Source organism: Pedobacter cryoconitis, assembly GCF_003259615.1.
Taxonomy (GTDB): domain Bacteria; phylum Bacteroidota; class Bacteroidia; order Sphingobacteriales; family Sphingobacteriaceae; genus Pedobacter; species Pedobacter cryoconitis.
The window spans coordinates 57,672-151,051 of record NZ_QLLR01000009.1 but is presented as its reverse complement, the minus strand read 5'-3'; the positions used below and the strand labels follow the sequence as shown (position 1 = coordinate 151,051).

Sequence of the window (93,380 nt, the reverse complement as noted above, 5' to 3'; positions counted from 1 at the left end):
AACACTATTGTCCGGTAAAACTTAGAACTATCGATTTAATATTTATAGATAGCTATTAGTCAATTATTTATGTTTGTTTTTTTGGGGTTTTCAAAAACAAGGCGTCAAAAAAATCCATCTGTTCGCTTTCAGCTTGATCGATAATCCAGTCTTTTTCAGGATTTTCTAGAAACTTAATCAATTGAATGTAATTGAAGAGATGGATTTTACAAAAACTAACCAGGTTTGAAAATGCCCAGCTTCTTTTGAGCTTCTTTTTTATTACGGCTATCAGTAAGTTAACTATCAAAACACAATATATCTGTATTTTGATGGCGTTTTCGTTGTCACCTAAAAAATATCTTAAGGGAAAGTTTTGCTTGAGCTGCTTGAATAACAACTCAATCTGCCATCTGATTTTGTATAGAGCCGCTATTAAATCTGCTCTTAAATCAAATAGATTGGTAATAAACTCAAATTCTCTTTTGTGCTCCCGGTCATAAAATTTCACTTTCCTTAATTTTAGTTTTGAAACTATCTTTCCTTCTTTGACTTCTATTTCGATAATTTCATCCAACAGCACACCACTATGAATCGTTTCTGGAATCTCCCTGGTTTCTATCATATCATAAAGGGCATTATCTTTTATTCTGGTTACAAATCCTGTTTTATGGTCTGTAAAATATTTAAAGGCACTATAATCATTGTAACCTTTATCGAATACATAAATCGTGTTATCATCGCAGTTTAACTTCTTTAAAAAGTTATGATCATGTGTTGTTGCCGGGCTAAACCACACCATACTAGGCACCTTTTCATCTGCATTGATAACGGTATGAACCTTAATTCCTCCTTTGCTCTTCCCATCTTTGGATTTCCGGCCCACACAACTTAAAATGTCCTTAAACAGGCTTATGGTAGTGCTGTCAATAATTTTAACTTGCTTTTTTAAGACATCCTGAATCCGGCTGTCCGATAAAAATGAACCGTATTGAGCTAACAGCTTATGGTAGATCTCCTCAAAAAATTCAACTTTCCTTTTCTTATTCGCATCGGATAATGTGCTCCTTTTGGGAATATGGCTTAATTGAAAACCAGCTGTTTTTCCAGATAGGCCAAGCATTGCACCTGATACTTCACGAAGAGAAGTGCACTTGGCAAAAGAACAAAACAGCATACTAATCAAGTGGTCTTTTGTCTTAAAACGCTTTACATATCGATCAGAATCACTCTTTTTTACCGCAACTTTTATAAGTTGATCATCGATCAAGGAAATCAGCTGTCCGAAAACAGATTTACTAGAAAAATAGTTACTTTTACTCATCGTATTTTTAGTTTTGCAAAGCGAAATTACGATTTTATTAGGCAGCCATTAAGTTGGCTGCTTTTTTACCGGACGGTAATGATAAATAAACTAGATGAAATAATTGTTGAATTTAAAGATGAGGATAAAAGCTTATTTAAAACTAGGGGGTGGATCGTTGGTGCTTATGATATTTGCTCATTTCTGCTTTTTGCAGGAATAGCATTAGCGACCGTTTAAGTAAAATAGAATAACACTACAGATTATAGACTGTTGTTATATCACTTTTCCGGTAGAAATCACACAAACCATCCCCAAATGGCAGGAACCGGGGTGTACTTTCCGTATATGCTAAAAGCGAGAACAGCGGAAAGGCTTTAAACGTCGGGGTTTCGCAGGCCACTACTGAGCGTGGGGTTTCTCCAATCTAAAGCGCAAGATTATGTTTAATTCACCTTAAATAGTTAACAATCGGTGTTCACATTGAAATATTATTAAATTATAATGTAAAGTTGCGTGTGTTTTTCAAATCTAAAAACGTGTTTTAAGTCTAGCATATAAATAACCAAAACGAAATCGTTTTCACGTTCTTCTATTTCTAATAATTTCCCTAAGTTCACTAGCTGTGATCCAATCTGGATTTTAGTAATTGATACTTTTTGTATATGTGGAAGGTTCGTAGATGATGACATAAGTAGATAATCAGTATCCACAGGGTGGAGAGGTTGAGTGAAATGGTTTGAAGTTAATAATAGCAGTTCGTTGAGTCTATTAAAGCAAAATGGCGGAGGTAGCATGGTTGATTTGTACCCCCGCTCATTTACGCTCTCAATTCAAACTTACTAAAAATCAATTTAATAGCGTTAAAATTTGCATGGGAATTTTACAACCATGGCAATTGTTAAAATCCCACCTATGTATTCGCAAAAAAAACCTTAGCTAATTTAATAGCTAAGGTTTTTCTATGGGTAAAATTCCCGTCTTATTTTGGTGTGTTATGGTAAGTTATTTGTCTTTGTTCTTCAACTCTTTTCTTAGTTCATCTCTAATCGTTTGAAGTTGCTTTTCATAAATCTTTGATATTTCTTCAATTGAATTGAAAATAAAAGTTCCGTATGATGAATTACCAGCAGAAGCATTTATATTACAGTTATCATAAAAATTAGCGGTTAAATATAAAGCTAAATCCTCATCTAAATTTTTAAGCCCTTCTTCAGTTACATCTAATGCAGAACAAACTTTAGTAAGCAGCTCATCTTCGAGCGTTTCATTTTGTTCCAATCTAGATACAGCGGATTTACTTATGCCTCCAAGCTTTTTTCCTAGTTCTTCTTGACTCATCCCCCTAAGGTTCCTAACTTTGGCAATTTTGGGGCCAATAGGTTTTGACGGTTTATGTTTTACCTCTTCCATTATTTATTATGATTTAGTAGCCAAATTAACAAAAGATCAATCTTCATTCCTAATCTTTTTGATTAATTCAATTTTTTCCCGTTCGCTTTCCAATAACCGTTCATAAAGTTCTGAAAGTTTTTCTATAGGATTAAACTGGTTATTAAATTGACCATTTAATGCCGACCCATTTTCAAAGGTACTATCTGTGACATTGTTATTCTGCACGTTATTAATATGATAGATTACCCTCTCTTCGTCAAAATTCTTTATAATATCCAAACTTACACCCAAAGCATCAGCAATCTGCTTTAATCTTTCGTCACTGATGTTTTCTTCATTTTCCAGTTTAGAAATTGCCTGTTGACTAAGTCCTAAATCAATAGCCAAAGCCTCTTGCTTTATCCCTTTAAATTCTCTGATCTTAGCTATATTCCTGCCAATGTGTTTTACCTTAGGTATATAGAAATCTTCCATTGTATAAGCGTTTTTATATTTAATTAAAATATAAATTTAGTAAAAATCCCAAAATAAGTGGTATAAGTATCAGCTAAAAAATCTTTAAACCGTTTATAATCTGCTTACTTCGTACCTGTCAACTAACCAACTTATTGTATATAAAGATGCCAGGTTAAGGCCGATTGCTCCCTGTCTCTTTTATAAATTCATACATGACACTATAAACAGGATTAAGAAATTCTTACTTAAAGATACCATTATGAAAACTGACCAGCAATATTATTTCAGCAAATTTCAGGAAGGGAACGAAAAAGGTCTTGAATTTTTTTACAAGCGTCTATATCCCTCATTATATTATAAGGGTGTAAAATACATTAAAGATGATGTTAATGCCGACTGTATTGTTAATGAGGCTTTCCTTAGACTTTGGCTAATCAGAAAAAGCATCATTGACCCCGAACATATCGAAACATTTGTCAAAAAACTAACTAACGATGCTTGCAAAGCCTATTATAAAACTTCAAACAATAGGTTTCAGCGTAATATGCTCCGGCTGGATGAAATAGAGAACTATCAGGAGTTTATGGTCGGTTACAATCCTGAATTAGAAGACAATCCAGATGTTTTCTTTCAGCAGGATTTAGAAGAAGAAATGAAAAAGCAATGGGATCAGGTAGAAGCTGTAATTCCTAACCTAACAGATGGCCAGCAATTATTTATCCAGTTGTGCTTAAAGTACTCGTTCAATTATGACCGTATAGCGTGGCATATCGGTGGCATATCAGATTATCAGGTGGCCAGAAAAGTAGAAAAAACGCTGGAATGCCTTAAAGCAATCCTGACGAATACCCAAAAATTGAGCACAGTAGGAAAAACCAATAGGTTTAAGTTTGAGGGGGATTTATGCGAAGAACAATCGGCTATTCTACACATGCGTTATGAACTCCAATACAGTTTTGAAGAAATTGCAACAGCATTAAATTTAAATCAGGGCTATATTCAAAAGGCATTCGCAAACGCCTGTACCAAAATTAAAAAAGTAAAAATCTAAGGCTATGGAAAATAATACGATGATTATCACCCGCAAAATTCAGTTACTGATTGATTCTGATGATAAAGAAGTGATCAAACAGGCAAAAGATCAGCTTTATAATTGGCAATGGATTTGCTTCCGTTCCGCTAATATGATTATGAGCCACCATTTTGTACAGGAACAGGTTAAGGACTTCTTTTATTTAACGGAAGAAATTAAGCTTAAAATTGCTGACGAAAAAAAAGAAGAAAATGGAATTTTAAAATCGTCTCGTCAGAACACCACCTATCGGGTACTTTCTAATCATTTTAAAGGGCAAATCCCTACCAATATCCTAAGCAACTTAAACAATACCCTTATTTCCTATTTTAACAAAGAAAAAGCTGCTTACTGGAAAGGTGAAAAGTCATTAAGAAATTACAAGAAAAATATCCCTCTGCCTTTTGGTTCAGAAGTAATTTCAAAATTAGGCCGTACACCTGACAACAAGAATTTTTGTTTCAAGCTATTCCAGATTCCATTCAGAACCTATTTAGGAAAAGATAAATCAGATAAAAAAATTATGTTGGACAGGATTCTGAACGGTACGTTAAAACTTTGTGCCAGTCATATCCAGCTAGATCGGGGTAAAGTATTTTTACTGGCAGCCATTCAGATTGAAAAAGAACAACATCAATTAAATACCTCTGTTATTGCTGAAGCTTCACTATCTATCGAACATCCGGTTACTGTTAAAATTGGAAGTGATGAACATACCATTGGAAACAAAGAAGAGTTCCTGCATCGTAGATTAGCCATACAGGCGGCTATTCACAGGGTGAAAAAAGCAGTTGCCTTTAACCGTGGCGGTCATGGCACTAAACGGAAAAAGAAATGTCTGGATGATTATCAACATCAGGAAAAAAGATATGTTGAATATAAGTTACATGTGTACAGTCGGAAGCTAATTGATCTTTGCGTGAAACATGAGGCTGCCACCTTAATCTTGGTTAATCAGGAACAAAAAGAAGAAATAGCGAAGCAAGACCCGTTCCTGCTACAAAATTGGAGTTATTACAGCCTGAAAGATAAAATAAACTACAAGGCCGAAAAGGCGGGCATTCAGGTCATTGTTGAATAGCTGAGGATAATTGAGGCTGCTTGTACAGCCGTAGAGTGAGGCAGGATTTGTACTCACTAAATATTTCATAAGGGACATATAATTGCTTAAGCCCAATAAAACTTTGAATAAAGTTGTGGCTTAGCCGAATTTGAAAGGTATATACAACAAGTTTCCTATGTAAAAAGTGGTTGTGCTTTACGACAATTTGAAAGGTATGTACAATTAAGAAACAAATGTCACCAGATGACTCTCAATTATGGTTTATCCTAATTTGAAAAGCTCTTTAAAAAATTATAGAGGCTGCTTGTATAGCCGTAGGGTGAGGTAATATTGCACGCTCACTAAATTCAATGAAAGTGAAGCCTAGAGTTTATACAATGGTGCGGTGCTTGCTTTTGTATTACAACATGTGGGCGCTATCGTGTCTAATGTAGCTTGTGATGTAATTGTTAAACTATTATAGAGGCTGCTTGTACAGCCGTAGAGTGAGACAGGATTTTTACTCACTAAATATTTCATAAGGGACATATAATTGCTTAAGCCCAATAAAACTTTGAATAAAATTGTGGTTTATCTCAATTTGAAAGGTATGATACAACGTTCTGGTAGTGTTGCCCTGCTTTGTCTTGTTGTGGTTTATCGCAATTTGAAAGTATGTACAATAGTGGAGACCATGCCTTGAAGTAGGCATGGGGTTGTGGTTTACTGCAATTTGAAAAGTTATTTAAGAAATTATAGAGGCTGTTTGTACAGCCGTAGGGTGAGAATATAAATACCTCACTAAATCTAATTAGATACTACAGAAACTACGGGCTCTATAGAGAAAGAAACAGATTGAATTATTTCGTGCTTTGAAAAATAAAAGAGGTTGCTTGTACAACCATAGGGTGAGACAAACTAAGTACTCACTAAATTGTTCAGCAGTATTTACAATGTATGGGGATTGCTATAAAATATACAAAGCAGGGACGTGACGACTTTGTTGTGGTACCGATTTTTAAATAAAAAATATGAGGTTGCTTGTACAGCCGTAGAGTGAGGCGAAAGATGCACTCACTGAATTTAATTAGTGATACAACCGATGGGATCTCTTGTATTATTGGGAGAATATTACAGTGGTGGGCTTCGCTTAAGAAACATACAACGCCGGGGCATGCTTATTGTATTTTAACTAAAGTAAAAAGATAGGCTGTGTTTATCTTAAAAATATGAGGCTGCTTGTACAGCTGCAAAGTGAGATCATGGATATACTCACTAAATCTAAACAGGTGGTACAACCGTTATGGGCTCTATTGGTATGCGTGTAATACGGATTTAAAGTTTTAAAGGGGGATTGCTCAAATTATTTGAGGCTGTTTGTACAGCCGTAGGGTGAGAAAGAAAGTTTACTCACTAAATATTCATATAGATGAGAATACAATCATTAAGAATAATACAACAGATGATCTTCTCTTTGTATATAAACAATGGTGTGCTAGCCTTCCACGAACTTTAGAGGCGACTTTGTTAAGGCTCTTATGGCCTAATATCATATTTGAGGTTGCTTGTACAGCCGAAGGGTGAGATTATAATATACTCACTAAAATAGTTTGAAAAATATACAATATTTGGGGTCTGCTGCCAGTGGCCTTTAATTGAAATGGTTAATTCTAAACTAAAATACAATGGCTGGCGCACGCTTATGATAGAGTCAAAATATAATATTCAGTATAAATGCAGTTTACATTTATACTGTTGAAAACGATAGTTGAGGCTGCTTGTACAGCCATGGAGTGAGATTATAATGTACTCACTAAATAGTTTATAGATTATACAACATGTGGGGTTTGCTGTTGCTAACTCTGCATTGAAACGATGTAATCTAAATATTATACAATGGTCGGTCGCTTGCTTATGTTTATATGATTTACTGTCCTGTTAGTAATAATGGGAGCCATATGGGTATAACGGCACTAGCGTTAAAATGTGAGATTGGTACAAATTCTAAGAATAAGCAGCATAACTGTAAAACCTCGTTATTTGAGTGACAAAGGGTTTGAAGTTATCGCCCCCTTTGTTTTGCCCGTTCATTGCCACAGCAAATCAGGTGATTTGCAAATTTCATTTCATATGGTCATTCAGTAGCAGATAAGCAAAGATCATAAAAACCAAAGCCAGTAAAAATAAGATTATTCTGGTCAATACAGCCCTAACATATTCCACACTCCTAAGCTGCTCGGGAAAAAACAAAAAGCGATATTCCGTTTTGAGCGGCTTTGGCCATTTTTCCATATTCTGGTTCATAGTGGCTAAACCATTCTTTAGTGTAGCATTGACTTCGGACAAATCCGGTGCAGGTGCTTGAATGACCACGTTGCTAAATTTGCTTTCAAAACTGGTTAGTAAGGCTTGGGTTTGCTCTTCCTTTGCCAAAAGTTCTTTTTTCATAGCAGAAAGTTCTTTTTCCAGCAGTTCCGTCTTTTTGATCAGGCTTTCTACCACTTCATCTATAACTGTTTTTTCAGGTGTTTGTTGATTGCTCATATTAAGTTTCTTTCTTTAAGTGTTGAGTTTAAAAATCATTAGTTTTCTTACCTTGTATTGGTGCGGGCTTGTCCCTTACGTTGCCTGTTACGGCCATAAATAGCCTCATCATCAACGTCATCCGATATGTCAATTCCGGGATTTAGTGTGTCCAAATATTTGGTCTGCGGCTCGTGCTGCAAGTATTGCGTTTGTGGTTCCTGCTTTAAATAATGTGGTTCCTGCTCGGACTGTTGTATAACTTCCCTAATCTGGTCGGCTAGGCTCGTAGGTTGTACCTTTCTTTCTTTTTGCTGCTGCTCTTGCTGCTCCTGCACACTGTCAGTTATCGTTTTGCTTGTTTTTCCATAGCTCAAACTACGGTCAATCTCCGATCCCTTGAACTGGTATTCACCTTTACCAAAACTGATTCCTTGCACTTGCTGTGTTCCGCTTTTATACTTATACAGCATACTTATACCCTGCTTAGCCAGTTGCTTTTGCAGCTCGTCCATGCTTTTAACTGTCGGTAGTATTGCTTTGATCTGATCGTGAAGCTGATACTTTACCTTATCTGCTCCTTTAAGCCGCTGACGGTTTACCCGATCTTTACCCTTTGCCATATGGAAACCGTACTTTAAGGTAAGCGCCTTGCTCACTTTTACATTGTTCCACCATTGGTTAGCATCACTTATCGTTTTGCCCTCATTGTCTACCCGGTTGTAAACCAAATGCAAATGAGGATGATTAGTGTCGTGATGCCTGACCATTAGCACCTGTGTATCGGTAATCTTCATCTTTTTCAGGTATTCCTTAGCAATGTTCACCATTAGTTCATCGGTAAGTTTTGGTGCATCCTCTGGACTCCAGTTTAGTGCAATGTGACCAACCGCTTGTCCCAAGCCCGGCCGCATTTTCCGCTGCATGTCAAAGTCGGCAATGGTGTGTGCTACCTCACCAGTGCGCAGGCCGTCCGCATCTAGTACAACTGCACCTTCTTTCAACATGCAGTATTCTACACAGCCTTTAAAGCTCTTACCGGATTTAGGTATCTTTCCCATCATCGCTGTTCAGATATTTAAGGGTCTGATCGATCTCTGTTAACAGGTTGTCGCATTTGATGACAATACTCATAATTCCACTGGTATGCGCCAACTTGGTCAGCTGGTTCAGGTTGTTAGCCATACCTGCCAGCAGGTGCAGGACACGCCTGTCCTCTTCGCTTATTCTCCCTACAACCTTAGCTTTCAGGGCAGCTGCCCTAATCCAGTCGCTGATCCGCATGCCCGCCTCGCGGGCTTTGGATTCAATCATGAAACGCTCGGTAGCGGTCAGCCGGACACGGATGCCGTTGGCTCGTTTGATCCTTTTTTGCGGTGCGCCGCCTCTATGTTTTGGGCGCTTATCTGTCTTTTTTACCGGGTCTTTAAAACCCGTGTTTAATGATGTATTGGCCATAGTTTCTGACGTATTAAAATGACTTACCCGCTCTTGCTTCTGCGCCCTGCACCTTCATGCGACCATCGGGAGCTTGAAGCAAGTTTCCCCCTTGCCGCAGGCTTGGGGGAGTTTTTGTGTAACAAAAACATAAACTTGCTTCCTACAAACCGCATAAGTTTGGCGTGCTGAAAGCCTCGCCTTACTTCCTGCGGTTTCCATTACCCGGATAGCTCCTGAAAGGAGCATCCGGGTAAATGCTACGCCGGGTTTCCCGGCTCCTTTTTCTGGTCTGGTGGTTCGCTCCACGGGAGCGGCCAGTAGACCAGACTACCCGTCGGTTTGTAGGAGGGCTCATATCGGAGATAGCCGAAGTTGTCGAGTTCCCGCATACACTTATGGTAGGTGGCAAAGGATGCGATTTTCGACAGGCGCATGAGTTCCTTTCGGGTGATAGGTATGGGATGTTGAAATGCCTTGTTGTGCCAACATTGACAAATGGAGGCGAATAGGCTGATGTGTGAAGTGATGATCCGCCCGTCTTTGATCGCTTTGATAAAAAAGTCTTTCATCGGTGTTTCTCCTATCATAGCCATTTAGGATTTAGAACCTTTAGCCAACATTTTTTCAACTTCCTCCGCTCTATAAAAGGTTGTTCCCCCGATCTTAGTATATGGCAGGGTACCATTGAGACGGAGATTTTGGAGTGTACCTAATGAGACATTCAGTAATTTTCGGACATCGGAATTTTTAAGCCATCTTTTAGGCTCTGATCTTTCAGCAGGGAGCAACTGTTTGAGTTCTTTGAACAGATCAGTTTTGAACTTTTCAAGGTCTTCTTTTGTGATGATTTCTACGGACATACTTTCCTTTCTTCTTTAATACTGGGCAATATTGCTGTGTCAAAGGTGGGGGGGATGTACACCCGTTGAATGACCAAAGGTTTGCTTTGGTCATGTTCAACAAGTAAATAAGTTAAGGCTTATACGGTAAAGTTTTAAATAATTAATTTACTGAATGTGCTGTTTTAAGATTTTATAAAGTCCTCAATTATAGTTGGATGTATTTATTTTTGCCAAAAAAGGTTCTTTAAACATAATTCAATAGTGATTTTGTCTTTTAATTATTTACTCAAAAAATAAACCAATTATCATTATCTTCAATTTATCTATTTATTGAATTACAAAACAAAATTTTATGTCATCATTTAAATCAATTTTAACACTCAGCAACGTTCACGAGCCTGCAAGTCCCGGAAATACGAACTCATATAATCTAATGCACAGTGAATATAGTTTAAGTCAGGGAATACAACATGACGGCAAGGCGTTAGGGCTAGTTTCAGGAGGAACTATCATTCTCCATTTAGATCATTTTACTGATAGCTTTTTAACAAAATGGGCATTTAACCATCGTGAACGAAAGAATGGTATTCTTTCATATTTGGACATTACGGGTATATCTTTTAATAAAATAGCGTTCAAAAATGGTTGCTGTGTTGCCTCTTATTTGAGTTATTCAAGATTTAGTACTAATAATATCACTACTACGCTGGTAATTCAGGCGGATGAAGTTGAACTTAATGGTATTGTACACAAAAATGAATGGAAATAAACACCAAATATTATGAATGTAAAAGCAGTATTATCGGTAGGAATGGAAGAATATGAACTTATGGAGCTTGAATTTGGAGTGGAACAAGCGGTGGATCATAAATTACAGCCTCAACATGAAGTATATGGAGGGGTTTTTCAAATGGAATTATCCCAACAAGTCAGTGCCATTATGTATAAATGGATGGTTAACAACTGGGAACAGAAAGATGGCCAAATAGATTTTAGGGATGAAGGTGGCCAAAATATGAATACGATATATTTTAAAAATGCTTATTGTATTAATTATCGTCAGCAGGTTAGTGCAACAGGAACACAAAGTTTAACGACCTGGATAACAATTACCGCTGGTAAAATATTGTTCAATAATATTGAGTTAGATAACAATTGGGTGAAAAATTAGCATATGGGTAAGCAAAAAGTAAAGCAAGAAAACATAGCCCCTTATAAAATATACTCTTTGGCAGAATTTAGACGAATGGCACTTATGGGTATATGGCCGGGTGCTAATGTTGAGGGGCTTGGTTTTGTCGAAAAAGCAAGGCCGGTACCATCGTATATTGCAGTAACATTAGCAAACGATCCTACTTGGATGAAGTATCAGAAGAAGGTAGCTTCTAAACATGAGCCGCCTGATAAATTTGGTTTGTATTTAAGTGTGGGGGGGTACGTTATAAGTAAAGGTGAGGCTTTAATGTTCAACAAAGCTACTTGGTTTTCTATAATTAATATGAGATCATACGGTCACGCATTCCATGGAAATCAATACACTTTTTTGAGAAGTGACGCTAAGTCTATTGGGATGAGGTTCAAATGGCTTGGTAGGAGTATCGGTATATGGAATTACTTTCAAATTAAAAAACAAGGGGAGGAAGGATTATTATCTAAAAGAGGTGTTCTAATTGAACAAACATCGAATGCTTTCGCTACTTTCGGAGGTACACCCGGAGCCGGTTGGGGCATTGGATGGGAAATAGGAAGGCAAATTTCTGGTAATGATTGGTATAGAGAAAATGTCCGCCCGCACCTTCAGGATTTTTTGGGAGTTGAAAGAGACGAATTCCCAATAAATAAATAAAACAAGACCCGTTTTTAAAGAAAAAGAACTTTTATGGTGTTAAATGTCATTTATTACTATTATTACTTAATATACACTAAAATTATACCCGATAACGAACCTCATGCAACGGTTATATTTACTTTAAGTGTATCAGAGATGATGATCTTGAACTTATTGTTAGAGATTTATTTAATTAAAAGCCATTGTATATCATTACCTATATGGATTTCAGTTGCTTTGTTAGTTCTTATTTTACTCTTCAATATTTTTTACTATAGAATATCCAAAAAGGGGGAGGCTATTGTTAAAAATCAGCCTAAACTTCTTAAAAGCAATGCTTTATCTATTGTAGTTACTGGTTTGATTTTTATAATTGCTATCGCCTGTATGATTTTTGGTTCTAATTATACTCATGATTTATTAAATGAATGCAAATTTGGAGTGAATTAATTTAAATAGGGGTAATTAAAAGCACAAATTGTTAAAGGCTAATGGGCTTAAAGAACAGATTTCTGTGAGGTAGAGTTTAGTGGATTTATATTGATGGTAAATAGTTTATCAGACTCGGCAACCTCTGAACCTTTGATTAAAGTAGTCTCTTTATTAGCGGGGAAATAATTACGGATAGTTTCTAATGAAATATCTTTTTCGCCATTTTGAAAATATTTGGCAATCATTTTATACCACGCACTTTGAGATTGTGATTTGGTAAGTTTACGGCCGTCAGGAAGCGTTAATTTCTGTATCTGTTGTATCAAGTCCACTAATACAGGTAACTTGCCTTCAATAAGCCTAATTTTAGTATCAGCATTATATATAGCAGCTGTTTTAAGCTTTTCTTTTAACAATTCGATTTCTTGTTTGTAAGAGGCAATTTCAATTTCTTTATTGGCTAGGAGAACTTCTAAACTTTTATTTAAATTCCAGATATTTATTTCATCGAGGGCGCTTTGAAATGATTTTAGTACAGACAAGTTAAACAATGTCCTTTCTGCGTCTTTGTACACATCCTGTCTCTTGTAATAATTAATACGGTCTTGCACCACTTCTAGTACATACGTTAAAAACTGTTTTTCTTCTCCGGGATGTTTTAATAAAAAAAATTGCTGGTGAAAAATAAAAAAAGGGATATGTTCATTTTCTTGAATTTCAAAAAGCTTATTGAAGAAAAAATTGCTTTCGATTTTTTTATTGAATACCATAAAGTTTCCGAGTTCATACGGATGGGGATTAAAATCAAAGCGTTTTCTAAATTTAAAATAAGAATAGTTTGCCATATTTTACAGAATAGAAAGATTAATTCTGAATATAAGCAATCTTATTCTATTATTGATTAAGATTGCCTATTATATGTGAAATTAGGATGCCTTTTTAGCTGTCCCGGTTGTATTTGAGGTTTGAACAACCTTTAGCATTTGTTCTGTTGTAGGAATTTCTGTAAGCCTTATCTTGAGTAATTCCATATCCTGTGACAACTTTAAGTCTAAGATTTTAGCGTAGTGCTGTGTGGTTTTAATATCAGTATGACCAAGCATCTTACTGACCGATTCAATAGGAACACCGTTTGCTAAGGTAATGGTAGTTGCAAAAGTATGTCGGGCAATATGAAACGTAAGCTCTTTAAAAATTTCACATAGCGTGGCAATCTCTTTAAGATAGCTGTTCATCTTCTGGTTACTAGAAACAGGCAAAACACTTTTACCTTCCCAGCAAGAGGGGTGATCTGAATATTTATCAATAAGGTCTAAAGCAATTGGTAATAGCGGAACTTTGACAACGGTATCCGTTTTCTTTCTATAGGTACTGATCCATTGCATCCCCTTATCATCGGTAATGATTTCACTTTTTTTAAGTTTCCTTACATCCGCGTAAGACAGACCTGTATAACAACTGAATAGGAAAATATCCCTTACATGATTGAGACGTGAAAATTTAAAGTCATAGTCGGCCATTCGTTGGATTTCGTCCATATTAAGAAATTCCCTTACTACTGGCTTCAATTTCGCCTTGTACAAAAGGAAGGGATTCTTTTCAAGCCAACCATTTGCAAGGCTGATTAAGATGATTTTTTTGAAATTCTTTAAGTATTTGACTGTCGTGTTGTTTCCGCAATCTCGTACACTACGCAGGAAATAATCATAAGAGGTTACAAACTCATGATTCACCTGAGTCAAAAGCACGTCTTTAACATTGTATTTCCATAACATGAAAGCCTGGGTATGCTGATAGCTGACCTCATATCTGTCGTAAGTTCCTTGCGCAAAACCTTTACCGATTAAACTTTTAACTTCCAGATTATGGGCTTTGAATACCTCTAGTATTGTTTTTTCGATCACCTTGGGTACAATCTCTACATCATACATGTATTTTTTTAGGTTCTCTGAAGTGATCGGCAAATCTTTATCTACCATTTCCATGTGGGACTTGTAAACTTTGATCTCTAAGGATTTCAAGGCAGAATTGATATTGCGTATTTCTTCGCAGGTACCATTTACTTTCTGCGCCTTGTTATTCCATTTGCTGGCATCAATAAAGCGTTTAGAGGAAATATCAGTACGGATACCGTCAATAGTAATCCGAAGATAGATAGGGGTAAGACCATTTGAATTGATCTTTGATTTTTTGAGGTAGAATAATAGTCCTAATGTCTTGTTCATCGCAATAGATTTAAGTGAATAAATTTAGTTCGTTGCGTTATCTCAATCAAGATGTATGGATATTGAACACCCTAATAATCAATAACTTACAAGGATTCTGGTGCCCTGTTGATGAGCGATAGAATAGGGCACCTCATAGGACACCAGATATTGCGAAATTTTGTGTGATTTTGATATGGTTTAAAAACAAAAATGGCCTTAAACATAAGTTTAAAGCCATTTTGTGTATTTTGATTAAATACTTGCGGAGAGTGGGGGATTCGAACCCGCGGACCCTTTGACAAGTCAACAGTTTTCAAGACTGCCGCAATCGACCACTCTGCCAACTCTCCGCGACAAAAGTACAAATAATGTTCATTTCTGCAAACAATGGGCTTGGTTAATTGTTTAACAACCTCATTATGAATTATAAAAAATGTAATCAGCACTTTAAAAACCTGCTTTTTGATAATTAAATGTTCCCGGCTACATGCAATATCTCTTTTGCTTATTTGTTTGAATTTTGCAATTAACGGTTTGATTGGCGCAATCTCCTAAAGCTGGATCATGCTATATTTGCAGAGAAAATTGCTTAAATTCATATGATGGATAAGACACAAACATTAGAACACTTTTATCAGCAAAAGTTTAATAGTGTTCCCCAGACCTTACAGAATGGTGTAGGGCATTTTAATGTTTTCCGTATTGAAGATTGTAACCAGCCAAATTCTACTCCTGTAACTTACAGCCGCAGGGATTTCTATAAAGTGAGCCTTGTACGTGGTGAGTTTTTGTATCATTATGCGGATAAAAGTATAGTCATCAAAGGCACCACCTTAATATTTTTCAATCCTAATGTTCCTTATACGGTCCAGGCGCTTTCTGAAGATGCTACAGGCTACTTTTGTATCTTCACGGAGTCTTTCTTTACGGAGAAAATCCGCGGAAGCCTGAATGAGCTGCCGATGTTCAGTATAGGAGGTAAGCCTGCCTACTTTTTAGATGATACACAGGAAAAGTTTGTCGCCGGGATTTATGACAAAATGCTGGAGGAAATTAATTCTGATTATGTATTTAAATATGATTTACTACGTAATTACGTCACTGAGTTAACGCATTATGCACTAAAATCACAGCCGTCTGAGAATCTATATCAGCACCCCAATGCGCAGTCGAGAATCACTGCTGTATTTACCGAGTTATTAGAGCGCCAGTTTCCTATTGAAACACCTTCTCAAAGGTTTGCTCTTCGTTCGGCAAAAGATTTCGCAGAGAAACTTGCTGTACATGTCAATCACTTAAACAGGTCTATCAAAACAACTACTGGTAAAACAACCACAGATCTTATTTCTGAGCGTGTATTAACAGAAGCGAAGTCTTTATTGAAACATACGGACTGGAATATTTCGGAAATTGGCTATTGCCTTGGTTTTGAAGAGGCAGCGCATTTCAATAATTTCTTTAAGAAGCAAACAGCTTATACACCTGGTTACTTCAGAAATGTTTGATTTTAACAGTTTCTAAAAACGGGATAAGAGATAAAAAGCCTGAATATTTTGATATGTTCAGGCTTTTTATTTGATAAGAATACGGGTTTAATCCATAGCAGGTATCCCCATGTGTACCCATTCTTCTTTAGCAGGGCCGTATACACCAGGTACTGGCAAACCTACCATACGCATCACTACTGTCATTTGTGCGCGGTGATGTGTCTGATGTGCCACAAATACAGACAATACCTGTCCTTTAGTCCAGACCTGTCCATACATATCTACTTTATCGCCTAAAGTAGAGTCTGTCCATTTTGACTTCACTCTTTTTAACAGGAGCATATTGTATTCCTGGTAGACCTTAATAATTTCTTCAAAGCTTTCTGGTATTGGCAGTGCATCCAGCAGATTTTCTGTCATCAAGCCAGCATGTAACCCCATTTCAGGGATAGTCTGGGTAATGTGCCAGGCTAATCTATCTAATGCTCTTACATTTTCGTGGATTTTGATGGATTTGGTTTCATTCGTAATGTTGCTGAATATCTGAAGCGTACTATGCTCTTCGTTCTTCCAGTCATTTTCGAAATCTTCAATACTACGGTACATAGGGATAAGGATTTAATTAGTGTTTTTCAAATTGTTTAATGGGTAGTAATGCCCAGTAAATATGGTGTGAGTTTAGGTGGTAACAATATAGGAATATTTGCATTTATCGTCTACAAAACAGGAATATTTAAAAATATTACAAATTATTTTGCCAATTTATTTGTATCAAGTCTAAATAATGTGAATCTTTGTATTATAATTATAAATGTGAATGCAAAACGTAGCCGTAGCACCTTCAGTTGAATTATTAGAAGTATTCCAAACCAGGAATGGATCTGTTTCTCAGTCGGATTCTCAAAAATGCTGGTACGTAAATTTCGCAGGCCATAACAATCGTTTCGACTATCGTTCGATCATGAAACTTAGAAAAGCTATCTATGGCATCGATATAGAGGCTTTATTGCTAAGTTCTGATAAAGCACCAGATCTGGAGATCGTTTTTATCTGTGCTTGTGATCATTGTTATGTATTAACTTTATTGGAAATCATCGCCTTCAAAGAATTAATAGAAGGTACGTTTGTAATGCTTGAACTTAATCGCATCCTGCACGACAGGGTATATAGTCTAACAGCTTAATCTTCTTTAGACTTAGAATCTTTCCATATTTCTTTTAAATGCTTTAAAATTGATTTATAGCACTACTTTTGTCATACGATATAGGTAATAATTAATTTATAATCATATGAAAGACATCATCCGCGTTAAGTGTTTGCTTTCTACTGAAGTAGAAAAACTCTTAAATCAACAAATAAAAAAAGAAGCTCAATCTTCATCAGCATATTTAGCAATGGCATCTTGGTGTAATCAACATGGCTACGATTTCTCCTCTGACTACTTCTTCAAACAGTCGGACGAAGAAAGACAACACCAGCTTAAAATCTATAAATATGTTTTAGATATGGGTGGTACTGCAATTTCTCCTGATGTTTCAAATATCAAACTTGAATACAACTCTTTCAGAGAAGTTTTCGAGGAAGCTTTGGATCAGGAAATCAGCGTAACTCAATCTTTGAAAAATATCGCAGCTAATTGCCATAAAGAACAAGATTATATTACTGTTGAATTCTTAAACTGGTTCTTCAAAGAACAACGTGAAGAAGAATACAAAGCAAGACGTGCCCTTGAATTGTTCGACGTTATCGGCGAAGAAGGAACTGGAAGATGGCAGATTGACAAACATGTTGGTGGCATTGTTTATGACAGCGAAGCATAGTCTGAATTAAAGATAAATTATATAAAAACCGGTTATCCGCACGATAACCGGTTTTTATATGTCCTGAAACCATTCGGAGTTACAGGCCTTTAAATTATTAATCAGGAGCCAGTTATAATTTGGCCCTGATTATAGATCCGGTCAAACTGGCTATTATCTTTAAATTTTCTGTGTGCCTTTTTGATATACTTTTCCTATACTCACCGTATTCAGATAGATCTTTTCTCCAATTGCCAGTTTTCAGGTATACAGTAATTTTTTGACCTCCGCTGTAACATCCTGAACCAATATATCAATAATTTATTGCTTGGGTACTTCTCTCCTAAAAAAATGTCAGGGTATGTATTCAGAAAAACAGAGTACCCTATTTTGATTTTGAATCTAATATTTCTGCAAGTTTCTTTTGAAGGTCTTCTTCTCTTAAACCTTTAGCAATAATTTTTCCTGTAGGGTCGATCAGAAAATTTGCAGGTATGGATCTGATGCCATATAGTTTTGCCACTGCATTGTCCCAGAATTTCAGGTCTGAAACATGGGTCCAGGTCAATTTATCATCTTCGATTGCTTTTAACCAAGCCTCTTTTTTACCGGGCTGATCCAGGGAAACTCCTAATACAGTAAATCCTTTATCTTTGTACTTATTATAGGCAACAACTACATTTGGGTTCTCTCTTCTGCAAGGTCCACACCATGATGCCCAGAAATCAACTAAAACGTACTTTCCTTTAAAGTCTGATAGTTTTACGGGTTTATCATTCACATCGTTCTGCGTAAAATCCAGTGCTTGCTGACCGATTTTAGTCTTTTTTGCAGCTTCAAAGAAACCTGCTATACTTTTTCCTGTACTGGTTTCACGAACTTTTGGGGAGAGCTTATTATAAAGCTGTTCTGCATCTGATTGTACTTTATCATCTGATGCTAACTGAGATAAAACAACGAGACTGATATAAGATGATGGATTTTTGCTGGCGAAATCCAGGTAAACAGGAGTCAGGCCCTCTGAGGCTTTATCGTAACGACCAGAGAAACTTTCTATAAATGCTTTATCATTTTTCTGCTCTGGGGTAAACTTTGAATATTCTTCGTTAAGTGCGTTCAACTCATCCTGGATAGTTTTGGAACTTGCTTTAAGTTTGCTGTTATCCGCATTAACTAAGGAGCCGCTTACTGCTGCATGTTTCAAAGAGTCTGCAGAAGTTATTTTAATATTTGCAGGTTCTATATAGAATGATAAGGCATCACTTCTGGTTCCTTTCGTTCCTGATTTTTTATACAGGGCACTTCTGGCGGGATCTTTAATTTTGCCGGTGAAAGTAAAAATACCTTTTTCAGCTATTGCAGAATCCAGTATGCTTTTTCCGTCTGCATTGTAAGACAAAAAAATTTTATCTCCTGGCAGTAACCCTTTTACGTCTCCTTTGAGGCTGAATGGCTGCTGAGCAAGTAAGGTGAACGGGAGCAAGGCTCCGATGAGTAGCGTAGAAGTTTTTTTCATGTTTGGTTGGTTTAATAAGGTTGGTTCACAAAGATAAATAAAAAACTACTAATTTAGTATACTTTATTCATTAAATATGATTTTTCATTTGTTGCAAGATTTTAACGAGAGTTCTGGACATAAAAAAGCCCTTGTGTTGAACGATTTTATCAACAGAAGGGCTTATAAAAAGAATTTAAGGATATTAACGAGTTAGCTGAAGCTGCTCATCCTTAGTTCTGCTTCATCCAGATTTTCATCGTGATCTATACAGAATATTTTAAAATCCGGTGTCTTATGGATTTTCTGGTATTCTTCAGTTTTGGTAAATTCAACTAAGGTTTTAGAAAAATGCAATAGCAAATTTTGTGTGTGTTCATTGGCAGCTCCTTCGTCATCTTCAGTTTCCTCATGATCATCATCTTCATCATCACCGAATAATTCTTCCTCAGAAAGTACATAAGTGGTGGCAAAAGATTGATACTCCCAATCGCCGGTATTATATCTCAGTTCATTAATTTGTTCTACAGTTTGATAAGAAGCTTTATACTTTCCACTTTGAGATTCTGCAAGGAGAGTTGAAAAGGCACTTTCTGTATTGAAACACAAATTTACTTCGGCATCTTCTGCGTTACAATCAAATGCAAATGCGTAAAAAACTTCATCGGGATGCGCTGCTAAGAACTTGCTTACCTCAGTTTTTGTAAAAGCCAGTAACTCATTTTGTATTTTATTAAAATCTATTTCCTGCATAGCTATGTCTGATTAATATTAATTGATATTTCTTTATTTTTATCCCCAGGTAATTAATAACGACAGCAAGTTACGATAATTATCATTAAAGGTGATTATATCAGAATGTTATCAAAATAAATTCATTAATAGTCAGTGCGTTATGTTACTTATTTGGTCTTTTAAAAACCAATAGTATAGCATCTGTCGTAAATGTGGTTAAATATCAAAACTAAGATGAAAAAAACATTTATATCAGCATTTGCTTTAGTAGCTATCGCATTTGCTTCACAAACACAAGTTCAGGCACAATCAAAAATGAATATGTCGGGCGATACCAAAATGGTAGGTGGTGCAGCAATGTATCCTACAAAAGATATTATTGATAATGCTGTAAATTCTAAAGACCATACTACATTGGTTGCTGCTGTTAAAGCTGCAGGTTTAGTCGAAACTTTAAAAGGAGCTGGCCCGTTTACAGTATTTGCACCAACTAATGAAGCATTTGATAAATTGCCAAAAGGTACTGTCGCTACTTTGGTTAAACCTGAAAACAAAGCTACCTTGACCAAAATCCTTACTTACCATGTTGTTGCTGGAAAAATGGATAGTAAAGCTATTGCAGCCGCCATCAAAAAAGGAAAAGGTAAAGCTGAGCTGACTACTGTTGAAGGTGGAAAACTTTGGGCATGGATGGAAGGCAAAAAATTAGTGCTGAAAGATGAAAAAGGTGGAATGAGCACAGTAACAATTGCTGATGTTTACCAGAAAAATGGTGTTATCCATGTAGTAAATAGTGTATTGATGCCAAAATAGATTAAGCTATATTTATATCAGAAAAGCCTCCGAAAAAATTAAGAGGCTTTTCTGATTATTCCTTGTAAGGTTTTCTCTATTTAACAGACTAAATGATAAAAAGAAGATTATGAAAACTATATTAAGTTCTGCAATTCTATTATTGTTCTTTTATACTGGCTACAGTCAAGGTAAAACCACAAAAAACCCTTATTACTCCAGAACGGATACTAACGTATTAAAAGTAAGTAACGCGGTATGGAAAAAAATACTTCCTGCTGAGCTTTACGCAGTCGCAAGAACAGGGGCAACCCAGCAAGCCTTTACGGGAAGTCTTTGGAATTCTGAACGCAGAGGAATGTATTACTGTGCTGTTTGTGGAAATCCACTATTTAAGTCTGATGCAAAGTTTGCAAGTACCTGCGGATGGCCGAGCTTTTTCGAACCGCTAAAAACTAAAAGCACTATATACAGAGCAGATAATTCTTTAGGTATGGAAAGAACAGAAGTACTTTGTGCACGCTGTGGTTCTCACCTCGGACATATCTTTGATGACGGGCCAGCACCAACACATAAACGCTTCTGTATGAATTCCGTATCCCTTGATTTTGTACCTGACGGTTTAGGTAAATAACTCCATCTTTTCAGAAGAAACCGGCCGTGAAAAGTGCATGCTGGTTATGCTATATTTATGATTTAAATATAACCGGTGTGCATCATTTCTGGTAGGGCCGCTATCCAGTTCTACTTTATTCATTCCCGTTGCTTTCGCTTCTTGATGAATGTATTCGAGTAAAGAAGCGGCGTAACCTTTACCGCGGTATTGCGGTAACGTAAAAAGATCATCAATATAGATTGTTTTTCCTGTAAAAAGCTTGTGGATATAACGATACCCAGCAAATCCTGCAATTTCTCCATGATCGGTTATATAGATTAAATGAAATCCGTCTTGAATCATTTCTGATAATTCCTGCTGATAAGTATCTTCAGCCAGATTGGTACGAAATGTACTAAGTACGTTCCAGAACCGGGACAGGTCATCTGTTGGTTTTAATATTGATATTTCCATGTTTAAATCGTTTAGGACAGTGTTTCTTTCACCAGGTAATTATCCAGGCTCCATTTATAAACCGGAATACTGGCAAGTAATAGACTAGCTGCACTATCTGCGAATACAGAATAATTAAAAGGTGCTCTTATACCTAAAAAGACAGCCATACAGAGTCCGAAAGTCAGCGTAAGTAAAAAACTGCCTTGTGCTGCTAATCTTGTTTTATAGCCTGTAATTAATAAGACTGCAAAAATCGCCTCTGCAAGCGTTGCAATCAGCCCCATAAATCCAGCCGCAGACTTACCTAAAAATGGTAATAATGTATTCGTGTAACTGATAAAGTTTTCCCAGTTGCCCCAGGCCACGTTTTTTGTCCCTGCCGGGCCGAGCATTCCCAGGCGATCTAAAACAGGAAGGATAAATCCAATGCCTAATGCCAGGCGTAGAAATAACTGAGGGATTGAAAATTCATTTTTCATTTTCTATTCATTTGATAGTTCAAAATTAACCTGTAATCTCTGGGTATTCAGGTACCAGATCTGACTGATTGAGTAGTCCAGTACATAAAATGATTACGCTAATGGTTCAGAATTTATGAAATGGCGATATATGCTGTACCTGTTCTTTTTGTTCATTTTAAATTTAATTAATTTCTTATTTATAAAACACATTGCAGCTACTTTTCTTTGTCTAATATTGAATTATAGTTTTGATTTAATGAGTGAATAGTGATCTTAAAAATCAGAATTATTTAAATAGAATTTTTATGAATTTAAAGAATCCAAAATTACAAGATGTATTTGATCAAGCAGAGACTGTTGTACAAATATTCGAAAGAAGAGTTTTAAATACTCCTGGAAAAGTTATTCTTGAGTTTAAAGATCGAAAGTTTGATTATCAGTCAATCAATGAAAGAGCAAATCAACTTGCCCATTTTTTGAATGCTAATGGCGGAAGACACCAAACAAAGGTGGGAATTTGTCTGCATCAGTCTGAAGATAGACTAATCGCTATGCTGGCAGTTCTGAAAATTGGTGGTATTTATGTTCCTTTGGACACCAATTATCCTGCTTCACGCTTCCAGCTCATATTTGAAGATACTGGAATACCATTTTTAATTACAGAAACTTCAATTCAGGAAAAATTAGAAAACTATTCAGGTCAGCTATTAGATCTTGATTGCAAAATATTAAATGATAATTTAAAACAGCAATCAAAGGATAATCTTATACCTGTGAATAAATTAGATGATGTTGCGTACATCCTTTATACCTCTGGCAGTACAGGAATTCCAAAAGGTGTGGTGGTTAAGCATCGGGGGTTGACTAACTTTGTAAGCTGGTATCATCTTATCCTGGAAATTGAGGAAAATAGTAAATCACTGCAATTTGCATCAATTAGTTTTGATGCGGTTGTCATCGACTTATGGATACCTGTGTTGTACGGTGTTACAGTATGCCTTTACCCCGACAACCGGCTACTTGGAGATAGTCTTCTCGATTTTATAGCAGTGAACCAGATTAATATCATTCCAACAATTACACCATCTGTACTCGCAACGCTGACTGTTGAGAATAAACCAAATTGCCTGCGTCTTATTTGTATGGGTGGGGAGGCTGCCAACGAAATTTTGGTAAAAAAATGGGCTGATAAGGTCGTTCTCCTTAATGCTTACGGCCCAACAGAATGTACAGTTGCTGTATGTTATTATAAATATAAAAAAGGAGATCTGGCCAATACAATTGGTAAGCCTTGTGTAAATACTCAGTTCTATGTTTTGAATGAAATGATGGAAGAAGTGGAGGTTGGAGAGACAGGTGAACTTTTTATTACCGGAGAACAGGTTGCAAAAGAATACTTAAATAGAAAGGAAGAGACAAGATTAAGTTTCATTCCTAATAAATTTGACCATGCCGGCAAACTTGCTGCTGATTGGAACATACTTTATAAGACCGGGGATTTGGTAAAATACTTAGCTGATGGAAATGTAGAGTTTGTTGGAAGAAAGGATAGCCAGATAAAATTAAGAGGGTATAGGATTGAACTTGAAGAGATTGAAAGCGTAATTAAAAACCTGGCAGGAGTAAAGCAAAGTGTTGTGCTTTTACAGGAAGATAATTACAGAAATAAGCTTTTGGTTGCATTTATTGTACAGGATAACAATTTATTAAAAGAAGAAAAAGAACATAAGGCACAACTTCTTGGAATTTTACAAGATCTGTTGCCAGTGCATATGATTCCTTCAAAATTCCAATTTTTAAATGAAATGCCACTTAATGTGAGCGGCAAAATCGATAGAAATAAACTTTTCTTAACGGAACAGATAGTGGCGATTGATTTGGAGACTTTTGAACCTGAAGATTACGAATCTATCATTATTTCTATCTGGTCAGCTCACCTTCAGTTAACAGGTATGGCAGCTGTTGACAATGTGTTTAGTCTTGGTGGTGATAGTTTACGTATGGTACAGGTTTATGCCGATTTTCCTGCTTCGATAAAGAAAGTAATTAAGCTTCAGGATCTTTACCTGTTTCCGGTGATTAAAGATTTGGCAGATGAAATACGGGTAAGACACTTAACAAAGCAGCTTACAGAACAGGAGAGTGTAGAAAAGAGTATTGCCGAATTATTGGATGATAGCGTGCTAAAGGTGAATTTTAATACCTTAGATAAGCACCCTGAATCAGTTCTGATAGATCCAAAACACATTTTTCTCACTGGAGCAACTGGTTTTGTTGGTTCCTGTTTATTGAATGATTTGTTAAATGCCAATGATGCAATAATCTATTGCCTGGTTAGAGCAGAAAATTACGATGGTGCACTGGCGCGAATTAAACACACCTTTGAAAAGTTCTTATTGCCTTGGGATAAAGAAAAAGCAGATCGGATCTTTCCGGTTTTAGGTGAGCTTTCTGAAGCAAATATGGGAATGTCTGCTGAAAATTTCTCCTTTTTGGAAGAAACAATTGAAATAATTTATCATTCTGGAAGCTCTGTAAGTTATCTGCAACCTTACCAGGTAATAAAAAAATCAAATATTGATGGATTAAATGAAATCCTGAAATTAGCTGCAGGAAAAAAACTTAAATACCTGATGTTGCTTTCTACGATGGGGGTCTTTAGTTGGGGAAGACCATTTACCAATAGTACATTTATGAATGAAGACAGCCCTATAGATCAAAATTTAGGGGCGATAAGCCGCGATTTAGGTTATATAAAGTCTAAATGGGTAATGGAAAAAATTATTGAGCAAGCCATAAAAAAAGGATTACCTGTTGTTAATTTCAGGCTTGGTTTTGCAGTCTGTAATGGTAAAACTGGTGCAACAGTTATGAACCAATGGTGGGGGATGCTGACCAGAAGCTGTATTGAACTTAATGCTTTTCCACTGGTGATGGGATTAAAAGATGAGCTTACTACTGTTGATTATATGAGTAGTGCGATTGTCCATATTGCGAAGAACAAAGATTCTATCGGTAAAAACTTTCATCTTTCATCATTGCCTGAAAATGATGTTTCCCTAACTGATTTTTGTTCAAGAATTAATGAATTTTGTGGTCACTCACTTCAGGGAATACCATTTGATCAGTGGCTTAATTTATGGAAACACGATGTAAATAACCCTTTGTATCCATTATTGGCCCTATTTACTGATGATATTTATTCGGGTAAATCTTTAGTAGAAGCCTATGAAAATACTTATTATTATACCAGGTTAAATACCGAAGCTTTTTTAAAGGATACTGGATTCTCTCCTCCTGTATTTGACTCTAAATTGATTACTGCTTATTTAAATTTCATGAAGGAGGGAGTTGAAGTCAATAAATAAAAGACAATAAAAAAACCGGCCCTGTAATTAAACAGGCCGGTTTGATTAGTTTATAACCCAGATTATTTAGGGTCTTGCGTTGATTTTTCTTTCGCAGCAGCTTCAGTTTTCGCTTTCTTTTTAAAGAATCCTCTCAACAGGAAGTTATGTTGTAAAGCTTCCATATTTTCATCCAGTTTTTTAGTGCTGGATTCCAGGTTGGAAACCGTGTTTCTTAATTTAGCAGCAGTTTGCTCATCATTTAATAAAACACCTACCGCATTTTTATCTGAATTCAGCTTATTACTCGTTACTTTCAGGTTATTCGTCATTTCAGAAGCTGATGCCGCTGTATTCTGCAAACTTTTAACCGCCGTTTTTAAGCTGGCAAACACCGTAGTATCAGTTAGCAATTCATTAGTCAAAGTACCTTTAGTATTTAATTTAGAAGTATACTGGGCAACTGCCGATGTTACTCTTGCAGTACTTGCAGAAGCACTTTCCAGGTTGATTGTCATTTGGCGTAAACGACCGGCCATAGCCGTATCGGCAAGCAGCGTTCCTAATGTCCCTTTTCCCTGCAGCATGTCTGTTGTTACCTTTTTAAAGTCTTCGGTAATAACCAGGATATTCTTATTGTTGGCCTGTAAGGTTTTCATAATATCTTCAGGGCCTAAAGCAGTTGCCACATTGATCCGGTCGCCGTCTTCCACTTGCGGGGCATCACCCTGACCAGGCAATATTTCAATCATCTTGTTACCTATAAAACCTTCAGAGCCTTGTTTAGCTACAGAATTCTTGTGTATATATTTTTGTGCAGCTTCTTCGATGTGCATCGTAACTTCTACTTGCGCATTCCCGTAAAAGTTGATTTTGCTTACTGTTCCGATTTTCACCCCCGAAAAGAAGATGTTATTACCAGCCTGTATACCATTTACGTTATTGAAAACTGCTTTTAAGGTAATACTGCTTACAAATCGTTTTTGCTTCCCGCCTAAAGTAAGTACAGCGGCAATGAAAATAGCAAGCCCGATAAAGATGAAAATTCCTACAACTATTGATCTTTTGTTTTCTGTAGCGCTCATTTATTGTGTAAAATTATAATTGTAAAAAGATTGAACACGTTCGTCTTTACTGGCAAAGACTTCATCAAATGTTCCCTGTATAGCAAACTGACCATCCAATAGCATAGCAATTCTGTCGCCAGTTTCTTTGGCACAGGTTAAATCGTGTGTAATAATAATAGATGTTGTTTTATATTTTTCCTGAACTTCATTAATCAGGTTATTAATTTCTATACAAGTGATAGGGTCAAGGCCGGCTGTTGGCTCATCATAAAGCATGATTTCCGGCCTCAGGATCAATGTACGGGCAATACCAATTCTTTTACGCTGTCCTCCGGAAAGTTCTGAAGGCATTTGTTCTATTGTCTGTGATAAACCAACTGCTTCCAGCACATCTTCCACTTCACGATTGATCTCTTTACGTCTCAGGTTTCTTGAATTTCTGACTAAAGGGAATTCAAGATTCTGACGTACAGTCATACTATCGTATAAAGCACTATTCTGAAAAGAGAAGCCTACTTTAAGTCGTAATGCCATCAGTTCTCTGGTACTTAAGTGCTCTACACTTTCTCCAAGCACCTCTACTTCTCCTGCATCAGGAAGAAGTAAACCTGAAATAACTTTGATCAATACTGATTTTCCAGTACCTGAACGGCCCAGAACAACCAGGTTTTCTCCCTGGTATACCTCCAGGTCAACACCTCTGAGTACTTCAAGATCACCAAAAGCTTTTTTTAAACCTTTGATAGAAATAACCGCATTACTTCTGTCGATTGCCTTCTGTTCTCTGACCATATTAACGGAAAGCATTTACAATTTGAACAATAATAATCTCTTCTACAAAGATCAGGAACATGGCGGCAACTACTGCCGAATTCGCTGCTCTTCCAACTCCTTCAGTACCTTTTGATGAATTATAGCCGTGATAACAACCAACTACACCAATTGTAAAACCAAATACTGTTGATTTAAAGGTAGTTGAAAATATATCTAAAAAGCTGATGGTATCAAATACTTGTGAGAAGAACATCGAGAAACTGGTTTGCTCATTGCTGTGGACACTTAGAAAAGCACCCATTAAAGCCACACAAGCAGTATACATAACCAGTATAGGGATCATAAAGGTAGTAGCCAATATTCTACTAACTACCAGGTACTTAAAGGGGTTTGTTGCTGACACTTCCATCGCATCAATCTGCTCGGTAACTTTCATCGACCCAAGCTCGGCACCCATGTTAGAACCAACCTTACCTGCAGCAATTAATGCGGTAACTAAAGGGGCTAATGCACGGATGATCGCAATAGAGATTAGTGAAGGTAACCAGGAGGTTGCGCCGAAGTTGGCCAGTGAAGGCCTGGATTGATTCGTAAATACAATCCCGGTAATAAAACCAGTAAGTGAAATCAGGGGCAGGGACTTGTAACCTACTTCATAACACTGATGTATGATTTCTTTAAATTCGTAGGGCGGTACAAAGACTTCTCTAAAAAAGCGAAGTACAAACTGATAAGCGTGATATATACCGAAGAACATGCTGTCAAGTTTTTTAGAAATGACATATTTGCGAGGCGTGATATTCGGATTTTCTGTGTTAGGATCCATTCTTTAGGTTTGTGCAGCCAAATATAATTTAAATCAGGGTTTTATTTTTTCTATTTATAGGTAAGCGATAAAACCGCAAAATTGTTTTGATTTTATGCTGACTATAGCTGCATTTTGGTCAAATGTAATACATCAGCTATTATTCACAAGTTGGGTTACATTAAAATGACAAAACAATGATGCGCTTGTTTAAACAGGAGTTTCTTAGAAACAGGCTTTTTTAATTAAATAAGCCTGTTTTTTCAGGAAAGATTAGCGCTTGTGTAATATTATTATAAATTGACTATCAATGAATACAGGCTTAAATATAATTTTAAACTAAAGCCTCATATAATACTTCTACAGGGTGTAAAGCCTTTTTGGTTGTACCATCTTTGATCTGATGACGGCAACTTGTTCCGGTTGCAGCAATAATCACGTCCGCGGCTTGTTTCCTAACTTCTGGAAAAAGTACTAATTCCCCAATCTGCATAGATAATTCATAATGATTTTTCTCATAACCAAATGATCCGGCCATGCCACAGCAACCAGAAGGAATAATTTCTACCTTATAGTTTTCCGGGAAAGCGAGTATTTGTTTGGAGGCACCCATTGCAGCCCAGGCTTTCTGCTGACAATGTCCATGTAATTGGATCAACCTGCTTTCCTTACTGAAGCTGGACTGGGATATATTTCCGTTCTCCATTTCTCTGGCAATGAACTCATCTATTAACAGGCTGTTTTTAGCTAATTGCTGTGCTATTTCCAGTTGTGGCAAATCTACCAGGTCAATGTATTCATCCCTGAATGTCAATATCGCAGAAGGTTCTATACCAATTAATGGTGTTTCTTCTGTAATAATTTTACTAAGCCGGAATACATTATGCTGCGCAATCTTTTTGGCTTTACGGAGCAGGCCCTTTGAAATCCAGGTTCTTCCGCTCTCCAGATGTTGAGGGATAATTACCTGGTAGCCTAATTTCTCTAATAAAAGAACGGCCTTAATACCAATTTCAGTATCTAAATAATTGGTGAACTCATCACAGAAAAAATAAACAATCTTCTGTTTTGCATCCACGGCCTTGCCCATGTCCGCGCCGGTAACTTCGCCTGCACTTATACCTTTACCGGGCACTGTTTCAGCAAGCAGCCTGTGTTCAATAAACCACTTTTTTAAAGTTGTTTTATACAAAAGCGGGAGAGAGCGCTCCCGGGCAAAACCACAAGTTTTTTTGATCAGGGCATTCGTGGTTTTATTGCCAATACTCCAATTGTATAAACGTGGCGATAAAGAAGCCATCTGGTTAATCTGATTAAAGCCGGCAACAATCCAGGTTTTCAAGGGAACTCCATTAGCATCATAATATCCTTGCAGAAATTCAGCTTTTAGTTTGGCCATATCTACATTGGAAGGACATTCTGACTTACAACCTTTGCAACTCAAACACAAATCCATTACGTCCTTCAGCTCCTGATGATCGAAGCGATTGATTTTAGTAGAATGCGTGAGCATTTCGCGCAGCATATTAGCCCTGGCTCTTGTCGTATCTTTCTCATTCCTGGTCGCCATAAAAGACGGACACATAGTTCCGCCAGCCAAATGCGACTTCCGGCAATCACCAGAACCATTGCATTGTTCAGCGTGCTGCAAAATATTCTGGCCCTGATAACGGAATACCGTCTTGATTTCAGGGGCCCGCTGGCCTGGTTCATACCGTAACATGGTATCCATCGCAGGAGTATCGGTAATTTTTCCGGGATTAAAAATGTTTTTCGGGTCCCATACAGATTTAATCTCTCTGATCATTTTATAATTACGCGGTCCAATCATTTGCTCAATAAACTCACCACGTAACCTCCCGTCTCCATGTTCACCACTTAACGAGCCATTATATTGTTTAACAAGCTTAGCTATTTCCTCCGCAATTACTCTGAATAAACGGTTGCCTTCCACTGTTTTCAGATTCAATATAGGCCGCAAATGTATTTCTCCTGAACCAGCATGTGCATAGTGGACAGAAAACAGCCCATGCTTTTTAAGGATTTCATTAAAATCACGAATATATGCAGGCAAATCTTTGACATCAACAGCAGTATCTTCAATTACCGCTACCGCCTTTTCATCCCCGGGAAGATTACTTAATAAACCTAAACCAGCTTTTCTTAAAGACCAGATCCTGGACATATCCGGGCCAAATACTAAAGGAAAATGATAACCCAATCCATTCGCTCTCATTTCTGCCTCAACGCTTGTTGCCTTGGCTGTAATTTCCTCTTTGTCCTTACCTGAATACTCTACCACAAGAATAGCAGCAGGATCACCCGAAACAAAGAAGCGGTTTTTTGACTGCTCTATATTTTCTTTGGTACATTCAAGAATCAAATGATCTATCAATTCACTTACTCTTGGCTCATATTTTAAGGCAATCAGATTGGCCATCAAGGCATCATCAATGCTATTAAAATGTATGCACAATAAGGCCGTTTCCTCTTTTAAGATGGGTTCCAGGTTAAGTTTTATCTCTGTAATGAATGCGAGTGTACCTTCAGAGCCGGCAATGAGTTTACAGAAATTGAAGTCCGCTGTTTCTGCCGTAAAAGGAGAGGTGTCGAGCAAAATATCAACCGCATACCCGGTATTTCGTCTATGGATGCTCTTAGCCGGAAATTCCTGGCGTATACTGAGCTGATTTTCATAATTACTGAGTAAAGCCCTGATATTTCTGTAAAGCTCATTTTCTAAGGAATTCCCCTCACATTTTTTAATGAACTCATCAAATTCAAGCGCTTTAAAATCAGCAGCAGAACCGTCAGACAATAAGGCTTTGATTTCAAGCGTATGCTCCCGGGTACTCCCATAGATCAGGCTGTTTGAGCCACAGGAATTATTGCCCACCATTCCGCCGATCATCGCTCTGTTAGCAGTCGAGGTTTCGGGGCCGAAATACAGGCCAAAAGGTTTAAGATAAAGGTTAAGCTCATCACGCACTACGCCGGGCTGCACTTTAATCCATCTTTCCTCTACATTAAGTTCCAGGATCTTGTTAAAATATTTAGAGACATCAACAACAATACCATGGCCTACAACCTGTCCGGCAAGAGAAGTACCAGCAGTCCGGGGAATCAGCGATATTCCTTCTTTTGCTGCAAACAGGATCAGCTTTTCAAGGTCTGCAACAGAGCGGGGGATGGCAACAGCCAACGGCATTTCCCGATAAGCTGAAGCATCTGTAGCGTAGAGAATACGGGTCTGATTATCTGTAAAAAAATCCCCGTCCAAAGAATCGGACAGGGATTTCAGTTTATCATTGCTGCTATTCATAGCTAATTAAAGATCGAATTTAATACCCTGTGCCAGTGGCAATTTATTCGCATAATTGATCGTGTTTGTTTGTCTGCGCATATATCCTTTCCAAGCATCAGATCCACTTTCTCTTCCACCGCCTGTTTCTTTTTCCCCACCGAAAGCACCGCCAATTTCAGCACCAGAAGTACCGATATTCACATTTGCGATACCACAATCAGATCCATTGGTAGAAAGGAACAGTTCTGCTTCTCTGAGGTTTAAAGTCATAATTGCAGAAGAAAGCCCTTGCGGAACACCGTTTTGAAGCGCGATAGCTTCTGTTAAGGTTTTATAACTCATAATATACAGGATAGGTGCAAAAGTTTCTTCCTGTACAATTTGATAATGATTTTTCACTTCAGCAATACATGGTTTTACATAACAGCCCGAACCGTATGGCCCGCCTGCAAGCACACCACCTTCTGCAATAAAGTTAGCCCCCTGAGCTTTACCTTTTTCTATAGCCTCTAAATAAACTTCCACAGCAGCTTTATCAATCAGCGGCCCCACGTGATTGTTCTGATCTAATGGATCACCAATGCGAAGTTGTCCGTAAGCTTTGACCAATTTGTTTTTAAACTCTTCATAAATCTCTTCATGAATAATTAAACGCCTGGTTGAAGTACATCTTTGTCCTGCAGTTCCTACCGCACCGAATGCAGCGCCGATAATCGCTATATCCAGATCTGCATCTTTAGAAACAATGATCGCGTTGTTCCCGCCCAGTTCAAGAATCGTTCTTCCGAAACGGCCTGCTACTGCAGCTGAAACCAAACGGCCTACTCTTGTTGACCCTGTAAAAGAAACTAATGGAATTCTTGGATCATTATTGATCAGGTCTCCAACAGGATTTCCGGTGATTAGTGAGCTGATTCCTTCAGGCATATCATTCGCTTTTAAAACTGAAGCAATGATATGCTGACAGGCTACCGCGCAAAGCGGGGTTTTAGAAGAAGGTTTCCAAACACAAACGTTTCCGCAAACCAAGGCTAATGCAGTGTTCCAGCTCCAGACAGCTACAGGGAAGTTGAATGCAGAAATTACCCCAACAATACCCAGTGCATGCCACTGCTCGTACATTCTGTGATCTGGTCTTTCAGAGTGCATCGTCAAACCATACAGTTGTCTGGAAAGTCCAACAGCAAAATCGCATATATCTATCATTTCCTGAACTTCCCCAAGACCTTCCTGTAAGCTTTTTCCCATTTCATAAGAAACCAGGATACCCAGATTTTCTTTATTCAAACGAAGTGCTTCACCCAGTTGTCTCACTATTTCACCTCTTTTTGGTGCAGGCACATTACGCCAGAATAAAAATGCTTCAGCACTCGTACTAATTACTTTTTCATAATCTTCAGGACTTGTTGTGCTTACTTTTGCTATTTCTTTGCCATCTACAGGCGATGAAGAAGTGATAACTTTTGCGCCCGATTCCATCCATTGATGCCCGGTAGAAGTTCCACTATTATTTTCAGTAATTCCTAATTGGCTTAATACTTTTTTGATGTCCATATCTTTAATAATATATCTTTTAATAATTTCAGGACTTTACTTGTCCGGTGTAAGTGCTTTCGAAAATCTTGTCAGCATTGCTGGTTTCAAAACCTTCTCTTCGGTGTACTGGCTGAATCTCTTCAGGTTTAAGGTGACTATAAGCCGGTAAAACTGAACGCTCTGCAAACTCTACATAACTGCCTGCAATTTTTGTTTGAGCGCCATCAGCAAATCCCACTTCATGCAGGCAGGCAACCGTACTGCTTTGGCTCAATAAGCCGTCCGCGCTTGTTTTAATTTTTCCGCCTGCATCATTTAATTTAATACCCAGGCTTTCCACAAATTTATTAAAATCAGGAAGAGACTGATAACCAGCAGGCAGCGCATGAACACTGATCGTATAATGATTCAGATAATACCGATTGTAAATTACCCAGGCAGCATATTCACTTTCTTCCAGTAGTGCGGTATAATCTTTCAGGTCTGGTAATTTCCACAGCGGATGATGTAAAAATTCAGCAATAGCCTCCCCATCGTTCAGATTCAGCGCATCAACAGGATCTGATTTAATATCTCCCGTATATTTTTTGATAATTTCCTGCGTGTTTTGACTCAGCTGATCTACTTTGAGCTCACTTAAAAAAATACGCGGATATTCCGGAGCAGGAGGGGCGTACCAATACGCATCCAGCTTTTTCTCTTCAAAATAATAATGATCTCTCTTTTGATAACCGTGAAACAGAAAGATCTTCTCAAATGATTTGATACCCAGGTTCGGAACACCCAATGTTCTGAAAGCAATATGATCATTTACAATTTCATCCTGAGAACCTACTACGCCATTTTTAAGTAAAGCGGCTGTAATTTGATTGACTTCTGGTACAGCTTCACGATACCGGTCAAAAAGTTCAGTCAGGAAAATATCCAATGGACTGTTCGTATTAAAATTCATAATTATTATTTAAAGAGACTTCCACATTTTGTGTTTAAAAGCGCTTCAAACGAGATTTCTTCCTGCTTGATAAAGCCTTTTGATGGTAGCGAACCATTGGCAACCATTTCCACAACTGCTACAATACTTGCCGCTGTAGTCCAGGATATTGCTCTCCAGGAATTACCGTTCAACTCAATCGGACCATAAGATTTACAGAATTCATTGCGTTTCAATTCGTTATTTTTCCATCCTTCAGCATCTGCGTAGATAATAACAACATCTTCGTCGACCGGAGGTTTGGCATTTTTAAGAATATCTTCTAACTGTTGTTTATCTTCCTTCATATGTAACTCATTGATCAGGAAATTCATCAGGTCGCAATGTCCCGGATAACGAATGGTTTTATAATCCAGTCTGTCCAGTTTACCATCATAAGTTTCACACATCGTGCCCAAACCGCCGGAGGTATAAAAAGCTTCATATAAACCACCATTAATCTGGATAGTTTCTTTGCCCTGTAAAGAAGGGACCATTTTCCGCTGGCCATGATGAATAGCCTCAGCGTCATTGATATATTCGTTGACTACGCCTGCCGCAGACCAGTTAAAGGCATAACCCATTGCACCATTCGGATATTTTGGTAAAGCACCAACCCGCATATCAATTGATCTTAATTTATCAAAATCATTTCCCAGGTGAGCGCCTATAATACCGATTAAACCAGGAGCAAGGCCACATTGAGGAGCCATTACGGCAGTAGCAGTTTCACTTAGTTTTCTGATTTCATTGGTGGTAGGAACATCCTCAGTTAAATCAAAATAATGTTTTCCCAGTTTGTGTGCGATTCTTGCAAGCGGGCTATTTAAGAAAAATGGCAGGGCAGAAACTACCGCATCAAACTCACCAATCATCTTTTCCATTAAAACCAAATCGGCTACATCGCCGGTAGCAATACTAAATGGAAGCTCGTAATCATAGTGCGGAGCTTGTTTGTCCATTCCGGTAACTTCGAACTGGTCGCTTAGTAATGTGGCTACCAGCGTACCTACCTTGCCAAGGCCCAGGCTTAAAATTTTATTGATCATTATAAAGTTTATTTTGGTTTACAATCTCAAATATCATTAGTTTTACCATTAGTAATAATTCTGATTACTTAAACTATGATAAGTATCACTAATCAAATAGAGCTAAGACATTTAAATTATTTTAAATTACTGGCCGAAGAACTGCATTACCGGAAGGCAGCTGAGAAGCTATTTATATCTCAGTCGGCTTTGAGCCAGCAGATTAAACAGCTGGAACAATACCTTGGGCATTCTTTGTTTGACCGCAACAATAAACGTGTAGTTTTAAACGAAGCCGGAAAACTCTTTTATAAAGATGCCGTTCAGGTCATCCAGAAAATGCAAATAGCCGTTAATAATGTACAACTTCTTCAAAAAGGGAATACCGGGCAGCTTGGAATTAGTTTTGTAGCCTCGGCAATGCAGTCTATATTGCCCGTTTTGCTGAAACAGTTCAACAGCGATTGTCCGAATATTGAATTCCATTTAGAAGAGCTCACCAATAAAGAACAGCTGCTGGCACTGGAAAAGGGGGATATTGACCTTGGGTTTATGCGTTCTAATCAGGTGGGACAAGATATGATGATCAAAAGTGTTTATAAAGAAACTTTTACGCTGGTATTGCCGGCAGATCATCCGATGTCTGCCTCAGTTTTCAAGCATATAGGCGAATTAAAAGATGAATATTTTATTCTTTTCCCCAATGACCAGAGCCAGCTTTATTATCAGCAGATCATTAATTTATGTGCTGATCAGGGTTTTACACCCAAGTTATCACATCGCTCTATTCATGCGCCAACCATATTCAAACTCGTGGAGAACGGGATGGGACTATCTATCATTCCGACCTCGCTGGCTACTTCCGGGAATCCGGGGGTGAAATTTATTGAATTGAAAAACATACCACAACAAACAGAATTGTATGCGGTATGGAAAAAGACCAATGATAATCCTGCGTTACCTTATTTATTGGAAATGCTTGTCTGATGCTATTATTATAGATAGTTTTGGGGATGTTGAAAATTTTTAAGGCAATCGCGTTTAGCTCCACATTCGTTTTACTATTTAATTTCAATTCTTTTGCACAGGATAAGCCTGCATTTTGGGAAGATATACAAGCTATCAAACAATATGACAGAGTTTACACCCCTCCAAAAGATCCCATATTATTTATTGGGAGTTCTTCGATCAGGTTATGGGTCGATTTTACTAAAACATTTAAAGATTATACCGTATTAAACAGGGGGATAGGCGGCGCAGTAACCAGTGACGTAGACCGTTACCTGGAGGATATTGTTTTTCCTTATCACCCTAAACAGTTGATTATTTATGTAGGTGAAAATGATTTGATAAAAGCAGCATCCGGTGATGAAGTATTCCAGAGCTTTAAAAAGCTTTATACTGATATAAGAGCGAAACTACCCATTGTTCCTATCATTTATATTGCGATTAAAGCAAGTCCTTCCAGAGTTCAGTACTTATCAAAAGGGGTAAAAGCTAATCAATTGGTACAAGAATTTCTAAAAGGGGAAAAGAACACCGTATTTCTTGATATATACAAGCCTATGTTTGATAAAAAAGGAGAAATGCAACCTAAATTATTTAAAGAAGATATGCTGCATATGAATGCGTCCGGGTATGAAATCTGGAATAAATTATTGAAACCTTACTTATTAAAAGATTAAGCTATAATTAAGGTGCTGTAATTGTTTACAGCACCTTAATTATTATTGTCCTGGCTTTCTGGCCACCTTAATTTATCCAGCTCAATGGTATCTGTGCGGATTAACCAAAAATTATTCTTTTCATTACTAAATGTAGCAAAAATTATTCTTTAGCTGATTTATATACAATTCGCTAAATCCTGTTAAAACTGCTGTTCGTCGGTTTGTTTGACCTGCTCGTCAATTTCTCTTTTTTAACTAGCTCTGTTTATATAATTTGGCCTTATAATCGATTATTACTAAAATAATAAACGTGTTTAAGCTTGGCTTTGATTGCAATATTGTGATAAAAAGCCGGCTATTTGCTAATATCTTTGTTTAACAAAGTTGTCAAACATTAATATTAAAAACAAGCTGCGATGCCAATAAAAGACAAAGGAACAGAGCAATTAATTAAAGATACAGCCAAGAAGATATTTTTTGCGGACGGGAAGCTGCATGCCACAACTCAGGATATTGCAGATGCCGCCGGAGTAAACAGAACTCTTGTACATTATTATTTCAGGTCCAGGAAACTATTATTTGAGCAGGTAACTGAAGAAGCTATGAATGAACTGCGTCAGATGATGTCGGACGCTTTTACGGGAAAGCAGCCATTTAAAGAAAAATTAAAAAAACTGATCAATGTTTTCATGGATCAGACGATAGCCTATCCTTACCGGGAATTGTTTCTGATTACCGAAACTAACCGCTATAACCAGGAGCATGCAGACCAGGTTCATGACACCCACACTAAACCATTTCTGGCCGAAATAAAAGAAGAAATGGACAAAGGGAATATCCAGGTTATGGACCCCCGCCACTACATGATGAACTTGTTTGCCTTAATGGCTTATCCTTTACTATCAGCTAATCTGAGTAAAAGCTTTATGAAAATAAGTGATCACGAGTACCATAAGCTAATGAAACAAAGAAAACAGCTCATTTTTGACATGATCTATCCCGCAAAATAAATCGTATTCAATATTAATTCACAATAGAAACCAATCAGCAAGAAAAAGTAAATATGAAAACATCAATACAGATTGGGCTCCTGTTCATTACAGGATTAACCCTCGCCTCATGTGGCAACGACAAAAATAAGGCCGCACAGGCCGCAGCCGCAGCTGGGCAGGTTAAGGAATACAAAGTCCTGAAACTGGAACCCAGATCTGCTACCTTAAATACAGACTATCCTGCAAGCATACAAGGCCAGCAGAATATTGAGATCAGGCCAAGAGTGGATGGCTACATCGACAAAATATTTGTGGATGAAGGTGCTGTTGTGAAGATCGGCCAGCCGTTATTCAAAATCAGTGCTCCGCAATACGAACAGGAAGTCAGAACAGCTAATGCAAGCATCGCAAACGCAATGGCACAATTGAATGCAGCGAAACTGGCTATCAATAAAGTAAAACCACTGGTAGATAAAGATATTGTGAGTAAATACGAGCTCGAATCAGCACAGTATACTTATGAGTCTGCACAAGCAGCTGTAGCGACTGCAAAGGCCAGTTTAGTTAATGCTAAAACGAATTTAGGATTTACTACCGTGACAAGTCCCGTAAATGGAGTAGTAGGCTCTATTCCTTTTCGTTTAGGAAGTTTGGTGAGCAGTACAACTGCAGATCCTTTAACTACGGTTTCCAGTATTGGTAACGTATATGCTTATTTTGCACTGAATGAAAAACTATTGCTCGATTTCACTAAAGACGGCAGCGGTTCTTTTGCACAGAAACTTGCTAAACTACCTAAAGTTTCTTTGTTACTTTCTGACGGATCACCTTATACCGAAGAAGGCCGTATAGAAACCGTAAACGGATTAATCAATACCGCTACAGGGTCAGCAAATATCAGGGCCCGTTTTCCTAATCCTAAAGGTGTGATCCGCAGTGGAAGCAGTGCTACCGTAAGAATTCCTAATGCAGTGAAAGATGCAATTCTGGTTCCTCAAAGTGCAACTTTCGAATTACAGGATAAACGCTTTGTTGTGGTTGTGGGACAAGACGGCAAGACTAAAAATGTTGCAGTAACAGTAATGGAAAATACAGCTGGTAATTTCTTCGTAGTAGAAAACGGCTTAAAAGCAGGAGATCAAATAGTATTAGAAGGAGTAGCAACTCTAAAAGACGGCACGCAGATTAAAGCGAATGCTGAAAACCCGGAAACTGTCTACGCAGACTTAAAATAAAAGCAAATGTTTAAAATATTCATACAAAGACCAGTACTCTCCACGGTAATCTCTGTGATTATTGTTATTCTGGGGATACTCGGACTCACGTCACTGCCAATTGCGCAGTATCCAGATATTGCCCCACCTACGGTCAACGTTTCTGCCAGTTATACTGGTGCGAATGCGGATGTGGTTTTAAAAAGTATCGTTATTCCGCTCGAAGAGCAGATCAATGGGGTAGAAAACATGACTTACATGACTTCTACGGCAACCAATGACGGTGCAGCAAGTATTAAAATTTACTTTAAAGTAGGAACAGATCCCGATTTAGCAGCGGTAAATGTGCAGAACAGGGTATCCAGAGCAACAAGTTTATTACCAGCAGAGGTAACTCAGGCCGGGGTAACGGTAACGAAAAGTCAAAGTAGTAACCTGTTAATTTTTGCTTTATACAGTGATGATAAAACTTATGATCAGACTTTCCTGCAAAACTATGCAAAGATCAATTTGGTGCCACAAATACAACGTGTTACCGGAGTAGGGGACGCGACAGTTTTCGGCTCTAAAGATTATTCGATGCGTATCTGGTTAAAGCCTGATATGATGCAACAGTATAGTTTGATACCTAGTGATATTTCTGCTGCACTGGCAGAACAGAATATTGAAGCTGCACCGGGTAAATTCGGTGAAAACGGTAACCAGGCATTTCAATATGTAATTAAATATAAAGGCCGTTTAACCACAGCTACAGAATTTGAGAATATCATTATTAAATCTGCTGGTAACGGTCAATTATTACGCTTAAAAGATGTAGCCAAAGTTGAATTGGGGGCATTAAGTTATACCGCTACCATTGAAACCAATGGTAAAGAATCAGTAGGTGTGGCTATTAGTCAGACACCTGGTTCGAATGCAAGGGACGTAATCAACAATTCAAAAAAGATCATTGAAGAGGCTGCCAAAACCTTCCCTAAAGGCGTAAAATATACAACGCTGGTCGATGTAAATGAGAATCTTGATGCTTCAATTGATAAAGTAATTCATACACTGATTGAAGCTTTTATCTTAGTATTTATCGTTGTATTTATCTTCCTTCAAGATTTAAGATCTACTTTGGTGCCGGCAATTGCGGTTCCGGTAGCTATTATTGGTACCTTCTTTTTCCTGAACTTATTCGGTTTTACAATTAACTTATTGACACTTTTTGCGATGGTACTCGCCATCGGTATTGTGGTCGATGATGCGATTGTAGTCGTCGAGGCGGTCCATGCGAAGCTAGACCACGGTTATAAATCGGCTAAGAAAGCGACCATTGATGCCATGAGTGAAATATCGGGAGCGATTATCTCGATTACATTAGTTATGGCGGCTGTATTTATTCCGGTAACTTTTATTACAGGTTCTACCGGGGTATTTTATAAGCAATTTGGTATTACACTGGCCGTAGCGATTATTTTATCGGCAATAAACGCTTTGACTTTAAGTCCTGCGCTTTGTGCTTTGCTCTTGAAACCACATGCTGACGACCACGAAAATCAGACTTTCATTCAAAGATTTTATACTGCCTTTAACGTTGCTTTTGATAATGTAACTAATAAGTATAAACGTTCAGTACAGTTTCTTTCGGTTAAGAAATGGATAGTTTTAGCAAGTATTGCTATTGCAGGTGCGGCACTGGTTTATATGATGAAAACTACTCCTTCGGCGTTTGTACCCGCAGAAGATCAGGGAACGATATTTACGAATATCAGTTTGCCTCCTTCGGCTTCTATGGAACGTTCAGCAGCGGTTGCTAAACAGGTAGACAGTATTGCGCATACCATACCCGGCGTTCAAAATACGTTGCGTATTGTAGGTCAGAATTTTACTGCTGGTGCTGGTAGTGCTTACAGTATGGTTATTCTGAAATTAAAAACCTGGGATGACCGTAAATTGAGTGTAGACCAGGTAATCGGACAACTTTTTGCTAAAACAGCAGGAATCAGAGAAGCGAGTATCTTCTTTATCTCTCCTCCAACTATCCAGGGATTTGGTCAGAGTGGTGGATTTGAGTTCCAGTTACAGGATAAAGGCGGACACACTACGGATGAATTCTTCAAGGTAAATAATACTTTCCTTGCGGCACTGGCGAAGCGTCCTGAGATTCAATATGCGACAACACCTTTTAATCCGGGTTTCCCGCAATATCTGATGGATGTAAATTTAGAGAAATGTAAAGATGCTGGTGTGAGTGTCAATACTGTTTTACAGACTATGCAAGGTTATTATGGTGGATTATACGCCTCTAACTTTAACAAGTTTGGTAAGCAATATAGAGTAATGGTTCAGGCAGCAGCCGAATACCGGACGAATCCTGAAGGATTGAGCAAAATATTTGTAAGAAATAACGCTGGTAATATGGCACCGATTACAGAATTTGTGAAAATGACCAGGGTATATGGCCCGGAATCTATTTCAAGGTTCAATTTATTCAGTTCTATATCTATCACAGGAGCGCCAAACCCAGGTTTCAGTTCTGGTGATGCAATTAAAGCGATTCAGGAAGTAGCAGCTTCAACGTTACCTGCCGGATATGGCTTTGACTTCTCAGGTTTGACAAGAGAAGAGCTGGCTTCAGGTAGTGAAACGATATTTATCTTTGCGCTGTGTCTTATCTTTGTATACTTTTTATTAAGTGCACAATACGAAAGTTATATTCTTCCATTCGCTGTATTGTTATCAATTCCGTTTGGACTGGCAGGAGCTTATCTTTTCTCCATTATCTTTAAGCTGAACAGTAATATTTATCTGCAGATTTCCCTGATCATGCTGATCGGGTTACTGGCTAAAAATGGAATTCTGATTGTAGAGTTTGCTTTGGATAGAAGAAGAAATGGGATGCCGATTGTACAGGCCGCGATTGAAGGTGCAGTTGCACGTTTAAGACCAATTCTGATGACTTCCTTTGCCTTTATCTTCGGACTGGTGCCACTGATGTTTTCTACAGGTGCAGGTGCGGTTGGTAATAAATCAATTGGTACTGGTGCGGTAGGGGGAATGCTGATCGGAACAATCCTGGGGGTATTTGTGATCCCTGTATTGTTTATCATATTCCAGACTTTACAAGAGAAAATCAGCGGACCAGCGAGAAAAAGCTACGACGATGATGAGGAAGAAGAAGAAGTACATGAAACTAAAAGGATAGAAGGTGCAGAAGAGCACAAACTTCTTGAACCGCCAACCGCTTAGTTGATTTTAAATTTTAGAACAGAATAAGATGACTCATAAATATAACAAACAGGTTTTTGCTTTACTGGTCGCCGCAACCTTTTTCAGCGCATGTTCAGTGACAAAAACCTACGAAAGACCCAAGGTGCAAACTGACGGACTGTATCGCGGACAAAATGCAACAGACTCTTTGACCATGGCTAATCAGCCATGGCAGCAGCTGTTCACAGATGAGAAGCTCAAAGTCCTGATCCAAAAAGGTCTTGATCAGAATGTAAACCTGAAGAATGCTATTCAGAATATTCTGCAGGCTCAGGCTACCTTGCAACAGGCTAAACTGGCTTTTCTTCCTACTTTGAGTGCAGATGCCAATGCAACAAGAAGTAAACAATCTAATGCGGGTTTAAACTTTCCTCCGGGAATTAATATCAATACGGTGACCAATACCTACAAGTTAACCATGAGTACTTCGTGGGAAGCGGACATCTGGGGTAAACTAAGTAGTACTAAACGGGCGGCTTTAGCTAAATACCTGGAAACGGATGCGGCTAAGAAAGCTGTTCAGACCCAATTGATTGCTGATATTGCGAATAATTATTATGGATTGCTGGCTTTAGATCAGCAGCTCTCTATCACTCAGAAGACACTGGAAAGCAGAATTGCAAATGTAGAAACTATGAAAGCTTTGAAAGAAGGTGCAGTAGTTAACGGTGCAGCTGTCGTACAAAGTGAGGCCAGTCGTTATGCAACTGAAGTTTCTATACCAGACTTGAAAAGGAGTATTCGTGAAACAGAGAATGCCATACATATATTATTGGCTGAGAATCCTGGATCTATTGACAGAAGTACGATGGAAGTGCAAGCTATTCCTTCAGATTTAGCGACGGGTGTTCCTGCGCAGTTATTGCAAAACCGTCCGGATGTTCAACAGGCTGAACTTGCTTTCAGAGGCGCTTTTGAAAACACGAACCTAGCTAAAACTTATTTCTATCCAAGTTTGACTTTGACAGCTTCAACAGGTTTTTCAAACCTGACATTGAAAGACTTCTTTGACCACTCTGTCTTCTACAATTTAGTAGGAGGGCTGACCCAGCCGATTTTCAATCAGGGATTAAATAAAGCACGTTTAAAGACTGCTCAATCCTTGCAAATACAAGCATTAAATAACTTCCAGCAAAGTTTATTTGTTGCAGGGCAAGAAGTTTCAAATGCGCTTTATGCTTATCAGACTGCGGTTGAAAAACAAGATTCAAGAGCTAAACAAGTTGCGGCACTAGTAAAAGCAGTTGACTACACACAAGACTTATTACGCTTTAGCTCTGCTACAAACTATACTGATGTATTAACGTCAGAACAAAGTTTGTTAGCAGCGCAATTAAGCGGTGTAAGTGATCATTTGCAGAAAATGCAAGCTGTGGTTAACCTTTACCGTGCATTAGGTGGTGGCTGGAAATAGCGATTACCAATCGAGTCCTTGCAGGGACTCATGATATTTCAGAGGATCAAAGCTGTAAAGGTAGGGTGCTTTATGCGCCCCGCCTTTACGCAGGTCTTCTTGTTTGATCAGAATATCGAAACGCATAATACGGCGGTAAAAATTACCCCGGTTGAGTGGTTTTCCCAATGTAGTTTCATAGAGCTTTTGTAATTCCGACAGTGTAAACTTCTCCGGAAGTAAATTCAGTCCAATTGGTTTATAACTTAATTGTTGCCTTAATATAGTTAAGGCATTTGTATAGATCAGTTGATGGTCCATCGCCAGTTCCGGCAAGTCATCAATACTCCGCCATTCACATGTTTCACTATATTCATCAGCGGTCACGTTTACTTCTGTATAGTCTACAAGTGCGTAAAACCCTGCAGATATAAAACGTTGTTTATACCACAGGTCATCTTCATAACCTTCAAAGAACCCTTCAGAACGGTTTAATGCACCAAATACCCCGAATTCTTGTAAGTATACACGTTCTGCACCAGTGCGTTCAAAAAGGACACGTTGCGCGGCATCTTGTAAGTTTTCATTTTTAAGGATGTAACCGCCTGGTAATAACCACTTTTGAGCAGCGTTCGTTTTGAGTAATAAGACTTTGAGCTGGTTTTCATGAAATCCGAATACTACGCTGTCTACAGAGATATGGGGTAAGCAATTTTCCCACATCCATTTACTTTTCTTTATTATCCCCTGGTCTAGTTTCATTATGGGGCAATATAAGAATCTGTTTAAAAGATCTGGTGAAAATTGGCTAATCATAATTATTTGAACTCTGCGCTTTCCAGTATTTCTTGAAGAATCTGCTCAGCTTTCTCTTTCTCACCGGCTATTAATTTGTATTCAATTTCAATATTGAAAATTTTCCTGGTTTTAGGATTGTAAACTTTGGCTCTATTGTGGCCTGAAGTTTTAATGTGAAAACTAATATTTAAATAAAAATTACCTTTAATACTTTTAATTTCCGAGTTATACTCATTATCATCTGTAGGTTTCAAATATCTTTTATAAGATTGCTGTTCTGATTGCAAATACTCATAAGATCTTTCTCCGTTTACAACTGAAAAACGAAGAATGATGTTATCAATCTTGTAAATATCTTTTGTAATTCTTTTAAAAGCATCTCCAGTACCGAAAGCACTCATGCTTTCTTTAAATTCCTGGTCATCAAACACATTAGCTCCTTTAGGTAGTATAATACTGATTTCTGGACTAAGAAAAATTCTATTTTGTTTGTTAATACTAAAGGATAATATAATCGTTAATAAGACTGTTGCAATTTTCATAAGTAATAAATTTAGTAATTTATATATTTTAATCAGGGATTATTGAGGACAATTAATATCACGGACAATAGGGGTACCATTTAGCGTACCAGCTTCAACAGGTTTAAATTCAGTTGAACCAGGCTGTGCTTTGTACAAATTTATAGATTTGCCTAATTGCGCTAATAAGGCAAACATAGTTGCCTCTCCCTCAGTAGCATTAATATTGAATTCCTCTCTGTAAGTTCCAGCGAGTGCTCGATATTGGTCTCGATAAGCTTCACGATTTTTACTATATTCTCTAAAGGATTTATTATATTCAATTGAGTTTTTTATAGTAGCAACATAAGTTCCACTTTTTGTCACGATTGTTACTGAAACATTATCATAATAAAAACCAATAGAAGATTCCAATTCATAAGGAGGCATCATGGTATTATTTATTAATGCCTGGTTATTAAGAGAGATAGTGATATTAAGAATCAGTTTGGCGGATATTTTACCTTTTTAGTATATTGAGTACACTTTAGCTGTATTTCCAATGAAAACAGTTTCAATAGTTGACCGTCTGTTAAAAAACATGAGTAATATGTATGAATTAGGGAAGCAGTGTGCCTTTGAATTGGGAAATTCGTTTTATGCTCAGTTTGAAGAGGATGGAGAATATTAGCGTAAAGAAATGCCAAATGGTGACAAGTATCTTGTTAAAATAGAGGTTGTAAAGAATGAATTTGATATGCCAGTACGAGTAAGAGATGTTGTGATTAAGAACTTCATTCAATAATAACCAATGAAGTCTTCGATATTATTACCGCAAATCAGAATTTTCCTTTCCCGGAGAATTTATAAAAAGCTATATTCGCGAAAAAAATTAATGCTTGAAATTGTATACCAGGATGATCATATCATTGCGATCAATAAACCACATGGACTATTAGTACACCGTTCCTCAATCGCAACCGATGCGAAAGAATTTGCCTTACAACTCTTAAGAGATCAGGTTAACAGACGGGTAAGTCCAGTACACCGTTTAGACAGAAAAACAGGTGGTTTATTATTATTTGCCTTTGAGAAAGATGTTGAAATTGCACTGCACCAGCAATTTCAAAACGGGGAAATACAAAAGAAATACCTTGCAATTGTTAGAGGTTATGCTCCTGACAGTCAGGATATAGACTATCCGCTAGTTAAAGAAAATGGAGCAATTCAAGAAGCTTTTACTTCCTTTGTTACCCTAAAAAGAGCAGAACTCGATATTGCTTTGGGTCAACACCCCACTTCAAGATACTCTTTAGTAGAAGCAACCCCTACAACAGGACGTATGCACCAGCTACGTAAACACTTTGCGCATATCTTTTATCCAATTATAGGTGACCGCAAGCACGGCTGTAACAAACAAAACAGGTTCTTTAAAGAGCAGTGGGAAATGACAACGATGTTATTACACGCTTCAGAACTGATTTTCAAACACCCTTTTACCAAAGAAGATATTCACCTTAAAGCCAATATACACCAAGAATTTAAAAGAGTGATGGACATCATGAGCTGGTAACCATGAAAAGACTACTATTAATTCTTTTGCTTTCAGTGGGAGCACGCACCTTGTCTGCTCAGCAAAATCAACCCATTGAACCCGCGGCTAAATCATTGACTGCGGTAGTTAAACTGGATACACTCAACTGGGTTGATCAATCTAGAAAACGTCTTGTTCCTGTAGCCATTTACGGACCTGAAAAACCAGCGCTTTCTAAAACCGGAAAACTGAATCAGGTTATTATTTTAAACCATGGCTATGGTCAAAACCAATGGGGATCATTTAAAGCTTACAGTTATCTTGCCAACTTTCTGGCCTCAAAGGGCTATACTGTAGTGAGTATCCAGCACGAACTTGCTACAGATGATTTGCTGCCCACTGCAGGTAAACCAATTGAAACACGCTGGCCCAACTGGGAGCGGGGAGTTCAGAATATTTTATTTGTCATCAAACAACTCAAAAAAACCAGGCCCGATCTTGATTATAAACACCTCAGTTTAATCGGTCACTCCAACGGTGGAGATATGGTCATGCTATTTGCAACACAACATCCCGAATTAGTAGCTTGCGTAATTTCCCTTGATAACCGGAGGATGCCATTTCCAAGAGTTAGCAAACCCAGGATATATAGCTTGCGCTCCTCAGATCAGCCCGCTGATGAAGGCGTTTTACCATCATCCGACCAGCAGCAGCATTTCGGAATAGAGCTTGTGAAGTTAAAAAGCACTATACATAATGAAATGGACGCTAACGGTAAAGACTGGCAGCACCAGGAAATAAACCAGCTGGTTTTAGACTTCTTGATAAAAAGTCAGGATTAACCTTTCTGTACTTAACAGGAATTTTGCCCTAATTTCCTGCGTTGGAGCGCTTCTATTCATATTTCAGTGCCTTTATCGGATTAGCAATAGCTGCTTTGTAGGTTTGCCAGCTTACAGTTAATAAGGAAATAAGAATTGTAAATAGTGCAGTTAAAATAAATATCCAAAGGCTGACCGGTGTTTGAATATCAAAATTCATTAACCACCTGTTCATTAAATACCAGGCAACAGGTGAGGAGATCACAATGGCTATTAATACCAGCTTTACAAAATTTAAAGCCAGCATTTCCATTAACTCTTTGACTGTTGCTCCCAATATCTTACGGATACCAATTTCTTTAGTACGCTGCGCGGCACTATAGGCGGTTAATCCGAATAAGCCCATGCACGATATAAAAATTGCCAGACCACCAAATATATTGGCGAGAATACCTATTGTGGCTTCATTTTTTAGTTTTCCCTGGTTTAAGTTATCAATGAATTTAATATCAACCGGAAAATCCGGATTTAGTTCCTTCAGGATCGTACCAATTGCAGCGATGCTTTCGGCAGCACTTTTCTGAGGATTAAGGCGCATGGTAATCGTTTCACTAATTCCATCGGCGTAAGCAATGAGCATAGGTGCAGTAAACTTGTTCGGATTACCCCACACAATATCTGCAAACACGCCGGTAACTATCCTTGGTTCTCCCTGGTGAATTATTTTTGCGCCGAGCGGATGCTTAAGTCCCATGATACGTACTGCTTTTTCACTAAGCAGAATCCCTGAATGATCGGATGTTCTGTCTTTATTAAAATCCCGGCCCTGAGTTAGCCTGATTCCAGTTGTTTTAACAAAATCTGCTGTTGTATAAAGCTGATCAAAATCTATAAGTTTGCCTGATTCTGCCATGCCTTCCCATCCTAACTCGCGGATCGTACTCTCTTTATTGGTGATACCGCTTGAAGATTGCGTAACACCAACCACGGCCTGGCTTTCTAATAACCTTGATTTTAAAAGATCATATTTCTCATACAGCAAACCTTCATGCGGAACCTCTACCAAACCATTTGGCTGATAACCTAACGGCCTGTTTTTGATAAACTGGATTTGTTGATAGATTGTAACTGTCGAAGCAATTAAGATAATAGCAAATGAGAACTGAATGATAACCAGGATTTGTCTTAAACCTAAAATCTGGAAGCCTGCTTTCTTTTTTAAAGTTTGTACCGGATTAAATGCGGAAAGATAAAAAGCAGGATAACTCCCGGCAAGAAAACCCGTTAAAGTTAACAGACCGAATAGCATAATCCAGTTAACAGGGTTCAGGTAACTAATAGTTATCGTAATATCCAGTAAATGATTAAACCAGGGTAGGGCCAGCTCTACAATAGCAATGCTGATTAATATACTAATGGCTGTCAGCATCAGAGATTCTGCTAAAAACTGGAAGACCAGGGAACTTTTTGTGGCTCCCATAGTTTTTTTAATCGCCACTTCTTTTGCTCTTTTCTGCGCATGGGCAGTAGATAAATTCATGAAATTGATACAGGCAATCAGTAAGATACCAAGCGCTAAAGCTACAAATAGTTGAACCTGACTGATTTTTCCTCCTGTACTTTTACCATTTACAAAATCCCCATACAGGTGTAGTTTGGTCAATGGAAAAAGAAAAACATCTTCTTTAGCAGTAACAATGTGATTTTTGACCAATCCTTTCAGTTTTTGATTGAACTGGTTAATATCAGTATTTCCGGTAAGCGTCATTAAGGTGTAGAAGGAATGATTTCCCCAATTTGTTTTTGCTGGCCATTGATTTAAATTTTCAAACAAGGTCCATGGAGTAAGCGCTTCAAAAGTATAAGTTATATTGGCGGGAAGATCTTTGATAACGGCAGTAACTTTTAAACTTGCCTGATTCTCAAATTTTACAGTTTTATTTAAGACATCTGTCGTTCCAAACAAACGTTTGGCTGTGGTTGCTGTAAGTATAATGGAATTAGGGTCGTTCAGTGCTTTTGCAGGATTTCCGCTGAGAAACTGAAAATCGAATACCTTAAGAAAATCGGGGTCCGCATATCTGCTGCTGATTTTAAAGCTATTATCGGCAGTAGTTAGTAATCTTTTATAAGCATTTGTCGTTCTGGCGATATGTTTGACCTCCGGAAAATCTTCCTTTAACGTTGCGGCAAGTACATTTGCCGTAAGGTCAATAGTACTTACTGTATTTCCATTTCCGTCATAACTATTCACCATGGCCTGATAAATCCCGGCCGAATTCTTAAATTGCTTGTCATAATTCCATTCGTAATGAGCATATAACATCAAGAGTAAGCAAGAAGATAATCCAATGGCAAGGCCTCCGATATTAATCAGTGAGGAGGATTTGTTTTTCCAGATATTTCTGAATGCAATAATGAAGTTAAGTTTGAACATAAATATGAGAATGAATATATACAGCCCTGCCAATGATGTGCCATTCATGAAATCGTGGCTTATCTATGGATTAAAGCCATTCCGACGTTCGCAATTGTTCAATTCCGAACGTCTGCTGTTCAATCTTGAACGTCATTTATAGTCTCATTAAACCTGTTAAGCAAAGCTTTGATCTGCTCCAGTGTTTTTTCTTCTGTAATTTCACCTTCAGCATTGATTTTTGTTTTGGCGAAAGAAATGAGCAATTCCAAATTCTCTATATTTTTAGCTTCAATAACCTTTAATGTTTCCAATAATCCTGCATGTCCATATTTTCCATCAGTGGAAGCTGTAATCAGCACGGCAGGTTTATTTGAAAATTCAGCACTGGAAACCGTCCAGTCAATTGCATTTTTCAATGTTCCGGGAACGCCATGTGCATACTCTGGCGTACAAATCAGTATACCGTCAGCAGCGTTAAGCAAAGCTCTGAATTGAAGTACTTTTTCCGGGGTGTTTTCAATGCTTTCATCGGGGTTAAAAGCTGGTAACCCCAATAAATCTTCAAATAGGGTGATTTCAAAAGTATCTTTTGATAGTTCGCCAATAGCTTTGATCAAATGATGATTGGCAGAGTTTTTCCTTGTGCTGCCTGAAATGGCAATGATATTTTTTAAGGATGACGGTTTCATAAAGCAATAATACGCAATGAAAGATAAACCTGCAATGGAAATCCGGGAATGAAGGGAGAGGGGAAAAGGGTGTTAATTTGATAGAAAAAATGTTTTAATATATATATTTACGACCCCTATACTTTTCATCGCTACCCCTAAAAAAGAAACCTATACATGAAAATAAAAGACTTTGCCGTAGAAAGATATTTTGCCAGGTATGAATTCACAGCCAAATACCTGCTGTCAAGTTCCGATTGTGATGGTTACCCGATGCAATACGTTCTCAATCTGGCTTCAGCAGAAGAAAAAGAAAGCTGGAATAACCTCAAACTCGGTTATACAGAAACCCGTGGAAGCCTGGAACTCCGTACTGCAATTCAACAACACTTTAAAACTATCGAACCCGATGAAATCGTAGTTTCTTCACCCGGCGAAGCTAACTTCATCCTGATGAATGTTTTACTTTCCCAAGGAGATCACGTGATCTGTATGTCACCGATGTATCAGTCCTTATATGAGATCGCTAAATCTTTAGGCTGTGATGTTTCTTCGTGGACAGCCAGTCAGGAACAAGAAAACTGGTACTATGACCCCGAAGAACTTGAAAAACTGATCAAACCTGATACAAAAATGATCATTATCAATTTTCCTCATAATCCTACCGGTTTTATCCCGGCTCTTGAAGATTATAAAAAGATAATAGCTATCGCTAAAAAACATAACATTGTTCTTTTCTCTGATGAAATGTATCGCTTTTTAAACCATACAGAAGAAGAAGACCTGCCTTCTGCCTGCGATTTATATGAAAATGCAGTCAGTTTATGGGGCACAGCAAAAACCTTTGGACTTGCAGGTTTAAGATTAGGCTGGCTGACTTCAAAAAACAAAAACATCCTGCAGAAAGTAGAGAATTTCAAAGATTACCTGAGTATTTGTAACAGTGCGACCAGTGAAATTCTAGCCACTATTGCACTTAACAACATGGATAAATTTGTAACACCCAATCTGTTAAAAATCAAGAAAAACCTTAAACTATTTACTCAGTTTCATCAGGACAATGCAGACTTTTTTGATTTCCCTAAACCAGTTGGCGGCTCAACTGCCTTTATTAAGCTGAAAGTTAAAGAAACATCAATGGAGTTTTCAGAGCGGCTGGTTAAAGAAACAGGAATTATGTTATTACCCGCTGAAACATTTGAATACGGTGATAAACATGCAAGAATTGGATTTGGAAGGGAAAACCTGCCGGAGATTCTGGAAATCTTCGGAAAGTATATCAGGAAATAAAGCGAAGAAACAGTATAAAATGTGAAGACTACTAATTTAGCATACTAAATTAGTAGTCTTATACTTCGTATAAGTTAAATTTTAATATATTAGGGCGCTTAACCGACTGGAAGCTTGACCTTAATACTTACTAATGACTGATAGAATTAAACCACTGCATGAAGACTGGACAGTAGTTATCCTTGGCTCCCTTGTTATTCTCTTTTCCCTTGTTTTTTACATCGTTCCTGTACCCATATACAAATGGAGCAGCCCGGCTGAACTTGGAACTGCTATTTTTAATACAGGCAACCTAACGACAATCCTCATCCAGTTTATTTTTGTGCTGATAGTAGGTGCAATTGGCGCGCTGGTAACCGGTAAGCCAGTCAAAAACTTCTTAATCAGTTTTCCCGCAGTGTATCTGCTGACTATTTTTGCACTGATACTTGCCGGAAATTCGTTTATCAAATCAATCAACCTGGAAGCTGTAATTTTCAGTCTGGCCATCGGTCTGCTTATCGGTAATCTGTTTAAACTTCCGCAATGGTTCAAAGATACCCTGTCTACCGAGCTTTTTGTTAAAATCGGGCTTGTCTTGCTCGGAACCACAGTTATTTTCTCAGACATTTTAAAAGCAGGCTCATTAGGGCTGATGCAAGCATTAATTGTCGTACTCTCCGTATGGTATTTCGCATTCTGGCTTTGTAGAAAGTTAAAAGTAGACGATGAATTGACCATGATGATCTCCAGTGCCGTATCTATTTGTGGTGTTTCTGCAGCAATCGCTACTTCGGGAGCTATTAAAGGAGATCCTAAGAAACTGTCTTACGTGATTTCCATGGTGCTGATCACTGCCATTCCCATGATGATCTTTATGCCCTATATTGCAGCTTATTTTTCTTTTCCGCAACAAGTAACCGGCGCATGGCTGGGTGGAAGTATTGATACCACAGGAGCTGTCGTGGCTTCGGGAACTTTGGTAGGAGAAGAAGCGCTGAAAATAAGTACTATTGTTAAATTTTCACAGAATGTACTGCTCGGGATTGCAGCTTTTGCCATTAGTATTTACTGGTCTTATAATAAAGCTGCCAAAGGTGCTGAAACCGTAGAAAAACCGACTTTAAAAATTATTTGGGAGAGATTTCCCAAGTTTGTACTCGCTTTTATAGGTGCGTCGGTAGTTTTCTCTTTCTTTTTATCGCCAGCTACAGCTGCCCCGGTGAAGGATAGTCTTAAAAATCTTCAGAATGCCTGGTTTACACTCGCTTTTACGAGTATTGGTCTGGAAACCAACTTTAAAGATCTTTTTAAGAATGAAAACAAGAAACCACTTTACGCATTTTTACTGGCACAACTGTTTAACATTTTTATCACCTTAATTATTGCCTGGTTCCTTTTTAGTGATGCAGCGAAGATTTAGCAACGCAGCGAAGATTTAAGGAAAAGGCTTTAAGCTAAAAATCGATGTCCGGGTTAAACGTCAGTTCAGCTTCAACTTTTCCGGATTGATGATTTTGCCTGCTCGCTTTTACTTTCAGCAAACTCAAATCTTTGATATAACTATTTAATAACGTAAACTGGTTCTGTTTCCTGAGCTGATCAAAATCTATTGCTGCAAAAAAGAAATAGGGGGTATAGACATATGCCGAACTCATTGGTCTCTTTTGATTAGTACTCAGCTGAAATACCTGGTTATCATATTGCCCATAGACCTGATACAAAGGAAATAACTCTCTATTCAATTGATTATCCGTTCCGATAACCCCTTGTTTGCACAAATAAGAAACCAATGATGATGTATTCCCCTTTAAAGACAACGTGATTTCAGGAACCTTTACTTCTTTTTTCACCTCCTGTTCAACCTTCTCAAATTCATCATTATAAGTATAACTAATTACCGATTGAGACTGACTGACCGGATTTCCAACTTCAAATTCCAGTAAACCCTTATAATATCCAAGCAGTGAATCCTGTTCCAATACATGCCCATTGAACCTGACATCCTGAGTCAATACCCCTTTTAAATCTGCATTTAACCATCCACTCACACTTAATCCTTGCGCTAAAATTTCCGGACGATTACAAGAATCCGGTACACCAAGCCCCTTTAGAGGAAATGTCCCGCTTAACAAAAGACCATGATCAGTAAGGCTTGCCTGTCCGGAATAGCTTTTGAAATCATAAACAATAGGAGCGTCCTGCTTTTTCAGCCTGGCAACTCTATCATCCGTATCCGCTAACAAACTTTTTCCGGCCAGCAGTTCTCCCATAATGTCATTTACGCTTTCCTTTATTAAAGAATAACAGATCACTACATTCTGCGTATTATAAACAACCTTTATACTTTGATCCTGGCTATTTCCCCAGACCGGTCCCTGCGCATTTGATATAAAATGATTAATCTTGAATACTCTTTCGAGATAAGCCTTTAATACTGTAGTATCAGTTACCGGAAGAGAACAGAAAAACGTCAGGGCAGACTTATTGCTAACCGTATAAACAAAGATATTAGCTGGTACACCAAATCCGCGCGCACCGCTTTTTAAATTGCTTAAACCTCTCTTTTTCACAATCTGATCGACATTGATTTTAAAAATCAATGAAGCCCGCTGATGAATTCTGTTCTGATAAGAACTGTACTGCCTGTATTGGAGTAAGCCGTAAACAGTGAGCAGCAACAATAAAACTATAGCTGCTGCTGCGATGAATATCTTCTTCATTGGAATATAATTTCAGCCTTATTTTTCTACATCTTCAGCAATAGAGAATAAATATTTTAAAGCATTTTGTTGCTTCGCAGGGATGTCCATGCTGATTTCACCAGAAAATACATTGTCTTTAATCTGGTTAGATTTCATATAAATATCTCCTAAGGAATTCAGCAGTTTATTCGTTCTGGCTAATTGCTGAGGGTTCGTAAATTCATTTGCAGGGATCTTTCCAGCAAATCGCTTAGCGCTGAAATAGGCAGAAAAATTACTTTTCAGGATCGCATTCTTATGTTTGGCAGAAACTTTTGCCTGGTATTGATTACTCACAATCTGTTTAATCTCATCGACATTTGTTCCGACAAAGATAATCCCGTTATGGATTGCGAAATAAACAGGCACTGGCGTTTTTGGCGTAGAAATCTCATAATAACTCTGCAGATCCGTAACTACCTTTTTCTTAACCCCATAAGCAATCAGTTTATTCAATAACCTGGTATCTTCCGTAGAAACCATTAACAAGAAATCAGGAGAAGTTTCTTTTTTCGTTCTGGTTACCGTGTCTTTTTCGAAATTATCCTCGTTGTACTCATAAGTCTTATAAGTGACTTCATTTTGCTTTAAGCCGTTAAAAATGAAAAGTGCATCCCCTTTAATCACTTTACTTACCGCTTCCTCATCCAACAGCAGCGAAAACAAATCGGTTGCCATGTCAGCTTCATCCTTATAGATTGAACCGTACATTCTGTTCATCAGCTTAGGATATTCCTGTAAATAAGCCTTGCTATCCAGCGCATAAGCCATATAACCTGTAAGTTTATCCTCATTCACATAGTTCAAAAACTTCTTGTTCACCTTTCTCTTATTGATTTTGGTGAAAGCTTCTGCCATTTCCTTACTCAAAGTGATCGATGAACCAATTCTGATCGCATCTTTTTCCAGGTAAAGCTTCACATTTGCGCTTCCATATCCATTCAGGAAATTGATCCCTTTGAAAATTGCTGTTGGCATAAAGTCCTGCATCGCTTTTTCAGTGCTTGCAATCCAAGCAGTAACCTCTGCTTTTTCATCTATACTTTTAACAAAATCTTTATTGCTTAAAATTGAGTTGCGGCTGTCCTTCACAAAGAAACCGGAGATCATTTTTTTAGTCCAGTTCACCACCTCTTTATTCTTGATCGCTGCAATCCGTTTATTCTCCTTCACGGTAGCTGTGTCAATTTCAATATCCTGCCCATAAATAGCAACCGTGTCCACCTCAGTTTGCGTAATATCAGCAGTATCTACTGCAGCATAACTCTCTTCCTTAGACCACCTTTCACCGAGGTAAACCGTATTCTTTACCTTTTTTCTTTTCTGATATTTCTTTGATGTTTTATGTTTTGGAAAATGGTGAGCGCCCGGTTTGCGTTTACGGACAACAGCTTTCTTTTTCTTAACCACAACTGGTTCTTCCGCGTAAGGTTCCGCCACAGTAGTTATTGCAGAATCTGCTGTAGTTGTATAATCAATCCCCGGGTAAGCAGATCTGACAGTAGTTGTTGCAGGATCTCCTGTTAAACCATGATCTGCTACAGGTAAACCTAATCTTTTGCTCACTTCTGGTCTGGCAAAATAAGCTTCTTTGCCGCTGCTCTTTACAAAAAGCAGCATTTCATCATTCCATAAAACTACCTCAGTAGAATCGTGGTTAAAAAAAGTTCTTAATTGAGCATTTGTGGTGAATTTCTTATCAGACTGCCTGAACAAATCGTCTACTTGTCCTGAATTGTTGACAGGAGCAAGGACACAATTATAACTTACGCTATCATTACTCTGGTTATAATAATAAAAAACAGAAGATAGATTGATACCAAAATCTGCAATCGTTTTAGTTTGTCCTTTCACAGATTCAGGCATTTTCTCTACCATCTTTTTGCCCAGGAAAGTATTGTTAAACTCTTTTACAGACATCAGTTCGATCAGGTTGTTCCCTTTAAGTGTAACCACAGCCTTAGCATCTGCAGGGATTTTATGAGCGAGGTTCTGTGCATTTGCACCCAGCGCAACGATAGAAAAGATAGCAGTAACGGCACATTTGGAAAGATGATTCATGAGCATAGTATATTATAACGTATTATTTAGACAAAATTAATATTATTTAGACAGGATAATTTGATTAGAAATATTGGTACGGCCATTAATCAGGCCCAGTATACCGGTATTCAGCAAAATAGCCTTTTTAGATTTGGAGACTTTAGCCAGCGGATTAGCAGAACTCACAACCGGTTTTTCAAATCTGTAGATGCTGGTATAGGTTGCTTCTTTAAAGACATTTTTTACTTCCGGTTTCAGCTTGTTATACTGGATAACTGCTTCTTTAGTATGCGTATAATTGCGCTGGAAAGTATTAGTGGCAGCAGTATAAGAATAGGAAGAGTTATTTACTGCATTGATCTTTAACTTCTTAAGGACACTTTGGTTGATGTTGTTAAGATTGGAAACCTGTTCAAAAGCGAAACTTAAACTCACCATATAGTTATCGAAATCTACTTTCTTTTTGACGTTACTAATCCCTTTAGCCTTTTTCAGATAAGCAACTATTTCGTCCATTTCTTTCTGAATAGTCTGTTTGGTTGGTACTTTATACCCATTGATACTATCTAAAAGCATAATAGAGGCTACTTTAGTTCTGCTCGCACTTAAATTTACCGTTAAGTTTACCGTTCCAGAGCCATTATTGGCCATATTAATCTCTTCAATGATTTGAAAACAAGAAGAAAAACAACATACAGTTAAGAGTAATACCAGGTATCTGAGCGCTTTGTTTTGCATTTAAAAGGTAAAATAGTCGTTATAAAATATTTTTTAAAGGTAGAGTTTTTTTTAATCTTACTTTTTGTAACTTCCACTTTTCATTTTCCATGCCAAAATCAACGCCACACTACTTAAAACCTTTATTATTCCTGATTTTCATCGTATTAACCAGCGAGAGATTACAGGCACAAACTACTGTTCCGATCACGATAACTAACCAGGGACATGTGATGGTCAAAGCAAAAATCAACGGTGTTGAAGGCAATTTTGTATTCGATACTGGCGCAGGTTTAACGCTGGTAACCAGGAAGTTCGCAGACAAAATCAAAGGATTAAACAAACAGGATGGTGGATATACAGCTTTCAGGGCGACCGGGGAAAAACTGGATGCCGATTTGTATGATGCCGCTTCTCTGACCATAGGAAGTTTTACTGAAACACACCCGGTACTCACAATTTTTGATGTGGACTTTGGCCCGATAGACGGCTTAATTTCCTTGATGAGTTTTAAAAAACAGGTCGTAACACTGGATTACACCCATAAACAGCTGATTTTTGAAACCCCAAAAAGCTTTGCTGAACTGAAGGCCAAAGGTAAAGCCGTTGCTTTACAACTGGAAATATCCAGAGATAAATCATTGGATATGTTTGCCTATTTTAATATCAATGATAAACTAAACCTGCAATTTTCTATAGATAGTGGTTCTGGAAATAACGTGTACCGTATCAACTCTAAATACATGCCCTTGCTGGGAATTGACAGTACAGACCATGAAAAAGTGAAAGTAACCAGTAAACCAAGCGAGTTTAACCCTGCTGTACGCACTAAAATTTACACAGCTAACCTGTTATCTATCGCGCTTAAAGACCTGCCTTCGGCAAAGCTGGAAAACCAAAAAGCTTCCTTTGTGGAAGGACTGATTTATGACGGTATTGTTTCCCTCAACTGGATCGGAAAAAAGATCACTATTGATGTGAATCACGCACAGTTGATTATCAATTAATGGCAAGCAGTAGTTTATTTTAACACAGTTAGTTATTCCAATACAGGATTACCCACAATCGGTAACTTGGCAAATTTGATAACTTCCACACTCGGATACCCAAAGTCTTCCACTACCTTACCTAAAATCAGGTAACAACCTGCGCCACGGAACGGGTAGGATGGAGTACTGCTTGAAAAATGGGTGGTATCAAAGAAATTGCCTTCCGCATCCAGGAAAGTGCCGAACCACATCTTTTTATTGTTCTTGGTATGGACCGTCTTTTCACAAACATAAAGGCCAACCATTTTAACAATTTGCCCGACATAACCGATCAGCTCATTGGTCTGGGGATGTCCTCGGTATGCAGTTTGCAGCAAATCAAAAGAGGAAAGACTAAGCGGAAAACCCAATAATTCAAGCTCATGATAAGCATCTTCCAAAGTGGTATTGACTAACTCCGGCAATTGGTAATGTTTGTTTTCCGCTTCAAATAACTGCGCATGGTTCAACACTTTAACTTTGCTGCCGAGTAAAGAGTGGACATCCCAGAGTAATTCCTTTTTGCTGCGTCCGGTGAAACGTAACGCGCCGGTACGAATCAGGATAATTGCCTGATCCAGGCTAATCGCTGTACGTTTTACAAAATCACTTAAATCAAGATAATCTCCATTTTGATGCCGCTCCTCAGGGATTTGTTCCATCAGTTTTAAAGTCAATCCCAACACCCCGATAAAGCCCAGATAAGCATCAATGCCATGTAAAGTGACCACCGGAGTACTATTATTCACGCAAGGCAAATGTACACGTGCGCCAGCCTTCCGCAATTCATGTACATACACCCAGCGCGGGTAAAAACCACCGTAATTATTCAGTACACCCACCATGAACTCTATCGGATAATAAGTTTTCAGGAATAAACTCTGATAACTTTCTACCGCAAAACTTGCAGAATGTGCCTTCGAAAAACTATAACCTGCAAACGAAGAAACCTGCCGCCATACTTCCTTAGTGGTTATTTCTTCTCGTCCCAGTGCCATGGCACCCGCAAAAAACTTATCAATTAATTTATCAAACTCTATACGGGAACGGTATTTTCCGCTCATTCCTCTGCGCAATATATCAGCGTCACTACCATTCATACCCGCATAATGGATACAAACTTTAATTACATCTTCCTGATACACCATCACCCCATAAGTTTCCTGCATCTGTTCTTTCATCACCGGGTGCAGGTATTTTACCGTTTCAGGCTGATGATAATTCTGAATATAGGTCTTCATCATCCCCGATTGCGCCACACCTGGGCGGATAATAGAACTCGCAGCAACCAGTGTCAGGTAATTATTGCATTTGAGCTTAGCCAGTAACTGGCGCATTGCCGGAGATTCAATATAAAAACAACCAATTGTATTTCCGGATTGCAGCCTGACATTCAGCGCCGGGTCTTTCATGAAGTTTTTAACCTGGTGTACATCTATCTTCAAGCCAAGGTTCTGCTCCACCAGTTTTGCGGCTTCTTTAATATGCCCGATACCCCGCTGACTTAAAATATCATATTTATCATAACCAATCAGCTCTGCTTCATACATATCCCACTGTACCGTAGCCATTCCTTTAGGTGGCAGGTCCAGCGCGGTATAATAAGTAATCGGCTCTTCAGAAATCAAAACTCCGCCTGCATGGATACTGCGCTGGTTAGGCATGCTGCTCATCAGTTCAGCAACAGCCAGGATCTTCTTAAAAGTAGGGTTGTTCCGGTTAGCCGCATCCTGGGTATGGTCTGTAAAGCTGTCAATTTCTGCCTTGGGCAAACCCATCACCTTACCAATTTCCCGGATCACAGAGCGGTCTTTGAAAGTAGACATCGTCCCTAATAAAGCCGTATGCGCTGCCCCGTATTTTTCAAAAATATACTGCTGTACATTTTCCCGTTCATCCCACGAATAATCAATATCAAAATCGGGAGGAGAGCTGCGCTGCGCATTGAGAAACCTTTCAAAGTAAAGGTCTAACTCCAAAGGGTCAACATCAGTGATTCTCATGCAGTAAGCTACTGTGCTGTTTGCCCCTGAGCCACGCCCCACGTGGTGATAACCTTGCCGCATGGAGTACTGAATAATATCCCAGGTGATCAGGAAATAAGCGCAGAAATTCAGGTCGTGGATTATTTTAAGCTCATATTTCACCTTCTCCAAAGCCTTTTCATGGCCTTCCCCATAGCGCGCTATCAAACCTTTCATTGCCAGTTCTTCCAGCAATTCTTTATCTCTGGCCATACTGCCAGTAAAGGTTTTGCGGTTCAGTTTAATTTTCCCCTGCTCATAATCCATTACACAACTATCCAGCAGCTGCTGCGTATTTTCCAGGATAAAAGGATATTTACTAAACCGGGTTTCCAGTTCTCCCGCAGGAAGGAAAGTATCTGAAGGACTGCATTTATCGGCCATGCTTGTTTTAGTTAAAAGGGTATTCAGATCAACACTTCGCAAATATTCATGTAAACGATAACCTATTTTATCTAAAAACACAACAGGTTGTAAAACAACAAGTTTAGCCGCAAAACCTGTAATATCTTTTCCATAAAGCTGGTGCAGCTCATCGAAACGAATCCCCATGAACTCATTTGCTCTGAGTATTTTCCCGTATACATAAGGATAAACAATAAAACAATGTTTAAATACGGGCGGCTGATCCGGCAACTCCTGCTGCTTCAGGTTATGAAAGGTCAGGAAATCATTTAACTCCTTCATACCTTCTTTATTTCTCGCAATGCCGATGTACAGCAATCTTTTATCTCTTCGGAATTCTAATCCGCCAATGGGTTTAATTCCAACCGCATTACAGGCCCTCCAGAACTCCATAACCCCGGTAGAATTGTTCAGATCGGTCAATACCATTTGCGTAATTCCCTGGGCAGCGGCGGCTTTGATTAGCTGAGGAATTGCAATTGTGCCATAACGCAGGCTATAATGGGAGTGGACATTCAGGTACATCAGCTTAAATTTTCAGGTCCAGTACAGAAGCCATTGTAATCGCTTTCCCGCCGAAGCGCTGACGGATTTTATCCATTGCCTGGCATAAATTATATTGTTCCTGCGAATTCTCATACAGATCAATCTGCTCAAAACCATTCACCAGGTTAGACAGGCGTACACCAACCAGGCGGATCAGCATCCGTTTCTGATACAGTTGTTTGAATAAATCTTTCGCTTTGCGGATCAGCACTGCGTCCATTGAAGTATAAGAAATTGTGGCCTGTTTAGTAACATCCTCAAAGTTGGAATAACGGATGGTCACGGTAATACAAGCGGCAATCTTCTGCTTTTGCCGCAGTTCAAAGCCCAGATCCATCACCATCGAAGTAATCAGGTTATTGATAGTTTCCACATCAATAGTATCGGCCTTAAAAGTACATTGTGTACCTATACTTTTTTGTTCCTGGTAAGGAATAACCGCAGACTGATCAATTCCCTTTGCCTTTTCTAATAAAGACAGCCCATTTTTACCGAGTAAACTGATCATCTGATCCGGGTGGATCTGTGACAGAGTGAAGATCTTTTTAATCCCCATATCACTGAGCTTCATAAAGGTCTTTTCACCGAGTCCGGGAATTTTTCTAATTGAAAGGGGATTGAGAAACGGCTGTACTTCAGCTTGTTTCACATTAAGCTCACCATTAGGTTTACATTCATTGGTTGCCATTTTGGAAACGGTCTTATTGACTGATAAACCAAAGGAAATAGGCAGGCCAGTTTCCCGGATCACCGTTTGACGCAGTTCATGGGCATATTGAAGTGTTCCATGGAACCGGTCCATGCCAGTCATATCTATATAATGCTCATCGATACTTGCTTTTTCAATCAGCGGAACACGGGACCTTAATATTTCAGTAATTTCCTGTGAAGCCTGGGAATACGCATCCATGTTCCCTTTAATGAAAATAGCATGCGGACAAAGCAGTTTGGCCATACGGGAAGACATGGCAGAATGGACCCCAAATTTACGCGCTTCGTAACTGCAGGAAGCAACTACACCACGGTCAGAAGTACCGCCAATAATGACAGGTTTACCAGCTAATGAGGAGTCTTTATGTACTTCGACAGAGACGAAGAAAGAATCCTGATCCATATGTATGATGTGTTTCTCTGCCATAAAACGATTTATTTTTACACAAATGTATGCTAAAAATAGTCGTCATAACAAGTAATTTACTAAATATATTAGTAATTACATCTGGTGATAAAATAAAAAGGGAGAATGAAACTTATGTAGTCTCCTTCTCCCTTTTTCAAATCACTGATTCAGTTTAAACGCCCGAATCGGTACGGTTTTCCAGAACCGTTTGTATGCTTTGGCTCACATTAGACATGATATTCACACCTGCAGCTGTCTCAATAGATTTTACAGTAGTCAGGTATTGTTTCCAGTCTGCATTCACTGTACTTTGGTCATTTGGTGTATCTACAGCAATCACACGTGTGGCAGTCGTAATGCGGGAAAGATCATTGTTGCCATTAGGAAGTACTACAATCACTTTCCAAACGCGGGAAGGTACATTTACTTTTCCACCATCAATAGTAGTCTGGTAACCATTTGAACCTGTACCACCAGAACCATAAGAGCCCATCACCACATAAACTTCGTTACCCGCAGTGACTAAAGAGCGCACATAATTTTCAAGGGTTGCCCAGGTTTGCTGATTATTTTTAGGTGCTTGCGGAATCATATTCGTCATTAAAAACGTAGCTGAGTTCGCAGTGCTGCTGGAAGTCCGGTCACCTGAAGGACAGTTGTGCCCACGGTCAAAACCAGAACCAGAATAACTGGTATTGCTTACCCCGTACCAGCCAGAAGGCAGGTTGATGTCTGCTCTGAAGTTATCAGAACGGGAAGCGCTGCCCAGATCGGTACTGCTGATATGCCATGATACCCAGTTAGGTGTACCTTTATCTCTGTTATAAGACTCTGCATAATAAGTCTGATCCATCAGGTAGTTCGCTGTTGAATTGATACTTGGTTGCGCATTACTTGGGTTTCCCAGCAATAAGTTGTTGTTATCGGCAGTGTTACCCGGTGTACCTGTGCCCGGATCTGTACCTGGGTCTGTAGGAGGGGTGCCACCACCTGTACTAAAGCTAATATCATCAATGTTAATACGTGATGTGCCGCCTGATATTTTACGGATTTCAAAAGTCAGATTACCTGTTTTAGTCACGCTAAAAGTAGCGGTAGCCAGCTGGCTTGAAGAACTGGTGATCGTAGTACCTGCTTGTGAATAAGTACTGCCATTATCATTTGATACCCATAATTGCCAGGTAGAAGCATTATCAGTTCCATATACCGCATGTTTAACGGATACCGAAGTTGGACTGCTGATATTAAAATTCATGCCTAAAATACCGTTGTTACGGATACGTACAGATTTTGTCCCAGCTTTGATGTCGGCACTTGTTGAACCGATCAATGCGTCGTTAAGATTCCATGAACCAGTAGTTAAAGTCACGTCTCCGGTCGAGTAAGAGCTTTTGTTTCCGGATTCGAAATCTTCAGTAATGACAGTAGCTGTAGCCTGATCAGCGGCATGCTGGCCTGAAAGGTTTGGATTAGATGGGCTGAGGTCTTGCGTAGTGTCTTTCGAGCACGATGCAAATGCCAGTGACAAGCAGCTGGCGAAAAGTAGATTTCTGAATTTCATAGGTTGATTAATATTTAGGTAAATAGACTCATGTAATATTAAAGTTATATTATTTGAGTGTTATCTAATTAAAAATATATCAATTGATAGGGAAATAAAAGATTACTGATCAGGAAACGATGGTTATCACTAAAAACAATTGCCTGAGCAGAAGTATTATTAGAGTTTTATAAAGCTGTTATTGCTTTCTCCGCCTTCTTACTTCCGGTTTCTTTAAGCAGCAAACTCACCACAATAGCGATCGCAATTCCGGCAATCCAGAATAATCCGGCAGACTGAAAATGACTGGCTTTATCTGTTGCTCCGGTTAATGTTTTACCAAAGAAATGGCTAAACAGCGGGCTCACGAGTGTAGTTACACTAAAAGTGATAAAGTTGATCGCTCCGGTAGCACTTCCTTTCACATGGTCAGGATTAGATTCTTTGATAACCGAATAGGGGATCATCGCAGCGCCAGAAGCCACACCCAGCATGAACGTACTCACATAAGCCGGAAGCAGCTCTGGTAAAAATAACAATTGTAATAAGCTTAAGATCATCAGCACCGCACCGCCAATCAGTACCGGCTTACGCTGACCAATTTTATCGGTCAGATAACCCAGCAGCGGACAGCCAAATACCCAGCCCATCGGCACCATTGCACAGGCAATAGTAGCGTCATGGAAACTGAAAGCTCTGTCTTGCTGGAAAAAGGCTACACCCCAGGTCATCGCAAAAATAGTGGTTGGCGCAAATAAAAGACCTGAAATAATACCGCAAAGCCAGGACTGCGCATTAGAGAATACTACTTTATAAGGACTTAAAAAGCCTTTTGAATGCAATTGTTTAGTCGATTTCTGTTCTTCTTTAGCTATTGGGATAACCAGTAATAACCCGAAAGCAACGATAATGGTAAAAATTCCCGCACCAATCCAGAACAGTTTCTGGTCAACTCCTTTTTCGATTAAAGGGCCTACCACGAATTGTCCGGCAGATCCGCCCAGCATCCCTATACATTGTGTAAAACCAATAGCAGTAGCTAAAGATTTAGGGGAGAACCCTTTTGTAGCCAGGTAAACACAGCCTGGAAAAGCAAATGCGCAACCTGCTCCCTGTAATAAACGACCTGTATTTCCGGCAAATTCACTGGAGATTACAAAAAGTAAAGCACCGATTCCCAAAATCACTGCGCCGGCAAACAAAGAATATTTTGCACCGAACCTGTCGAGCGCTATCCCTGCAATCAGACTACAGGTTGAATAAGTATAATAATAAGTACCTATAATAGACACCAAGCCAATGGTAGAAACATTAAATACCGCTGATAATTGAGGGATCATGACTGCCGGAGCAGCTCTGATTACATAATCCAGAAAATAAAAAAGAAGGCCGAAAACCCAGGCAATAACGTAATATTTTGTAGCAGACGATTTGTTGATATGATCCATAAGGAGATTAACGTGTTATAAAGGGTTGAAGCTTAGAAAATAGTGAAACATAGAGAGCCGCTAAGGATTAACTTTAGTCAGTTGGCAATATTTATCGCCCCAGTCTGACAAGACCTGCATAACCGGGATCAGGGATTGCCCCAGTTCGGTGAGTTGATATTCTACTTTAGGAGGTGATTCTGCATAAGCTTTTCTGGAAATGATGCCATCGCGTTCCAGTTCACGCAATTGTGTAGTGAGTGTGGTTTGCGTAATGTCCTGCATTTTTTTTCTCAGCGCTCCGAACCTTGCAGGGCATTCCTGACGGATCGCATTTAATAAAAGTAGTTTCCATTTCCCGCCAATAACTTTCCACGCGTTTGTCATGGAACAGTTATCTTCCAGCTGCTCGTTATTTTCTTGTTTTATAACCAGCTGAGGGTCATCATTGGTACTGTTTTCCATACTTAGTATTGTCCGGCAAACTACTTGTTTAACTTCAATGTAGCTTCCATCTTTGGGTGGTAAAGTTAATCATAATCGGTGATCCCACCCATAAAAAACACATGAATAGCGATGAGCAAGCAACCTTCTAAATGGATATTACTGATTATCCTTTCCTCTTCTATCTTTTTATCCGTTATTGATATTTTTATAGTCAATGTGGCCATACCTGCTATCAAAAGAGGAATTCATGGCACAGATGGCGACATACAGCTTGTTATTGCTTTATATCTGCTGGGTTATGCAGCATTTTTAATTACCGGCGGCAGGGCAGGAGATTACTATGGCAAAAAGAGAGTTTTTATCATTGCGATGTTATCATTTACTTTCGCTTCACTGTTATGCGGGATCTCTCAAACTGCTTTTCAGTTGAATACTGCCCGGTTTTTCCAGGGGATCAGTGCTGCTTTCATGGTTCCGCAGGGCATTGCCTATATTCAGCTGATTTTCCCCTCTCACCAGGAACGGATTAAAGCATTGGGAATTTATGGAAGTATAGCAGGGGCGGCCTCTGTGATTGGCCAGTTTTTAGGCGGTATATTACCGGACACCCATTTTTTTATTGCAGGCTGGCGGCTGATTTTCCTGATCAATCTTCCGCTGGGAATCATTTCAGCCCTGATGGCGGCAAAACTATTGAAAGATAACACGATTACAAAAACTGGTCAATTTGATTATTCGGGTGTATTTTTACTAACTGTAGCGCTGGTTAGCCTGATTTATCCTTTAATCCGGGGTGCAGAACTAGGCTGGCCCTGGTGGAGTATAGTTTTGATAGGACTATCAATTGTTTTGCTGTTTATCTTTTTATATGATCAAAAGAGAAAGCTGCTGCAAAGAAAAGAACCGCTGATCAATATCAGGCTGTTCGGTTATAAGGACTTTAACATAGGGCTTTGTGCAGTTTTGTTTTATTTCATGGCACAGGATTCTTATTTCCTGATCAATGCGATCCTGTTGCAGACCGGATTTGGGATCAGCTCTTCAGAAACGGGTATCTTTTTTGTTTTTCAGGGCGTTGGCTATGTGGCCGCTTCAATTCTTGCCATCCGGTTGATCCCGGTTTATGGAAAAAAGGTTTTGCAGGGCGGGGTGCTGATTATGGTGACCGCTTTGATTCTCCATATCCTGTTTTTTAAATCGGCAGCCGTGAGCCGGATGATCTTTTTACCGATATTATTTATTTACGGTACAGGTTGCGGCGCGGTATTACCATCTTTACTGACCATGGCGCTAAAAAGCATTCCTGCAAAATTTGCCGGTGCAGCTTCAGGGACTTTTTCGACCTTTCAGCAAACGGCAATTGCATTGGGCATTGGCATTGTAGGAGGGGTGTTCTTTGCTACATTAGGAAAAGCAGAAACTCCGCAAGCTTATTTATCCGCCTATCAAACGGCTACCATCCTGAATGTGATCCTCTTGGTATTGGTCAGCTTTTTCCTCTTTCTTTTACCAGAAAAAACCACCACCTTAAGGAATAATCAGCTGGATTAGTAAAACGTTTTAAAATAATTGACAACAAAAAAGGCTTTCGTTTGTTAATGTTTCCAATAAGCTATTTGTTTGTTAGCATCATAAAATTTTGGTAGTTTAGCTTAAAGATCGTGTTGAATTTTTATTAACCGGACCGAAACAGCTTTGCCTGAATAACAAAAATTAACGGTGGGATAAAGAATTGAGAATCCCTTTGTGAATCAGTAAAATGGAGATCATTAAAAACATTTATAAGTTAGTAGGGATTGTCAGGCATATAGAACTTTTGAGGTTGGAAGAAGGTGCCAGGCAATATTTATCCCAGCTTAATATTAGTTTTGAAATTGTCACAGCTAAATCTTCCGCATTAAAAGTGAAAACACGGCAGTGGAAATGCACCAATGGCCACCCTGCAGAAATCCCGAAATTAATCTCCCTTACTCAGGATCTTTTTGAAAGATTTGTTACTGGCGTACCTGTAACGGTTCACCCTATAGTTTATACACCCGCTATCGTAGATGATGTTGAACCGGGCTGGATCGGTGATCAAATGCTGAACATGGGCATCACACTCAAAGATATTCATCGGGATACTGGTATAGACAGGTTAAGTTTATCTTCCTGGATCGACGGACTTGAACCTATAAGTCAGGAGATTAAAGCCATGTTTTTCTATTATTTTGAAAGCATCGAACTCCGAAAAAACTCAATCCCCACACACAGCGCATTTAACGAACCTTGTTACAATTGATTTCAGCGCGGTAAAAAACAGACAATTTTTTTTCTGATGCAGAAGAGATTTGGATGGTATGGTTAAATTGTTAAATTTGAGTTAACCAAATATATTCCGATGCCTAAACCTGCTGCAGACCTATCTCATTTGATCTGTGATATAGCTTTATATGATAGTGAAAATGCGTATGAAAAGCTTTTTAAAAACCTTTTCCCCGCGTTATATCGCTTCTGTTATTATCTGTTAAAATCAAGAGAGCTGGCTGAAGAGGTGGCAAATGATGTGATGATTACACTGTGGAAAAACAGAAAAAAACTACCTGAGGTACAAAATATTAAAGTTTATACCTTCGTCATCGCCCGTAATCTTTGCTTAAATTTCTTAAATAAACATTCCAAAAGAGAACTGATTTTTTTAGAAGACATTGATATACAGATCGTACTGGATAGTCTCAATCCTGAACAGCTCCTGATCAATGATGAGTTGAAAAAGAAATTAGAACAGGCTACCGAAGCCCTGCCAAATAAATGCAAACTGGTTTTTAAACTGATCAAAGAAGATGGATTAAGTTATAAAGAAACAGCCGCTATTTTGAATATTTCGACGAAAACTGTGGATGCCCACCTGGTCAATGCAGTCAAAAAACTTACTGCTGTTCTTAAAGTCGAATTTAACTTGATGTAACCCTTATTTATTTTTTTCATTTCGGACTAGGGAGTTTTCTGATATATATTGTCCTATATACACTAACCAATATAAAATCAGTATCGCGGTCTTTATGAAAAGAAGCAGAATTATAGAATTATTAGCTCGTAAAATGGCTGGTGAAGCGACCCCATATGAATTGGAGGAGCTGAATATGCTCATTGATAGCTATCCTGACTCTGTTTATTATGAAGAAGTACTCAAACAAATCTGGCTCAACAATGAGGAGCCTGATGCAGATACTCCTGATGTTGACCGTATTTATCAATGTCATAGGCTCCAGTTTTATGACGAGCTGACCACGCCTGCGGCAGAAGAACCAGTTCCGTTCTTTCGTCAATATCAAAACCTGTCGATCACAGTCCTTGCTTTATGTTTAATTTTCTTTGCCGGCTTATTTTATATCCATAACCGTACGCAGGATACTTTCAATACGCAGCTGGTTGCTGGAAAAGGGGTGCGTAAAAAGATGAAATTACCAGACGGCACTTTAGTCTGGCTCAATTCAGACAGCAAATTAGCTTACCATTCAGACATTAATAAAAGAAAGGTACGTATTGTACATTTAACAGGAGAGGCTTTTTTTGATGTAGCCCACCATGAGTCACATCCATTTATAGTGCAAACCGATAAGATTGCCATTAAAGTATTAGGCACCGCTTTTAACGTAAGGGCCTATCCTGTAGATCAGAAGTCTGTGGCCACTTTATTACGTGGTTCCATTGAATTATCTGTCAATGAAAGGCCTCAGCAAAAGATCATCTTAAATCCTTCGGAAAAATTTGTACTGCAAGATGGCCAGCAGGGTGTATTGAAAATGGACAATCAGGATATTACCCTGCTGATTGAACATATCGTACCTGTTCATATCGGGGGAAATGAATATATAGAAGAAGTTTCCTGGAAAAACAATACACTGGTATTTCACAATGAATCATTCGTTGATTTAAAGCCGAGACTGGAACGCTGGTTTAACATCAAAATTAAGCTGGGTTCTTCCAGGGCAAAATCCTATCGCTTTACAGGAGTCTTTAAGAATGAGACTATTAAAGAAGCCTTAACGGCTATGCAGTTAATCAAACCTTTCACCTTTAACCTTACCGCACATGACGTGACCATCTACTAAAAAAAGGGAGTAAATGCGCCAACATTCCCTCCCTTTCCAATCCTCCAACCCGTAATGTAACAAACGGTTTATCAGATTTTTAACTTTGAAATTCACAAATCTATGAAAAAAAAAGGACTGTGCAATAAAGTTCTATGCGTCCACTTTTCCCAAAAAAAACTAATATTAATGTTAAACTGGATCTTTGTTTTGTCTTTTCTCTTTTGTTTCCAGGTATCTGCCAGCAGTTACTCTCAAAACAAGAAGATTGATTTAAACCTTCAGCAAATAAAACTAAAGGATGCTTTGGTTATTCTGGAGCGTAAAGGGAATTTTCGTTTGCTGTACAGCGAAGAGGATCTCCCGCTGGATAAAGATATTACGCTGATGCAAAAAGACATTATGGTCTTTGATGCACTGAGTTTCCTTTTGAAAGGCACAGGCTTGAAGTTCCAGGCTATGGAGGACGATCTGATTGTGATCAGGCCCAAAAACGGAGCTGTTGCAGATATAGTAGTCAGAGGAACAGTAACGGATGAAAAGGGTGGTGGTATTCCCGGAGTCAGCATTAAGCTAAAAGAAACCACTGCTGCGGCCACGACCGATGGGTCTGGTAAATACAGTATTAAAGTTCCTGACAATGGGGTGCTAATTTTTTCTTACCTGGGTTATAATACGCAGGAAGTCGCGGTGAATAGCCGCCCTGTAATCAATGTCAAACTGCAGGAAAACAGCCAGGCGCTCACAGAAATTGTAGTAGTTGGTTATGGTACGCAGAAAAAGGCAGTAGTTTCCGGCGCAGTAACTTCTGTGAAAGGTACAGAGCTGGCGAAAACACCGAACGTAAATCTGTCTAACTCTTTAGCCGGACGATTACCCGGAGTAACTGCCTTACAATCCAGCGGAGAACCGGGTGCTGATGGTTCTACCATCCGGATTCGCGGGGTAAATTCCTTAGGAAATAATGATGCACTAATTGTTATTGACGGGGTGCCAAACCGTGCGGGTGGTTTAGAAAGGATCAATCCGAATGACGTGGAAAGTGTATCTGTACTGAAGGATGCTTCTGCTGCAATTTACGGATCACGCGCAGCGAACGGGGTAATCCTGATTACTACTAAACAAGGTAAATCTGGTAAACCTCAGCTTTCTTACGATTTCAGCTATGGCTTGCAACAGCCTACCAGAACGCCTAAAATGGCCAATTCAACACAATATGCCGAGATCTTGAATGAGCTGAATATTTTTGGTGCAGATTTACCTGTAGACCAGTGGGGTGCTGCTTCACAGGCATTTAAAGCAACTGGTACTTATAAAAGAACGGATAATGGAAATATCTTGTCGGCCGTTTACCGTCCCGATGAAATGCAGAAATTAAGTGATGGGTCAGATCCTTTGCGTTACCCGAATACAGACTGGTTTAAGACGACTTTGAAAAACTGGTCGCCTCAGCAAAGACATAATTTGCAATTGACCGGCGGCGCAGAGAATATCAAATACCTGGTTTCCTTAGGTTACCTGGATCAGGATGGCTATTATAAAAAGTCAGCGACTGGCTATAAGCAATATGATCTGAGGATTAACCTGGAAGCGGCAGTGAGTAAATATGTGACTTTAACTTTAGGCATTACAGGCAGAGAAGAGGCGCGTAATTATCCAACTGTTGGCGCTGGTGATATTTTCAGAATGCTGATGCGTGGTAAACCTACGGAGCAGGAAGTCTGGCCAAATGGGTTACCAGGGCCGGATATTGAATTTGGTTATAATCCTTACGTGATCACCACAGATCAGACAGGGTATAACAGAGATCAGCGGGATTACTTTCAGTCTACGGGTAAAATTGATATTAAAGTCCCGGGCGTAGAAGGGCTGAAAATTACAGGTACAGCTTCTATTGACAAGTTTGCGGGCAGACAAAAAAGATGGCAGACTCCATGGACATTATATTACTGGGATAAAAAATCTTTTGAGGCCGACGGCGTTACGCCTTTGCTGAAAGGATCTGTACGTTCGGAGCGTACTGATGCAAGTTTGGGAGAGACTGCAGGTTCACAGCTTGCTATCAATTTAATGGGAATGGCTACTTATGATAAGAAAATAGGTGATCATACTTTTAACCTGATGGCAGGGGTAACCAGGGAAAAAGTTAACAATGATGGTTTCAGCGCCACACGCAGGTACTTCCTTTCTACCGCTTTACAGGAATTGGTAGCAGGAAGTGACAGAGAACAAACGGTTGGCAATCCAACTGACGCACCTAATAATTTATTTAACAGGGCTCGTTTAAGTTATTTTGGCAGAGCTGGTTATAATTATAAAGAAAAGTATCTGGCAGAGTTTTTATGGCGGGTAGACGGGTCTTATATCTTCCCTGAAAATAAAAGGTTCGGATTTTTTCCGGGGGTTTCAGCAGGCTGGAGGGTATCTGAAGAATCCTTCTTTAAAGACCATATTAAGTTTATCAATAACCTGAAAATCAGGGCTTCTTATGGGCAGATGGGTGCTGAAGCTTATTTCGGGGATGCTTTGGCGGAGTACCAGTATTTAAATACCATGGGCTTTGGTAATTACATTATCAACAATCAGTACAGCCAGACTTTAGTAGAAAACCGTGTACCCAATTTAGATTTTGGATGGGAAGTAGCCAACAATGCGAATTTAGGTTTAGATGCTTCGTTTTTAAATAACAAGCTGAGTTTTGAGTTTGATTATTTCTATAATAAACGGACTAAAATCCTGATCAGCAGAGGTAGTTCTATTCCGGGCAGTTCCGGGATCACTGAAAAGTTGCCTCCTGTTAATTTAGGAAAGGTTAATAACAAAGGCTTTGAGTTTAAATTGAGTTACAATGACCATGTTGGTGAATTGAACTACGGCGTAAGTGTGAACGGCGGATATTCTAAAAATAAGATCATTTTCTGGGATGAAACTCCTGGCGCACCTTCATGGCAACAGTCTACAGGCATGCCAACGGGTACGGATTTGATTTATGAGTATGTTGGGGTATTTAGGGATGACGCGGAAATTAAAGCTAATACGATTAATTACAGCGCTTTAACAAATAAACTTCTTCCGGGTGACATGAAGTTCAGGGATGTGAATGGAGACGGTAAAATTGATGGGGATGACCGGATCAGGTCTGATAAAACCAGCACGCCGACTTTTACAGGTGGTTTTAACCTGACTTTACAATACAAGAACTTTGACTTTTCGGCCTTGATACAAGGCGCGAGCGGTGGGGTTCAGATTGTAGGTTTAACGGAATCGGGAGATATTGGAAACTTCCTGGACTGGTCTTATCAAAACCGCTGGACAATTGATAATCCAAGCAGTGAATTCCCTCGTTTGTCGAACCGTGGTAAAACGTATTATACAGATTTTAACAATGCGGGCAGAAATACTTACTGGCTGCGCAGCAACAATTATGTCAGACTGAAAAATGTAGAGATAGGGTATACGTTGCCATCTGTTTGGTGTAAAAAAGCAGGTATTAGTGCGGTAAGAGTATATGTTAACGGCTTAAACCTGATTACAGTAGATAAAATCGGAATCTGGGACCCGGAATCAACGAATTCCAGTGCACAGTATTATCCGCAGGCAAGAGTGATCAACACAGGGATCAAAGCTACTTTTTAAACTTATTATCTAATTGCAATTGCATATGAAAACTATATTCAAAAATACATATATACTATTGACCACCGCACTGCTGGCCTCCTTTGTGAGCGGATGCAAGAAGGATTTCCTGAGCGTAAGTCCACCTACTGCAATACCGTCAGAACTGATTTGGAAAGACCCGGCGCTGGCGCAGGCCTTTGTAACCGACATCTATAATGGTTTAGGGAATGGCGGGTTTCCAGAACAAATGTTGTCTTCTGTGACCGATGAATCTTTATTCACCCATCCAAACAGGGGGATTGACCTGGTGAATGCCGGAATTATAAACCCTACAAATTTAGGCTGGGTTGATGATACCTGGGCTTATAATAAGATGTACAACCGGATCAGGTCTTGTAATATTACGATCGAACAGTTAACCGGAGCGGATAATGGGATAACGGATAAAAATGTGAAAGATCAGTTGCTGGGTGAAGCACACTTTTTAAGAGCTTATTTTTATCATCAGCTGACACGTTTTTATGGTAGTGTGCCACTGATTACAAAGGTTTACGCACTGAATGAGGATTACGCCGCTAAAAGGGCAACTTATGAAGAGTGTGTGAATTTTATGATCAAAGATTGTGATGATGCGATCAAAGAATTGACAGGAAAGTCTACGCAAAAAGGAAGAACTTCTTCTCTGGCAGCAATGGCATTAAAATCAAGGGTACTTTTATATGCGGCAAGTGATTTACATGATTCACCGACTGCCAGATCAAAATCTAAAGGGGTGATTTCAGGTTATGCCAATCCTGAATTTCTTGGTTATACCACAGGAGATCGTATGCAGCGTTGGAAAGCAGCACAGGATGCAGCTAAAGCTGTACTGGATGCAGGTACTGGTTATAAGCTGTCTCTCAGCGAGAAAGTATCGGTTAACGCTGGAATCATTAATTATAAAAGTATTGCGATGGGCGGGGAAAGTAAAGCACCGGGCATAGATCCTTCGGCAAGTTCAGAACTGATATTTGCCAGGTATTTTATTGACCGGAGTGATAACCGGTATGCGCGTGCCAATGGCCCGAATGGGTATCATAACTGGGCAGGTAATACACCAATTGGCTTAATGGTAGATGATTACGAAATGACAGACGGGACTAAATTCAGCTGGGCAAATACCGCGCAGAAGAGCGCACCTTACCAAAATCGTGATCCTCGTTTTTACGCTACGATATTATATGATGGTGCAGGCTGGAAGCCAAGGGATAAAGTTTCGGGAAATGTCGATCCTGCAAATCAGATCCAGACTGGAGAGTATGATTTGAAAGAAGGCAGTAATGTCATCAATTTCAAAGGATTGGATACCCGCGGAAGTTCTATTGAAAACTGGAATGGAAGCTGGACAGGCTATTATATGCAGAAATTTACTGACCCGGACCCTTCCATTGTAGATGCTTCCATGCCGCAATTTGTACCATGGCCATTTTTCAGGTATACAGAAGCAGTGCTGAATTATATCGAGGCGAGCATTGAGTTAGGACAAACTGACCAGGCAATCGTTTGGTTGAACAGGATCAGGTTCAGAGCTGGTATGCCAGCTGTAGGCTCAACTTCACCGTCTGAATTAAGGGATATTTATCGCCACGAACGCAGGATTGAAATGGCTTACGAGGAGCAGCGTTACCATGATGCACGCCGCTGGATGATTGCCGAAGAAACATTGGGCAGACAACCTACTTATATCAAAGTTTCGGGCAAGTTTAAATCCGGACAAACGATGTCTGCGCCTTATCATTACGATCCTTCAGTTTACGATTACTCTTATACGCCAACCGTTGAAACTGCTCAGGAGAGCCGTCAATGGGCAGAGAAAGTATATTTCAGACCGTTTGAGCGTGATGAAGTTTTTAAGAATAAAGAGTTGAAACAGAACCCCGGGTATTAATTATGAGCGTTAAATTATTATTTACAGTTCCGCTGCTGCTGAGTGTATTCCTTTGCGCCGGACAAGAGAAATCTTATACGCAGCAAATTGAAGGCACTAAACTGAGTTTTAAGATGCAGGCTATTCCAGCCGGAGAATTCCTGATGGGAAGTACCAAAGGAAAAGCGGATGAACTGCCTGTACACCGGGTAAAACTGGACGCTTTCTGGATGGCTGCTTTTGAGCTGACCTGGGATTTATATGAGCCTTTTTTGTATAAGGATTATGAGGCTTCGCATAGCACGGGGCCTGTACCTGCAAATGTAGATGCAGTGACCAGGCCTACCAAGCCGTATTTGGATATGACTTTTGGCATGGGAAAAGAAAACCATCCTGCACTGGCCATGACACATTACAATGCGATACAGTATTGTAAATGGTTATATGCCAGAACGGGCGTTTTTTACCGCTTACCTACCGAGGCTGAATGGGAATATGCCTGCAGAGCGGGAAGTACCAGTACGTATGCTTTTGGGGAAGCCGCTGCCGGATTGAGTGATTATGGCTGGTTTAAGGAAAACAGCGGGGGCAAAACTCATCCTGCAGGCCAGAAAAAGCCAAACCAATGGGGCTTATTCGATATGTATGGCAATGTCGGGGAATGGACGTACGACCAGTATGCTGCAGATTTTTATGCGGCGCAGCAAAAAGGGGTTGCAGTTAATCCTGTAGCTGCTCCTTCAAAATTATATGCACATGTGATTCGCGGGGGGTCTTATGAAGATGGCCCGTTAGATTTACGCTCAGCAGCGAGGCTTGCTTCTGATCCGGTCTGGAAACAGCTTGATCCCCAGATCCCGAAAAGCAACTGGTGGTTTCCTGAGGCTCCATTTATTGGAATGCGCCTGGTCAGACCTGTAAATACACCATCCAAAGCTGAAATAGCAGCTTATTATGATCAACCTGTTATTGCCGATTATTAAACACAATGAACAACCAAATAGAACCTAAAACTGATTTTACTATGAACAATGAAGAATTACGTGAAAAACGTCGTGAATTTTTAAAGTCTTCGGCATTGATTGCCGGTGGTGTATTGTTAAATCAATTCGCTTTTGCAGGCGGCCATACTTCCGTTGACGATACGATTAAGATCGCCTTGATCGGTTGCGGAGATCGCGGAACTGGTGCTGCTTTCCAGGCTTTAAGCACTACTCAGAATATAAAGCTGGTAGCGATGGCCGATGCTTTCCAGGATAGGATGGACAATAGTTATAAAGTCCTTTTTGATAAATTTAAAGATAAAGTCGATGTCCCTAAGGAACGTCGTTTTATAGGTTTTGATGCTTATAAACAGGCGATTGCGCTGGCAGACGTGGTTCTATTGGTGACCCCTCCGGGATTCAGACCTGGTCATTTTGAAGAAGCTGTTAAACAGGGGAAACATGTTTTTATGGAAAAACCTGTCGCAGTGGACGCGCCGGGAATCCGCAGGGTACTGGCAGCAGCAGAAATTGCTAAACAGAAAAAACTGAATGTCGTGGTTGGTTTACAGCGCAGATACCAGGCCAATTACAGGGAAACGATGAAAAGAATACAGGATGGCGCTATAGGTGAAATTTATAGCGGACAGGTGTATTGGAATAGCGGTGGGGTTTGGGTTAAAAAACGTGAAGCTCAGCAAACAGAAATGGAATATCAGATGCGCAACTGGTATTACTTCAACTGGCTTTGCGGGGATCATATTGTAGAACAGCATGTCCATAATATTGACATCGCGAACTGGGTGAAGGGTGCTTATCCTGTTTCTGTACAGGGAACCGGCAGCCGCGCCTGGAGAACGGGAAAAGATTATGGTGAAATCTATGACAACCATGCAGTAGAGTTAACTTATGCTGACGGAGCGGTGATTTACAGCCAGTGCCGCCATTTTGAGGGCACGGAAAACCGGGTAGATGAAACGTTCCAGGGCACTAAAGGCCGGACGTATTTATCGGCAGGAAACCATGGGGTATTGTGGGACCATAAGGGAAAAGAAATATTCAGCCACCCGACCAAAGGCAATAAAAATCCTTATCAGACAGAGCATGACGAGTTATTTGCTGCAATTGCTAATGGAGAGTTTAAATTCAGTGATGCGGAACGCGGAGCGAAAAGCTGTTTTACGTCAATTATAGGCAGGTATGCTACTTATTCTGGTCAGACGATTAAATGGGATGATGCTTTAAAAGCAGATAACAGTTTGTTTCCGGCTGAACTGAGCTGGACGGCTAATCCAAGATTAATGCCTGATGCGAATGGTTTATACCCAATTCCAACGCCTGGAAAAACTAAGGTAATTTAGTGGTCCTGGTCTATAAAACTTGGGTAATCGTTGTATTGCTGTTGCTTTCTTTCTTTGTTAAAAGGAAGGAACAACAGCAATATACTTTGCATGGTTACGCACAGGGCACCGATTATTCTATTAAATATTATGCTGAATCTCCTTTAGTCAGCGTAGCAGAGGTGGATAGTATTTTGTTAAAGATTGACTCTTCCATGTCTTTATATAAACCTTATTCTTTGATCAGTAAGTTTAATAACGCAACTAAAGCTTTAAGTATAGATGCTCATTTTTTATGTGTGATCAATAAATCATTTGAGGTTTATAAGGCTACTGATGGCAGGTTTGATATTACTGTAGCGCCGCTGGTCCAGGCCTGGGGTTTTGGGCCTAAACCTATCACGGTATTTCCGGATAGCGCCAGGATTAAGGAATTGCTGAAAAATGTGGGCATGAACCTTTTGGAGGTTAAAGGGAATGAACTTTTTAAAAAACAACCGGGTGTACGGATAGATCTCAATGGGATTGCACAAGGGTATAGTGTAGACGTAGTTGCGGATTATCTGCTGCATAAGGGGATTACATGTTTTGTAGTGGAAATAGGCGGGGAGATCAGGATGAAAGGACCAAAACCAGATGGAACTGCGCTGCGGGTGGGTATCGAAGGACCAGCTTTAAATGAGTTGTCAGAGCCTCAAATCAGGCATGTAATTAGTTTTAAGGAAGGTGCTGTTACCACTTCAGGAAATTACAGGAAGTATTTACAGGCAGGCGGGAAAAAGATCTCTCATTTGATTAATCCGAAAACTGGTTATCCGCTGGATAATCAATTGATCAGTGTCACGATTTTTGCCAAAGATGCTTTGACTGCCGACGGGTATGACAATGCAGTGATGGCTATGTCGGTAGAACAGGCGCTGGAGTTTGTGTCCGCAAAGAAAAACATGGAGGCTTACCTGATCTATCACCGCAAAGATGGGAGCGTTACAGATACGCTGACTGCCGGATTTAAGAAAATGATTGTAAATTAACACGATATATTAATCAAGTTTAATATGAACAGAATAGAATTTTTAAGAAATAGTGCAATAGCAACCGGTGCAATGATTGCAGGTTCTTCCGTAAATGCGGTGGCCAGTTCTTCAGAAAAAACACAGGCACTGGCTGGCAAAACATTTAACCTGGATTATGCGCCACATCAGGGCATGTTTGCCCAGCATGCCGGCAAAAGCTTTACCGATCAGATCCAGTTTATGTATGACCAAGGATTCAGGTCAATTGAAGACAATGGCTTTTTGGACAGACCCTTGGCGGAACAAACGAAAATCGGTGATTTACTCGCTAAGCTTGGCATGCGGATGGGCGTATTCGTTGTAGATGGGGGTGATAACTGGAAAATATCATTGACCACTGGTAAAAAAGAGTTTAAAGACAAATTTATAGCGACTTGCCACCGTTCTGTGGAGGCTGCAAAACGTTGCAATGCCAATTGGTTAACCGTAGTTCCAGGCTTTTATGAGCGTAAACTTCCTTATGGAATTCAGATGGCAAATGTAATAGATGCTATGCGCGCAGGTGCGGAAATTTTTGAACCACACGGGCTGATCATGGTACTGGAAACTTTAAGTGACACACCTGAACTGTTTCTGCAACAGACACATGAAACTTATAACGTTTGCAAAGCAGTGAACAGTCCATCGTGTAAAATTCTTTATGACATTTACCATATGCAGCGAACTGAAGGTAACCTGATGATCAATATAGACCGCTGCTGGGAAGAAATTGCCTACGTGCAGATTGGTGATAATCCGGGAAGAAATGAACCGGGAACTGGTGAAATTAATTATAAAAACCTGTTCAAACATCTTCACGAAAAAGGATATAAAGGCGTAATGGGAATGGAACATGGCAACGCTATCAAGGGCAAAGAAGGGGAGTTACGTGTTATCCAGGCCTATAGAGAGGCAGACAGCTTCCTGTAGGAAATGTTCCGGTTTTAAAGTAAGTTTGGCCTATGGATTTTTTACACACGATTCTGGGCCCGGATATTAAAGCCGGATTACTGATTATCTTAAACCTGATTGTCATAGAAAGCTTGCTCTCGGTGGATAATGCTGCGGTATTAGCCACCATGGTCATGGATTTGCCCAAAGATCAACGTAAAAGAGCCTTGAAATATGGGATTATCGGTGCTTATGTATTTCGTGGAATTTGTTTATTCCTTGCGGCCTGGTTAGTCAAAATATGGTGGCTGAAACCATTAGGAGGGATATATTTGTTATATCTTGCTTTTGATTTCTTCAGAAAAAGAAGAGCGAAAAACGGCCCGCAGCAGGAAGAACAAATTGATAAATCAAAGAGTTGGTTTTATAAAAACACAGTCGGTTTAGTGGGGACATTCTGGGCAACCGTTGCCTTGGTGGAAGTGATGGATTTAGCTTTTTCTATTGACAATGTGTTCGCGGCCGTTGCTTTTACAGATCATATTTACCTGATCTATATCGGGGTATTCATTGGGATTTTAGCCATGCGCTTTGTAGCACAGGCATTTGTCAGGCTGATGGAGAAGTTCACTTTCCTGGAAACTGCTGCGTTTACTGTAATTGGCGTACTGGGTCTTAAGCTGACCTCATCATTAGTCACACATTTCTTTCCTGAATCGCCGGTTTCACACCTGATAGATAGTGAGAAAACAGATCTTTTCGTATCTATCTTTACTGTAGCTATCTTTGTGTTACCAATTGCCTCATCTTTGTTGTTTAACTTCCCTAAAAAGAATAAAACCCATGATGAAATTGAAGCAGAAGAAAAAGAAGCAGGAAAATCAGCTCTTAATCAGGATCAGCAAGGCAACAAACAGGCTTAAATCAAAAGTGAAAGTGCATACCCAGATAAATGTTTTGGATAAGCCAAGGTTGCGGTAGTAGTAAAATTCCTTCTTTTTATAATTGCCCAGGTAATAGCCGACTACTCCAAGTGTAATCACTTTGAACCAGATAATCACAGGCTGGAATTCGACACCCATAAGCCGGTAAGCGACAATACCAACCAAAGAGAGGATCAAAGTAGCGGCCATTAAGCCGAGATAAGAAGTGAGCAAAAGCCTTAAAATTTTCAGGGTTTTCATAATGGAGAGGATAGATACTTAAATATATATAATTAAATAACTATACTGTTAATTATGGGGGGAAATTTTAATGTGATTTTCTGATTTTTTTTCTGGGAGAAGGCACATGATATTCCTCTTCGGGATAAATATCCCACTCATTCAGCGCCTGCTGCAAACTCCCCAGCGCAGACTCTTCCATATTGACCAGGGCAGTTTCAGGCCACAGGCTATTATCCACGATCTGGACATGGTGAATTTCCAGAATAGAGTTTACCTTTTCCAGGTTTGGCTCTTTAATTCCCTGATATTTTATAATGAAGTTCATTTTTGAGACATAACATTTACATAAAGTTAATCAAAATATTGATTAAATAATACACTGAAATTTTTATGTGATCATTGGACGTTCAGGTATTTTTCGCTCCCTATAAGTATTTATACGTACCGCAAAACCGTAATTTACACCTATTGATGGGATGACTGGCAACTGATACTTTAGTATCATGCAAAAATACACCTATATCGCAGACGTTAATGAAAAAAGGTTGACATTAACGATTAACAATGCAACGGCAGTTGTACCACTCTACCAGGTGTTTACCAACGGTAGATTAGTAGGGTGTTTACTGAAAGAAAAAATGGAAGATAATTTAATCTGGAGCGGAACAACGTTGCTGATCCAAGAACTAGCCCCGGAGCTGGGAGATTTTATCAGAAGAACGGACGAGTTTTCTTTTTAAAGAGGAACCATCATATTTAAACAATGGTCCCTCTTTACTTATTTTGCAGCATCTGGCTGCTGCAACATTCCTTTGCCTTCGTACAAATTTCCGAATCCCAGTGCTTTGATATTGATGGAAAGGTATTTCACCATTTCATCTGCCCTGGTCTGATTTCTCGGTAAATTAAGCAAATCAGGGTTACCGGCCAGTATCCTCGCCGCCATACCTGTTGCTGCGGGACAGGCCATACTGGTTCCATCCATCACTGCATAAAGGTTATTGGGATAAGTAGAGATAATCCCGACCCCAGGTGCAGTCAAATCGGTTTCCAGGCCAATATTAGAAAAATCAGCTATAAAGTTAGCGGTATCTGTGCCGTAGGGTTCTTGTATTGATCCGGTTTCTACACTGTCGGGCGGAAAAGTATTCAGCCTGCCCATAGCCGACACAGCAATGGAAAGACTATCATTTGCAGGGAAGCTCACCGGACTCCTGTTGTCATTGCCATTGGCAGCAAAACAAACAATTCCGGCATTATAGGCTTCCTTGATGTAGCTTGCAATTCCTTCATCGACCTGAGATTCTCCAAGGCTCATATTGATCAGGTCACATTGGTCTGTGATGGCCTCATTGATCGCTTTCATAATGTCAAAATTCGAAGCACCACTTCCTTTTGGGAAAACGCGGTAGCTCATAATTTCCACACCGGCAGCAACACCATTCAAATCACCATAAGCCCCGATGATCCCGCCAACATGCGTACCATGGCCTTCTCCATTATCTTGATAATCAGTTTCTTTTTCACCTCTCACCAGGTTTTTACCCCCTGCAACTTTCAGGTCACGGTGAGGGCCAACGCCAGTGTCGATAATTCCAACGCGGACTTTCCGGGTAAGCCTGGGCAATTTAGCAGTATCATAAAAATATCTTAAGCTATCTTTAAAATCAAGCTTGATGGGGGTGAGCTGAATATCGAGGGTGGCCCCCAGCTGTACGTCTTTCTTAAAATAGCCCCAATAGCTGTGGTCTGCATAAACATAAATGCGCTCGGCAATACTCTTATCGAGATTCAGCGCAATAGTTCCCTGTGCGTTAGTAACACCGGAAGCTCCTTTACTGGCTGCAAAATCTGTAAAAAGAACCACTGTCGTATTTGAAATCCCTTTGCCATTGGGGTCTTTAACCGTTACAGTGACTGCAGTTTTTATTTCTACCTGATCCAGCTGGATCAGTATTTTTTTTGGTGAACAAACCGCAGGATCATAAAATTTCTCCTCAATAATCCTCAATCCGGGATAGGAGAAACGGAAATTAGCCAGCTCATCTGCATTGATTCTGATGAGTTTTGCGCCCTGGGTTTCAATAGAATCCAATACGACAACAGGAATGTCATCGCTTGATTTTTGGTGCATATTCCTGCTGGCCAGACTCACTGTAGAAGAATGTTCAACAGAATTACTCAGCATGGTCAGGAACCTGGCTACATTAGGGCTATCTTGCTGGGTAATATTGGTACGGAAGACGGGGAGCAAAATGTAGTTTTTCGAAGCAAAATTGTTCTTTTTCATAAGGACGAGGATTTAAAATTAGGTGAGGGAGTAAATTTACCACCAGGTGGTGTTGAAGCGTCTTTTCGTTTTGATGGTCTGTCTGAACCCTATGGTAGCCTCAGTATCAGCACTAGGTTTTGAGCCCAATACCTGGTTTGTACCTGTTGCAGTAGCATAAATCAGAAAACCATTTAGCAAAGCAATAAAATATCTGGAGATCTCATTTCCGGCAGACTGTGTGAGCAGGGCAGCAGCAAAGGAGATCAGAACAGAAACCAGCAAAGCAAGCCACTTCGGGTTAAAGTTGAAGACTTTCTGAACCGTACTGCAAATAATATAAACTGCACCAGTAGCACCTGCCAAAGTGCTCAGACTGGCTGTGGTAAAAAAGTCTCCGGGAATACCTGTAGAATGTAGCTCTTGCATAACGGTAAGGATTAAATAAAACAGGAGGTTTCTATTTTGCGAAATCTCTGGACATAATTGAACTGAATGAATATTTAGCGACAATACCAAAAGAGAGCCGCTCGTGAAACTGGTCAGTACTATGCAGACTGTTAAAAACATCATTCGACTGCAAGTAAAGGCCGCCTGCAAATTTGCCTTCACTTTTATAGAAATTAATTGCTGTACCAGCCTGAAAGACCTTATTAATCTCTTTTTCCTGCAGTGGAAGAATGATCCGGGTGTACAAGGTATTCCAGACCAGGCGGTAATCGTCACTTACCCGGCCATAATACAGCGCATCAGTTTTGATATTTACCCGGTTATAAGCCATATAACTGCCTTGATAGGCGCTGAGCTTAGCTTCAGTAGTTAATTCTGAATTATTCATTGTAGTAGTGTTTTTCAGGGTATAACTGGTCAGCGCTAAGGAATCAAGGTTATTATAGCGTTCATAGCCTAATGCAATACCGAATACCCAGCTTGGTGCATATTCATAATTTAAGCCTATATCTGCAAAACCGCCTCTGAAATTGACTTTTTCAAAGCGCTGGGACAGGGAAGGGGCATCCTCTGGTTTATAAAGCCTGAAATTATCTGCGTTTAAACCTGCATTAATATAAGTTGTTAAAGATTGTGTATGCCTGGTACTGCGGTTCTCTTCAATTTGCTGATTTAATAACCTCACCGCATTTTGAGCCTTTTCATTTTTATCAGGATTTGCGTCTTGAATCTCTTTAATCCTTTTTAATAATTCCAGCACGGTAGTCTGATAGCTTTTTCTTAACCCAATAAAAACACCCACTTTAGACTGCGGGGTTAGTTTGCCGCCATTAAAAAGATCAGCTATTCCCTCTCTGTTGTTTCCGCTGGCAGATAAGCCCCATACAATTTGTGAAGGTTTTTCTATAGCCAGTTTCCTGAAATTATTCCACGACGCAGATAAGGCTGCTTCATTCAGGTTAAAGGAAACATTAGCGTTCTTAGTGAGGATAGAGGATTCTCCTCTTGAATCTTCAGCAATAATTTGTGCACCAGCCCTCACAGACAGGACTATACTGAACAGCAGCAGCAGATATAGCGTTTTCATAGCGTTATTTAGTAAGTTTGTTATAATCCAGGTTTCCTCTTGTATCTGTGTACACCCTAATTGTATTGCTGGTCAGCGGTACACCATCTGCCTGAATATCTAAAGCCCAAAAATCACCAGAGAGGCCGCCTGCGTATAAAGTAACTTGCAGGCCGCCTTCTTCCAGCAGACATAAATAGTGCTGGGAGCCTTTGGTAGAAAAATTATCAGGGCTACTGTCCTGGTCGTGCGACAGGTCAATATTGGTATAGCCAATACTGAAACCATTTTCAAGAAAAGTTACGTTGGAAGACTTTTTCAGACTGTAAGTTACAGCAACAATTTTTCCCGTTTTGCCCTTGGCAGCTAGAGAAAGCTTGAAAAATTTCATAGAGTAAGTTGTTAGTAGTCAGTATTAAGGTAAGAATTTATAAATATATATTACACTAATTAGAAATAATTTTCTCCACCAATTTAACAGTTTGTTCACTTTTTTTACTGTCAAAATGCTATAAAATATAAAACCTCAAATCTGTGCGAGATCATTGCATCAGGCTATATAACAGCTTTATAAACAAATGTTAAAAAAAATAAAAAAAATAAAACATTTCGCTAATCATTGGGTTTTTAGGGTATTCAGGCAAGATTAGCCTGATTAATTTTAACAGTTTAAAACAAATGTCTTATGAAAAAATTTACTTTATGCCTGCTAACTGCTGCGATCTTAGGAGTTGGCTTGTCAGCAAATGCACAAATCCAAAAAGGTAACGTAATGGTGGGTGGTAATCTGGCCAATTTAGGTTTAGATCTGAATGGTTCTAAAAACTTCAGCCTGGATCTTACTCCAAAAGCTGCCTGGTTTATTCAGGATAATGTAGCCTTAGGTGGTTATGTGAATTTAGGATTAAAGACGGTTAAGGATGGTCCGACTACAACTAACTACGGTTTTGGTGGTTTAGGCCGTTATTATACTGGTGCGGATACTGAAGTACTTAAACATGGTCGTTTCTTCGGAGAAGCTACAGTTGGTTTTGGTGGTACAAACACAAGTAAAGGTGGTGCGAATACAAATGGTTTAGCATTCAGTTTCGGTCCTGGTTTTGCTTACTTTATTACCCCTAACATTGGTTTAGAAACTTTATTAAAGTATAATGCAACTGCAGGTTTTGGAAATACAGGTTACCAGAATAACCTTGGTTTGTCTTTTGGCTTCCAGATTTATCTGCCAGGTCAGCGCACAGCAAACAAAGTTAAAGGTGATGTAAGATAGATTAAACCCTATGATAGAAAGCCCTGTTGCGAAAGCAACGGGGCTTTTTGTTTTATAATTTTTGCAAACACCAGGTGGTCATGCAGCGCAGACTTTGAACATTGGTAGTTTTGATGGGCTCATATAAATAGCCATTAAGCTCTTTGGTGTAATTTAATAAGGTTTGCTCACTCACCAGAAAACGTGCTGAACCATCGGGTAACAAATACCTGCTATTCCCTAAAGGACTGACCAGCTCTTCTATCCCGATGTCAGAAGCCAGCCTGGCAAAAAAGAAACCACCCGGTTTAATGACTTTCCACATGGCCAGCAGCATCTGCTTAAAATGTATTTCATTTTCAGCGAAATGAAGGACGGCACTACAGATCAAAAGGTCGAAAGATTCTTCGTCAAAAGGCATATCCTCAGCACTGGAAACCCTGAAATTGATTAATGGATTAGCTGGCGCAAGGCTTTCTGATAAAGCTTTAACGGTATTTACAGCAGCAGGATTGGGGTCTATTCCGTAAACTTCAAAGCCATTGTTCAAGAAGTAGACCAGGTTACGTCCGCCGCCACAGCCTACATCTATTATTTTCCTGCAACTGTCATAATTGCCTTTCAGTAACTGATCAAAAAGATAAATATCTATGTTTCCATAAAGGTGCTTCAAGGAAGATGGGGTCATGGCTGTCTGTTAAATTAGCGAAATATACGTCAATTTACAGAATATACGCCGATTACAGACTTAAACCAATACCGGCAGCCAAACCAGCTTCGTGTCTGGTCGCACTGTTAAATTGAGATTGGAGCGTTTTGCCATCTGCTAAAAATAAATCATCAGTTCCTTTACCCGTATTGGAGTAACTGTAATTGCCTCTTGCAAAAACAGATAAGAGGGGATTGAAGCGGAAGTTCAGTTGTAAAAGGCCGTCTGTACCATAACCGTTGGCAGTATGCCGGAAACTTACCGGATGTGCAAAGGCATCAATCAGGTTCCAATCGGCTGTTGCCTTATATTTAAGTTGTTTATAATTCAACATGCCAGTTAGTGAGAACTGGTTATTCAGTCTGAAACCGGCTTCTACACCGAGCATCGGACCTGTCCAGCTGGCCTGGTAAGTGCTGTTTAAAGCTTTAATGGCAGGATCTGTTTCTTCGTCGAAATCCTTCAGGTGTAAATGCTGTGCATTTTTCAGATAACCCGCGAAAGGACTGAGTTTAAGAACGCGGTTAATTTTAAATTCATAACCACCTGCTACAGCATAAGTGTAGGTAAAACCTTCGTTGCTGTTTAAATTAGCCTGATAGCCAGGTTCGGTTCTATTGTCTGCCGCATAATCTGTATCAGATACCTTACCGCTTTTAATCGAATTACGCTGATAGTTTACCTTCAAAAAGATAGGGGACCAGGTATTCACGCGAATATCCAGTCCCATACCCGGACCCTTTATATTTTTCCATTTGACCTCCGATAACACATTGGGATTTTGGCCCATACTATTGCCTGCGATCGACCAGTTAAAATCGGCTGTACTATAACCGCCATAAACATTGAGCTCCACATTGTTTTTTTGATCACTGCCTGCTGAATAGCCGGCTATGGATTGCGACCTGGCGGAAAGCGCGATAGTTAACAGGAAAAGAAACCAACAGAATTTCATCGTATTCATAGCTAAGTTAAAGGTCCTCTGCAAAAATTATGAACCTACAATTTTGTACACTTTCACGTAATCTACATACATTTTTGCAGGTAATCTGCTCTCATCAATAGTTTGTCCCGGAAGATTACCTCCAACAGCCATGTTTAACAACAAGAAAAACGGACGGTGAAACTCATCAGTACCATTGATACTGTTGGTAATATTACCGACATGAAACTGTACGTTATCTACATACCAGGTAATCGCAGTAGGAGTCCAGTCTACACGGTAAACATGGTAATCCTGAGGATTGGTGTTGGTATGGCCGCCATAAAAAGCATAAGCCTGGTCAAACCAGTGCATCGTGCCTAATACTTCTGAAGAGGTATTTACATTTTCCATAATGTCGATCTCTCCACATTTTGGCCATCCTACGCTACCGATATTAGCGCCAAGCATCCAGAATGCAGGCCATTGTCCTTGTCCCTGGGGCAACTTGATTCTAGCCTCAAACCTGCCGTAAGTGTATTCCTTTTTTCCTCTGGTGATCATTCGCGCAGAAGTATAAGGCGCACCGCCAACACTTTGTTTTTTCGCGGTAATAATCAGGTTTCCGCCCGTTACAGTCGCATTGTCTGGTTGGTAGTATTGTTTTTCATTGTTTCCCCAGCCGCCAGCGCCAGTTTCAAAGCTCCAGTTGGCCTGGTTTACTGAATTTCCATCAAAATCATCAGACCATAACAGCTGATAGCTTACTGCGCGAGCGTCAGTATTGGCAGCGGAATCTCCTGAGGATGCGTTCACATCTTTTTTACAAGAGCTTAACAGTTGTGCACCTGCAATCAGGCACAGCATTAAATTAATTGTTTTCATAGGTGATAGGATTAGATTTGGTTATTAAGGATTTGATTAATTCAAACTAAAGGCCTCCCATCCGGAGATAGTTGCCCTGGTGCAGGTCATTTCGTTTGCTCCATTTTCTGAAGACAGGTACAAGCCATTATTGCCACGGAAAGAGATTTTCCCATCTGCATTGACCACCCAGTCGAATTTCTCCCATTCACTGATGGTCGCTCTGCTGCAGGTCACTGAAGCCGCACCATTTTCGGAAGAAACATATTTGTTCATAGACATCAGGGCAATTTTACCACCACCGGCATCTACAATTGTGAATTTTTCCCAGTCACCCGGGGCCGCTCTGTTACACCACATGGCTTTCACGCCGTTCTCGCCACTCACGTACTGGTTATTAAAGCCTTTTAGACTGATCACCTGACCAATTGGAGCAGTATTTGGATTCCCTGTTGAAGCGCCAGACCATTTAAAGGTGGCCACTGCGCCTGCAGGAAGCGTATAAGTGAAAGATTGTGCACCCCATTTAACTTTGAAGGTATTGCTTGAAGATCCGCTGTTGGAAGCAATCAGAACTTTAGTGCCATCCGTATTTTTAAAAGCCACGTTCTGAATGCTGCCTGCAATATTAGAACCGATCCTGACTGCACCAGGTCTTACAAATTTAGAAGCGTGTGCGATAATATAATAAGATACATTTCTGGTCACATTACTTCCGTTCACTGTTAATGCGCCTTCACAAGTACTGCAGCCGCCTTGGGTATGCGGCCCGTAATTTTGATCGGCAGCAAGGTTCCATTCCAGTACATTACGGCTCCAGTTTCTTGTAGCACCAATAATCAGCGTATTCACATGCCATTGCAAGTCTCCGGCAAAATTACTTGGCCCGCCAACCCATTGCTCTGTGAAATAAATGTTTTTATTCGGATAAGCGTTATGTACGTCAGTTAGTGCAGCGATATTTCCGCTGTATAAATGAAAAGCAGAACCGTCTACGTAAGCATTTGCTGCAGCATCGTTAAGCACTGCCAGCGGATAATCAGTACGGTCGGTATTATGATCGTAAGCAATAATTTTAGTCTTGATCTGATTTGCGCTGAATTGTGGCCCCAGATTGTTCTTGATGAAATTAGCCTGATCCACAGCCTGCATTACCATACTTGGATTGTTATAAGGATTTAAAGGTTCATTTTGCGGGGTAATTGCATCAATTGTAATTCCCTGATCGCGCATCGCTTTAATGTATTTAACCAAATATCTTGCGTAAGCATCATAATATTCTGGTTTCAAACTTCCATTCACATAAGCGCCGTTTGTTTTCATCCAGATAGGGGCAGTCCAGGGAGAACCCAGTATTTTGATATTCGGATTGATAGCCAGAATACTTTTTAGTACCGGAACCAGGTCGGTCATTTCGCGGCTGATGCTAAAGTTATTCAGGTTATTGTCTGTCTGACCAGCCGGAAGGTCATTGTAAGTAAAAGGCTGGGCACTTAAATCGGATGCACCAATCGAGATCCTTAAATAGCTGATACCGATGTTTGATCCGGTTGTTGCAAATAATTCCTGAAGCAGGGTGTTTTTCTGTCCTGCGCCAAGTGCGTTGATTAAAGAGGCACTTGCTCCGGTCAGCGTATAGCCAAAACCATCTATTCCCTGGAAAGAGGTGCCTTCATCGATATTGATAGTCGATGGATTAGTCCCTGCATCTGGCCCAAAGGTTACATTCGCTTGTGTTTGGAGTAATTTACTTTTGTCGGTGGTAGTTACCCATACACTGACAGATTCATTCGCACGGACAATAGTTGGTGCTGCCGCTGCTCCGGCGGAAGAGAGGTCCTTTTTACAGGAAAACAAGACGGCACAGCATAGCAGTGCACAGCCTAATAAAGACATGTTTTTGTTCATAGGGTAGATGATAATATTTGGTTTTAGGTTTAGTAAACGCCCGTAAATGTGACTCGACTGAGAGAGAAAAGAGGTGATCCGGATAAAATGTAGTTACAATATAATGGATTATTTTATAACATTTTGCTAATTAATTTAATATTTCATAAAAAATGAGCTTATTAGTGTATAAACTGTATTTATTATTAAATATAATTTCTTTGACTTTATGGAAATGAGGTTTTAAACATTCTCTGTAATTGCGTTTATTTTACACTATGAAAAATATTTAAACCTTTTAGTAAAATTAAATTATCAGTTAAATCATTATTTATTTATCATGAAAAGCTTATTATATTTTAATATTTAACTTAAAATTCTCCTGTAGAATAAAATTTGCTTCGAAACAAGTTTATTACACAACCTGTGCAACAATTGAAAGGTGCCTGCGTCTTATGATCAAATTACCAACCTAAAAACCAAATGACCAAGAACTACGCGACCCTGTTATTTTTATTCTGCCTCTCCATTTTTTTTACTTTTCCTGTTGCTGCGCAATCTCCAACAGGCACTATTAAAGGTTCGGTAATTGATTCCGCCACGAACAAACCGATAGATTTTATGACCATAGCGCTTAAAAGAGATAATGCTGTGATTAAAACTATGGTTGTCAATGCTTCAGGGAACTTTAGCTTTGAGAAAATTGCTCCGGGTAAATACACCGTAACCGCAATCGCAATTGGCTATAATGCTAAAAATGTTTCAGTAACGCTGACCAGCGGGGCTGCCGATTTAGGAAGTATCCAGATGGTTTCCCAATCCAATAATTTAAAAGAAGTAACAGTTACTGCAGATCGTCCTTTGATCAAACAGGAGATCGACCGGATTAGCTATGATATTCAGGCAGATCCTGAAAGTAAAGGACTTACTGTCCTGGACATGATGCGTAAAGTACCCTTATTATCATTAGATGCGGATGATAACATCAAATTAAAAGGCAGCGGTAATTATAAAATACTGATTAATGGCAAACCTTCTACGATGGTAGCCAGAAGTCCTAAGGATGTATTGCGCAGTATGCCAGCTTCTTCTATCCTTAGAATTGAGGTCATTACTACGCCGCCTGCAAAATATGATAGTGAAGGTTTATCTGGTATTATCAATATCATTACTTCAAAGAAAATTGATAACGGTTATAACGGGAGTTTAAACCTGCGTTACCAGGGGCCTGTTGGCGGGCCGGGTATGGGAGGTTTCGTAACTGTTAAGCAAGGAAAGTTTGGAATGACAGCTTTTGGAGGAACAGGCTTTTACAGTTCACCACAAACAGAATCTTCTACAAACAGAACAACTACCGGAGATTCACCGACCACATTAATGAGTAATGGTACACGTAAATTTGATAACAATTACCGCTATGGGGGTGTAGAATTAAGCTATGAAATTGATACTTTAAACTTAGTCACTTTAGAACTGAACCCTTACGGCGGTTATAATAAATCTTATACGACACAAGTATTCAGTTTAACCGATGGTACTCAAAATACGGCTTACAACCAAATGGGCAGAAACAGGTTCGGATGGAATGGTTTTGACGCAACCTTGAATTACCAATTAGGTTTTAAAGGCCATAAAGATCGTCTGCTGACTTTTTCTTATAAAAACGGCAACTCAGGAAATCCTCAGGAAAATCACCTGACTTTCCTGGACAGAGTTAATTTTACAGATCCTGACTTCAACCAGAAAAATAATAGCCGGACCAAGGAGCAAACCTTACAAGTGGACTATATACATCCTTTGAAAAGCATTACCGTGGAAGGCGGTGTTAAAGGGATTTTAAGAACAAACAAAAGTAATTTTGAATACGAGAGTATGAACGATGCTACCGGAGAATTTCAAACTGATCCTGGACGTACCAACAGATTTAACAACGACCAGGATGTGATTGGCGCTTATAATTCTTATGCCTATAACCTGAAAGAGTGGGGTTTTAAAGCAGGGATACGTGCTGAGGGCACCTTTGTAAAAGCTGACTTTATCAGTGCGGGTTCTAATGTAAATACGAATTACTTCAATCTGATCCCTACTTTATCGGTTAACCGCAAATTTAAAGATATGAGCAGTCTGAATTTTGGCTATACGCAAAGAATTGAAAGACCAGGTATTGATAATTTAAACCCATTTGTAGATCGTTCTAATCCTAATTTCTGGACGACTGGTAATCCTGATCTGAAAGCTGTACTGAGTAATAACTTTGAACTAACCTACAGTAAATTTAAAAAGGGATCAATAAACTTAGGATTAAGCTATCGATTTGCAAACAACACAATTCAGAACGTCGCTGTCTATAATGAAGAGGATAAGATTACCAGATCTACATTTTTTAATATAGGTAAAGATAAAGCGCTGAGTACCAATCTGAACATTAATTACCCGATTACGCCAAAATGGAACGTTTCCATGAATGGAAATCTTGGGTATATCTGGATTCAGGGTGCTATTGATGGGCAGCTAACTAAAAATGAGGGGATAACAGGACGCGCATACATCAATACCGGCTATAAATTTGAACACGGATGGAAAGCGAATGCAAGTGCAACCTTTGAAGCCCCGGAAATACAATTACAAGGGCAGACCAGTTCCTTTTTCTTCTCTTCATTTAGCGGAAGTAAAGAAATCATCAAAGATAAACTCACACTATCTGCAGGCGTGAATAATGTCTTTTCGAAATTCAGATACTATACCAACTTTACCCAGGGCGCTAATTTTACACAAAACTATCGTTCACAGAATTATAACCGTTCCTTCAATGTGAGCTTAAACTGGCGTTTCGGAAAATTAAAGGATGCTATTAAAAAGAATCAGCGCGGTATTGATAACAGTGATGTAAAGAAAAGCAGTACTTCGGGAAGTTAATTGCTATAAATTAAATCAATTCTCTGGCTTGGCTGTTGTTCTGTAAAAGACAATCTATAAATTGCCTCACGCAGTAAAAGTTCATTATGGACTGATCAGGGCAGGATTGTATGGAATAATCGAATGGCAAAGAAGAAAGAACAAACATTTACAGGCTTCGTTAAAGTACGCGGAGCTCGCGAACATAATCTCAAAAATATAGATCTTGAAATCCCCCGTGATGCACTGGTTGTATTCACGGGGGTTTCTGGTTCTGGCAAGTCTTCGCTTGCTTTCGGAAC

The 93,380-nt window shown here is 39.2% G+C and carries 83 protein-coding genes and 1 tRNA gene (1 of these 84 only partly in view); 38 read left to right on the top strand and 46 right to left on the bottom strand.

Annotation, left to right across the window (positions count from 1 at the left end; genetic code table 11):
- Positions 1-67: 67 nt before the first annotated feature.
- Positions 68-1,303 carry an IS4 family transposase gene (locus LY11_RS11775; protein ID WP_111633891.1) on the bottom strand — a complete coding sequence of 412 codons (1,236 nt, stop codon included), beginning with the start codon at positions 1,301-1,303 and terminating at the stop codon, positions 68-70.
- A gap of 78 nt (positions 1,304-1,381) precedes the next feature.
- Between LY11_RS11775 and LY11_RS26690 the strand changes: the two genes are divergently transcribed.
- Positions 1,382-1,522, top strand: coding sequence for a hypothetical protein (locus LY11_RS26690; RefSeq protein ID WP_170132672.1), 141 nt, complete (start codon positions 1,382-1,384; stop codon positions 1,520-1,522).
- 765 nt (positions 1,523-2,287) lie between these two features.
- Here LY11_RS26690 and LY11_RS11765 read toward each other — a convergent pair.
- Positions 2,288-2,695, bottom strand: a complete 408-nt coding sequence (locus tag LY11_RS11765) for a helix-turn-helix domain-containing protein (RefSeq protein WP_111633889.1) — start codon at positions 2,693-2,695, stop codon at positions 2,288-2,290.
- Positions 2,696-2,731: 36 nt separating this feature from the next.
- Positions 2,732-3,151, bottom strand: a complete 420-nt coding sequence (locus tag LY11_RS11760; RefSeq protein ID WP_111633888.1) for a helix-turn-helix domain-containing protein — start codon at positions 3,149-3,151, stop codon at positions 2,732-2,734.
- A 241-nt stretch (positions 3,152-3,392) separates the two neighbouring features.
- Between LY11_RS11760 and LY11_RS11755 the strand changes: the two genes are divergently transcribed.
- A complete protein-coding gene (locus LY11_RS11755; RefSeq protein ID WP_111633887.1) occupies positions 3,393-4,184 on the top strand; it encodes a sigma-70 family RNA polymerase sigma factor in 792 nt (263 codons plus the stop codon).
- Positions 4,185-4,188: 4 nt separating this feature from the next.
- Positions 4,189-5,286, top strand: coding sequence for a hypothetical protein (locus LY11_RS11750; protein ID WP_111633886.1), 1,098 nt, complete (start codon positions 4,189-4,191; stop codon positions 5,284-5,286).
- Positions 5,287-7,368: 2,082 nt separating this feature from the next.
- Here LY11_RS11750 and LY11_RS11745 read toward each other — a convergent pair.
- From LY11_RS11745 to LY11_RS11725, 5 genes are all read right to left on the bottom strand, one after another.
- A complete protein-coding gene (locus LY11_RS11745) occupies positions 7,369-7,791 on the bottom strand; it encodes a hypothetical protein (RefSeq protein ID WP_111633885.1) in 423 nt (140 codons plus the stop codon).
- 47 nt (positions 7,792-7,838) lie between these two features.
- Complete coding sequence (locus LY11_RS11740) at positions 7,839-8,834, bottom strand: relaxase/mobilization nuclease domain-containing protein (RefSeq protein WP_111633884.1); 996 nt, start codon at positions 8,832-8,834, stop codon at positions 7,839-7,841.
- On the bottom strand, positions 8,815-9,228 hold the full coding sequence (locus LY11_RS11735) for a plasmid mobilization protein (protein WP_111633883.1): 414 nt from the start codon (positions 9,226-9,228) through the stop codon (positions 8,815-8,817). Before LY11_RS11735 ends, LY11_RS11740 begins: the two co-directional genes overlap by 20 nt.
- A 239-nt stretch (positions 9,229-9,467) precedes the next feature.
- On the bottom strand, positions 9,468-9,797 hold the full coding sequence (locus tag LY11_RS11730) for a hypothetical protein (RefSeq protein WP_111633901.1): 330 nt from the start codon (positions 9,795-9,797) through the stop codon (positions 9,468-9,470).
- A 6-nt stretch (positions 9,798-9,803) separates the two neighbouring features.
- Positions 9,804-10,070 (bottom strand): helix-turn-helix domain-containing protein, encoded by a 267-nt coding sequence (locus tag LY11_RS11725; RefSeq protein WP_111633882.1) that lies wholly within the window; start codon positions 10,068-10,070, stop codon positions 9,804-9,806.
- Between the two features lie 334 nt (positions 10,071-10,404).
- On the opposite strand from LY11_RS11725, the gene tssD (LY11_RS11720) reads away from it, so the two are divergent.
- The 3 genes from tssD (LY11_RS11720) to LY11_RS11710 are packed head-to-tail and all read left to right on the top strand — an operon-like array spanning position 10,405 to position 11,898.
- A complete protein-coding gene (tssD, locus tag LY11_RS11720; protein ID WP_111633881.1) occupies positions 10,405-10,821 on the top strand; it encodes a type VI secretion system tube protein TssD in 417 nt (138 codons plus the stop codon).
- Between the two features lie 12 nt (positions 10,822-10,833).
- Positions 10,834-11,223 carry a type VI secretion system tube protein TssD gene (tssD, locus tag LY11_RS11715; RefSeq protein WP_111633880.1) on the top strand — a complete coding sequence of 130 codons (390 nt, stop codon included), beginning with the start codon at positions 10,834-10,836 and terminating at the stop codon, positions 11,221-11,223.
- Positions 11,224-11,226: 3 nt separating this feature from the next.
- Positions 11,227-11,898 carry a hypothetical protein gene (locus tag LY11_RS11710; RefSeq protein WP_111633879.1) on the top strand — a complete coding sequence of 224 codons (672 nt, stop codon included), beginning with the start codon at positions 11,227-11,229 and terminating at the stop codon, positions 11,896-11,898.
- A gap of 479 nt (positions 11,899-12,377) precedes the next feature.
- On the opposite strand, the gene LY11_RS11700 is transcribed toward LY11_RS11710, so the two are convergent.
- The 3 genes from LY11_RS11700 to LY11_RS11690 form a co-directional block, all read right to left on the bottom strand.
- The gene (locus tag LY11_RS11700; RefSeq protein WP_111633877.1) at positions 12,378-13,157 is read right to left on the bottom strand and encodes a hypothetical protein; all 780 of its coding nucleotides are present in this window, start codon (positions 13,155-13,157) and stop codon (positions 12,378-12,380) included.
- Between the two features lie 81 nt (positions 13,158-13,238).
- The gene (locus tag LY11_RS11695; protein WP_111633876.1) at positions 13,239-14,537 is read right to left on the bottom strand and encodes a site-specific integrase; all 1,299 of its coding nucleotides are present in this window, start codon (positions 14,535-14,537) and stop codon (positions 13,239-13,241) included.
- Positions 14,538-14,782: 245 nt separating this feature from the next.
- A tRNA-Ser gene (locus LY11_RS11690) sits at positions 14,783-14,869 on the bottom strand.
- Positions 14,870-15,118: 249 nt separating this feature from the next.
- On the opposite strand from LY11_RS11690, the gene LY11_RS11685 reads away from it, so the two are divergent.
- A complete protein-coding gene (locus LY11_RS11685) occupies positions 15,119-16,024 on the top strand; it encodes a helix-turn-helix domain-containing protein (protein ID WP_317047992.1) in 906 nt (301 codons plus the stop codon).
- A gap of 87 nt (positions 16,025-16,111) precedes the next feature.
- Here the strand turns inward: LY11_RS11685 and LY11_RS11680 are convergent, their stop codons facing one another.
- Entirely contained in the window at positions 16,112-16,612 is a 501-nt protein-coding gene (locus LY11_RS11680; protein ID WP_111633875.1) for a DinB family protein, read from the bottom strand.
- 211 nt (positions 16,613-16,823) lie between these two features.
- Between LY11_RS11680 and LY11_RS11675 the strand changes: the two genes are divergently transcribed.
- Both LY11_RS11675 and LY11_RS11670 read left to right on the top strand, forming a co-directional pair.
- Positions 16,824-17,189, top strand: a complete 366-nt coding sequence (locus tag LY11_RS11675) for a hypothetical protein (protein ID WP_111633874.1) — start codon at positions 16,824-16,826, stop codon at positions 17,187-17,189.
- 106 nt (positions 17,190-17,295) lie between these two features.
- The gene (locus tag LY11_RS11670) at positions 17,296-17,826 is read left to right on the top strand and encodes a ferritin (protein WP_111633873.1); all 531 of its coding nucleotides are present in this window, start codon (positions 17,296-17,298) and stop codon (positions 17,824-17,826) included.
- Positions 17,827-18,190: 364 nt separating this feature from the next.
- On the opposite strand, the gene LY11_RS11665 is transcribed toward LY11_RS11670, so the two are convergent.
- Both LY11_RS11665 and LY11_RS11660 read right to left on the bottom strand, forming a co-directional pair.
- Positions 18,191-19,321, bottom strand: coding sequence for a TlpA disulfide reductase family protein (locus LY11_RS11665; protein WP_111633872.1), 1,131 nt, complete (start codon positions 19,319-19,321; stop codon positions 18,191-18,193).
- A 192-nt stretch (positions 19,322-19,513) separates the two neighbouring features.
- Positions 19,514-20,053 carry a DUF4303 domain-containing protein gene (locus LY11_RS11660; RefSeq protein WP_111633871.1) on the bottom strand — a complete coding sequence of 180 codons (540 nt, stop codon included), beginning with the start codon at positions 20,051-20,053 and terminating at the stop codon, positions 19,514-19,516.
- Positions 20,054-20,269: 216 nt separating this feature from the next.
- Here LY11_RS11660 and LY11_RS11655 point away from each other — a divergent pair, with 216 nt between their 5' ends.
- Together LY11_RS11655 and msrB are read left to right on the top strand one after the other, a co-directional pair.
- Entirely contained in the window at positions 20,270-20,848 is a 579-nt protein-coding gene (locus LY11_RS11655; RefSeq protein WP_111633899.1) for a fasciclin domain-containing protein, read from the top strand.
- A 109-nt stretch (positions 20,849-20,957) separates the two neighbouring features.
- Positions 20,958-21,461 carry a peptide-methionine (R)-S-oxide reductase MsrB gene (gene msrB, locus LY11_RS11650; protein ID WP_111633870.1) on the top strand — a complete coding sequence of 168 codons (504 nt, stop codon included), beginning with the start codon at positions 20,958-20,960 and terminating at the stop codon, positions 21,459-21,461.
- Here the strand turns inward: msrB and LY11_RS11645 are convergent.
- Both LY11_RS11645 and LY11_RS11640 read right to left on the bottom strand, forming a co-directional pair.
- Positions 21,450-21,896 (bottom strand): GNAT family N-acetyltransferase, encoded by a 447-nt coding sequence (locus tag LY11_RS11645; protein ID WP_111633869.1) that lies wholly within the window; start codon positions 21,894-21,896, stop codon positions 21,450-21,452. The two genes, msrB and LY11_RS11645, sit on opposite strands and share 12 nt — an antisense overlap.
- An 11-nt stretch (positions 21,897-21,907) precedes the next feature.
- Positions 21,908-22,357: a DoxX family membrane protein gene (locus LY11_RS11640; protein ID WP_111633868.1), complete on the bottom strand. Its 450-nt coding sequence runs from the start codon at positions 22,355-22,357 to the stop codon at positions 21,908-21,910.
- A 287-nt stretch (positions 22,358-22,644) separates the two neighbouring features.
- Between LY11_RS11640 and LY11_RS11635 the strand changes: the two genes are divergently transcribed.
- Positions 22,645-25,707, top strand: coding sequence for a non-ribosomal peptide synthetase (locus tag LY11_RS11635; RefSeq protein WP_111633867.1), 3,063 nt, complete (start codon positions 22,645-22,647; stop codon positions 25,705-25,707).
- A 62-nt stretch (positions 25,708-25,769) separates the two neighbouring features.
- On the opposite strand, the gene LY11_RS11630 is transcribed toward LY11_RS11635, so the two are convergent.
- The 7 genes from LY11_RS11630 to LY11_RS11600 form a co-directional block, all read right to left on the bottom strand.
- Positions 25,770-26,771, bottom strand: a complete 1,002-nt coding sequence (locus tag LY11_RS11630; RefSeq protein WP_111633866.1) for an MlaD family protein — start codon at positions 26,769-26,771, stop codon at positions 25,770-25,772.
- Positions 26,772-27,545 carry an ABC transporter ATP-binding protein gene (locus tag LY11_RS11625; RefSeq protein ID WP_111633898.1) on the bottom strand — a complete coding sequence of 258 codons (774 nt, stop codon included), beginning with the start codon at positions 27,543-27,545 and terminating at the stop codon, positions 26,772-26,774. It abuts the gene before it with no gap.
- Position 27,546: 1 nt separating this feature from the next.
- Positions 27,547-28,353, bottom strand: coding sequence for an MlaE family ABC transporter permease (locus LY11_RS11620; protein WP_111633865.1), 807 nt, complete (start codon positions 28,351-28,353; stop codon positions 27,547-27,549).
- 313 nt (positions 28,354-28,666) lie between these two features.
- Positions 28,667-31,654, bottom strand: coding sequence for an FAD-binding and (Fe-S)-binding domain-containing protein (locus LY11_RS11615; protein WP_111633864.1), 2,988 nt, complete (start codon positions 31,652-31,654; stop codon positions 28,667-28,669).
- A 6-nt stretch (positions 31,655-31,660) separates the two neighbouring features.
- Positions 31,661-33,190, bottom strand: a complete 1,530-nt coding sequence (gene amaB, locus LY11_RS11610) for an L-piperidine-6-carboxylate dehydrogenase (protein WP_111633863.1) — start codon at positions 33,188-33,190, stop codon at positions 31,661-31,663.
- A gap of 28 nt (positions 33,191-33,218) precedes the next feature.
- Complete coding sequence (locus LY11_RS11605; protein WP_111633862.1) at positions 33,219-34,124, bottom strand: DUF1338 domain-containing protein; 906 nt, start codon at positions 34,122-34,124, stop codon at positions 33,219-33,221.
- Between the two features lie 5 nt (positions 34,125-34,129).
- A complete protein-coding gene (locus tag LY11_RS11600) occupies positions 34,130-35,191 on the bottom strand; it encodes a saccharopine dehydrogenase family protein (RefSeq protein ID WP_111633861.1) in 1,062 nt (353 codons plus the stop codon).
- 75 nt (positions 35,192-35,266) lie between these two features.
- Between LY11_RS11600 and LY11_RS11595 the strand changes: the two genes are divergently transcribed.
- From LY11_RS11595 to LY11_RS11570, 6 genes are all read left to right on the top strand, one after another.
- The gene (locus LY11_RS11595; RefSeq protein ID WP_111633860.1) at positions 35,267-36,157 is read left to right on the top strand and encodes a LysR family transcriptional regulator; all 891 of its coding nucleotides are present in this window, start codon (positions 35,267-35,269) and stop codon (positions 36,155-36,157) included.
- A gap of 26 nt (positions 36,158-36,183) precedes the next feature.
- The gene (locus LY11_RS11590; RefSeq protein WP_111633859.1) at positions 36,184-36,855 is read left to right on the top strand and encodes a GDSL-type esterase/lipase family protein; all 672 of its coding nucleotides are present in this window, start codon (positions 36,184-36,186) and stop codon (positions 36,853-36,855) included.
- Between the two features lie 398 nt (positions 36,856-37,253).
- Positions 37,254-37,847, top strand: coding sequence for a TetR/AcrR family transcriptional regulator (locus LY11_RS11585; protein ID WP_111633858.1), 594 nt, complete (start codon positions 37,254-37,256; stop codon positions 37,845-37,847).
- A 53-nt stretch (positions 37,848-37,900) separates the two neighbouring features.
- On the top strand, positions 37,901-39,064 hold the full coding sequence (locus LY11_RS11580) for an efflux RND transporter periplasmic adaptor subunit (protein WP_111633857.1): 1,164 nt from the start codon (positions 37,901-37,903) through the stop codon (positions 39,062-39,064).
- Positions 39,065-39,070: 6 nt separating this feature from the next.
- The gene (locus LY11_RS11575; RefSeq protein ID WP_111633856.1) at positions 39,071-42,274 is read left to right on the top strand and encodes an efflux RND transporter permease subunit; all 3,204 of its coding nucleotides are present in this window, start codon (positions 39,071-39,073) and stop codon (positions 42,272-42,274) included.
- 28 nt (positions 42,275-42,302) lie between these two features.
- Positions 42,303-43,709 carry an efflux transporter outer membrane subunit gene (locus LY11_RS11570; protein ID WP_111633855.1) on the top strand — a complete coding sequence of 469 codons (1,407 nt, stop codon included), beginning with the start codon at positions 42,303-42,305 and terminating at the stop codon, positions 43,707-43,709.
- A 3-nt stretch (positions 43,710-43,712) separates the two neighbouring features.
- On the opposite strand, the gene LY11_RS11565 is transcribed toward LY11_RS11570, so the two are convergent.
- From LY11_RS11565 to LY11_RS11555, 3 genes are read right to left on the bottom strand one after another with little or no spacing between them, the layout of a single operon-like run.
- Positions 43,713-44,450: an NUDIX hydrolase gene (locus LY11_RS11565; RefSeq protein ID WP_111633854.1), complete on the bottom strand. Its 738-nt coding sequence runs from the start codon at positions 44,448-44,450 to the stop codon at positions 43,713-43,715.
- 56 nt (positions 44,451-44,506) lie between these two features.
- Positions 44,507-45,028 carry a hypothetical protein gene (locus tag LY11_RS11560; RefSeq protein ID WP_111633853.1) on the bottom strand — a complete coding sequence of 174 codons (522 nt, stop codon included), beginning with the start codon at positions 45,026-45,028 and terminating at the stop codon, positions 44,507-44,509.
- A 39-nt stretch (positions 45,029-45,067) separates the two neighbouring features.
- Complete coding sequence (locus LY11_RS11555) at positions 45,068-45,439, bottom strand: hypothetical protein (protein ID WP_111633852.1); 372 nt, start codon at positions 45,437-45,439, stop codon at positions 45,068-45,070.
- 442 nt (positions 45,440-45,881) lie between these two features.
- On the opposite strand from LY11_RS11555, the gene LY11_RS11550 reads away from it, so the two are divergent.
- Positions 45,882-46,559 (top strand): pseudouridine synthase, encoded by a 678-nt coding sequence (locus tag LY11_RS11550; RefSeq protein ID WP_111633851.1) that lies wholly within the window; start codon positions 45,882-45,884, stop codon positions 46,557-46,559.
- 2 nt (positions 46,560-46,561) lie between these two features.
- Positions 46,562-47,362 (top strand): alpha/beta hydrolase family protein, encoded by an 801-nt coding sequence (locus LY11_RS11545; RefSeq protein ID WP_111633850.1) that lies wholly within the window; start codon positions 46,562-46,564, stop codon positions 47,360-47,362.
- A gap of 52 nt (positions 47,363-47,414) precedes the next feature.
- On the opposite strand, the gene LY11_RS11540 is transcribed toward LY11_RS11545, so the two are convergent.
- Together LY11_RS11540 and LY11_RS11535 are read right to left on the bottom strand one after the other, a co-directional pair.
- Entirely contained in the window at positions 47,415-49,778 is a 2,364-nt protein-coding gene (locus tag LY11_RS11540; RefSeq protein ID WP_170132671.1) for an ABC transporter permease, read from the bottom strand.
- 119 nt (positions 49,779-49,897) lie between these two features.
- Positions 49,898-50,449: an NADPH-dependent FMN reductase gene (locus tag LY11_RS11535; RefSeq protein ID WP_111633848.1), complete on the bottom strand. Its 552-nt coding sequence runs from the start codon at positions 50,447-50,449 to the stop codon at positions 49,898-49,900.
- Positions 50,450-50,605: 156 nt separating this feature from the next.
- On the opposite strand from LY11_RS11535, the gene LY11_RS11530 reads away from it, so the two are divergent.
- On the top strand, positions 50,606-51,718 hold the full coding sequence (locus tag LY11_RS11530) for an aminotransferase class I/II-fold pyridoxal phosphate-dependent enzyme (protein ID WP_111633847.1): 1,113 nt from the start codon (positions 50,606-50,608) through the stop codon (positions 51,716-51,718).
- A 133-nt stretch (positions 51,719-51,851) separates the two neighbouring features.
- Positions 51,852-53,120, top strand: a complete 1,269-nt coding sequence (locus tag LY11_RS11525; protein WP_111633846.1) for a YeiH family protein — start codon at positions 51,852-51,854, stop codon at positions 53,118-53,120.
- A gap of 34 nt (positions 53,121-53,154) precedes the next feature.
- Here the strand turns inward: LY11_RS11525 and LY11_RS11520 are convergent, their stop codons facing one another.
- The 3 genes from LY11_RS11520 to LY11_RS11510 are packed head-to-tail and all read right to left on the bottom strand — an operon-like array spanning position 53,155 to position 57,222.
- Positions 53,155-54,420, bottom strand: coding sequence for a hypothetical protein (locus LY11_RS11520; RefSeq protein ID WP_111633845.1), 1,266 nt, complete (start codon positions 54,418-54,420; stop codon positions 53,155-53,157).
- A gap of 18 nt (positions 54,421-54,438) precedes the next feature.
- On the bottom strand, positions 54,439-56,502 hold the full coding sequence (locus LY11_RS11515; protein WP_111633844.1) for a hypothetical protein: 2,064 nt from the start codon (positions 56,500-56,502) through the stop codon (positions 54,439-54,441).
- Between the two features lie 42 nt (positions 56,503-56,544).
- Positions 56,545-57,222, bottom strand: coding sequence for a hypothetical protein (locus LY11_RS11510; protein ID WP_111633843.1), 678 nt, complete (start codon positions 57,220-57,222; stop codon positions 56,545-56,547).
- Between the two features lie 89 nt (positions 57,223-57,311).
- Between LY11_RS11510 and LY11_RS11505 the strand changes: the two genes are divergently transcribed.
- Positions 57,312-58,208, top strand: a complete 897-nt coding sequence (locus LY11_RS11505) for a retropepsin-like aspartic protease (protein ID WP_111633842.1) — start codon at positions 57,312-57,314, stop codon at positions 58,206-58,208.
- Positions 58,209-58,240: 32 nt separating this feature from the next.
- On the opposite strand, the gene LY11_RS11500 is transcribed toward LY11_RS11505, so the two are convergent.
- The 5 genes from LY11_RS11500 to LY11_RS11480 form a co-directional block, all read right to left on the bottom strand.
- The gene (locus LY11_RS11500; protein WP_111633841.1) at positions 58,241-61,183 is read right to left on the bottom strand and encodes a DNA polymerase III subunit alpha; all 2,943 of its coding nucleotides are present in this window, start codon (positions 61,181-61,183) and stop codon (positions 58,241-58,243) included.
- Between the two features lie 4 nt (positions 61,184-61,187).
- Positions 61,188-62,342, bottom strand: coding sequence for a DNA polymerase IV (gene dinB, locus LY11_RS11495; RefSeq protein WP_111633840.1), 1,155 nt, complete (start codon positions 62,340-62,342; stop codon positions 61,188-61,190).
- Positions 62,343-62,496: 154 nt separating this feature from the next.
- Positions 62,497-63,885, bottom strand: coding sequence for a DNA/RNA non-specific endonuclease (locus LY11_RS11490; RefSeq protein WP_111633839.1), 1,389 nt, complete (start codon positions 63,883-63,885; stop codon positions 62,497-62,499).
- A gap of 167 nt (positions 63,886-64,052) precedes the next feature.
- A complete protein-coding gene (locus LY11_RS11485) occupies positions 64,053-65,312 on the bottom strand; it encodes an MFS transporter (protein ID WP_111633838.1) in 1,260 nt (419 codons plus the stop codon).
- A 60-nt stretch (positions 65,313-65,372) separates the two neighbouring features.
- Positions 65,373-65,756 (bottom strand): winged helix-turn-helix transcriptional regulator, encoded by a 384-nt coding sequence (locus tag LY11_RS11480; protein WP_111633837.1) that lies wholly within the window; start codon positions 65,754-65,756, stop codon positions 65,373-65,375.
- Positions 65,757-65,867: 111 nt separating this feature from the next.
- Between LY11_RS11480 and LY11_RS11475 the strand changes: the two genes are divergently transcribed.
- The 11 genes from LY11_RS11475 (at position 65,868) to LY11_RS11425 (ending at position 80,524) form a co-directional block, all read left to right on the top strand.
- A complete protein-coding gene (locus tag LY11_RS11475) occupies positions 65,868-67,289 on the top strand; it encodes an MFS transporter (protein ID WP_111633836.1) in 1,422 nt (473 codons plus the stop codon).
- 208 nt (positions 67,290-67,497) lie between these two features.
- Entirely contained in the window at positions 67,498-68,019 is a 522-nt protein-coding gene (locus LY11_RS11470; protein WP_111633835.1) for a hypothetical protein, read from the top strand.
- Positions 68,020-68,118: 99 nt separating this feature from the next.
- On the top strand, positions 68,119-68,685 hold the full coding sequence (locus LY11_RS11465) for an RNA polymerase sigma factor (protein ID WP_111633834.1): 567 nt from the start codon (positions 68,119-68,121) through the stop codon (positions 68,683-68,685).
- A gap of 94 nt (positions 68,686-68,779) precedes the next feature.
- Complete coding sequence (locus tag LY11_RS11460; RefSeq protein ID WP_111633833.1) at positions 68,780-69,832, top strand: FecR family protein; 1,053 nt, start codon at positions 68,780-68,782, stop codon at positions 69,830-69,832.
- Positions 69,833-70,000: 168 nt separating this feature from the next.
- Complete coding sequence (locus LY11_RS11455; RefSeq protein ID WP_245952719.1) at positions 70,001-73,447, top strand: TonB-dependent receptor; 3,447 nt, start codon at positions 70,001-70,003, stop codon at positions 73,445-73,447.
- 25 nt (positions 73,448-73,472) lie between these two features.
- Positions 73,473-75,356 carry a RagB/SusD family nutrient uptake outer membrane protein gene (locus LY11_RS11450; RefSeq protein WP_111633832.1) on the top strand — a complete coding sequence of 628 codons (1,884 nt, stop codon included), beginning with the start codon at positions 73,473-73,475 and terminating at the stop codon, positions 75,354-75,356.
- Positions 75,357-75,358: 2 nt separating this feature from the next.
- A complete protein-coding gene (locus tag LY11_RS11445; RefSeq protein ID WP_111633831.1) occupies positions 75,359-76,318 on the top strand; it encodes a formylglycine-generating enzyme family protein in 960 nt (319 codons plus the stop codon).
- A 41-nt stretch (positions 76,319-76,359) separates the two neighbouring features.
- The gene (locus LY11_RS11440; protein WP_111633896.1) at positions 76,360-77,679 is read left to right on the top strand and encodes a Gfo/Idh/MocA family protein; all 1,320 of its coding nucleotides are present in this window, start codon (positions 76,360-76,362) and stop codon (positions 77,677-77,679) included.
- Positions 77,679-78,689 carry an FAD:protein FMN transferase gene (locus LY11_RS11435; RefSeq protein WP_111633830.1) on the top strand — a complete coding sequence of 337 codons (1,011 nt, stop codon included), beginning with the start codon at positions 77,679-77,681 and terminating at the stop codon, positions 78,687-78,689. Before LY11_RS11440 ends, LY11_RS11435 begins: the two co-directional genes overlap by 1 nt.
- A gap of 24 nt (positions 78,690-78,713) precedes the next feature.
- Complete coding sequence (locus tag LY11_RS11430; protein WP_111633829.1) at positions 78,714-79,640, top strand: hydroxypyruvate isomerase family protein; 927 nt, start codon at positions 78,714-78,716, stop codon at positions 79,638-79,640.
- Between the two features lie 32 nt (positions 79,641-79,672).
- On the top strand, positions 79,673-80,524 hold the full coding sequence (locus LY11_RS11425) for a TerC family protein (protein WP_111633828.1): 852 nt from the start codon (positions 79,673-79,675) through the stop codon (positions 80,522-80,524).
- On the opposite strand, the gene LY11_RS11420 is transcribed toward LY11_RS11425, so the two are convergent.
- Together LY11_RS11420 and LY11_RS11415 are read right to left on the bottom strand one after the other, a co-directional pair.
- Positions 80,483-80,785, bottom strand: coding sequence for a hypothetical protein (locus LY11_RS11420; protein WP_111633827.1), 303 nt, complete (start codon positions 80,783-80,785; stop codon positions 80,483-80,485). The two genes, LY11_RS11425 and LY11_RS11420, sit on opposite strands and share 42 nt — an antisense overlap.
- A gap of 67 nt (positions 80,786-80,852) precedes the next feature.
- Positions 80,853-81,092: a hypothetical protein gene (locus LY11_RS11415; RefSeq protein ID WP_111633826.1), complete on the bottom strand. Its 240-nt coding sequence runs from the start codon at positions 81,090-81,092 to the stop codon at positions 80,853-80,855.
- Positions 81,093-81,270: 178 nt separating this feature from the next.
- Between LY11_RS11415 and LY11_RS11410 the strand changes: the two genes are divergently transcribed.
- Entirely contained in the window at positions 81,271-81,507 is a 237-nt protein-coding gene (locus tag LY11_RS11410) for a hypothetical protein (RefSeq protein ID WP_111633825.1), read from the top strand.
- A gap of 38 nt (positions 81,508-81,545) precedes the next feature.
- On the opposite strand, the gene LY11_RS11405 is transcribed toward LY11_RS11410, so the two are convergent.
- Genes LY11_RS11405 through LY11_RS11390 form a run of 4 tightly spaced genes read right to left on the bottom strand, consistent with a single transcriptional unit; the run spans position 81,546 to position 84,943 of the window.
- Positions 81,546-83,057, bottom strand: a complete 1,512-nt coding sequence (locus tag LY11_RS11405) for a S8 family serine peptidase (protein ID WP_111633824.1) — start codon at positions 83,055-83,057, stop codon at positions 81,546-81,548.
- A 36-nt stretch (positions 83,058-83,093) separates the two neighbouring features.
- The gene (locus tag LY11_RS11400) at positions 83,094-83,465 is read right to left on the bottom strand and encodes a hypothetical protein (RefSeq protein WP_111633823.1); all 372 of its coding nucleotides are present in this window, start codon (positions 83,463-83,465) and stop codon (positions 83,094-83,096) included.
- Positions 83,466-83,496: 31 nt separating this feature from the next.
- Positions 83,497-84,573 (bottom strand): hypothetical protein, encoded by a 1,077-nt coding sequence (locus LY11_RS11395; protein ID WP_111633822.1) that lies wholly within the window; start codon positions 84,571-84,573, stop codon positions 83,497-83,499.
- 4 nt (positions 84,574-84,577) lie between these two features.
- Complete coding sequence (locus LY11_RS11390; RefSeq protein ID WP_111633821.1) at positions 84,578-84,943, bottom strand: hypothetical protein; 366 nt, start codon at positions 84,941-84,943, stop codon at positions 84,578-84,580.
- Between the two features lie 294 nt (positions 84,944-85,237).
- Between LY11_RS11390 and LY11_RS11385 the strand changes: the two genes are divergently transcribed.
- A complete protein-coding gene (locus LY11_RS11385; RefSeq protein WP_111633820.1) occupies positions 85,238-85,822 on the top strand; it encodes a hypothetical protein in 585 nt (194 codons plus the stop codon).
- Between the two features lie 52 nt (positions 85,823-85,874).
- Here LY11_RS11385 and LY11_RS11380 read toward each other — a convergent pair whose 3' ends face one another.
- The 4 genes from LY11_RS11380 to LY11_RS11365 are packed head-to-tail and all read right to left on the bottom strand — an operon-like array spanning position 85,875 to position 90,204.
- Complete coding sequence (locus tag LY11_RS11380) at positions 85,875-86,489, bottom strand: class I SAM-dependent methyltransferase (protein WP_111633819.1); 615 nt, start codon at positions 86,487-86,489, stop codon at positions 85,875-85,877.
- Between the two features lie 52 nt (positions 86,490-86,541).
- Positions 86,542-87,474 carry an outer membrane beta-barrel protein gene (locus tag LY11_RS11375; protein WP_111633818.1) on the bottom strand — a complete coding sequence of 311 codons (933 nt, stop codon included), beginning with the start codon at positions 87,472-87,474 and terminating at the stop codon, positions 86,542-86,544.
- A gap of 27 nt (positions 87,475-87,501) precedes the next feature.
- Positions 87,502-88,317: a glycoside hydrolase family 16 protein gene (locus LY11_RS11370; RefSeq protein ID WP_211321532.1), complete on the bottom strand. Its 816-nt coding sequence runs from the start codon at positions 88,315-88,317 to the stop codon at positions 87,502-87,504.
- 36 nt (positions 88,318-88,353) lie between these two features.
- Positions 88,354-90,204, bottom strand: a complete 1,851-nt coding sequence (locus LY11_RS11365; RefSeq protein WP_111633817.1) for a glycoside hydrolase family 30 beta sandwich domain-containing protein — start codon at positions 90,202-90,204, stop codon at positions 88,354-88,356.
- 462 nt (positions 90,205-90,666) lie between these two features.
- Here LY11_RS11365 and LY11_RS11360 point away from each other — a divergent pair, with 462 nt between their 5' ends.
- Positions 90,667-93,099, top strand: a complete 2,433-nt coding sequence (locus tag LY11_RS11360) for an outer membrane beta-barrel protein (RefSeq protein ID WP_111633816.1) — start codon at positions 90,667-90,669, stop codon at positions 93,097-93,099.
- A gap of 123 nt (positions 93,100-93,222) precedes the next feature.
- Positions 93,223-93,380 carry the 5' portion of an excinuclease ABC subunit UvrA gene (gene uvrA, locus LY11_RS11355; RefSeq protein ID WP_111633815.1) on the top strand. Its footprint extends 2,407 nt past the window's final position, so only the first 158 of its 2,565 coding nucleotides appear in the window; its start codon is at positions 93,223-93,225; the stop codon falls past the right edge of the window.

Bases quoted from the DNA above. Each gene is read 5' to 3' on its own strand.
- LY11_RS11775 (WP_111633891.1), bottom strand. From the start codon at position 1,303: ATGAGTAAAAGTAACTATTTTTCTAGTAAATCTGTTTTCGGACAGCTG.
- LY11_RS26690 (WP_170132672.1), top strand. From the start codon at position 1,382: ATGATAAATAAACTAGATGAAATAATTGTTGAATTTAAAGATGAGGAT.
- LY11_RS11765 (WP_111633889.1), bottom strand. From the start codon at position 2,695: ATGGAAGAGGTAAAACATAAACCGTCAAAACCTATTGGCCCCAAAATT.
- LY11_RS11760 (WP_111633888.1), bottom strand. From the start codon at position 3,151: ATGGAAGATTTCTATATACCTAAGGTAAAACACATTGGCAGGAATATA.
- LY11_RS11755 (WP_111633887.1), top strand. From the start codon at position 3,393: ATGAAAACTGACCAGCAATATTATTTCAGCAAATTTCAGGAAGGGAAC.
- LY11_RS11750 (WP_111633886.1), top strand. From the start codon at position 4,189: ATGGAAAATAATACGATGATTATCACCCGCAAAATTCAGTTACTGATT.
- LY11_RS11745 (WP_111633885.1), bottom strand. From the start codon at position 7,791: ATGAGCAATCAACAAACACCTGAAAAAACAGTTATAGATGAAGTGGTA.
- LY11_RS11740 (WP_111633884.1), bottom strand. From the start codon at position 8,834: ATGATGGGAAAGATACCTAAATCCGGTAAGAGCTTTAAAGGCTGTGTA.
- LY11_RS11735 (WP_111633883.1), bottom strand. From the start codon at position 9,228: ATGGCCAATACATCATTAAACACGGGTTTTAAAGACCCGGTAAAAAAG.
- LY11_RS11730 (WP_111633901.1), bottom strand. From the start codon at position 9,797: ATGATAGGAGAAACACCGATGAAAGACTTTTTTATCAAAGCGATCAAA.
- LY11_RS11725 (WP_111633882.1), bottom strand. From the start codon at position 10,070: ATGTCCGTAGAAATCATCACAAAAGAAGACCTTGAAAAGTTCAAAACT.
- tssD (WP_111633881.1), top strand. From the start codon at position 10,405: ATGTCATCATTTAAATCAATTTTAACACTCAGCAACGTTCACGAGCCT.
- tssD (WP_111633880.1), top strand. From the start codon at position 10,834: ATGAATGTAAAAGCAGTATTATCGGTAGGAATGGAAGAATATGAACTT.
- LY11_RS11710 (WP_111633879.1), top strand. From the start codon at position 11,227: ATGGGTAAGCAAAAAGTAAAGCAAGAAAACATAGCCCCTTATAAAATA.
- LY11_RS11700 (WP_111633877.1), bottom strand. From the start codon at position 13,157: ATGGCAAACTATTCTTATTTTAAATTTAGAAAACGCTTTGATTTTAAT.
- LY11_RS11695 (WP_111633876.1), bottom strand. From the start codon at position 14,537: ATGAACAAGACATTAGGACTATTATTCTACCTCAAAAAATCAAAGATC.
- LY11_RS11685 (WP_317047992.1), top strand. From the start codon at position 15,119: ATGATGGATAAGACACAAACATTAGAACACTTTTATCAGCAAAAGTTT.
- LY11_RS11680 (WP_111633875.1), bottom strand. From the start codon at position 16,612: ATGTACCGTAGTATTGAAGATTTCGAAAATGACTGGAAGAACGAAGAG.
- LY11_RS11675 (WP_111633874.1), top strand. From the start codon at position 16,824: ATGCAAAACGTAGCCGTAGCACCTTCAGTTGAATTATTAGAAGTATTC.
- LY11_RS11670 (WP_111633873.1), top strand. From the start codon at position 17,296: ATGAAAGACATCATCCGCGTTAAGTGTTTGCTTTCTACTGAAGTAGAA.
- LY11_RS11665 (WP_111633872.1), bottom strand. From the start codon at position 19,321: ATGAAAAAAACTTCTACGCTACTCATCGGAGCCTTGCTCCCGTTCACC.
- LY11_RS11660 (WP_111633871.1), bottom strand. From the start codon at position 20,053: ATGCAGGAAATAGATTTTAATAAAATACAAAATGAGTTACTGGCTTTT.
- LY11_RS11655 (WP_111633899.1), top strand. From the start codon at position 20,270: ATGAAAAAAACATTTATATCAGCATTTGCTTTAGTAGCTATCGCATTT.
- msrB (WP_111633870.1), top strand. From the start codon at position 20,958: ATGAAAACTATATTAAGTTCTGCAATTCTATTATTGTTCTTTTATACT.
- LY11_RS11645 (WP_111633869.1), bottom strand. From the start codon at position 21,896: ATGGAAATATCAATATTAAAACCAACAGATGACCTGTCCCGGTTCTGG.
- LY11_RS11640 (WP_111633868.1), bottom strand. From the start codon at position 22,357: ATGAAAAATGAATTTTCAATCCCTCAGTTATTTCTACGCCTGGCATTA.
- LY11_RS11635 (WP_111633867.1), top strand. From the start codon at position 22,645: ATGAATTTAAAGAATCCAAAATTACAAGATGTATTTGATCAAGCAGAG.
- LY11_RS11630 (WP_111633866.1), bottom strand. From the start codon at position 26,771: ATGAGCGCTACAGAAAACAAAAGATCAATAGTTGTAGGAATTTTCATC.
- LY11_RS11625 (WP_111633898.1), bottom strand. From the start codon at position 27,545: ATGGTCAGAGAACAGAAGGCAATCGACAGAAGTAATGCGGTTATTTCT.
- LY11_RS11620 (WP_111633865.1), bottom strand. From the start codon at position 28,353: ATGGATCCTAACACAGAAAATCCGAATATCACGCCTCGCAAATATGTC.
- LY11_RS11615 (WP_111633864.1), bottom strand. From the start codon at position 31,654: ATGAATAGCAGCAATGATAAACTGAAATCCCTGTCCGATTCTTTGGAC.
- amaB (WP_111633863.1), bottom strand. From the start codon at position 33,190: ATGGACATCAAAAAAGTATTAAGCCAATTAGGAATTACTGAAAATAAT.
- LY11_RS11605 (WP_111633862.1), bottom strand. From the start codon at position 34,124: ATGAATTTTAATACGAACAGTCCATTGGATATTTTCCTGACTGAACTT.
- LY11_RS11600 (WP_111633861.1), bottom strand. From the start codon at position 35,191: ATGATCAATAAAATTTTAAGCCTGGGCCTTGGCAAGGTAGGTACGCTG.
- LY11_RS11595 (WP_111633860.1), top strand. From the start codon at position 35,267: ATGATAAGTATCACTAATCAAATAGAGCTAAGACATTTAAATTATTTT.
- LY11_RS11590 (WP_111633859.1), top strand. From the start codon at position 36,184: ATGTTGAAAATTTTTAAGGCAATCGCGTTTAGCTCCACATTCGTTTTA.
- LY11_RS11585 (WP_111633858.1), top strand. From the start codon at position 37,254: ATGCCAATAAAAGACAAAGGAACAGAGCAATTAATTAAAGATACAGCC.
- LY11_RS11580 (WP_111633857.1), top strand. From the start codon at position 37,901: ATGAAAACATCAATACAGATTGGGCTCCTGTTCATTACAGGATTAACC.
- LY11_RS11575 (WP_111633856.1), top strand. From the start codon at position 39,071: ATGTTTAAAATATTCATACAAAGACCAGTACTCTCCACGGTAATCTCT.
- LY11_RS11570 (WP_111633855.1), top strand. From the start codon at position 42,303: ATGACTCATAAATATAACAAACAGGTTTTTGCTTTACTGGTCGCCGCA.
- LY11_RS11565 (WP_111633854.1), bottom strand. From the start codon at position 44,450: ATGAAACTAGACCAGGGGATAATAAAGAAAAGTAAATGGATGTGGGAA.
- LY11_RS11560 (WP_111633853.1), bottom strand. From the start codon at position 45,028: ATGAAAATTGCAACAGTCTTATTAACGATTATATTATCCTTTAGTATT.
- LY11_RS11555 (WP_111633852.1), bottom strand. From the start codon at position 45,439: ATGATGCCTCCTTATGAATTGGAATCTTCTATTGGTTTTTATTATGAT.
- LY11_RS11550 (WP_111633851.1), top strand. From the start codon at position 45,882: ATGCTTGAAATTGTATACCAGGATGATCATATCATTGCGATCAATAAA.
- LY11_RS11545 (WP_111633850.1), top strand. From the start codon at position 46,562: ATGAAAAGACTACTATTAATTCTTTTGCTTTCAGTGGGAGCACGCACC.
- LY11_RS11540 (WP_170132671.1), bottom strand. From the start codon at position 49,778: ATGTTCAAACTTAACTTCATTATTGCATTCAGAAATATCTGGAAAAAC.
- LY11_RS11535 (WP_111633848.1), bottom strand. From the start codon at position 50,449: ATGAAACCGTCATCCTTAAAAAATATCATTGCCATTTCAGGCAGCACA.
- LY11_RS11530 (WP_111633847.1), top strand. From the start codon at position 50,606: ATGAAAATAAAAGACTTTGCCGTAGAAAGATATTTTGCCAGGTATGAA.
- LY11_RS11525 (WP_111633846.1), top strand. From the start codon at position 51,852: ATGACTGATAGAATTAAACCACTGCATGAAGACTGGACAGTAGTTATC.
- LY11_RS11520 (WP_111633845.1), bottom strand. From the start codon at position 54,420: ATGAAGAAGATATTCATCGCAGCAGCAGCTATAGTTTTATTGTTGCTG.
- LY11_RS11515 (WP_111633844.1), bottom strand. From the start codon at position 56,502: ATGAATCATCTTTCCAAATGTGCCGTTACTGCTATCTTTTCTATCGTT.
- LY11_RS11510 (WP_111633843.1), bottom strand. From the start codon at position 57,222: ATGCAAAACAAAGCGCTCAGATACCTGGTATTACTCTTAACTGTATGT.
- LY11_RS11505 (WP_111633842.1), top strand. From the start codon at position 57,312: ATGCCAAAATCAACGCCACACTACTTAAAACCTTTATTATTCCTGATT.
- LY11_RS11500 (WP_111633841.1), bottom strand. From the start codon at position 61,183: ATGTACCTGAATGTCCACTCCCATTATAGCCTGCGTTATGGCACAATT.
- dinB (WP_111633840.1), bottom strand. From the start codon at position 62,342: ATGGCAGAGAAACACATCATACATATGGATCAGGATTCTTTCTTCGTC.
- LY11_RS11490 (WP_111633839.1), bottom strand. From the start codon at position 63,885: ATGAAATTCAGAAATCTACTTTTCGCCAGCTGCTTGTCACTGGCATTT.
- LY11_RS11485 (WP_111633838.1), bottom strand. From the start codon at position 65,312: ATGGATCATATCAACAAATCGTCTGCTACAAAATATTACGTTATTGCC.
- LY11_RS11480 (WP_111633837.1), bottom strand. From the start codon at position 65,756: ATGGAAAACAGTACCAATGATGACCCTCAGCTGGTTATAAAACAAGAA.
- LY11_RS11475 (WP_111633836.1), top strand. From the start codon at position 65,868: ATGAGCAAGCAACCTTCTAAATGGATATTACTGATTATCCTTTCCTCT.
- LY11_RS11470 (WP_111633835.1), top strand. From the start codon at position 67,498: ATGGAGATCATTAAAAACATTTATAAGTTAGTAGGGATTGTCAGGCAT.
- LY11_RS11465 (WP_111633834.1), top strand. From the start codon at position 68,119: ATGCCTAAACCTGCTGCAGACCTATCTCATTTGATCTGTGATATAGCT.
- LY11_RS11460 (WP_111633833.1), top strand. From the start codon at position 68,780: ATGAAAAGAAGCAGAATTATAGAATTATTAGCTCGTAAAATGGCTGGT.
- LY11_RS11455 (WP_245952719.1), top strand. From the start codon at position 70,001: ATGTTAAACTGGATCTTTGTTTTGTCTTTTCTCTTTTGTTTCCAGGTA.
- LY11_RS11450 (WP_111633832.1), top strand. From the start codon at position 73,473: ATGAAAACTATATTCAAAAATACATATATACTATTGACCACCGCACTG.
- LY11_RS11445 (WP_111633831.1), top strand. From the start codon at position 75,359: ATGAGCGTTAAATTATTATTTACAGTTCCGCTGCTGCTGAGTGTATTC.
- LY11_RS11440 (WP_111633896.1), top strand. From the start codon at position 76,360: ATGAACAATGAAGAATTACGTGAAAAACGTCGTGAATTTTTAAAGTCT.
- LY11_RS11430 (WP_111633829.1), top strand. From the start codon at position 78,714: ATGAACAGAATAGAATTTTTAAGAAATAGTGCAATAGCAACCGGTGCA.
- LY11_RS11425 (WP_111633828.1), top strand. From the start codon at position 79,673: ATGGATTTTTTACACACGATTCTGGGCCCGGATATTAAAGCCGGATTA.
- LY11_RS11420 (WP_111633827.1), bottom strand. From the start codon at position 80,785: ATGAAAACCCTGAAAATTTTAAGGCTTTTGCTCACTTCTTATCTCGGC.
- LY11_RS11415 (WP_111633826.1), bottom strand. From the start codon at position 81,092: ATGAACTTCATTATAAAATATCAGGGAATTAAAGAGCCAAACCTGGAA.
- LY11_RS11410 (WP_111633825.1), top strand. From the start codon at position 81,271: ATGCAAAAATACACCTATATCGCAGACGTTAATGAAAAAAGGTTGACA.
- LY11_RS11405 (WP_111633824.1), bottom strand. From the start codon at position 83,057: ATGAAAAAGAACAATTTTGCTTCGAAAAACTACATTTTGCTCCCCGTC.
- LY11_RS11400 (WP_111633823.1), bottom strand. From the start codon at position 83,465: ATGCAAGAGCTACATTCTACAGGTATTCCCGGAGACTTTTTTACCACA.
- LY11_RS11395 (WP_111633822.1), bottom strand. From the start codon at position 84,573: ATGAAAACGCTATATCTGCTGCTGCTGTTCAGTATAGTCCTGTCTGTG.
- LY11_RS11390 (WP_111633821.1), bottom strand. From the start codon at position 84,943: ATGAAATTTTTCAAGCTTTCTCTAGCTGCCAAGGGCAAAACGGGAAAA.
- LY11_RS11385 (WP_111633820.1), top strand. From the start codon at position 85,238: ATGAAAAAATTTACTTTATGCCTGCTAACTGCTGCGATCTTAGGAGTT.
- LY11_RS11380 (WP_111633819.1), bottom strand. From the start codon at position 86,489: ATGACCCCATCTTCCTTGAAGCACCTTTATGGAAACATAGATATTTAT.
- LY11_RS11375 (WP_111633818.1), bottom strand. From the start codon at position 87,474: ATGAATACGATGAAATTCTGTTGGTTTCTTTTCCTGTTAACTATCGCG.
- LY11_RS11370 (WP_211321532.1), bottom strand. From the start codon at position 88,317: ATGAAAACAATTAATTTAATGCTGTGCCTGATTGCAGGTGCACAACTG.
- LY11_RS11365 (WP_111633817.1), bottom strand. From the start codon at position 90,204: ATGAACAAAAACATGTCTTTATTAGGCTGTGCACTGCTATGCTGTGCC.
- LY11_RS11360 (WP_111633816.1), top strand. From the start codon at position 90,667: ATGACCAAGAACTACGCGACCCTGTTATTTTTATTCTGCCTCTCCATT.